Source organism: Streptomyces sp. NPDC111744, assembly GCF_055634995.1.
In genome coordinates, this window is the sequence record NZ_JBVKCG010000016.1 from 1 (window position 1) to 112,244 (window position 112,244).

98 protein-coding genes and 7 pseudogenes (1 of these 105 running past the window's edge) are annotated in these 112,244 nt (G+C 70.9%); 42 read left to right on the top strand and 63 right to left on the bottom strand.

Features of this window, described 5'->3' with window-relative positions; all coding sequences use genetic code 11:
• The 5 genes from ACZ7OO_RS29835 to ACZ7OO_RS29855 all read right to left on the bottom strand — a co-directional run.
• Positions 1–914, bottom strand: a 914-nt coding sequence (locus ACZ7OO_RS29835) for a DEAD/DEAH box helicase (protein WP_471509390.1), incomplete at its 3' end; no start/stop codon positions are given.
• A gap of 335 nt (positions 915–1,249) precedes the next feature.
• Positions 1,250–1,453 (bottom strand): cold-shock protein, encoded by a 204-nt coding sequence (locus ACZ7OO_RS29840; RefSeq protein ID WP_003973099.1) that lies wholly within the window; start codon positions 1,451–1,453, stop codon positions 1,250–1,252.
• Positions 1,454–2,008: 555 nt separating this feature from the next.
• A complete protein-coding gene (locus ACZ7OO_RS29845; protein ID WP_471509392.1) occupies positions 2,009–2,944 on the bottom strand; it encodes an anti-sigma factor RsbA family regulatory protein in 936 nt (311 codons plus the stop codon).
• Entirely contained in the window at positions 2,941–3,183 is a 243-nt protein-coding gene (locus ACZ7OO_RS29850; RefSeq protein WP_471509394.1) for an STAS domain-containing protein, read from the bottom strand. The genes ACZ7OO_RS29845 and ACZ7OO_RS29850 overlap by 4 nt, the downstream gene beginning before the upstream one ends.
• Before the next feature lie 458 nt (positions 3,184–3,641).
• The gene (locus tag ACZ7OO_RS29855; protein ID WP_471509396.1) at positions 3,642–3,773 is read right to left on the bottom strand and encodes an ATP-binding protein; all 132 of its coding nucleotides are present in this window, start codon (positions 3,771–3,773) and stop codon (positions 3,642–3,644) included.
• 327 nt (positions 3,774–4,100) lie between these two features.
• Between ACZ7OO_RS29855 and ACZ7OO_RS29860 the strand changes: the two genes are divergently transcribed.
• Entirely contained in the window at positions 4,101–5,321 is a 1,221-nt protein-coding gene (locus ACZ7OO_RS29860; protein ID WP_471509398.1) for a metallophosphoesterase, read from the top strand.
• Between the two features lie 30 nt (positions 5,322–5,351).
• Complete coding sequence (locus ACZ7OO_RS29865) at positions 5,352–5,600, top strand: hypothetical protein (RefSeq protein ID WP_471509400.1); 249 nt, start codon at positions 5,352–5,354, stop codon at positions 5,598–5,600.
• 309 nt (positions 5,601–5,909) lie between these two features.
• Here the strand turns inward: ACZ7OO_RS29865 and ACZ7OO_RS29870 are convergent, their stop codons facing one another.
• Both ACZ7OO_RS29870 and ACZ7OO_RS29875 read right to left on the bottom strand, forming a co-directional pair.
• On the bottom strand, positions 5,910–6,398 hold the full coding sequence (locus ACZ7OO_RS29870) for a GNAT family N-acetyltransferase (RefSeq protein WP_471509402.1): 489 nt from the start codon (positions 6,396–6,398) through the stop codon (positions 5,910–5,912).
• A gap of 1,005 nt (positions 6,399–7,403) precedes the next feature.
• Entirely contained in the window at positions 7,404–7,706 is a 303-nt protein-coding gene (locus tag ACZ7OO_RS29875) for a hypothetical protein (protein WP_471509404.1), read from the bottom strand.
• A gap of 292 nt (positions 7,707–7,998) precedes the next feature.
• Here ACZ7OO_RS29875 and ACZ7OO_RS29880 point away from each other — a divergent pair, with 292 nt between their 5' ends.
• On the top strand, positions 7,999–8,835 hold the full coding sequence (locus ACZ7OO_RS29880; protein WP_471509406.1) for a ZIP family metal transporter: 837 nt from the start codon (positions 7,999–8,001) through the stop codon (positions 8,833–8,835).
• Between the two features lie 208 nt (positions 8,836–9,043).
• On the opposite strand, the gene ACZ7OO_RS29885 is transcribed toward ACZ7OO_RS29880, so the two are convergent.
• From ACZ7OO_RS29885 to ACZ7OO_RS29895, 3 genes and pseudogenes are all read right to left on the bottom strand, one after another.
• A complete protein-coding gene (locus tag ACZ7OO_RS29885; protein WP_471509756.1) occupies positions 9,044–10,057 on the bottom strand; it encodes a cytochrome P450 in 1,014 nt (337 codons plus the stop codon).
• A 240-nt stretch (positions 10,058–10,297) separates the two neighbouring features.
• Positions 10,298–11,674 (bottom strand): annotated as a pseudogene (locus ACZ7OO_RS29890) (NAD(P)/FAD-dependent oxidoreductase); the annotation flags it as partial.
• Positions 11,671–11,898 (bottom strand): ferredoxin, encoded by a 228-nt coding sequence (locus tag ACZ7OO_RS29895; RefSeq protein WP_471509408.1) that lies wholly within the window; start codon positions 11,896–11,898, stop codon positions 11,671–11,673. The gene ACZ7OO_RS29895 and the pseudogene ACZ7OO_RS29890, both read right to left, overlap by 4 nt.
• Positions 11,899–12,262: 364 nt before the next feature.
• Between ACZ7OO_RS29895 and ACZ7OO_RS29900 the strand changes: the two genes are divergently transcribed.
• Entirely contained in the window at positions 12,263–12,820 is a 558-nt protein-coding gene (locus ACZ7OO_RS29900) for a GNAT family N-acetyltransferase (protein WP_471509410.1), read from the top strand.
• Between the two features lie 21 nt (positions 12,821–12,841).
• Here ACZ7OO_RS29900 and ACZ7OO_RS29905 read toward each other — a convergent pair whose 3' ends face one another.
• Positions 12,842–13,867 (bottom strand): cytochrome P450, encoded by a 1,026-nt coding sequence (locus tag ACZ7OO_RS29905; protein ID WP_471509412.1) that lies wholly within the window; start codon positions 13,865–13,867, stop codon positions 12,842–12,844.
• Between the two features lie 627 nt (positions 13,868–14,494).
• Between ACZ7OO_RS29905 and ACZ7OO_RS29910 the strand changes: the two are divergent.
• The 3 genes and pseudogenes from ACZ7OO_RS29910 to ACZ7OO_RS29920 all read left to right on the top strand — a co-directional run.
• Positions 14,495–14,584: pseudogene (locus ACZ7OO_RS29910) on the top strand (AraC family transcriptional regulator); the annotation flags it as partial.
• On the top strand, positions 14,584–15,267 hold the full coding sequence (locus tag ACZ7OO_RS29915; RefSeq protein WP_471509414.1) for a glyoxalase: 684 nt from the start codon (positions 14,584–14,586) through the stop codon (positions 15,265–15,267). The pseudogene ACZ7OO_RS29910 and the gene ACZ7OO_RS29915, both read left to right, overlap by 1 nt.
• A gap of 94 nt (positions 15,268–15,361) precedes the next feature.
• Positions 15,362–15,811, top strand: a complete 450-nt coding sequence (locus tag ACZ7OO_RS29920; protein WP_471509416.1) for an iron chaperone — start codon at positions 15,362–15,364, stop codon at positions 15,809–15,811.
• A gap of 299 nt (positions 15,812–16,110) precedes the next feature.
• On the opposite strand, the gene ACZ7OO_RS29925 is transcribed toward ACZ7OO_RS29920, so the two are convergent.
• A complete protein-coding gene (locus ACZ7OO_RS29925; protein WP_471509418.1) occupies positions 16,111–16,569 on the bottom strand; it encodes an Lrp/AsnC family transcriptional regulator in 459 nt (152 codons plus the stop codon).
• Between the two features lie 77 nt (positions 16,570–16,646).
• Between ACZ7OO_RS29925 and ACZ7OO_RS29930 the strand changes: the two genes are divergently transcribed.
• Positions 16,647–18,134, top strand: coding sequence for a VOC family protein (locus ACZ7OO_RS29930; RefSeq protein WP_471509420.1), 1,488 nt, complete (start codon positions 16,647–16,649; stop codon positions 18,132–18,134).
• A 518-nt stretch (positions 18,135–18,652) separates the two neighbouring features.
• Here the strand turns inward: ACZ7OO_RS29930 and ACZ7OO_RS29935 are convergent.
• From ACZ7OO_RS29935 to ACZ7OO_RS29970, 8 genes are all read right to left on the bottom strand, one after another.
• Complete coding sequence (locus ACZ7OO_RS29935; protein WP_471509422.1) at positions 18,653–20,731, bottom strand: SWIM zinc finger family protein; 2,079 nt, start codon at positions 20,729–20,731, stop codon at positions 18,653–18,655.
• A 152-nt stretch (positions 20,732–20,883) separates the two neighbouring features.
• Positions 20,884–23,691: a DEAD/DEAH box helicase gene (locus tag ACZ7OO_RS29940; protein WP_471509424.1), complete on the bottom strand. Its 2,808-nt coding sequence runs from the start codon at positions 23,689–23,691 to the stop codon at positions 20,884–20,886.
• 97 nt (positions 23,692–23,788) lie between these two features.
• Positions 23,789–24,370: a sugar kinase gene (locus tag ACZ7OO_RS29945; protein ID WP_471509426.1), complete on the bottom strand. Its 582-nt coding sequence runs from the start codon at positions 24,368–24,370 to the stop codon at positions 23,789–23,791.
• The gene (locus tag ACZ7OO_RS29950) at positions 24,367–25,512 is read right to left on the bottom strand and encodes an ROK family glucokinase (RefSeq protein ID WP_471509428.1); all 1,146 of its coding nucleotides are present in this window, start codon (positions 25,510–25,512) and stop codon (positions 24,367–24,369) included. Before ACZ7OO_RS29950 ends, ACZ7OO_RS29945 begins: the two co-directional genes overlap by 4 nt.
• 142 nt (positions 25,513–25,654) lie before the next feature.
• Positions 25,655–26,419, bottom strand: coding sequence for an ATP-binding cassette domain-containing protein (locus tag ACZ7OO_RS29955; protein WP_471509430.1), 765 nt, complete (start codon positions 26,417–26,419; stop codon positions 25,655–25,657).
• Positions 26,416–27,444: an ABC transporter permease gene (locus ACZ7OO_RS29960; RefSeq protein ID WP_471509432.1), complete on the bottom strand. Its 1,029-nt coding sequence runs from the start codon at positions 27,442–27,444 to the stop codon at positions 26,416–26,418. Before ACZ7OO_RS29960 ends, ACZ7OO_RS29955 begins: the two co-directional genes overlap by 4 nt.
• Before the next feature lie 8 nt (positions 27,445–27,452).
• On the bottom strand, positions 27,453–28,457 hold the full coding sequence (locus ACZ7OO_RS29965) for a sugar ABC transporter substrate-binding protein (protein WP_471509433.1): 1,005 nt from the start codon (positions 28,455–28,457) through the stop codon (positions 27,453–27,455).
• A gap of 201 nt (positions 28,458–28,658) precedes the next feature.
• Positions 28,659–29,396, bottom strand: coding sequence for a GntR family transcriptional regulator (locus tag ACZ7OO_RS29970; RefSeq protein WP_471509758.1), 738 nt, complete (start codon positions 29,394–29,396; stop codon positions 28,659–28,661).
• Between the two features lie 130 nt (positions 29,397–29,526).
• Here ACZ7OO_RS29970 and ACZ7OO_RS29975 point away from each other — a divergent pair, with 130 nt between their 5' ends.
• Positions 29,527–30,537: a Gfo/Idh/MocA family protein gene (locus tag ACZ7OO_RS29975; RefSeq protein WP_471509435.1), complete on the top strand. Its 1,011-nt coding sequence runs from the start codon at positions 29,527–29,529 to the stop codon at positions 30,535–30,537.
• Between the two features lie 56 nt (positions 30,538–30,593).
• Here the strand turns inward: ACZ7OO_RS29975 and ACZ7OO_RS29980 are convergent, their stop codons facing one another.
• The 3 genes from ACZ7OO_RS29980 to ACZ7OO_RS29990 form a co-directional block, all read right to left on the bottom strand.
• A complete protein-coding gene (locus ACZ7OO_RS29980; protein ID WP_471509760.1) occupies positions 30,594–31,775 on the bottom strand; it encodes a cytochrome P450 family protein in 1,182 nt (393 codons plus the stop codon).
• Between the two features lie 75 nt (positions 31,776–31,850).
• Positions 31,851–32,513, bottom strand: a complete 663-nt coding sequence (locus ACZ7OO_RS29985) for a response regulator transcription factor (RefSeq protein ID WP_471509437.1) — start codon at positions 32,511–32,513, stop codon at positions 31,851–31,853.
• A 41-nt stretch (positions 32,514–32,554) separates the two neighbouring features.
• Positions 32,555–33,814, bottom strand: coding sequence for a sensor histidine kinase (locus tag ACZ7OO_RS29990; RefSeq protein WP_471509439.1), 1,260 nt, complete (start codon positions 33,812–33,814; stop codon positions 32,555–32,557).
• A gap of 170 nt (positions 33,815–33,984) precedes the next feature.
• Between ACZ7OO_RS29990 and ACZ7OO_RS29995 the strand changes: the two genes are divergently transcribed.
• A complete protein-coding gene (locus ACZ7OO_RS29995; RefSeq protein WP_471509441.1) occupies positions 33,985–34,185 on the top strand; it encodes a hypothetical protein in 201 nt (66 codons plus the stop codon).
• Between the two features lie 66 nt (positions 34,186–34,251).
• On the opposite strand, the gene ACZ7OO_RS30000 is transcribed toward ACZ7OO_RS29995, so the two are convergent.
• The 5 genes and pseudogenes from ACZ7OO_RS30000 to allB all read right to left on the bottom strand — a co-directional run.
• Complete coding sequence (locus ACZ7OO_RS30000) at positions 34,252–34,647, bottom strand: ribonuclease (protein ID WP_471509443.1); 396 nt, start codon at positions 34,645–34,647, stop codon at positions 34,252–34,254.
• 133 nt (positions 34,648–34,780) lie between these two features.
• Entirely contained in the window at positions 34,781–35,407 is a 627-nt protein-coding gene (locus tag ACZ7OO_RS30005; protein ID WP_471509445.1) for a dihydrofolate reductase family protein, read from the bottom strand.
• Positions 35,408–35,502: 95 nt separating this feature from the next.
• Positions 35,503–36,312, bottom strand: a complete 810-nt coding sequence (locus tag ACZ7OO_RS30010; RefSeq protein ID WP_352225883.1) for an AIM24 family protein — start codon at positions 36,310–36,312, stop codon at positions 35,503–35,505.
• Between the two features lie 88 nt (positions 36,313–36,400).
• A complete protein-coding gene (gene alc / locus ACZ7OO_RS30015) occupies positions 36,401–37,522 on the bottom strand; it encodes an allantoicase (protein ID WP_471509762.1) in 1,122 nt (373 codons plus the stop codon).
• A gap of 54 nt (positions 37,523–37,576) precedes the next feature.
• Positions 37,577–38,914 (bottom strand): annotated as a pseudogene (gene allB, locus ACZ7OO_RS30020) (allantoinase AllB); the annotation flags it as partial.
• A 285-nt stretch (positions 38,915–39,199) separates the two neighbouring features.
• Here allB and ACZ7OO_RS30025 point away from each other — a divergent pair.
• Positions 39,200–39,991 carry an IclR family transcriptional regulator gene (locus ACZ7OO_RS30025; RefSeq protein WP_471509447.1) on the top strand — a complete coding sequence of 264 codons (792 nt, stop codon included), beginning with the start codon at positions 39,200–39,202 and terminating at the stop codon, positions 39,989–39,991.
• A gap of 119 nt (positions 39,992–40,110) precedes the next feature.
• Here ACZ7OO_RS30025 and ACZ7OO_RS30030 read toward each other — a convergent pair whose 3' ends face one another.
• Positions 40,111–40,425 carry a DUF5955 family protein gene (locus tag ACZ7OO_RS30030; protein ID WP_471509448.1) on the bottom strand — a complete coding sequence of 105 codons (315 nt, stop codon included), beginning with the start codon at positions 40,423–40,425 and terminating at the stop codon, positions 40,111–40,113.
• Positions 40,426–40,587: 162 nt separating this feature from the next.
• On the opposite strand from ACZ7OO_RS30030, the gene ACZ7OO_RS30035 reads away from it, so the two are divergent.
• Positions 40,588–41,187 carry a nucleotidyltransferase family protein gene (locus ACZ7OO_RS30035; RefSeq protein ID WP_471509450.1) on the top strand — a complete coding sequence of 200 codons (600 nt, stop codon included), beginning with the start codon at positions 40,588–40,590 and terminating at the stop codon, positions 41,185–41,187.
• Between the two features lie 184 nt (positions 41,188–41,371).
• The gene (gene aceB, locus ACZ7OO_RS30040) at positions 41,372–42,994 is read left to right on the top strand and encodes a malate synthase A (protein ID WP_471509452.1); all 1,623 of its coding nucleotides are present in this window, start codon (positions 41,372–41,374) and stop codon (positions 42,992–42,994) included.
• An 11-nt stretch (positions 42,995–43,005) separates the two neighbouring features.
• Here aceB and ACZ7OO_RS30045 read toward each other — a convergent pair whose 3' ends face one another.
• The 3 genes from ACZ7OO_RS30045 to ACZ7OO_RS30055 all read right to left on the bottom strand — a co-directional run bounded on the left by ACZ7OO_RS30045 (position 43,006) and on the right by ACZ7OO_RS30055 (position 45,511).
• Positions 43,006–43,281 (bottom strand): Rdx family protein, encoded by a 276-nt coding sequence (locus ACZ7OO_RS30045; RefSeq protein ID WP_352225890.1) that lies wholly within the window; start codon positions 43,279–43,281, stop codon positions 43,006–43,008.
• A complete protein-coding gene (locus ACZ7OO_RS30050; protein WP_471509454.1) occupies positions 43,278–44,183 on the bottom strand; it encodes a HipA family kinase in 906 nt (301 codons plus the stop codon). Before ACZ7OO_RS30050 ends, ACZ7OO_RS30045 begins: the two co-directional genes overlap by 4 nt.
• A 185-nt stretch (positions 44,184–44,368) precedes the next feature.
• On the bottom strand, positions 44,369–45,511 hold the full coding sequence (locus ACZ7OO_RS30055; RefSeq protein ID WP_471509456.1) for a PP2C family protein-serine/threonine phosphatase: 1,143 nt from the start codon (positions 45,509–45,511) through the stop codon (positions 44,369–44,371).
• Between the two features lie 89 nt (positions 45,512–45,600).
• Between ACZ7OO_RS30055 and ACZ7OO_RS30060 the strand changes: the two genes are divergently transcribed.
• Complete coding sequence (locus tag ACZ7OO_RS30060; protein ID WP_471509458.1) at positions 45,601–45,930, top strand: hypothetical protein; 330 nt, start codon at positions 45,601–45,603, stop codon at positions 45,928–45,930.
• Positions 45,931–46,265: 335 nt separating this feature from the next.
• On the opposite strand, the gene ACZ7OO_RS30065 is transcribed toward ACZ7OO_RS30060, so the two are convergent.
• On the bottom strand, positions 46,266–47,792 hold the full coding sequence (locus tag ACZ7OO_RS30065) for an IucA/IucC family protein (RefSeq protein ID WP_471509460.1): 1,527 nt from the start codon (positions 47,790–47,792) through the stop codon (positions 46,266–46,268).
• Between the two features lie 92 nt (positions 47,793–47,884).
• Between ACZ7OO_RS30065 and ACZ7OO_RS30070 the strand changes: the two genes are divergently transcribed.
• The 3 genes from ACZ7OO_RS30070 to ACZ7OO_RS30080 all read left to right on the top strand — a co-directional run bounded on the left by ACZ7OO_RS30070 (position 47,885) and on the right by ACZ7OO_RS30080 (position 51,602).
• Positions 47,885–49,417, top strand: coding sequence for an IucA/IucC family protein (locus ACZ7OO_RS30070; RefSeq protein WP_471509462.1), 1,533 nt, complete (start codon positions 47,885–47,887; stop codon positions 49,415–49,417).
• A gap of 107 nt (positions 49,418–49,524) precedes the next feature.
• Positions 49,525–50,796 (top strand): VWA domain-containing protein, encoded by a 1,272-nt coding sequence (locus ACZ7OO_RS30075; protein WP_471509464.1) that lies wholly within the window; start codon positions 49,525–49,527, stop codon positions 50,794–50,796.
• Entirely contained in the window at positions 50,796–51,602 is an 807-nt protein-coding gene (locus ACZ7OO_RS30080; protein WP_471509466.1) for a hypothetical protein, read from the top strand. The genes ACZ7OO_RS30075 and ACZ7OO_RS30080 overlap by 1 nt, the downstream gene beginning before the upstream one ends.
• A gap of 54 nt (positions 51,603–51,656) precedes the next feature.
• Here the strand turns inward: ACZ7OO_RS30080 and ACZ7OO_RS30085 are convergent, their stop codons facing one another.
• Positions 51,657–52,283: a winged helix-turn-helix transcriptional regulator gene (locus ACZ7OO_RS30085; RefSeq protein ID WP_471509468.1), complete on the bottom strand. Its 627-nt coding sequence runs from the start codon at positions 52,281–52,283 to the stop codon at positions 51,657–51,659.
• Between the two features lie 81 nt (positions 52,284–52,364).
• Between ACZ7OO_RS30085 and ACZ7OO_RS30090 the strand changes: the two genes are divergently transcribed.
• The 5 genes from ACZ7OO_RS30090 (at position 52,365) to ACZ7OO_RS30110 (ending at position 55,980) form a co-directional block, all read left to right on the top strand.
• Positions 52,365–53,573: a pyridoxal phosphate-dependent aminotransferase gene (locus ACZ7OO_RS30090; RefSeq protein ID WP_471509470.1), complete on the top strand. Its 1,209-nt coding sequence runs from the start codon at positions 52,365–52,367 to the stop codon at positions 53,571–53,573.
• Positions 53,574–53,603: 30 nt separating this feature from the next.
• Positions 53,604–54,134, top strand: a complete 531-nt coding sequence (locus tag ACZ7OO_RS30095) for an HAD domain-containing protein (RefSeq protein ID WP_471509472.1) — start codon at positions 53,604–53,606, stop codon at positions 54,132–54,134.
• Positions 54,135–54,137: 3 nt separating this feature from the next.
• On the top strand, positions 54,138–54,746 hold the full coding sequence (locus ACZ7OO_RS30100) for a histidine phosphatase family protein (RefSeq protein WP_471509474.1): 609 nt from the start codon (positions 54,138–54,140) through the stop codon (positions 54,744–54,746).
• A gap of 113 nt (positions 54,747–54,859) precedes the next feature.
• Positions 54,860–55,486, top strand: coding sequence for a hypothetical protein (locus ACZ7OO_RS30105; RefSeq protein ID WP_471509476.1), 627 nt, complete (start codon positions 54,860–54,862; stop codon positions 55,484–55,486).
• 71 nt (positions 55,487–55,557) lie between these two features.
• On the top strand, positions 55,558–55,980 hold the full coding sequence (locus ACZ7OO_RS30110; protein WP_471509478.1) for an acyl-CoA thioesterase: 423 nt from the start codon (positions 55,558–55,560) through the stop codon (positions 55,978–55,980).
• Between the two features lie 14 nt (positions 55,981–55,994).
• Here ACZ7OO_RS30110 and ACZ7OO_RS30115 read toward each other — a convergent pair whose 3' ends face one another.
• Entirely contained in the window at positions 55,995–56,396 is a 402-nt protein-coding gene (locus ACZ7OO_RS30115) for a winged helix-turn-helix transcriptional regulator (protein ID WP_471509480.1), read from the bottom strand.
• 240 nt (positions 56,397–56,636) lie between these two features.
• On the opposite strand from ACZ7OO_RS30115, the gene ACZ7OO_RS30120 reads away from it, so the two are divergent.
• Entirely contained in the window at positions 56,637–57,974 is a 1,338-nt protein-coding gene (locus ACZ7OO_RS30120) for an MFS transporter (protein ID WP_471509482.1), read from the top strand.
• Positions 57,975–58,040: 66 nt separating this feature from the next.
• Here the strand turns inward: ACZ7OO_RS30120 and ACZ7OO_RS30125 are convergent, their stop codons facing one another.
• Positions 58,041–58,904 carry an NAD(P)H-binding protein gene (locus ACZ7OO_RS30125; RefSeq protein ID WP_471509484.1) on the bottom strand — a complete coding sequence of 288 codons (864 nt, stop codon included), beginning with the start codon at positions 58,902–58,904 and terminating at the stop codon, positions 58,041–58,043.
• Between the two features lie 93 nt (positions 58,905–58,997).
• Here ACZ7OO_RS30125 and ACZ7OO_RS30130 point away from each other — a divergent pair, with 93 nt between their 5' ends.
• The gene (locus ACZ7OO_RS30130; protein ID WP_471509764.1) at positions 58,998–59,792 is read left to right on the top strand and encodes a helix-turn-helix domain-containing protein; all 795 of its coding nucleotides are present in this window, start codon (positions 58,998–59,000) and stop codon (positions 59,790–59,792) included.
• Between the two features lie 145 nt (positions 59,793–59,937).
• On the opposite strand, the gene ACZ7OO_RS30135 is transcribed toward ACZ7OO_RS30130, so the two are convergent.
• The 8 genes from ACZ7OO_RS30135 to polX form a co-directional block, all read right to left on the bottom strand.
• Positions 59,938–61,335 (bottom strand): nucleobase:cation symporter-2 family protein, encoded by a 1,398-nt coding sequence (locus ACZ7OO_RS30135; protein WP_471509486.1) that lies wholly within the window; start codon positions 61,333–61,335, stop codon positions 59,938–59,940.
• A gap of 275 nt (positions 61,336–61,610) precedes the next feature.
• Complete coding sequence (locus ACZ7OO_RS30140; RefSeq protein WP_471509488.1) at positions 61,611–62,987, bottom strand: 8-oxoguanine deaminase; 1,377 nt, start codon at positions 62,985–62,987, stop codon at positions 61,611–61,613.
• A gap of 119 nt (positions 62,988–63,106) precedes the next feature.
• Positions 63,107–64,030 (bottom strand): factor-independent urate hydroxylase, encoded by a 924-nt coding sequence (gene pucL / locus ACZ7OO_RS30145; RefSeq protein WP_471509489.1) that lies wholly within the window; start codon positions 64,028–64,030, stop codon positions 63,107–63,109.
• 4 nt (positions 64,031–64,034) lie between these two features.
• Positions 64,035–64,424, bottom strand: coding sequence for a hydroxyisourate hydrolase (gene uraH, locus ACZ7OO_RS30150; protein WP_471509490.1), 390 nt, complete (start codon positions 64,422–64,424; stop codon positions 64,035–64,037).
• Positions 64,425–64,428: 4 nt separating this feature from the next.
• Positions 64,429–64,941, bottom strand: a complete 513-nt coding sequence (gene uraD, locus ACZ7OO_RS30155) for a 2-oxo-4-hydroxy-4-carboxy-5-ureidoimidazoline decarboxylase (protein WP_471509492.1) — start codon at positions 64,939–64,941, stop codon at positions 64,429–64,431.
• A 126-nt stretch (positions 64,942–65,067) separates the two neighbouring features.
• On the bottom strand, positions 65,068–65,436 hold the full coding sequence (locus ACZ7OO_RS30160; protein WP_471509494.1) for a helix-turn-helix domain-containing protein: 369 nt from the start codon (positions 65,434–65,436) through the stop codon (positions 65,068–65,070).
• Positions 65,433–65,687 (bottom strand): YkoF family thiamine-binding protein, encoded by a 255-nt coding sequence (locus ACZ7OO_RS30165; protein ID WP_471509496.1) that lies wholly within the window; start codon positions 65,685–65,687, stop codon positions 65,433–65,435. The genes ACZ7OO_RS30160 and ACZ7OO_RS30165 overlap by 4 nt, the downstream gene beginning before the upstream one ends.
• Before the next feature lie 812 nt (positions 65,688–66,499).
• On the bottom strand, positions 66,500–68,239 hold the full coding sequence (gene polX / locus ACZ7OO_RS30170; RefSeq protein WP_471509498.1) for a DNA polymerase/3'-5' exonuclease PolX: 1,740 nt from the start codon (positions 68,237–68,239) through the stop codon (positions 66,500–66,502).
• Between the two features lie 132 nt (positions 68,240–68,371).
• Here polX and ACZ7OO_RS30175 point away from each other — a divergent pair, with 132 nt between their 5' ends.
• From ACZ7OO_RS30175 to ACZ7OO_RS30190, 4 genes are all read left to right on the top strand, one after another.
• Positions 68,372–69,211: a TIM barrel protein gene (locus ACZ7OO_RS30175; RefSeq protein ID WP_471509500.1), complete on the top strand. Its 840-nt coding sequence runs from the start codon at positions 68,372–68,374 to the stop codon at positions 69,209–69,211.
• Positions 69,212–69,266: 55 nt separating this feature from the next.
• Positions 69,267–70,181, top strand: a complete 915-nt coding sequence (locus ACZ7OO_RS30180) for a 2-hydroxy-3-oxopropionate reductase (RefSeq protein WP_471509502.1) — start codon at positions 69,267–69,269, stop codon at positions 70,179–70,181.
• 173 nt (positions 70,182–70,354) lie between these two features.
• Entirely contained in the window at positions 70,355–71,812 is a 1,458-nt protein-coding gene (locus tag ACZ7OO_RS30185) for a catalase (RefSeq protein WP_471509504.1), read from the top strand.
• A 364-nt stretch (positions 71,813–72,176) separates the two neighbouring features.
• On the top strand, positions 72,177–72,422 hold the full coding sequence (locus ACZ7OO_RS30190) for a hypothetical protein (RefSeq protein WP_352226146.1): 246 nt from the start codon (positions 72,177–72,179) through the stop codon (positions 72,420–72,422).
• A 224-nt stretch (positions 72,423–72,646) separates the two neighbouring features.
• Here the strand turns inward: ACZ7OO_RS30190 and gcl are convergent, their stop codons facing one another.
• A complete protein-coding gene (gene gcl / locus ACZ7OO_RS30195) occupies positions 72,647–74,431 on the bottom strand; it encodes a glyoxylate carboligase (protein ID WP_471509506.1) in 1,785 nt (594 codons plus the stop codon).
• 247 nt (positions 74,432–74,678) lie between these two features.
• On the opposite strand from gcl, the gene ACZ7OO_RS30200 reads away from it, so the two are divergent.
• Positions 74,679–75,353 (top strand): hypothetical protein, encoded by a 675-nt coding sequence (locus ACZ7OO_RS30200; protein WP_471509508.1) that lies wholly within the window; start codon positions 74,679–74,681, stop codon positions 75,351–75,353.
• A 27-nt stretch (positions 75,354–75,380) separates the two neighbouring features.
• Here the strand turns inward: ACZ7OO_RS30200 and ACZ7OO_RS30205 are convergent, their stop codons facing one another.
• On the bottom strand, positions 75,381–76,967 hold the full coding sequence (locus ACZ7OO_RS30205; RefSeq protein WP_471509510.1) for an AMP-binding protein: 1,587 nt from the start codon (positions 76,965–76,967) through the stop codon (positions 75,381–75,383).
• Positions 76,964–78,634: an AMP-binding protein gene (locus ACZ7OO_RS30210; protein WP_471509512.1), complete on the bottom strand. Its 1,671-nt coding sequence runs from the start codon at positions 78,632–78,634 to the stop codon at positions 76,964–76,966. The genes ACZ7OO_RS30205 and ACZ7OO_RS30210 overlap by 4 nt, the downstream gene beginning before the upstream one ends.
• A 128-nt stretch (positions 78,635–78,762) precedes the next feature.
• Here ACZ7OO_RS30210 and ACZ7OO_RS30215 point away from each other — a divergent pair, with 128 nt between their 5' ends.
• The 3 genes from ACZ7OO_RS30215 (at position 78,763) to ACZ7OO_RS30225 (ending at position 83,541) form a co-directional block, all read left to right on the top strand.
• Positions 78,763–79,596, top strand: coding sequence for a helix-turn-helix transcriptional regulator (locus ACZ7OO_RS30215; RefSeq protein ID WP_471509514.1), 834 nt, complete (start codon positions 78,763–78,765; stop codon positions 79,594–79,596).
• A 143-nt stretch (positions 79,597–79,739) separates the two neighbouring features.
• A complete protein-coding gene (locus ACZ7OO_RS30220; protein WP_471509516.1) occupies positions 79,740–82,547 on the top strand; it encodes a helix-turn-helix transcriptional regulator in 2,808 nt (935 codons plus the stop codon).
• 202 nt (positions 82,548–82,749) lie between these two features.
• The gene (locus tag ACZ7OO_RS30225) at positions 82,750–83,541 is read left to right on the top strand and encodes a S1 family peptidase (protein ID WP_471509518.1); all 792 of its coding nucleotides are present in this window, start codon (positions 82,750–82,752) and stop codon (positions 83,539–83,541) included.
• A 100-nt stretch (positions 83,542–83,641) separates the two neighbouring features.
• On the opposite strand, the gene ACZ7OO_RS30230 is transcribed toward ACZ7OO_RS30225, so the two are convergent.
• Positions 83,642–83,824, bottom strand: a complete 183-nt coding sequence (locus ACZ7OO_RS30230) for a tautomerase family protein (RefSeq protein WP_471509520.1) — start codon at positions 83,822–83,824, stop codon at positions 83,642–83,644.
• Between the two features lie 356 nt (positions 83,825–84,180).
• Between ACZ7OO_RS30230 and ACZ7OO_RS30235 the strand changes: the two are divergent.
• A pseudogene (locus ACZ7OO_RS30235) lies at positions 84,181–84,372 on the top strand (LysE family translocator); the annotation flags it as partial.
• A gap of 4 nt (positions 84,373–84,376) precedes the next feature.
• Here ACZ7OO_RS30235 and ACZ7OO_RS30240 read toward each other — a convergent pair.
• Entirely contained in the window at positions 84,377–85,480 is a 1,104-nt protein-coding gene (locus ACZ7OO_RS30240) for a winged helix DNA-binding domain-containing protein (RefSeq protein WP_471509522.1), read from the bottom strand.
• A gap of 182 nt (positions 85,481–85,662) precedes the next feature.
• Between ACZ7OO_RS30240 and ACZ7OO_RS30245 the strand changes: the two genes are divergently transcribed.
• Positions 85,663–86,844 carry a magnesium and cobalt transport protein CorA gene (locus tag ACZ7OO_RS30245; RefSeq protein WP_471509524.1) on the top strand — a complete coding sequence of 394 codons (1,182 nt, stop codon included), beginning with the start codon at positions 85,663–85,665 and terminating at the stop codon, positions 86,842–86,844.
• A gap of 394 nt (positions 86,845–87,238) precedes the next feature.
• On the opposite strand, the gene ACZ7OO_RS30250 is transcribed toward ACZ7OO_RS30245, so the two are convergent.
• The 5 genes and pseudogenes from ACZ7OO_RS30250 to ACZ7OO_RS30270 form a co-directional block, all read right to left on the bottom strand.
• On the bottom strand, positions 87,239–87,550 hold the full coding sequence (locus tag ACZ7OO_RS30250; RefSeq protein WP_471509526.1) for a cupin domain-containing protein: 312 nt from the start codon (positions 87,548–87,550) through the stop codon (positions 87,239–87,241).
• A gap of 53 nt (positions 87,551–87,603) precedes the next feature.
• Positions 87,604–87,774, bottom strand: a pseudogene (locus ACZ7OO_RS30255) (transposase); the annotation flags it as partial.
• A 15-nt stretch (positions 87,775–87,789) separates the two neighbouring features.
• Positions 87,790–88,125, bottom strand: a complete 336-nt coding sequence (locus tag ACZ7OO_RS30260) for a transposase (RefSeq protein WP_471509779.1) — start codon at positions 88,123–88,125, stop codon at positions 87,790–87,792.
• A gap of 26 nt (positions 88,126–88,151) precedes the next feature.
• Positions 88,152–88,397 (bottom strand): annotated as a pseudogene (locus ACZ7OO_RS30265) (transposase); the annotation flags it as partial.
• Positions 88,398–88,511: 114 nt separating this feature from the next.
• Positions 88,512–88,853 (bottom strand): hypothetical protein, encoded by a 342-nt coding sequence (locus tag ACZ7OO_RS30270; protein ID WP_471509527.1) that lies wholly within the window; start codon positions 88,851–88,853, stop codon positions 88,512–88,514.
• A gap of 201 nt (positions 88,854–89,054) precedes the next feature.
• Here ACZ7OO_RS30270 and ACZ7OO_RS30275 point away from each other — a divergent pair.
• Both ACZ7OO_RS30275 and ACZ7OO_RS30280 read left to right on the top strand, forming a co-directional pair.
• A pseudogene (locus tag ACZ7OO_RS30275) lies at positions 89,055–89,246 on the top strand (CorA family divalent cation transporter); the annotation flags it as partial.
• A 557-nt stretch (positions 89,247–89,803) separates the two neighbouring features.
• Positions 89,804–90,067: a hypothetical protein gene (locus tag ACZ7OO_RS30280; RefSeq protein WP_471509529.1), complete on the top strand. Its 264-nt coding sequence runs from the start codon at positions 89,804–89,806 to the stop codon at positions 90,065–90,067.
• A gap of 385 nt (positions 90,068–90,452) precedes the next feature.
• Here the strand turns inward: ACZ7OO_RS30280 and ACZ7OO_RS30285 are convergent, their stop codons facing one another.
• Both ACZ7OO_RS30285 and ACZ7OO_RS30290 read right to left on the bottom strand, forming a co-directional pair.
• Complete coding sequence (locus tag ACZ7OO_RS30285) at positions 90,453–91,829, bottom strand: ATP-binding protein (RefSeq protein ID WP_471509531.1); 1,377 nt, start codon at positions 91,827–91,829, stop codon at positions 90,453–90,455.
• A 3-nt stretch (positions 91,830–91,832) separates the two neighbouring features.
• Positions 91,833–92,510 carry a response regulator transcription factor gene (locus tag ACZ7OO_RS30290; protein WP_471509533.1) on the bottom strand — a complete coding sequence of 226 codons (678 nt, stop codon included), beginning with the start codon at positions 92,508–92,510 and terminating at the stop codon, positions 91,833–91,835.
• Between the two features lie 298 nt (positions 92,511–92,808).
• Here ACZ7OO_RS30290 and ACZ7OO_RS30295 point away from each other — a divergent pair, with 298 nt between their 5' ends.
• On the top strand, positions 92,809–93,003 hold the full coding sequence (locus ACZ7OO_RS30295; RefSeq protein WP_471509535.1) for a hypothetical protein: 195 nt from the start codon (positions 92,809–92,811) through the stop codon (positions 93,001–93,003).
• 74 nt (positions 93,004–93,077) lie between these two features.
• Here the strand turns inward: ACZ7OO_RS30295 and ACZ7OO_RS30300 are convergent, their stop codons facing one another.
• The 4 genes from ACZ7OO_RS30300 to ACZ7OO_RS30315 all read right to left on the bottom strand — a co-directional run bounded on the left by ACZ7OO_RS30300 (position 93,078) and on the right by ACZ7OO_RS30315 (position 102,918).
• The gene (locus ACZ7OO_RS30300; protein ID WP_471509537.1) at positions 93,078–97,046 is read right to left on the bottom strand and encodes a Pls/PosA family non-ribosomal peptide synthetase; all 3,969 of its coding nucleotides are present in this window, start codon (positions 97,044–97,046) and stop codon (positions 93,078–93,080) included.
• 333 nt (positions 97,047–97,379) lie between these two features.
• Complete coding sequence (locus ACZ7OO_RS30305) at positions 97,380–98,126, bottom strand: phosphotransferase family protein (RefSeq protein ID WP_471509539.1); 747 nt, start codon at positions 98,124–98,126, stop codon at positions 97,380–97,382.
• Positions 98,127–98,585: 459 nt separating this feature from the next.
• Positions 98,586–100,802 (bottom strand): transglycosylase domain-containing protein, encoded by a 2,217-nt coding sequence (locus ACZ7OO_RS30310; RefSeq protein ID WP_471509541.1) that lies wholly within the window; start codon positions 100,800–100,802, stop codon positions 98,586–98,588.
• A gap of 1,279 nt (positions 100,803–102,081) precedes the next feature.
• Positions 102,082–102,918, bottom strand: coding sequence for a COG4705 family protein (locus tag ACZ7OO_RS30315; RefSeq protein WP_471509543.1), 837 nt, complete (start codon positions 102,916–102,918; stop codon positions 102,082–102,084).
• Positions 102,919–103,061: 143 nt separating this feature from the next.
• Between ACZ7OO_RS30315 and ACZ7OO_RS30320 the strand changes: the two genes are divergently transcribed.
• Positions 103,062–103,235, top strand: coding sequence for a hypothetical protein (locus tag ACZ7OO_RS30320; RefSeq protein WP_471509545.1), 174 nt, complete (start codon positions 103,062–103,064; stop codon positions 103,233–103,235).
• A 281-nt stretch (positions 103,236–103,516) separates the two neighbouring features.
• Here ACZ7OO_RS30320 and ACZ7OO_RS30325 read toward each other — a convergent pair whose 3' ends face one another.
• The 3 genes from ACZ7OO_RS30325 to ACZ7OO_RS30335 all read right to left on the bottom strand — a co-directional run bounded on the left by ACZ7OO_RS30325 (position 103,517) and on the right by ACZ7OO_RS30335 (position 107,530).
• A complete protein-coding gene (locus tag ACZ7OO_RS30325; protein WP_471509766.1) occupies positions 103,517–105,157 on the bottom strand; it encodes a hypothetical protein in 1,641 nt (546 codons plus the stop codon).
• A gap of 457 nt (positions 105,158–105,614) precedes the next feature.
• Positions 105,615–106,211 carry a response regulator gene (locus tag ACZ7OO_RS30330; protein ID WP_471509547.1) on the bottom strand — a complete coding sequence of 199 codons (597 nt, stop codon included), beginning with the start codon at positions 106,209–106,211 and terminating at the stop codon, positions 105,615–105,617.
• Complete coding sequence (locus tag ACZ7OO_RS30335) at positions 106,208–107,530, bottom strand: HAMP domain-containing sensor histidine kinase (protein ID WP_471509549.1); 1,323 nt, start codon at positions 107,528–107,530, stop codon at positions 106,208–106,210. Before ACZ7OO_RS30335 ends, ACZ7OO_RS30330 begins: the two co-directional genes overlap by 4 nt.
• A 148-nt stretch (positions 107,531–107,678) precedes the next feature.
• On the opposite strand from ACZ7OO_RS30335, the gene ACZ7OO_RS30340 reads away from it, so the two are divergent.
• The 4 genes in view from ACZ7OO_RS30340 to ACZ7OO_RS30355 are tightly spaced (at most 7 nt apart) and all read left to right on the top strand, a layout consistent with a single transcriptional unit that may run on beyond the window.
• Positions 107,679–108,347 (top strand): hypothetical protein, encoded by a 669-nt coding sequence (locus ACZ7OO_RS30340; RefSeq protein ID WP_471509551.1) that lies wholly within the window; start codon positions 107,679–107,681, stop codon positions 108,345–108,347.
• A 7-nt stretch (positions 108,348–108,354) separates the two neighbouring features.
• The gene (locus ACZ7OO_RS30345; RefSeq protein ID WP_471509553.1) at positions 108,355–109,089 is read left to right on the top strand and encodes an ABC transporter ATP-binding protein; all 735 of its coding nucleotides are present in this window, start codon (positions 108,355–108,357) and stop codon (positions 109,087–109,089) included.
• Positions 109,076–109,738: an ABC transporter ATP-binding protein gene (locus ACZ7OO_RS30350; protein WP_471509555.1), complete on the top strand. Its 663-nt coding sequence runs from the start codon at positions 109,076–109,078 to the stop codon at positions 109,736–109,738. The genes ACZ7OO_RS30345 and ACZ7OO_RS30350 overlap by 14 nt, the downstream gene beginning before the upstream one ends.
• Positions 109,735–112,244, top strand: the 5' portion of a protein-coding gene (locus ACZ7OO_RS30355; protein ID WP_471509557.1) for an ABC transporter permease. Its footprint extends 142 nt past the window's final position; the window shows 2,510 of its 2,652 coding nt (coding positions 1–2,510); its start codon is at positions 109,735–109,737; its stop codon lies beyond the right edge, outside the window. The genes ACZ7OO_RS30350 and ACZ7OO_RS30355 overlap by 4 nt, the downstream gene beginning before the upstream one ends.

A 112,244-nucleotide genomic window follows, 5' to 3' on the forward strand; every position in this document is an offset into this window, starting at 1 on the left:
GCGATCTCGGTCGTGGCGGCGTGCTTGTCAGCGCCGTGGACGTGCAGGACGTGGTGCTCCATCGTCGTGACCGCACCGGCCGACGGGTCGACCGAATGCACGACCGGGTCGGTCAGATAGCGGCGCACCAACAGGTCGACGTTACGGTCCAAGGTGGCGGAGAACAGCATCCGCTGCCCCTCCGGACGCACCTGGTCGAGCAACGCGGTGACCTGCGGCATGAACCCCATGTCGGCCATCTGGTCGGCCTCGTCCAGCACCGTGATCCCCACCTGGTTCAGCCGGCAGTCACCACGGTCGATGAGGTCCTTGAGCCGTCCGGGCGTCGCGACGACGACCTCGGCCCCGCCGCGCAGCGCGCCGGCCTGCCGGCCGATCGACATCCCGCCCACCACCGTGGCCAGCCGCAGCCTGACGGAACGAGCGTACGGCGTGAGCGCATCGGTCACCTGCTGCGCCAACTCACGCGTCGGTACGAGGATCAGCCCCAGCGGCTGGCGCGGCTCAGCACGCTGCCCGGCGGTACGGGCGAGCAGGGCAAGGCCGAAGGCCAGGGTCTTGCCGGAACCGGTGCGCCCGCGGCCCAGTACGTCACGGCCCGCCAGGGAGTTCGGCAGCGTCGCTCCCTGGATCGGGAACGGCGCGCTCACACCCTGCCTGCCGAGTTCGGTCAGCAGGGGCTCGGGCATGTCGAGATCGGCGAAGCCCTCCACGGCGGGCAGCGCGGGGGTGATCGTCGTGGGGAGCGCGAACTCCCCCTGCACCGCGGCGGGCCGACGGCCGTAACCGCCGGAACGGGCAGGGCCGCCGGAACGGCGCGGTGCCGGCAAGCCCATGCGACTGCCGCCCTTTCCGGCGGTGGTACTGCCATTACGGGTGCGGGCGGAGCGGTCGTTCGTACGTGTGCGGTCCATGCGGAACCTTCCTCGATGTGGCACATATCAAGGAATTCCCGCAGCAATGAGCGGTGGAGAATTACAAGTATGGACCGGTGGCAAAAGAAAAAGATTTGGGCCGGCGGAAATATCCGGGGGCACAGGTGCTGAAATGGGGGACGCGATGGGGAGTTAAGATCCGGGCATCGGCTGCGGCGCAGCTCTTCAGGACGCTCCTGCATCACTGAGGAGGAGCCGCGCGGGGTGAGACTGCGGATTCGTCGTCCCGCAGGTGAAACCGCTCCGGGAAATGCGTGCAGCTGGGGCCCGCACCCCGAAGGATGCGGGCCCCAGCTACAAAGTGTGCGTCAGCGTCAGGCCGGAACGATGTTCTCGGCCGTCGGGCCCTTCTGGCCCTGCGCGATGTCGAAGTTCACCTTCTGGCCTTCGAGCAGCTCACGGAAGCCCTGCGCGGCAATGTTCGAGTAGTGGGCGAACACGTCAGCGCCGCCACCGTCCTGCTCGATGAAGCCGAAGCCCTTTTCCGCGTTGAACCACTTCACGGTACCAGCAGCCATGTCACATCTCCTTTGGGGCAGTGCACCGGAATCCGCACTGTGCGGACGCCGTGTCGCCGCGATGATTACCCCGCCCGGAAAATGACCGGAAACACAAGAGCGCTCCCGACCGACAGAACCGGATGGGGCACTTGGAGTTTCGGGAACCACAACTGCAACTGAGATCGACAGTAGCACACTGGAATGGCCCGTGCACATTACGCAATTCCGCTCTACTCAGTGCGGCAAAATCTCTCACGACGCGGTCCGCCAAAGCCTCACTTCGCGAGCACAGATATTGATCCACTCGGAGTGCTACGTTTCAGTAAGAGCGGTCTCACATAGTGCAACCCTGACCGCCAGGGGGCGACGACGTACGCAGCTGTGACGCCTTCGAAAGGCGTCCAGCAGCACCCTCGCCTCGCTCCTGATGCGGGCGGGACATTCGAAGACAAACGCGAGCTGAGGGGTGCGCGATTTCGATGGCCCTGGGAGTGCCGAGGTGAGGGAGTCGCCGGGAGAGGCCGCAGGCGCAGACGATCACTGAGAGTGAGCCGGGCCGTCCCGTTGTCCTGGTCAGGCGGGGAGGTAGCAGCGAATGGTGGTGCCGTCAGGGCCGGTGTGGACACGGACGAGGTCGGCGAGTTGGTGGACTAGTAGGAGTCCACGGCCACCGGGCTGCGTGGGATTCGGCGGGCGGCGGCCGGCCAGGGGATCGGTCAACTGTCCGCCGTCGTGGACCTCGCAGACGATCCGGCCACTCTCGGGCCAGATCCGCAGTGTTCCCGAGCCGGCGCCGTGGACGACACTGTTGGTGGTCAGCTCCGCCACCGCGAGTTCCAGATCCCCCAGCCTCACGCCGGACACGCCCAGGGACCGCGCCTGGGACACTGCGAAGTCGCGAGCGTCGGGCAGTGTCTGCGCGGCGAAAGGGCGGGCCGCGGCGCCGAGTGGGGCGAGCAAAGGCTCGTTGTAGCGGGCGATGATCTGCTCGGGGCTGTAGGCGGTGGATCGCCTTTCGCCACCGGCGTCGATGACGACCGGGTGGGTCGCCAGGGCGTCACTGAGGGCCTGCTTCTCCAGCCGGTCGGCGTCGTAGGGGCACAGGATGGTTACCCGGCGCCCGGTGAAAGCGGCGTTGATCAGCGCCTCGTGCTGGACGCACGCCGGGTACTCGACGGCGGAACGACCCTGCCAGATCGGCTCGCCGATGATGCGCACCCGGCGGGCTCCCGTGTGGGCGTCGGCGAACTTGCGCAGCACGCTGGGGATGATACGGCCGGGGTTGCGGCCGGCCTGGGTCATGTCGATGAAGCGCACCTCCGCCGCTCGCTCACCCAGCCCCTCGCGGATCAGCTCCAGGCGATCCGGCGGGGCGGCGACGGCTGCGGGCTCACCGGCGTCCAGCCCTTCCCTCAGGAAGGGAACCGTCCCCGTGATGTACTGGTCCGTGCCGCGGTAGAAGAGCGCCGGGTGAACGAACGGCTCGTGGGAGGTAGCTGTGCTCGTCACGCAGCCACCTCGATCGCGGCGAGCCCGGGCCAGAAAAGCTCAAGGATGCGGGGCAGCTGCGCCGGAGGCCGGTGAAGCACGATCCGCTGCCCTTCGGGGAGACTCTGGGCGGTGACCGCCAGGTCTGTCACACCGGCCATATCGACGAACCTCACCTGGGACAGATCCACATGCAGCACGTCCGTGCGACGCTCGACCAATTGCTTAAGCGCCTGCTGCCAAACAGTCCGTGTGATCATGCTGATCTCCCCAATCGCCCCCAGCCCGGAACTGTCAGGCAACGGATTGATCTGCAGTACCGCGCGACGTGGGGGCGCGCCGGGGGACCCGCCCACGCCAGGTGGGACATCCACGCTCTTCCCCCAGTTCCCCGGGCCGGCCGCACGGCGGCCTCCTATCGATCAGTTGACACGATACCCGGCCAGACACCGAGGACGCTCAGCCTGGCCAAGAGATGGAATGCCGCCTGCAGTCCTCTCACGTCCGGCGCGAACTGTGGTCCGCGCCTCTCATCCCTGTGAGGGTTCCTGATCGCGTCTTGACCTTCGACCTGGAAAACCCGGCCGCACGGCCCGGCAGAGTCAGCATGGCTCCCGGTGAGGCGAGCTGCTCCCAGTGAGGCGAGCTGTGGCGGGTCAGGGGACTCGCTCCGTCGGAGTCTTCCCGTAGTGGCGATCCGCGCCTGGAAGGGGCGGGCTCAGGAGTCGATGCTGAGTTCCGCCCAGACCGTTTTGCCGGGGTGGCGTGGGGTGACCGCCCAGCGTAGGGCGAGTCGTTCGAGGAGCTGCATGACGAAGCCGCCGGGCTCGGTGTTCGGAGTGGCGCGCATGCGGGGCTGGCGGTCGCCGTGATCGCTGACCGCGATGCGCAGCAGCCGACCGGTCCAACGTTGCGACGATCATGCGAATCCGCCGTCCCCCTTCCGGTCCCATGGCGGGTCACGTTGCCGGTATCAGGCCGCATCGGGCCGGTTGGTATCGCGAGGGCGCCACAACTGGAAATACTGAGCATTACAGGCACCGTGAGCCGGGGGCGAACTCGGAGGCCACCGGGCCACATCGGGCTGCCCGCCATGAGCACCCCGTCCGTCCGACCGGCTCGGGACGGCCGGATACAGTGCGCGCGACGGCAGCCTGGTTGCTCAAGGAGGGGAAGCGTGACCGACACCAGCGAAACCCGATCCGCCGACAGTGCAGCGCACGCGACTCAGCAGAGCCGACTGCACCGCCTGATGCGCTACCTCCCCCTGATCGCCCCCGTCCTGCTGTGGACCGTGCCCTGCTGGCTGCTGCTGCACACCGGCCAGCACTGGCCGCTCCCTGTCACGCTCGCCGGCACCGCCCTCTTCGTCCTCGGCCTGATCGGTATGCCGCTCGCGATGGTGCGCGGCCACGGCCGACGCCAGCAGGACTGGGCGGCGATCGTCGGAGACACCCTGCTGGGCACCAGCCGGACCCTGTTCACCTGGTCCGTCGTACTCGGCGTCCCGCTACGGCTCGCCCTGACCGTGACCGGCGTCGGCGACGGCCAGGACCGGGCCCGGATCGTCACTTGGGCCGTCCTCGGCGCAGCCGCCGTGCTGCTCACCTGGGGGTACGCCGAGGCCCGCCGGGTACCACGGGTACGCCGCCTGGACGTGCAACTTCCGCGCCTGGGAGCCGGGTTGGACGGCACGCGCGTCGTCCTCATCACCGACACCCACTACGGCCCGCTCGACCGCGCCCGCTGGTCGGCGCGGGTCTGCGAGACGGTCAACACGCTGAAGGCCGACCTGGTCTGCCACACCGGAGACATCGCGGACGGCACGGCCGAACGCCGCCGCGCCCAGGCCGCCCCACTCGGCACCGTGCAGGCCACCCGGGCCCGGGTCTACGTCACCGGCAACCACGAGTACTACAGCGAGGCCCAGGGCTGGGTCGACCTGATGGACGAGCTGGGCTGGGAGCCTCTGCGCAACCGCCATCTGCTGCTCGAACGCGGAGGCGACACCCTCGTGGTCGCCGGCGTAGATGACGTCACCGCCGCATCCTCCGGCCTCGCCGGCCACGGCGCCCACCTCGCCGGAGCCCTGCACGGCGCCGACCCCGACCTGCCCGTCCTGCTCCTGGCCCACCAGCCCAAGTTCGTCGATCGGGCGGCAGCCGGCGGCGTCGACCTCCAGCTCTCCGGCCACACCCACGGCGGCCAGATCTGGCCCTTCCACCACTTGGTCCGCATCGACCAGCCCACCCTCGCCGGCCTCAGCCGCCACGGCACCCGCACCCTCCTCTACACCAGCCGCGGCACCGGCTTCTGGGGCCCGCCCTTCCGCGTCTTCGCCCCCAGCGAGATCACCCTGCTCGTACTCCGCTCCCCGCAGCGGCCCCCCACGCCGTAGGGCTGGGCGGGCCGGCGGTTCCGCCCGGAGATGCTGCAGTGCGCCGCCGCCCCGAAGGAGGGCATCGCACCCCAGACCGTCCGGCCGAACGCCGCCGCGGACTCCCCCACCGGCTACGGCCCCAGCGACCCGCAGTCGGCCTACGGCCTGAACTCCGCCGCCTCCGCCGCCTCCGCCGCCTCCGCCGGCGACTCCGGCAGGACCTCGCCATCGTCGACGCCTACGACGACCCGAACACCGAGTCGGACCCGGCCAACGCCCACGGCAGTCAGGCTCTGATGCCCCTGTCCGGAGCCTCCCGCCGAGCCGCTCCACCGCGGGCCGCACCGACGCCGGTCGACCAACCTGCACGGGGCAGGGGCTGTGACTACTTCCACTTGCGCTGATGGCTGCACCGGCAAGGCACCACCCCCTTCAGCGCTGACGGGAGTGCCGGAGACGAGGGAGTCGCCGGGAGAGGCCGCCGGCGCAGGCGATCCCCCACCAGGGCAGAGATGTCGGCACACAAGGAGCGCGCGGCCTCCAGCGGCTCCTGCACGACGGCCACCATGCAGGCGAAGCCAGTGCCCTGCGAACCGGCACACCGCGTCATTCCGAAGGAATGCGAAACTCCAATTCGGGACGGTCCCACGGCACGACGGGCGGGTTCGCGAGCGCGGTCCCGGTCCGCACCGCACCGACGCGGTGGTAGAAGTCCTCGGCGGGAACATGCGACACGACCTTGACACGGTCGAGCCCGGCGGCACGGGCCTCGGACTGCATATGTGCGACGAGCAGCCGTCCAATACCACGCCCTTGCGCTTCGTCAGCGACGAACAGCAGGTCGAGCTCCGGCGGATCGAGGACGAGCGAGTAGAACCCGAGGACCCTGCCTCCATGCTCGTCGGCGCCGACGGCTACGAAGACGCGGTGGGCCTCGATGTAATCAGGACCGACCCGGTACCCCGCGACTGCGGCTGCGTACTTACCCTCGTAGGCGCCTGAGCCACGCACGAGCCGCGTGAGCCGTTTGGCATCCCGCGCGACGGCCCTCCGTATCGTGATCGGCCGGCTGATCGGAGAAGTGCGTGAACTCATCGGGAGAGTATTTCGCACCCGAGGGTGCCTTCCTGCGGCGGGTCGGCTGCTCGGGCAGGCGTTCCCGCACCGCTCCTGGGAACCGCTCACCCAGGCGGGGACGCGGCAGGGTCGACCTTCGTGCACTGGCCGGCGGCCGCCAGGGTCTTCTCGGCGAAGGCGCCGATGCCCAGCGCCGGGGACGGCTCGGTGCCGTCGGTTGGTCGACGAGTTCCTCGGCCACGACCTGCCACGTCTCGCGCAGGCGGCGCAGGGCAGGCGGGGCAAGGATCTCCCGCAGCACCCGGCGCGGGGCGTCATGGAGGGGCGGATCGGCCTCCAGCAGCAGGCTCGGCGGACGCCACGGCTCCTCGTGACGGAAGTTTGCCAGGCCCACGCCGGAGCCCGACTCGAAGTGCTGCCAGTCCACCAGGACAGCGTGCACCTGCTCGTAGCGGGCCAGCGCGTGGACGTCGTAGCGCGACAGGTACACGACCGGACCGGCCTCGCGGAGGGCCTGGTGCAGCGGTTCGGGGCCAGCAGGATCTCGTGGGCGAACGGGTCGGCGTCACTGACGGGCGGCACGACGGCACGCTCCAGTGCCTCGGTCATCGCGGCCGCGCAGGTCCGCCGGACCGAGTTCCCCCAGCACCAAGCCTCCGCCGGCCCGCAAGGCAGGCGCGGACAAGCCTGCGCGCCCTGCACACGCCTCCGCCCGCAGGATGCGCCTGTTTCGGCTATAGGGCTTGGTCGTCTGGGTGCCATGCTGGTCCGGCGTGTTGAGCCAGGACACGGCCCATGTGCACCGGGTCGGCGGCTACCCCGTCGTCGTCAAGGTCAACAATCCGAAGACCACCGGAGTAGGGCTTGAAGCAGGATTGCCAGCACCACTTGCGGGGAGGCACCGCCCCACGGGGGAAACGCCGCAGCCGACGTGACATGGGTCCGGGCGCCCGCTGGTCGGGCACCCGGACCCATCCTTTGTTGTCAGGGGTTCACGTCACCGGTGGTGGTCAGGGGCCGCCGTCAACCTCCCCAGCCCCAGCCGCCGTGGTTCTGGCCCCAGCCACCGTGGTTGTCGCCCCAGCCCCAGCCACCGTGGTTGTCACCCCAGCCCCAGCCACCGCCGCCGTGGTCATGTCCCCAGCCCCAGCCGCCTTGGTTGTCGCCCCAGCCCCAGCCGCCGTTGTCCTGGTGCGTGGCGGTGACCTCGGCGGGAGCGGCGTTGGTGGCCGCGCTGGCGACACCCGCTCCGGCCGCGAGGGCGAGGATGGGCGCCGAGCAGACAGCGATAGCCACTCTCTTGATACGGGTGGTGTGCGCGCGCATGATGAGCCCCTCTCCGAGGGTGCGATTGATTTTCCGGACGGCCCCGACGGGGCCGTCCGCCTGCGCCCGGAGCCTGCGCGTTGCTCCGCGCGCGTCCGCCATACGCGATGTGCAGGAGGTGTCGCCTCCTATGAGTTCATACGCAGATGCCTCTTGCCGGGATTGCGTGCGAGGGCGCGTCACGCGTAATGACTTCCCCAAGTTTTCGCTTGAGCGGACACCTTCTCTTGTTAGGTAAGGCTTTCCTGCCTTACGTTCTGTGCGCTTCCTATGCACGTCAGACCGGAGTCCCATGTCCAGCGGCAATATCGCCCTGCTCGGAGCCATCGCAGGCTTCACCATCTACCTCGGCCTCCCCCTCGGCCGCCTCCGCACGCCCACGCCCCGGCTCAGGGCGGCCCTGAACGCCGTGGCCATCGGCATCCTGATCTTCCTCGTCTGGGATGTGCTGGCCCACGCCTGGGAGCCGGTCGACGAGGCGCTGGGCAAGCACGAGTGGGGCACGGTCGCCTCCGGGGGCGCCACCCTGGTCACGGGCCTGACCATCGGCCTCGCCGGGCTCGTGCACTACGACGGCTGGATCGCCCGCCGTCGCGAGGCCGCCGCTGTCCGGCCCGCCGGCCTCGGCCCCGGCGCCGCTGCCTCCGCCGAGACGGCGCCGCGCACTCACACCCAGGCGGGCTCGCTCGCCCTGATGATCGCCACCGGCATCGGTCTGCACAACTTCGCCGAGGGCCTCGCCATCGGCAACTCCGCCGCCCAGGGCGAGATCTCCCTCGCCCTCCTGCTGATCATCGGCTTCGGCCTGCACAACGCCACCGAGGGCTTCGGCATCGTCGCCCCGCTGGCCGCCGAGGGCGAACGTCCCTCCTGGCTCACCCTGCTCTGGCTCGGCCTGATCGGCGGTGGCCCCACCTTCCTGGGTACCGTCGTCGGTCAGCACCTGGTCAACGACACCCTGTCCATCGCCTTCCTGGGCCTCGCCGCCGGCTCGATCCTCTACGTCGTCATCGAACTGCTGGCCGTCGCCCGCAAGACCGGCCTCAAGACACTCACCACCTGGTGCGTCCTCCTCGGCCTCCTACTCGGCTTCGCCACCGACGGCGTCGTCACAGCCGCGGGCGCCTGAGACGCCACCACGCCAGCCGTTCACGGACACACCGTCGCCACCCACCACACGCAGAGCCCCCATCGGCATCAGCCGCCGGTGCAAAGCGGCTGGGTTGTCCCCGACAGTGGTCAGCAGCGTGACGGCCGGAGGGTAGCGGGTTGCTGTCGAATGCAGAGCCCGCCGGGCCGTCCGCGGCGCGGCCTTGCAACTGCCCTCGGCTGCCGCGTCAACCGTCACCCTGCTTGATGTCCAGATGGATCGGACCCCGAAGAACGGGGCTGGGCCGGTACGGCGGCGGGTCGGCGACCAGTCCGGGGCGGTCGAGCCGGCGTACCAGTTCGGTCAGCGCGATGTGGGTTTCCCGCCGGGCCAGCGGGCCGCCGAAGCACAGGTGGATGCCGCTGCCGAACCCCAGGTGCTGGTTGTCACGGCGATCCGGGTCGAAGCGGTCCGGATCGTGGAAGCGCTTCGGATCGCGGCTGCCTGAGGCCAGCATGAGCATGATCTGGGAGCCCCGGGGGATGACGGTGTCGGCGACGGTGATGTCGCTGTACGCCGCTCGCCAGGGAATGATCTGCACGGGGGGCTCGTAGCGCAGCAGTTCCTCGACCAGCGGTACGACGAGGTCCGGTTCGTCGCGCAGTCGCTGCAGCACCTGCGGGTGGCGCAGGAGCGTCAGCATGCCGTTGGTGATGAGGTTGACGATGGTCTCATTGCCGGCTATGAGGAGCAGTTTGGCGGTGGCGACGATTTCGGCGTCGGCCATCCGACCGTCGGGCCCGTCGTCGTTGGCCAGCCGTGACAGGAGGCCGTCTCCCGGCCGGCCGTGGCGCTGTTCCACCAGCTCGCCGAGGCACTGGAGCAAGTCCTTGCGGGCCTGTAGGCCCTTGTCCAGTTTCTCCTTCGGGTCGGTCTCGGAGTCGTAGTCGACCGAGTTCATGATGTCGTGCACCCAGAGGTGGAACCTCGGCTCGTCCTCGCGTGGCACGCCGAGCAAGTGACAGATCACGGTTACCGGGAACGGCAAGGCGAAATCGTCGACGACGTCGATCTGCTCCCTGCCCGCCACATCGTCGATCAGGCTGCCGACGGCGGCGGTCAGGAAGCCTTCAAGTCCGGTCACCAGCCCCGGGGTGTGCGGGGGCCCGAAGTGACGCGTCGCCATACGCCGCAGGCGATCGTGCTCGGGCGAGTCCATGTGGATGAACGACGACGGGGCCCCTCCCCCGGCCGAGGGCATCGGACCCGACAGATTGCGCACGTCGGAACTCAGATGCGGGTCATTGAGTATGTCCGTGATCTCGCGATAGGTACTGATCACGTAGCTGCCGTCGTCCTGCCGAGCCACCGGCGTCTCGCGCAACTCGGCATACAGCGGGTAGGGGTCGGGCCGGGCGGAGTAGTCGAAGATCCTTTGCAGCGTGCCGGGCGTCCCGGTCGTGGTCGTCCGGCCTTCCTCCTGCCGAGGCCGGTGCACGGCCGTGACGCGGCGCTCATCCCTGTCATGGCCTGTGACGACCACCGTGGCGCCCTGCGCGAGCAGGGCGGGGCCGGGGAAGTCGACGGGCACCGGTTTCATGGCGGCCGGCTGGTCCGGCGTGGGACAGGGGGGCGGGAAAGGTGCGGCCGTCTCGATCAACCGCCGGTAGTGGTCCAGCCACTTGCCGTTGTCGAAGCTCACGGCAGCCGTGACGCGGCCCCGATAGCCATATGCGGTGACGAAACGGTGGTCGTCCAGCGATCCCTGGGTGACGACCACCTCGTCGGCGAAGGTCGGCACGCCGACGGACTTGATGTTGACGCCGAACTGGATCGACCAGAACAGCGGAATGGACAGGTGGGGCCGACGGTCCGCCTGGGCGCTGACCATGTTGTGTGCCGCGACCTCTGCCTGCTCCACGGCGTTGGCCCAGTGCTCCAGTGCGATGAGCCGGTATTCGTAGATGGGGTTCGGGCAACGTGCCACGTCTCCCGCGGCGAAGACGTCGTCGGTGACGCGGCCCTTGATGTCGAGGGCGCGGCAACCCGTGTCACAGGTGATTCCCCACACGCCCGCCGCCAGTCCCGACTCCCGCAGCCACTCGGTGTTACGGATGCTCCCGAGTGCCACCACCGCCACATCGGCGTCGACCGTACTGCCGTCGTCGAAGTGAGCACGGCGAAACCGTCCCTGCGCGTCACCCTCCAGCCGGGCAACCTTGACACCGCACCGCAGCTCGACACCATGAGCGCGCTGCATGTCGGCCGCGACCTCGCCGATCATGGCGCCGAGCGCCCCGACCAGCGGGGCCGGCGCGAGTTCGGCGACGGTCACCGGGATGTCCCGCTCGCGGCAGACGGAGGCGATCTCGGATCCCGTGAATCCCGCACCGATGACCAGCACTCGGGAGGGCCCGGCGGCGAGGGCCCGCTGCAGGCTCTCGGCATGCTCGCGCGTACGTACGACGTACACCCCGTCCAGGGCCGCCTCGGACTCGACGAACCACGGCCGCGCCCGTACCCCGGTGGAGATCAGCACCCGGTCGAAGGGAACCTCGCGTCCGTCGGCGAGACGCACATGGTTCGTCGCGAGGTCCAGCCCGCTGGCGGGCACGCCCAGCAGCCACTCCGCATCGATGCCACGACGGCGGGGCAAAGTGGTGCCCCCGGCCGGCACCCACCCGGTCAGTACTTGCTTGGACAAAGGAGGCCGGTCGTAGGGATCACCCAACTCGTCACCGATCATGGTCAACGATCCGGTGAAACCCTCGTCTCGCAGAGCCTCCGCGGCCCGCAGCCCCGCCAGCGAAGCCCCGACGACCACGATGCGGCCATCACGCTTGAACGCACGCAGGTTGTCGTTGTCGGCACCGGTCATGAGGGCGACGCCTCCGCCGGTGCGTGACGCGCCTCCAGCCGGTCGACCAGGATCGCCTGGACCGGGCAGGCCGCCGCGGCGCGTAGCACCTGGTCGCGCCGGATGTCGTCGGGGTTCGGGTCGTACATGAGCGCTTCCTCACCGTGCATCCGGAACGCCTCCGGAGCCAGGAACGCGCAGTGCGCATACCCCACACATCGGGAAAGATCGACGACAACTTTCACCCCGACCTCCACAGGGAGCGGGAGCTGCTGACCTTCAAGCCGGCGCCACTCCGGCGCGCAACGAGGGAGGACCCGGCCGCTGCCCACCCCTGCGAATAGGACGTATCCCTGGTTGCGGCTGCATTGCGGTCACGTAAGTGGCGCTCTTTTGGTTTTCCGTTTCGACGGAAATCCGTATGGCACGGTGCGCTGCAATACCGTCAGAGAATCAGCGTAACAGCGGCACCGATACCGGCGAGTCCAGCGTTGATCGATTGGATGGCCGCAGGCCAGAGGCCCAGCCCTTCACTTCTTCGGCTGCCGGGGGCACTCGTCCCGGTGTGCCTCTCCGGCTCGCGCACACAGCAGCGTGATCAAATAGGGTATGGCATCGTCCTGGACTGGTAATCGGGTACGCCTACGCGCTGTCGAGCCCGACGACTGGACAGCGTTCATGCGCTTCGCCGACGATGACGGGCGGCGAGGGAGCCGGCTGGATCTGCCGCGGTCCGCCGAGAGCTACCGTGCCTGGGCGAAGGAGCAGTCCGTTGCCAAGTGCGATGACGACCGCTTCCGGTTGGCAGTCGAAGCGACGGCCACGGGAGAGCTGGTCGGCACAGTCGGCTCGCATCGCACCGGCCCTCGTTCAGGCTGGTTCGAGTTGGATGTCGCGATCGGGGCAGACCACCGGCGCAAGGGCTACGCGGCAGAGGCCGTAGTGCTGCTGCTGCGCTTCATGTTCGCCGAGCGGCGCTATCACAAATGCCTGGCAGCGATCTTCGCCCACAACGAGGCGTCGCTGGCACTTTTTCGTCGGCTCGGCTTCACCGAGGAGGGGCGCTTGCGGGAACACGTTTTCTTCGCCGGCCGGCACCACGACCTCGTCATGATGGGCATGCTCGCCCACGAGTTCGACCAGCGGCACACGATGAGCGGACCATGAGGTGGCCATCCGGGACTGCCCTCAGCCGCGCAAGGTGGCGCGCAGGCGCAGGCCGGCAGCTGTGAGACCTTCGAGGGTGGTGACCTGGTAGCTGGGTTCCGGTCCGGGCGGCTCGCTCAAGTGGTAGCGGCGCGCGGTCTGCGCAGTCAGGAGCGTCAGCATCACCATGGCCAGAGCGGCTCCCTCGCAGCCGTGCGGCCCGGTACCGAAAGAGAGGAAGGCCCCGGGTTTCGCCGACGAGCCCGAATCATCGAGCCAGCGCTCGGGCTGGAACTGGTCCGGCTCGGAATATTCCCGTGCGTCGCGGTGGGCGGTGTAAGGGCAGACGAGAACGGTGGACCCGGCGTCGATGGTGTAGTCGGCGAGCTGAGTCTGTCCCGGGGCGCGCCGGGTCAGTAGCCAGCTGGGGGGGTACAGCCGGAGCACCTCACTCACCAGTGCCTGGGTGTACTGCAGGCCGCCGAGGTGGGTGCTGGTCGTCGCGGCCGGGTCCGCGGGCAGCGAGGCGGCTTCGGCCGCGACGCGGCCCGCTGCCTGGGGGTGCCGGGCGAGGTGGAGCAGGATCCATCCGGCTGCCCGGGTGGGGGTCTCGAAGGTGGCGACGGTGATTCCGGGGAGCGTGTCGAGGACGGCCTCTTCCGGCAGTAGGCCGTAGTGGGGGGAGGGCCGGAGCATCTGTCCCAGCATGTCGTCACCGAGCCGGCCCGATGAACGACGCCGGCGGACGATGGGCCGCAAAGCGTCGGTGAAGGCGACTTGCTGCCGTGTGCGGAACCGCCGTGCCGGTGTGGGGATCCACCGCGGCCATTCCCAACGCGAGGGGCGTACGAGCACCTCCCGGGCCAGGAAGAGCTGTGCGGCATAGGGCAGCAGGGTGGGAGCGTCTTCGGAGAAGAGGTAGCTCACACCGATCTCTGCCAGGGCGTGCCGGACCGGGGGCAGAATCTCGACGTCCTGGCCCGTGGGCCACTGGCCGGCAAATCGAGCGGTCTGGGGCGCAATCTCACCGATCCGGGCTGCAACCGCCTGCGCACGTAGTCCGCGCATGCGGGCGGCGTGAGCGTGTGCACGCTCCTCGGGTGTCGGTGCTCCGCTCGACCGCTTCAACGGCGGGAAGAGAGGCGAGGATGCCTTGGGGAAGTCCTGCGCGCGGCGCAGGACCGCTTCACACGGCCCGGCCGCAGCGGCTACGTAGACACCCGGCTCCAGCTGCCAGACGTCCCCACACTCTTCAGCGCCACGGCGCGCCATTACCAGCCGGTCACGGCTCCAGGCCCCGAAGCTGCCTTCGGGCAACCGCGGCGGCTCATTCCTTCGGCCCATGAGATCGTCCCTGGCTCTCCTACCGGTCCAGGCCGATGTCGTCGGCAGCGTGGCTGGGAACTGGCGGGCCCCCGGGGGCGCCCGCCAGCAGTGGGGTCAGTCCTGGTCGTCGCCGGCGTACGCACTCCATTCGTGGGCCCCGTACGCGCCGTAGTTGCGCGTGAAGGACAGCTTGCCGAGCAGCTTGGCGATCACGATGCACTCCTCTCGCCGGTCTTCAGCGTCAAAACCCACGCATGACATATTGCCACACACGGCATATCTAGGATATAGGGGATATTTGGGTCGTCAGTCGCACGCATTCACCACTGATCACCGCATGGTGCAACCCACCTTGCGGGCTCTGCGATCACGGTGGGGGTGTCGGCGTGTGTGGCGAAGCAAGTGACAAGACCGGTCAGGAATCGAGAAGCCCCGGCCACCGAGCAGCCCCTAGCGTGATGGCCATGGCAATCACCGCTTCCACCGCTTCCAGCACCTCCATCGCGTCCGTCACCCTTGAGGTGGCCGATCCCGAGGGCACTCGCCGCTTCTACGCCGCCTTCGGAGTGGACACGCGCATACGCCTGCGAGCGTCCGAGGCCCACTCCACCGGATTCCGCGGCTTCACCCTGGCTCTCACGGTGTCCAGGCAGGCCACCGTCGACAGCTTCGTCGGCGCCGCCCTGGACGCCGGCGCCACAGTGCTGAAGCCCGCCGCGAAGTCGCTGTGGGGCTACGGCGGCGTCGTTCAGGCCCCGGACGGGACGATCTGGAAGGTCGCGACCTCGGCGAAGAAGGACACCGGCCCGGCCACCCGTGATATCGACGAGGTCGTCCTCCTGCTCGGCGTCGAGGACGTGAAGGCCAGCAAGCAGTTCTACGTCGGCCGGGGCCTGACCGTGGCCAGGAGCTTCGGCGGCAAGTACGCCGAGTTCAGCTGCGACAAGTCCAGCCCCGTCAAGCTGGGGTTGTACAAGCGCCGCGGACTGGCCAAGGACCTCGGTGTCCCCGCCGAGGGCACCGGCTCGCACCGCATCGTCCTCGGCAGCACCACCGGCCCCTTCACCGACCCCGACGGATACGCCTGGGAGGCCGCCGGGTCGCTCGCCCCCACGCCGTCCACGGCACCTGCACTTTCCTGACTCACGGCCGCGCACTCCCGCCCCGCCCCCTCATTCCCTGTACGAGAGGAAACCCGCCACGCAGTCCACGAGGTCGTCCGCCGAGAACTCCGACATGACCGCTGAGCAGTACAACGGATTCACCGCCGAGGAGCGGGCCGCGATGAAGGAGCACGCGCAGGAGCAGAAGAAGGCGGCGGCGCGGCTCGGTTCGTCCCAGGCGGAGAAGGAGGCGGCAGCGGAACGGGACGCGCTCGCGAAGATCGCCGAGATACCGGAAGCGGACCGGGTCCTCGCCGAGCGGATCCACGACATCGTCAGGACCGCCGCTCCGGACCTCACGCCCAAGCTCTGGTACGGGATGCCCGCATACGCCAGTGACGGCAAGGTCCTCTGCCACTTCCAGAGCGCGCAGAAGTTCAAATCGAGGTACGCCACACTCGGCTTCAGCGACCAGGCGGCACTCGACGACGGCGCCATGTGGCCGACCTCCTACGCCCTGAAGGAGCTGACCGCAGCCGACGAACAGCGCATCAGCGCGCTGGTCACGAAGGCGGTGGGCTGAGGATTCAGCCGAGGCAGAACCAGCAGGGAAAGTGCCCGAGCCGCGGAAGGCGTTCACACGCTGGACACAGCGCGCCGCCACGGCCCGGCTGCGCGTTCGGCATTCGGTCGCCCAGCGGCATGCAGGCGCCAACCACTACGAACGACGCGGACACAGCCCCTGAAACTGCCCAGAAATCAGCACGGTGGATGGTGGCGGTCTTCTCGTAGCGGGTGGCGATGCCTCGCCGCTGCTTGAGGCGGTTGATGCACCGCTCGACGGCATTGTGCGGATGTTTGCGGTCTCGGGCGCGGTTGCGGTCAAGGTGTCAGGGGTGTGAGCACCTGGTTGTGAGTGTGCTGGTAGATCACGGAGGTGCGGAAGCCGATGACTTCCCGACGTTCGGTGAACTTGTCCATCAGGAAACCGTGGAGGTAGTCGACGCTGGGCACGGAGACATGCACGATCATGTCGTCCCCGCCCGTGACGACGTAGACAGCACTGACCTCGGGCAGTGCTGCGGCATAGGTTTTGAAGGTCTGTATGACCGCACGACTCAGCGGGCGCACCTGGAAGTGGATCAGTGCCTGCACGTGACGGTTGAGGGCTGCGGGGGCCACTGCTGCGTGGTAGCCGGTGATGACACCTCGGGCTCGCAGCGCTCGAGTCCGCTCAAGGCAGGTGGATGGAGCGATTCCCAACGTACGGGCGAGGTCGCGGTTGGTCTGCCGAGCATCGCGTTGCAGGTGCTCCACGATTGCCGAATCAAGTTCGTCCATGCGGCAAGTATGCGACCCCCGCCGAATCTTCTTCGGTCACGGGCCCGTCACTTCAGCGATGCGGATAGCTTCGGGCCATGAAGACCGCACATCACGCATCCTCGCCAAGCGAATCGACCGGCGCATCCCACGAGTTGGTGCAGGTGCTGCGCGGTCGTCGCAGCGGGCTGGCGATCACCCTCGCGATTCATTCCACCGCTCTGGGCCCGGCGGCCGGTGGATGCCGGATCGCTCACTACCCGAACCTTGCCGCCGCCATCGACGACGCTCTGCGCCTGTCGACAGCCATGACGGAAAAGAACGCGTTGGCCGGCCTGGAGCACGGAGGCGGGAAGACCGTCGTCGCCCTGCCCACCGAGGACCCGCTCACCGGAGCCGAACGCACCGCCCTGCTGCACGACCTCGGTGACGCCATCGCCTCGCTCGGCGGCAGTTACATCGCGGGCCCCGACATGGGAACCAGCGCCTCCGACATGGCGGTGATCGGTGAACGCACCTCCCACGTCTGCTCGCGGCCGGTGGAAGCCGGCGGCAGCGGCGACTCGTCCCGGCACACGGCGCATGGCACCCTCGCGGCACTGAGGGCGGTGGCCGAGGAGGCCTTCGGAAACCCTTCCCTCGCCGGCAGGACGATCGGAGTGATAGGCCTCGGTGCGGTCGGCAGCGAGGTGGCCCGACTCCTGCACGACGCCGGTACGCGGCTGGTCGTGACCGACATCGACCCCGCCAGACGTCGTCTTGCCGACGAACTGGGCGCGTCCTGGAGGCAACCGGAACAAGCCCTCACCATGAACGTCGACATCCTTGTGCCGGCCGCGCAGGGTGGCCTCCTGACCGCCCGGTCCGTTCCGCTGCTCCGGTGCGCCGCCGTCGCCGGCCCCGCGAACAACCAACTCGACGTACCCGCGACCGCCGAACTCCTCGCCGCCCGCGGCATCCTGTGGGCCCCCGACCCGGTCGTCAGCGCCGGAGGGGTCATCCACGCCACCAGCGTCGAACTCCGGCAGGAGCCCGAGGAGCGTGTCACCGAACGCGTTCAGGGCATCGAAGCCACCCTTCGACGCGTCTTCCGAGTGGCGCGCAGCCAAGGCGTCACTCCCGCTGCCGCGGCGACGCAACTCGCGGAGAGTCTCCGACTCAATGCGTCCGCCAGCGGAAGTGCGCAGACCGTCGCGGGCCCCCGCCCAGGTCCGGACGACAACGGTGACGGCCTGTCGCCTCGTTGGGTCGGGGTGACCGTGGACTGCCTCGACGTGGAGAAGGTGGCCGCCTTCTGGAGTGCGTTGCTCCACCGAGGCAAGGGGCCGTCCCAGGCGGGCTGGGTCTACCTCGGCCACGTCGACGACGCGCAGCCCCGCCTCGTCTTCCAGCCTGTCACCGAACCACAGCAAGGCAAGGTCCGCCTTCACCTGGACATCGCCGTCACGGACATCGAGAAGGGCATCGCCCGAGTCCTAGCCCTCGGCGGCCGGGAGACCGGTGAGCGCCACGAGTACGAGGAGGGCGTGGTCGTCGTCATGGCCGATCCCGAGGATCACGAGTTCTGTCTGAGTCAGTTCTACTGAGTCGCTCCGTGTCGAGGCAGTCCGTCTTCGTGCTCGGTCAGCCGAGTGAGGTGAGGTCGCCCGTCGGGGGCGGCGGCGGTGGAGCCGGGGACCCTCGGTCACCAAGGACAGCCGTGGCCTGTGTCCCGCCTGGTGGGCGCCCGGCTGTCTGCCGCGTGGGTCCTGACGCGGCTCACTGGTCGGCACGGGCTGGTCGGTCAGCACGGGCTACTGCGACGCGGCGCGGCGATCCGAGAACCCGCGCCCTCACCGGCACCTGCCGTAGCCCCTACCGCACCGCTCCCCCATCCTGGGCGGCCGAGGCGTACGACGTCGTCCGCTATGCCGCCCACGGGCCTGCCGCTCCCGGCGGCGACGAACACGACTCGCTGCGCGCGGAGTTGTTGCGCAGGCCGTCGCAGGCTCGCGTAACCCGCCGGTACAGGACGGCGGCTGGTTCCTCTACCGGGCGGAGGGCGCGAGCCAGGTTGGTGGCCCGGCACGACGATATCGGCAGGACCGCCTGGATCGGTGGGCCTCTAGAGGTCCTCCGGCGTCCCCAGTCCCGTCAGCGCGCCCACCGGGTCCAGGTCGGGGGTGCCTCTGGGCCACCAGTCGTCGTGGCCCGGTTCGGACTCGTAGGCGTACCACAGGCCGTCGCGGCCCAGCCGGAGCTGGACATGGCCGCCGGGGTGGGTCAGGTGGTTGCGCCACGGCCGGAATGCCGGGAGGTCGGCGGCCAGGAGCAGGGGTCTGGCCCGGTCGAAGCGGCCGGCCGGCGGATCCCAGGGTTCCTCCAGCACGGCCAGTCCCTCCGGGCCGCCCTGCCGCCAGGCGGCGACCGCACGCGCCAGGTCGCCCGGGGTACGGCCGACGGCGTCCGCGAGCGACGCGTAGAGGGCGCGGGTGGACGCGGTCAGGCCGGAGCCGGGGCGGGCCGCGGCGAGGCGTACCGCGTCCTGCCAGAGGGTCAGTTCGCCGACCGGGTCGCGTCCGGTGGCGAGCAGGGCGTGGGCGCGAGCGGCGGCGTCCGTGGCGAGCTGGTCCAGCGTGAAGGGGTCGGGTCCGCCGGGCACGCCTGGGTACACCGGAGGCTGCTCGGGGTGCGGCGGAACCGGCAACGGGGGTGGCAGCGGCGGGAGTTGACGCGCTACGAGGGCCTCGGTGGCCCGGACGCCGGGCAGGGACACCGGCTGCCGCTCCCGGGCCGCGCGGGCGGCGTTCCGCCTGGACAGCGCGTCGAGTACCTCGCGCTCCCCGCGGCCGCGCAGCAGAAGCAGCACGAACGGGTCGGCGTCCAGCAGTCGCGCGGTCTGGTAGCAGAGGGCGGCCGCGTGCTTGCAGGGATGACCGAAGTCCGGGCAGCTGCAATGGGGTTCGAGCTCACCGGGACCCGGCAGCAAAGGCACCCCGCTCTCGGCGAGGGCCTGCGGCAGCTCCTTGTCGAGCAACGCGGCGATGTCCGCGGGCCGGTCGGCGGCGGCCTCAAGGAACCGCTCCCACTCGTCCGCGCCGAAGGTACGCAGCCGAACCTGCACGCGATACGGCCGCGGCCGGCTCCCCTGCACATACGCCAGGACCAGCCCGGGGGTCACGGTGATGGCGTCCACATGCCCCCGCTCGGCATAACTCCGCCCCCGCGAGAGCCGCTTGACGTCCAACGCCCCCTCTTCCAGCGCCCGGACCCAGGCGTTACCCCACCAGGTCTCGGCGAAGTCCGGGCCGGAGGCGCCGACACGGGAGTGGAGGGTGGGGAAGGAGGGGAAGGTCCGGCGTAGTTCGGTGTCGCGGTGGGGGGTGGCCATGGTGCGGGGCAGGCGAGGGGTGGTGGAGGTCGCCGCCGGGTCCGGGTGGCCGGCAGCCGTGGTGGGTGCGGGGGTGGGCGACTCCGGGTGGTCGGAGGGCGTGGCGGACACAGGGGCGCCCGGCTCCGGGTGTCCGGGGGTCATGGCGGACGCGGGGGCCGTCGGCTCCGGATGGCCGGGGGCCGCGCCGCACACGGGAACGGCTGGCTCCGGATAGCCGGGAGCCACGGCAGACCCCGAGCCGCCCGACAACGGACGCTCAGACGCCCCAGCAGACCCGGGGGCGGTCGGCTCCGGACGGGCGGAGGCCGCGGCGGGCGTGGAGGGAGTGGGATCCGTTTCGTAGCCCTGCGATGCGGCGAGGTGCGCGCCGTCCTCGTCGAAGGGTTCCGTCGAAGTTCCTTGATCTGCCGGGGCGGTGGCCCGCCCCGGCTCGTTCGGCTCGGAATCCTCCTTCGGCATCAGGAACGCGGTGGCCAGGAACTGCCTCAGGTCGCGGGCGCGACCGCGAGCCGCATCCGCCGGGACGACCGGCGACGGCAGCCGACGCACCGCGCGAGCCGGGGCCTTTTCCGAAGCCTCTGCCGCTGTCGCCTCGGCCCGCCGTGCCTCCGCGCGCGCCGCACGCAGCGCCTCGCGCGCCACGTCACCGGGCCGGGCGGCGCCCGGCCGTACGGCAGCCGGTGCCGGAGCACCGGTGTCGACCACCCCGGCATCCTCGTCGGCCTCGGGTTCGGCGTCCCCCTTCTCCGCCTCCTTCGCCGCGGCAGCCGCCCGCAGCGCCAGCCGCGCGGCGTCACTCGGCCTGGGCACCCGCGCCTCCGAGGCATCCGCACCCGGCGGAGCCGAGCCTTCAGGCCGCGCCCCGGCCGGAGCCGCCTCGTCGGCCCCGGTCCCCGCACCGTGTCCCCGCGCCGCTCGCAACGCCCGCCGTGCCGCATCGCCCGGCCGCTGCCCGCCCTCGCTCATGACGTCCTCCGGAGCGACACCAGGTCGGACAGCTCGCGGTCCGTCAGTTCGGTCAGGGCGGACTCGCCGGAGCCCAGGATCGCGTCGGCGAGGGCGCGCTTGGCCTCCAGCATCTCGGCGATGCGGTCCTCCACCGTGCCCTCGGTGACCAGGCGATGGACCTGGACGGGCTGGGTCTGGCCGATGCGGTAGGCGCGGTCGGTGGCCTGCTCCTCCACCGCCGGGTTCCACCAGCGGTCGAAGTGGACGACATGGCCCGCGCGGGTGAGGTTGAGGCCGGTGCCCGCGGCTTTCAGCGACAGCACCAGGACCGGGGTCGCGCCGCTCTGGAAGCGGTCCACCATGCGCTCCCGCTCCGGGACCGGTGTGCCGCCGTGCAGGAGGTCGACCGGGACCGCGCGGGCCTGAAGGTGCGCGGTGATCATGCGGGCCATGCCGACGTACTGGGTGAAGACCAGCGCCGAGCCGTCCTCGGCGAGGACGGTGTCGAGCAGTTCGTCGAGCAGGGTGAGTTTGCCGGAGCGGGCGGCCAGGCCGTCGACTCGTGTCTCCTCTTTGAGGTACAGAGCGGGGTGGTCGCAGATCTGCTTCAGGGCACCGAGCAGCTTGAGCACCAGGCCCCGGCGCGCGATGCCCTCCGCCGTCTCGATGGCGAGCATCGACTCACGGACCACCGCCTCGTACAGGGCGGCCTGTTCGCGGGTGAGCGGGACCGGGTGGTCCGTCTCCGTCTTGGGCGGCAGCTCGGGAACGATGCCCGGGTCGGACTTCTTGCGACGCAGCAGGAAGGGGCGGACCAGGCGGGCCAGCCGGGCCACCGCCTCCTGGTCCTCGCCGTTCTCGACAGCGCGCGCGTGCCGGGCGCGGAAGGACTTCAGCGGACCGAGGAGTCCGGGGGTGGTCCAGTCGAGCAGGGCCCACAGTTCGGAGAGGTTGTTCTCCACGGGGGTGCCGGTGAGGGCCACGCGCGCGGGGGTCGGGATGGTGCGCAGCGCCTTGGCGGTGGCCGAGTAGGGGTTCTTGACGTGCTGTGCCTCGTCGGCGACGACCATGCCCCAGGGCTGGTCGGCGAGCCTGGCCGCGGTGGCGCGCATGGTGCCGTACGTGGTGAGGACGAAGCCACCGTCGAGGCCGTCCAGGGTGCGGCCCTGGCCGTGGAAGCGGCGGACCGGGACGCCGGGGGCGAACCGGGCGATCTCCCGCTGCCAGTTGCCGAGCAGCGAGGCGGGGCAGATCACCAGGGTCGGTTCGGTGCGGGCCCGCTTGAGGTGCAGGGCGATGACGGTGATCGTCTTGCCGAGGCCCATGTCGTCGGCGAGGCAGCCGCCGAGGCCGAGCGAGGTCATGAGGTCGAGCCAGGCCAGGCCCCGCAGCTGGTAGTCGCGCAGGGTGGCCTGCAGTGCGGCGGGCGGCTCGGCGGGCCGGATGCCGGCCGTGAGGCGGTCGCGCAGGGCCGCGAGGAGGCCGACGGGGACCGCCTCGACGGTCTCGCCGTCCACCTCGGCCTCGCCGGTGAGCGCCACGGAGAGCGCGTCGACCGGGTCGAGCAGGCCCAGTTCGCGCTTGCGGGCCTTGCGTACCAGGGCCGGGTCGACAAGCACCCAGCGGTCCCGCAGGCGTACGACCGGACGGTGGGCCTCTGCCAGGGCGTCCATCTCGGCGTCGCTGAGCGGGTCCCCGCCGAGCGCCAGCTGCCAGCGGAACTGGAGCAGTTCCTCGCCCTCGAAGAAGCCTGTGCCGTCGGTCGCCGATCCGGGAGCGGAGCGGACCACGGCGGCCGCGGTGAGGTCCTGGGCCAGGTCCCGGGGCCAGTGCACGGCGACCCCGGCCGCCGCGAGCCGGGTCGCGGCCACTCCGAGCAGATCACCCAGCTCTTCTTCGGAGAGGGCGAGCACATCCGGCACGTCCTGCTCGGCCAGCCGGTCCAGCGGTGGCCACACCCGCGCGGCCCGGCGCACGGCCAGTGCCGCGTCCACCCGCGCGCGGGGGCCGAAGGCGGCGTCGGACTGCCCCGACCACAGCGCCGCCGCGTCGGTCATCAGGGTGGGGTCGGCCAGGCTGTGCACCTGGACGATCGCCGCTCCCGCGCGGTGCGCTCCCTCACCGTCGTCGAAGAGGTCGTACGCCGAGAGGTCGAGGCGCAGTGAGATCCGCACGCCCGCGTCCATGCCGGCGGCGACCTCCGCGGCCCACTCCTGGGCGTCGGGCAGTGGCTGGGCCTCGCGGGCGGCGAACGGCCTGCCCGCGGTGTGGGGTGCGGCCGGGGTACGGGGCAGGGTGTCGGCGACCGCGTCCAGGAAGGAGCGGATCAGCGCCTCAGGCTGGGGCAGCCGGAGCGGGCCGTGGCCGGGCAGCGGCACGGCGTGGCCCTCGGCGGGCAGGGCGGCGGCCACCGCGCGCAGGTGGGCGATGTCTGCGGGCTCCAGAGGCCCGGCCCGCCAGGCGTCGTGTCCGGCCGGGGTGAGGCCGGGCAGCAGGCGGCCCCGGGCGGCGAGCCTCAGCGCGTGCTCGGCGGCGGCGCCCCAGCAGGCGGTGGCGGGGTGGGCGGCCGGGTCGCGGCGGGCCCGGACGAGCAGCGGGAGGGCCTCGCCGAGCGGCAGGGTCAGCGCCGGCACCTGCCGACGGCGAACACCGGCACCGTGCCGTCGTACGACCGTCAGGTCATCGGTCGCGGCGCCCGGCAGCGGGTCGCCGTCCGGGTCCCAGAAGGCGATGCGGCCCTGGCGCGGGAGGTCGGCGGGCAGATAGATCGCCGCCAGGCGCAGGGGGACGCCTTCAGGGGCCTCGGTCACCGTGCCACCCATACGTTCTGCCACCTCCTGCCCACATCTCGGATCAGACGTCTTCGACTGTACGGGCGGGGTCTGACAACCGGCCCCGGTGACCGGCCGGGGGCCGTCTCTACGGCACGGTGCGTGAGACGACGTAGATCATCGGGTAGTTCGGGTCGGCCGTGTTCACGACCACGTCCTGGGTGGGCGCCGGGTTCTTCTGCTTTTGCGTCAGGCCCGACCAGGCACCGGGGGCGGTGAACTTCCAGCCGGTGACCTTCTGGTCGCGGGTGCTGATGCTGATGTCGTCCTTCTTGAGGTCGTCCCGCTTGACGCCCATGCCCTCCAGGAAGCTGTCCAGTCCGGCGCTGTTGGTGCGGAACTGGACGTAGAGACGGCTGGTCTTCCAGTTGTTCGTCTCGTAGTACGCGATCTTGTCGGCCGGGTGCGGGACCGGCACCTGGTAGAGCCGCCGCTGCACCTTCGACGGCCAGCCCGCGCTGAGGCCGGTCGCCGAGTACTTGGACTCCTTGTCCTTGCCGCTGTTGCGGCTCTGGTTGGCGGAGATCACCAGATAGCCGGCGGGTACGCCGATGAGCAGCACGATGATCAGCAGCGTCAACGCCCGGCGACGCGCCTTGTGGCCGGGGGTCTCCGGCGGGTGGTGCGGTTCGTCCGGGGGCACGGCCTGGCTGGGCAGCGAAGCGGTCATGCGCTGTCCCGCGTACGGCGGGCCTCCGCGAACCGCTCGTAGCGCTCGTACCGCTCGACCCGGCGCCGCTTGGCGCGCCGGAAGCGGCGGGCGACAAGGCGGGCGAGGTCGGCGGCGCCGACCATGCCTGCCTCGGGGCCCAGCTGGGCGCGTGCGATCCGGGCCTCGGGGCGGTAGCCGCGGCCGGTCAGCTGGCGCTTGAACGCGTCCCGCGCGGGGCCGATCAGCAGGTCGTCGGCGGCGCTCACGCCACCGCCGATCACGAAGCAGGACGGGTCGAGGGCGGCGGCGAGGTTGGCGATGCCGACGCCGAGCCACTGGCCGATGTCCTGGAGCAGCTCGACGCACATGGCGTCGCCCTCGCGGGCCAGCTCGGTGATCATCGGGCCGCTGATCTCGTTGATGTTGCCCTTGACGTGCTCGATGATCCCGTACGCCACCGGGGAGTCGGCCGCGGCCAGCTCCTTGGCCTCGCGGACCAGCGCGTTGCCGGAGCTGTACTGCTCCCAGCAGCCGCGGTTGCCGCACGGGCAGCGGTGGCCGCCGGGCACGACCTGCATATGGCCGAACTCGCCGGCGACACCGTACTTGCCGCGCTTGACCTGGCCGTCCTCCAGGATGGCGCCCCCGATGCCGGTGCCGAGAGTGATCATGACCAGGTGGTCCTCGCCGCGGCCGGCGCCGAACCGCCACTCCGCCCAGGCGGCGGTGTTGGCGTCGTTGTCGACCAGGACGGGAACCGCCAGGCGGCCCGAGAGGCGGTCCCTGAGGGGCTCGTTGCGCCAGGACAGGTGGGGCGCGAACAGCACGCGGTTGCGGTCGGCGTCGACCCACCCCGCCGCGCCGACGCCGACCGCGTGCACGTCGTGCCGGTCGGACAGGTCCAGGACCAGCTCGACGATGGTGTCCTCGACGACCTTGGGGCTCTTGGACTTGTCCGGCGTCTCCGTGCGGAGTTTCTCCAGGATGTTGCCGTCGGCGTCCACTACGCCCGCCATGACCTTGGTGCCGCCGATGTCGATGCCGACGGTGGGGACACGGGGGGCCGTCAGGTGGGACCGGCGCTCCCTTGTGCCGACCGTTCGCAGGACGGGGGCTCGGCGGGAGCCTATGGGGGCGGTGAGGTCGCGGTAGGTGCTCATCGGGCTTGATTCTGCCGCACGAGAAAGGGTGGCGCCGTTCAGGGGAGATAAGGAGCGGGGCATCGCCGTCACCGGGTAACGGTCGTATGCGGCTGGTCGCGCCCACGCGGCGGAGCCGCACATGGATACGCCCCCGCCCCTTTCAGGGACGCTGCAACTCGTGGCGTAGAGCGTCGAGGTCGCTTCCACCAGCCATCTGGCCGGTCAGTTCTTCCAGCGTGATCTGGTCACGTGTGTAGCTCCCCACCATCGTGCCCCTCTTCAGCAGCACAAAGCGATCGCCCACCAAGTACGCGTGATGCGGATTATGGGTGATCAACACAACACCCAACCCCTGGTCCCGTGCCGCCGCCACGTATTTCAGCACCACACCGGACTGCTTCACTCCGAGTGCAGCCGTCGGCTCGTCCAGGATCAGGACCTTCGCGCCGAAGTAGACGGCCCTCGCGATCGCCACGCACTGGCGTTCGCCGCCCGACAGGGTGCCGATGGGCTGGTCGACGTCCCGGAGGTCGATGCCCATGCGGAGGAGTTCGGTGCGGGTGGTTCGGCGCATGAAGTCGACGTCCAGGCGCTTGAGGAGGCCCTTGCGGGGTTCCGAGCCGAGGAAGAAGTTGCGCCACACCGGCATCAGCGGGACCACGGCCAGGTCCTGGTAGACGGTGGCGATGCCGCGGTCCAGGGCCTCGCGCGGGGAGGCGAGGGTCGTCTCCTCGCCCTCGATGCGCAGGCTGCCGCCGTCGTGCCGGTGCAGGCCCGCGACAATCTTGATCAGGGTGGACTTGCCGGCTCCGTTGTCGCCGAGGACGCAGGTGATCTCGCCCGCGTGGACCTCCAGGGAGACCCCTTCCAGGGCGCGGACGGTGCCGTAGTGCTTGCTGACGTCGGTCAGCTGGACGAGGGTCATGCGGTGGCCTCCGCGCGCTTGCGGACCCAGGTGTTGAGCAGGGTCGCGAGGAGCAGCATCGCTCCGAGGAAGAACTTGAACCAGTCGGGGTTCCACTCGGCGAAGACGATGCCCTTGCTGGTCATACCGAAGATGAGCGCCCCGACCGCCGAGCCGACGGCACTGCCGTAGCCGCCGGTGATCAGGCAGCCGCCGATGACGGCCGCGATGATGTAGATCAGCTCGGTGCCGACGCCCTCGCCGGACTGGACAGCGTCGTAGGAGAAGAGCAGGTGCTGCCCGGAGATCCAGGCGCCGAGCGCGACGCCCATGTAGAGGCCGATCTTGGTCTTGGTGACGGGGACGCCGACCGCGCGGGCCGCGTCCTGGTTGCCGCCCACCGCGAAGATCCAGTTGCCGGCGCGGGTGCGCAGCAGGATCCAGGATGCGATCGCGACCAGGGCGAGCCACCAGAGGATCGTGATCTTGAAGTCGACTCCGCCGACGGTGAGCGTCGAGGCGAAGACCGCGCGGGCGGACGGAAAGCCCTCCATGTCGGCGATCGTCTTGGTCGAGACCGTCCCGTCGATCAGCTTGGTGAGGCCGAGGTTCATGCCGGTGAGCATCAGGAAGGTGCCCAGGGTGACGATGAAGCTGGGCAGCTTGGTGCGGGTGAGCACGAAGCCGTTGAAGGCGCCGATGGCGAGGGTCACCAGGAGCGAGACTCCCACGCCCACCCAGGTGTTCGCCGTCATCTGGTAGCTCAACATCGACGAGATGAGGGCGGAGGACGTCACCAGGACGCCCGCGGAGAGGTCGAACTCGCCGCCGATCATCAGCAGCGCCACCGGGACGGCCATGATGCCGATCGTCGAGGAGGCGTAGAGGACCGTGCTGATGCTGGACGCGCGCAGGAAGCCGTCGGCTGCCACCGCGAAGAAGAGGAAGACGGCGACCGCGCCGACGACCGAGCCCAGCTCCGGACGGGAGAGGAGTTTCCGCAGCGGAGAGCTCTGCAGAATCCTTTCGTCAAACGGGTGTTCCATGGTGGTGCTCATCGGGTGCCCCGCTCGGTGTACTTCGCCAGCGCGGCCGCCTGGTCCTTGGTGATGATCTGCGGGCCGGTGAGCACCGGCTGCCCGCCACCGAGGACGTCGCCGTTGTACCTGTAGAGCCACAGCAGGTCGACCGCCTGGTAGCCCTGGAGGTACGGCTGCTGGTCCACGGCGAAGCCGAGGGTGCCGTCCTTCAGTTCGGCGGCGACCTTGGCGTTGAGGTCGAAGGTGTCGACCTCGGCCGCGCTGCCCGCGTCCGTCTTCGCCTTCACGGCGGTGTCGGCGTACGGCGCCCCGAGGGTGACCACCGCGTCGATCGACCCGTCGGCCTGGAGCTTCGCCTCGATCGAGGACTGCACGTCGGGCATGTTGGTGCCGTTGACGTAGAGGTTCTCGACCTCACCGTCGAAGTTCTTCGCGACACCCGCGCAGCGCTGCTCGTGGCCGACGTTGCCCTGCTCGTGCAGGACGCACAGAGCCTTCTTCTTGCCGCGCTTGTTCAGCTCGTCGCCGACCGCCTGGCCCGCGATGGTCTCGTCCTGGCCGATATGCGCGAGGGCGCCGAACGCCTTGGACTCCTCGGAACCGGAGTTCACGGTGATCACCGGGATGCCGGCCTTCTCGGCGCGAGCGACGGCCGCCTTGAGGGCGTCGGGCTTGGCGAGGGTGACGATGATTCCGTCGACCTTCTTGTCGACCGCCGCGTCCACGAGCTGGGCCTGCTGCTGGGCCTCGTCGTCGTGCGAGTAGAGGAAGTCGACGTTGTCCTTGCGGGCGGCCTGCTCGGCACCGCTCTGCACGATGTCCCAGAAGGTGTCGCCGTCCCCCGAGTGAGTGATCATCGCGAAGGTCCAGCGGGGGGTGTTCACCGCCGCCCTCCCCTGGGCCGCCGCGGCGTTCCGGGCGTCCTCCGCCCGCTTGCCGCCGGTACTGCTGCATCCGGCGAGGGTGACGCTGAGCGCCCCCGCCACCGCGATGCCCACCCAGGTCCGAAACCGTGCCACGAGGCCGTGCCCTTCTTGCCGTGCTCATACGTGCGAGAGGGGCGGGCGAGCTCACCGTGGGTGACCACCGACGGCGACCGCGCCTGCCCCAAAAGCCTCAGTATCGAACATGGGGTACACCCCTTACGGCGGCGGGGGCACTCTACGGGCGCATTGTCCGGACATTGCGACTAACGGAACGTCGGGAGCCGGGCGGCGCGTTCAGGACCGTACGAGCAACTGGAACTCGAAGGAGTAGCGGGTCGGCCGGTAGATGTGGTCGCCGAACTCGACGGCGCGGCCGGTGTCGTCGTACGTGGTGCGCCGCATGGTGAGCAGCGGGGCGCTCTCCGGCTCGGCGAGCCGCTCGGCCTCGGCGGCCGTGGCACCGCGCGCGCCGATGGACTGGCGGGCGCTGTGCAGGGTGATCCCGGCGGCCCGCATCAGACGGTAGAGGCCGGTCGCCTCCAGTTGCCCGGTGTCCAGGTCGAGCAGGCCGGGCGGCAGGTGGTTGGTCAGATACGCCATCGGCTCGCCGTGCGCCAGCCGCAGCCGCTCGATGCGGTGCACCTCGGTGTCCTCGGCGACCGCGAGCGCTGCGGCGACTTCGGCGGACGCCGGGACGACGGTGTTGACCAGCACCTTCGTCGCGGGGCGCTGGCCGGCCGACTCCAGGTCGTCGTAGAGGCTGCTGAGCTCCAGGGGGCGTTTGACCTGACTGTGCACGACCTGGGTGCCGACACCCCGGCGACGGACCAGGAGGCCCTTGTCGACGAGGGACTGGATGGCCTGACGCACGGTCGGGCGGGACAGGCCGAGCCGTGCGGCGAGCTCGATCTCGTTGCCCAGCAGGCTGCCGGGGGTGAGCGAGCCGTGCTCGATGGCCGCCTCCAGCTGCTGCGCGAGCTGAAAGTACAACGGCACCGGCGAGCTCCGGTCCACACTCAGGTCGAGCGGCACGGTCGGGTCCACATCTGGTTTCGGCACGGGCCCGAGCGTATCCCCGTGACGGGTTGACGGGAAGTTGTGTAGTCCGATTGTCCGGACATACGGATTGACAGCGCACGGGGTGCACCCGCACCTTGTTCCCATGCGCATCGGGGTCATCGGTACGGGCCGCATCGGTACCATTCATGCGAACACGCTCAGCCGTCATCGCGAGGTCGGATCGCTGATCCTCACGGACGTGGATCCGGCGCGGGCCCAGGATCTGGCGCACCGCCTCGGCGAGACGGCGGCGCCCGGCGCGGACGAGATCTTCAAGTGGGGCGTGGACGCCGTGGTGATCACCACGGCCACCTCGGCGCACGCCGACCTGATCGGCCGGGCGGCGCGGTCCGGGCTCCCGGTCTTCTGCGAGAAGCCGATCGCCCTGGACCTGCCGGGCACGCTGCATGCCCTGGCCGAGGTGGAGAAGGCCGGGACGGTGCTGCAGATGGGCTTCCAGCGGCGCTTCGACAAGGGGTACGCGGGCGCCCGGGAGGCCGTGCGCTCGGGCCGGCTCGGACGGCTGCACACCGTACGGGCGCTGACCTCCGACCAGTCCCCGCCCCCGCCGGAGTGGCTGCCGCTGTCCGGCGGGCTGTTCCGGGACGCGCTGATCCACGACTTCGACGTGCTGCGCTGGGTCACCGGCCGCGAGGTGGTCGACGTGTACGCGACCGGCTCGGATGCCGGGGCCGCCGTGTTCCGCGAGGCCGGTGACGTGGACACCGGCGCGGCTCTGCTCACCCTGGACGACGGCACACTGGCGACGGCCACCGCGACCCGGCTGAACGGCGCCGGGTACGACGTGCGGATGGAGCTGGCCGGGGAGCGGGACACCGTGGTGGTGGGCCTGGACGACCGTACGCCGGTGGCCTCCACCGAGCCGACCGGGCCGCCGCCCGCGGACAAGCCGTGGCCCGGCTTCCTGGAGCGGTTCGGACCCGCCTACGAGGCCGAGCTGTGCGCCTTCGTGGAGGTGGTGCGCGGCGGCCTGGCCAACCCCTGCGACGGGCGTGAGGCGCTCCAGGCGCTGCGGGTCGCGGAGGCCTGCGAGGTCTCCCGGCACGAGCGAAGACCGGTGGCGCTCGCGGAGATCCCGGACCGGCTGGGCTGATGACCTGACCGCGCCCTCCGCCCGGCCACGCCCGGCGCCCGCGCCCGCCGCTACGGCTACCAGCGCACCGGAAGGCTGCGCACCCCCCTCATCAGCGTGCCCGGCAGCCACTCCCCGTGCGGGCCGTCCAGCGCCAGGTCCGGGGCGCGCTCCAGGAGGGAGCGCAGGGCGATACGGCTCTCCAGGCGGGCCAACGGCGCGCCCAGGCAGAAGTGGATGCCGTGCCCGAAGGCGAGGTGGCCACGGTTGTCGCGGCGGATGTCGAAGCGGTCGGGCTCGGGATAGCGGGCGCCGTCGCGGTCGGCGGCGGTGAGGCCGATCATCACCGGGTCGCCCCGGTCGATGGCGGTGCCGGCGATCTCCAGGGGCTCGGCGGCGTACCGGTACGTCGCGTTCTCCACCGGGCCCTCCCAGCGCAGGATCTCCTCGACCGCACCGTCCAGGAGGCTCATGTCGGCGCGCAGGGCGGCGAGTTGGGCGGGGTGGGTGAGCAGGGCGAGGACGCCGTTGCCGATCAGGTTGACGGTGGTCTCGTGGCCGGCGATCAGCAGCACGTAGGCCATACCGCGCAGCTCCTCGACGGAGAGCCGGTCGCCGTCCTCTCCGGTGGTGCGGATCAGGTCGCTGAGCAGGTCGTCGCTCGGGCCCGCGCTCCGCTTGCCCTCGATCAGCACCTTCAGAAAGTCGGCGAGCTCGGCGAACGCGTCGTACTCGTTGCGCGGACGGGCGGAGCCGACCACCTCGTTGGAGAGTTTCCGGAACCGCGCGCGGTCCAGCTCGGGGACGCCGAGCAGTTCGCTGATCACGGTGATCGGCAGCGGGTAGGCGAGGGCGTCGATCAGGTCGGCGCGGCCGCGCGGGAGCATCTCGTCGAGCAAGCGGTCGGTGATCTCCTGGATTCGCGGTTCCAGTCCGGCCACCCGGCGGGCGGTGAACGCGCGCGTGATGAGCCCGCGCAGCCGGGTGTGCTGGGGCGGGTCGGCGGCCAGCAGGTGCTTGCCGATCCGCTCCTCGTCGAGGAACTTGAAGCCGGCCTTCTCGGTGTCCTTGGCCAGTCTGGGGTCGGCGAGTGCCGCGCGGGCCTCCTCGTACCCCACGACCAGCCAGGTCTCGTGGTACGCGTCAGGCAGCGGCCAGCGCACCCGGTGCACCGGGCCGCGCTCGCGCAGCCGGGCGTACACCGTGTGCGGGTCCGTACGCAGACCGTCGCCGTACTCGCCGAGATCGGTCACCTGCATGCCGTACTCCCCCTTCAGGAGGTCCCCGAGGCCGTCCCGTATCCGGAGAACGCTCGGGGCCATCGACCGGTGCCCCTACTCCTCCAGCAATCCCGCGTCGTACGCAAGCAGCGCGATCTGGACGCGGTTGTTCAGGCCGAGCCTGGCCAGGATGCGAGAGACGTGGGTCTTGACGGTGGCGACGCTCATGAACAGGCCGGTGGCGATCTCGGCGTTGGCGAGGCCCCGGCCGACCGCGACGGCGACCTCCCGTTCGCGGTCGTTGAGTGCGGCGAGCCGCTCACGCGCGCGTGCCTGCCGGGTGTCGGCCTGCGTGCCCGCCGCGTGCCGCATCAGCTGGCGGGTGACGGCGGGCGACAGGACGGGGTCGCCGGCCGCGACCCGGCGCACCGCGTCGACGATCTCGGCGGGCGGGGTGTCCTTGAGTACGAACCCGGCGGCTCCCGCGCGCAGGGCGTGCAGCACCTGTTCGTCGGCGTGGAAGGTGGTCAGGACGACGACCTGCGGGGCGTCCGCACGGGCGCGCAGCCGCTCGGTGGCGGTGAGCCCGTCCACGGACGGCATACGGAGGTCCATCAGGACGACGTCCGGGCGGGTGCGGTCGACGAGCGCCTCGACCTCGTCGCCGTCGGCGCCCTCTCCGACGATCTCGATGTCCCCGGCGCCGCCCATCATCAGGGACAGCCCCGCCCGCACCAGGGGATCGTCGTCGACGAGCAGCAGTCTGATCGCGGTCATGGCTCCTACGTAATCACGCGGGTACGACATCGCGGGGTCGTTCAGCCTGCGGCCCAGGGCAGCCAGGCCCGCACCTCGAAGCCGCCGTCGCCGGTGGCCCGGTGTTGCAGCCGGCCTCCGGCCAGCGTCGCCCGTTCGGTCAGGCCGATCAGGCCCTGGCCGGAGCCGGGGACGTGCGGGACCTCCGTCTCGGGGGCCGGGTTGTGCACGGTGATGTCCAGGCCGTCGCCGGGGGCTCCGGCGACACGGACGGTGACCTCGGCGCCGGGGGCGTGCTTGCGGGCGTTGGTGAGGCCCTCCTGGGCGATCCGGTAGGCGGTGCGGCCTACGGAGGCGGGAACGGCCGCCGGGTCGCCCACGTGGTTGTCGAGGATGACCTTCATGCCGGCCTGGCGGGACTCGCTCACCAGCGCGTCGAGGGCGGCCAGTGTGGGCTGCGGCCGGCCGCCCGCCTCGTCGCCGTCGGCGGCGCGCAGCACGCCGATGATCTCGCGCAGGTCCTGGAGGGCCTCGTGGGCGCTCTCCCGGATCACCCCGGCCGCACGGACGATCTCCTCCCGGGGCGCGTCGGGACGGAACTCCAGGGCCCCGGCGTGCACGCTGAGCAGGGTCAGCCGGTGGGCGAGGACGTCGTGCATCTCACGGGCGATGGCCTCCCGGGCCAGCCGCTGGGCCCGCTCGGCACGCAGCCCGGCCTCGGTCTCGGCGCGCCGGGCCCGGTCGCGCAGGCTGAGCATCAGGTGCCGCTTGGAGCGGACGAACATGCCGAGGCTGGTGACCAGGAGGATGAACAGCGTGACGAGGGCGACGACAGCCAGGTAGGGCAGGTCGGGGTCGGGCCGGAGCCAGTAGAAGAACGGGATGATCGCGAGGTTGCCGGCGGCGATCCAGGCGACGTACCGGAACGGGCGGTGCACGGCCGCGGTGAAGAGGGCGACCATGGCGGCACCGCCCGCGGTGTCGGAGACGAAGCTGACCGGGATCATCGCGATGGCCAGGCCCATCGGCCAGCGGCGGCGCAGCCAGACCGCGCCGCAGGCCAGACCGCCGATCAGCTGGTCGGCGACCGCGAGGCCGTGCGAGACGTTCGGGTCCTGCCGCATGGTGTTCGCGGCGGCCGCGCCAAGGAGGACGGCGAGCACGAAACAGCTGAAGTCGACGAACCAGTCACGCGCGGTGCGCCGGGGCCGCCGGCCGGCCGGGCCGGCGTCGGGATCGAGTTCATGGATCACGGCGGACGGGAAAAGCCACCGTCGCCGCTCGAACGTCCGTACCGAGATGTCACCGCTCACGGTCGGCAAATCTACGCAGGACCGGTGCGTGCCACCTCCCCGAGCAGGGGATCGTCGACCAAAGTTGGGCCCCTGTGGACCTTCGGTACGGCACGCGCGCGTGCGGACAGACTTCCGGCAGGCACAACTCGCCCCACGGCCGATGGCATGGGGGGAAGCCGCGGGGCGAGAGTCGTGCTGTGAAACAGCCGCTGGAACTGCTCGGATTCGTCGCTCTGGTGCAGGGTGCGCTGGGCCTGCTGCACGAGTTCACCCACTGGCACGTGGGCCTCCTGCAACGGCTCGGCTTCCTCGACGGCTACGGCGTCTACGCGAGCGTCGCGCTGATCGTGCTGGCGTTCGCGCTGTTCGCCGTCGCGGGGAGCCGGAGATCCGGCTGAACGCGGACCGGACCTCCGGCTGGTCGCGCCGTTCCTGACGACCGACCGGTGGACTCGGCCAGGGGCTCAGCAGCCGAAGTCGACCAGGTCGAACGTGACGTAGTGGTCCGCCGTGTAGTAGTCCTCCTGGGTCTTCTTGCCGGTCACGATGCGACGTGCTCCGCGCGTAGAAGAACCGGGCGTCTTCACGGTGTACTCGTGGTAGTAGCCAGAGGCCTGGCTCGGCAGCACGCCCTCCTGGTTGCGGAAGACGACGCCGTCCTGCGAGTACGGGAACGGGCCGCCCGACGCGATCAGGTCGAGGGTGTCGTACGCCTGCGACGGCAGGTCGCTGTAGCAGATGCTGCCGACCGAGGCGGCAGCCGCGTCCGCCGTGGTGGCGGTGACCGTACCGCCGACGAGGAGGGCGGACAGGACGGCGCCCGCGGCGCCGATGCGGGTGATTCGTGGGGGGAATCTCATGGCTCCATGATGACGCGCGTAGACAGTGGCATGTCAATGACAAGTCTGGAGATTTTCCCGGCAAGTCCCTTTAGTTTTCGGGGAGTTAACCTGGGGCCCGCGGCCTTCACGGGGCGGGCCCCGACCGACGGCGCTAGGCGTTCGCGTCGGCGATGTACGAACCGTAGTCGGGGCGGCCCGCGAGGTCGTACGACTGGATGGAGACGCCCGCCGCGGTGACCCGGCCGCCGGTGTGCCGGAACTTCGTCGGCACGGCGCCCTCCTGGAAGAAGCGGCGGCCCGTGCCCAGCACGACCGGGAACGTCAGCAGGTGGAGGGTGTCGACCAGGCCCAGGTCCAGCAGGGAGCCGACCAGCGCGCCGCTGCCGTGCACCTGGAGCTCTCCGTCGGTGCGCTCCTTGAGGGCCGTGACCTCCTTGGCGAGGTCACCGCCCAAGACCGTGGTGCCGGACCATCCGGGGTCGGTGAGGGTCGCGGACGGGACGTACTTCGGGAGCGCGTTGAGCTTGGCCGCGACCGGGTCGGCCGGGTCGGTGGCCTTCGGCCAGAACGAGGCGAAGATGTCGTACGTACGGCGGCCGAGCAGGAAGGCACCCACCCGGTCGAAGACCTCGGTGACGAACCCGCCGAAGTCATCGTCGCCGTAGGGGTGGCTCCAGCCGCCGTGGGTGAAGCCTCCGCCGGGGTCCTCCTCGGGGCCGCCGGGCGCCTGGTAGACACCGTCGAGGGTGATGAACATGGTGGAGACGAGCTTGCCCATGAGGGGTGCCTGCTTCCTGGGGTGCGGTCAGCTGTCGTCAGCTCAGACCCCGGGGGCGCCCGCAACTCATCGGCGGTGATCGTCCCTACGGCACCTCACCCCGCGTGGGTCGAGAACAGTCCGCCGGTCGGGCCCTGCTTGTCGCCGCCCTGGGCCTTCTTCAGGGCGTTGGCGAGGCTCTCGATGGTGAGGGACTGCAGGATCACCCGGCCGTTGCCCTCCAGGGTGGCCAGGGAGAGGCCCTCGCCGCCGAACACCGCGTTCATGAGGCCCTGGCGGTTGAGGCCGCCGACGCGCTGGACGCCGTACTGGATGCCCTCCTCGAAGGCTACGACACAGCCCGTGTCGACCTCGATACGGCCGCCGAAGTCGGCGGGGTTGAGGTCGATGAAGTTGCCCGCGCCGGCGATGATCACCGTGCCGTGGCCGGTGAACTTCTCCAGGATGAAGCCCTCGCCGCCGCTCATGCCGGTGCGGCCGCCCTGGAAGGCGATGCCGAACTCGACGGTGGACTCGGCCGCGACGAAGGCGTCCTTCTCGGCGAACCACGCGCGCGTGCCGTTGAGTTCCAGAGCGCGCATCTCGCCGGGCAGCACGCCCGCGAAGCCGACGGTGCCTTCACCACCCTGTGCGCTGAAGTACTGGAACGCCAGCGACTCGCCGGCGAGCATGCGCTGGCCGACCTGCATGGCGGTGCCCATGGCCTGGCGCAGCATGCCGCCCATGCCGCCGCCTCCGCCTTGCGGCTGGCCGCCGCCGTTCGGGCCGCCGAGCCGCGTCTCCATGGTCACGTTCGTGGTCTTGAACAGGAACTTTCCGGCTTCGCAGTAGACGGTCTGGCCGGGGTGCAGGTTGACGACCGCCATCTGCATGGCGTTGCCGACGATCTCTTGCTGAAGGGTCACGGGAAAAGAACGTAGCCGACGCTCCAGCGGTTCCCTCGCCCACCCACCCGGATGCCCGGGGACGGCCACGCGGGTGGGAAAGCAATCGTCAGGACAGTTCGCGGTGCCTCGCTGTCAAGGCTGCTGATCCCGTCTCCGTCGGTGAGCCGTACAGCCGTAGGCGGGAGATTCCGCCGTCCGGGAAGATGTCCACGCGCGCGTGCGTGCCTACGGCGGGGGAAGCCAGGACGAAGCGGTGGTTCGTGTCCGGCTGGAGGCGGGTGCGCGGGAGGACCTCCCGCCAGTCGCCGTCGCCGTTGTCATCGGCATCCTTCACCGACACCGAGGCCCAGCCCGCGCTGTTGCCCTTGAGGTACGCCGTGTCGATCTCGATCGCCCGGATCTGGGACTGGGCCACCAGCCGGTAGCGGATCCAGTCGTTGCCCTGGTCACGGCGGCGGCGCGTCTCCCAGCCGTCGTCCATCTTGCGGGAACGGCCCGGCTGGATGGTGTTCGTCGCCGGTGAGTAGAAGAGGTTGGAGGCGTCCTCGACCTGGCCGCCGTTCTCCAGGGCGACCACGTCGAAGGTGCCCAGGGCCGACAGCCACTCGGGGTCCGGGGCGACCTCGCCGTAGACGCGGAGGCGGGCGATGCCGCCGTCGGGGTGCTGGTTGACGCGGAGGTGGGTGAAGCGCTGTTCGACGGAGACGGCGAAACCGTTCGCCGCGTGGCCGCCCACCGGCGTGCGCGGGACCAGCGGCGTCCACTTCACGTCGTCGCCGAGCAGCTCCGCCGGGGACGGGGAGCCGGGGACCGACGTGCCCTCGACCGACACCGCCTGCGGGTAGTTGCCGCGGAAGTGGGCCGTGTCGACGACGATCCCGCGGACCACGCCGGGGGCGCCGAGGCGGACCAGCGCCCAGTCGTGGTCCTCGGCCGTCGGCCAGGGGTGGCCGGCCGAGGCACCGCGGCGCCGGCGCGTCTCCCAGCCGTCCATGATCTTGCCCTTGTGCCCGAAGTGCTCGGGGTCGAACTCGGCCCGCCCGGGCACCAGCAGGTTCTCCCGCTGGGCGAAGAACTCGTCGTTGGCGGCGATGACCCCGGCGCCGAGCTGCCGGTCGGCGAGGTTGGCGTACTGGGTGAAGGGGAAGTCGGCGGTGCGGTAGTCGGCGTACGGGTCGCCGCCGGAGTAGGGGTGCGCGTCGCCGGTGAAGGTCGGGATCGCCGTCAAAGAAGGTCTTCCTCTCGGGTGTCGGCCGCTGCGGGTGCGGGAGCGGGATCGGTCAGGGGTGCGGGTGAGCAGGCGTCCCTTCGGGGCCGTGAACTCGCCGTCCGCGACGATGCGTTCGCCGCGCAGCCAGGTGGACTTCACGACGCCGTACAGGGTCTTGCCCGCGTACGCGGTGACCCGGTTGCGGTGCTGAAGGCCCGCCGGGTCCACGGTGAAGGTCTCGTCGGGCGCGAGGACGGCGAAGTCGGCGTCCCGGCCCGGGGCGATGGCGCCCTTGCGGTCGTCGAGGCCGACGAGCGCTGCCGTGCGGGCCGACATCCAGCGGACCACGTCCTCCAGGCCGTGGCCACGCCTGCGGGCCTCGGTCCAGACGGCGGGGAGGCTGAGCTGGAGGCCGGAGATGCCGCCCCAGGCGGTCGCGAAGTCGGCGGTCTTCAGGTCGGCGGTCGAGGGCGAGTGGTCGGTGACCACGCAGTCGATGGTGCCGTCGGCCAGCGCCTGCCAGAGCAGGTCCTGGTTGGCCGATTCCCGGATGGGCGGGCAGCACTTGAACTCGCTGGCGCCGTCCGGGACCTCCTCGGCGGTGAGGGTGAGGTAGTGCGGGCAGGTCTCGACGGTGAGGCGGACGCCGTCCGCCTTGGCCGCCGCGATCAGCGGCAGCGCGTCCGACGAGGACAGGTGCAGGACGTGCACGCGCGCGTGGAGGCGTTTCGCCTGGGCGATCAGCTGGGCGATGGCCGTGTCCTCCGCGTCGCGCGGACGCGACGCCAGGAAGTCGGCGTATCTGGGGCCACCGTGCTGCGGGGCGGCGGCCAGGTGGTGCGGGTCCTCGGCGTGCACGATCAGCAGGCCGCCGAAGGAGGTGATCTCCGCCAGGGACTGGGCGAGCTGCTCCTGGTCGAGGTGCGGGAACTCGTCCACACCGGACGGCGACAGGAACGCCTTGAAGCCGAAGACTCCGGCGTCGTGCAGCGGGCGCAGATCCTTGACGTTGTCGGGCAGCGCGCCGCCCCAGAAGCCGACGTCCATGTGCGCCTTGTCGGCCGCGACCTCCTGCTTGACGCGGAGGTTGCCGACCGTGGTGGTCGGCGGCAGCGAGTTGAGCGGCATGTCGACAAGGGTGGTGATGCCGCCGGCCGCCGCCGCGCGCGTGGCGGTCCAGAAGCCCTCCCACTCGGTGCGGCCCGGGTCGTTCACATGCACATGGGTGTCGACCAGGCCGGGCAGCAGCACGTCGTCGCCGAAGTCCTCCAGGCGGGCGCCCGCCGGGACGGGGGCGTCGTACGGAAGTACGGCCGTGATCGTCCCGGCGGACACGGCGACCGAGGCGGCCCGTGTCCCCTCCGGGGTGATGACGCGCGTCGAGCGCAGCACCAGTTCAGCGTCGGACACCCGGACCCCTCTCTCTGCCGCCGTTTTACTTCCGGGAAACGGGATTTACACCCACGTAACGGAATTCAACGTTCTGTTGAAGGAGTCTTCACTCCCGCTCCCGCGCCGTCAAGGGCACACTGCTTCTCGGGGACTCACAGGCGCCCACTCTGGACGTTTCCACAAAGTGGAATTATAATTCCGGCAAGCAGAACGTAGCTACGCACAAGCCGGGCGTCAACCGGCTGCCCGGTAGGCTTCTGCTCTTCTGCCCGGTCCGAAAGGCAGCCCCGAAAGGAACGCGCCGTGCCGACGTCCAGCGCCAGCACCACCGACTCCGCCAAGTCCAACGGCGGTGGGGTCCAGTCCCTCGAGCGCGCCTTCGATCTGCTGGAGCGGATGGCGGACGCGGGCGGCGAGGTCGGCCTGAGCGAGCTGTCCGCGAGCAGCGGGCTGCCGCTGCCGACGATCCACCGGCTGATGCGCACGCTGGTCGCCTGCGGCTATGTACGCCAGCAGGCCAACCGGCGGTACGCGCTCGGCCCCCGGCTGATCCGACTCGGCGAGTCAGCGGCCCGGCTGCTGGGCACCTGGGCGCGCCCCTACCTCGCGCGGCTGGTCGAGGAGACCGGCGAGACGGCGAACATGGCGCTGCTCGACGGGGACGAGATCGTGTACGTCGCACAGGTGCCGTCGAAGCACTCGATGAGGATGTTCACCGAGGTGGGCCGGCGGGTGTTGCCGCATTCCACGGGCGTCGGGAAGGCGTTGCTGGCGAACGTGCCGGACGCCGAGGTGCGGGCGTTGCTGGCGCGGACCGGGATGCCGGCGGCCACGGAGAAGACGATCACCACTCCGGAGGGGTTCCTGAACGCCCTGGAGGAGGTACGGCAGCTGGGGTACGCCGTGGACGACAACGAGCAGGAGGTCGGGGTGCGGTGCCTGGCGGTGTCCGTGCCGGACTCGCCCACCGCGGCGGCCATTTCGATCTCCGGGCCGGCGGGGCGGGTCACCGAGGCGGCGACGGAGAAGATCGTGCCGGTGCTGCAGCAGGTGGCTGTTGAGTTGTCTCAGGCGTTGGCGAGTTCAGGAGCCTAGGCGAAGGAGCCGACACCACCGTTGGCGGGTGCGGGTGCGTGGGGGCTCGGCGCGCCCACGCGGCTGTAGTCGCACATCGACAGCCCCGCGGCCCTGGGTGGGCGACCCGGGCGGCATCTTCAAGTCCTCGGCGTCTCCCCGAACAGGTCCACCGCCTGGCGTACGTCCGACAGGCCCCGGGACAGCGCGCTCACCGAACCGATCGCTCCCGCGATCAGTAACAGAGAGCGGCGCAGGCGCGGGATCTCCGGCATGCCGCCCGTCGCCATCGCCGCCAGGGCAGCCAGCTCGTCCTCGGCTATCGCACGGTCCGTGAACTCGGCCGGGTGTGTGGCCAGTTCACGGCGCAGTCGGGAAACCGCCGTTCGTAGTTCGGCAACCCTCGGATCCTCGTCACTGCCGGTCACTGGTCTCTGTCCCAAGCTCCGCAACACAGCTCTCCCCCTTTCCCCCTCGCCCGTCACCCCATGACGGTGGTCGGGCGCCCGGCGACGCGGGTCAGTAAACGCCCTCCCGTGCGCGACGCGCTACAGCGCGGACCGAAATTCAGCCCTGCGGAACCGGCCGCCCGCCCCGGCGTCGGGTATGCAGGACGCATGACGGACACGCATGACCAGATCGCCGGGCTGCTGCTCGCCGCCGGCGGTGGCAGACGGCTCGGCGGGCGGCCCAAGGCACTGCTCACGCATCGCGGGCGACCGCTGGTGGAGTACGCGGTCGGGGTACTGCGCACGGGCGGCTGCGGGCCGGTGCACGTGGTTCTCGGGGCCCACGCGGACGACGTGCGGGAGCGGGCCGAGCTGGACGGCTGCGTGGTCGTGGAGAACCCGGACTGGGCCGAGGGCATGGGGTCCTCGCTGCGGGTGGGGCTGGCATCGCTGGCCGGGGCGGGGGTGGCGGCCGCGCTGGTGTCGCTGGTGGATCAGCCGGGGATCGGGGGCGAGGCGGTGGCACGGGTACTCGGCGGGTACCGGGACGAGGACTCGCTGGTGGCGGCGGCCTACGACGGGATACGCGGGCATCCGGTGCTGTTCGGCGCCCGGCACTGGCCGGAGATCGCCGCCAGCGCGACCGGAGACCGGGGTGCTCGTGCCTATCTCAAGGCCCATGAGGCGGCCATGGCGCTGGTCGAGTGCGGGGATGTGGCCGCGCCGTTCGACATCGACACCGAAGCCGATCTGAGCCACCTTGAGTGAATGGGATGGCACTGAGCGCCACCTTGGCTCGACTCAGAGAATCTCGATATCAACAAACCATTGAACTTCCACAATGAGGAAACTAGTATCCACTGTTCAGAAGCGCCCGACCCCTGATCGGGTGTGCTTCGCTCTACCCGGAACGACTGGCACCCGGTGCCACCGCTGAAGGAAGTGACAGCTCATGTCCGCACCAGCGCCGTCTCCGCCGGCCATCGTCGACGCCGAGCCCCTGCCCCGGCAGGAGGAGGTCCTCACCGACGAGGCACTCGCCTTCGTCGCCGAGCTGCACCGGCGGTTCTCGCCGCGCCGTGCCGACCTCCTCGCCCGCCGGGCCGAGCGCCGCGCCGAGATCGCCCGCACCTCCACACTCGACTTCCTCCCGGAGACCGCCGCGATCCGCGCGGACGACTCCTGGCGGGTGGCCCCCTCCCCCGAAGCGCTCAACGACCGGCGCGTCGAGATCACCGGCCCCACCGACCGCAAGATGACCATCAACGCCCTCAACTCGGGCGCCAAGGTCTGGCTCGCGGACTTCGAGGACGCCTCCGCGCCGACCTGGGAGAACGTCGTCCTGGGCCAGCTGAACCTGATCGACGCCTACACGCGGAACATCGACTTCACGGACTCCGGCTCGGGGAAGTCGTACGCGCTGCGCCCGAACGAGGAGCTGGCGACGGTCGTGATGCGGCCGCGCGGGTGGCATCTGAACGAGCGGCACATCGAGGTCGACGGCGAGCAGGTGCCGGGCGCCTTCGTCGACTTCGGGCTCTACTTCTTCCACAACGCGCAGCGACTGCTCGACCTCGGCAAGGGTCCCTACTTCTACCTGCCGAAGACCGAGTCGCACCTCGAAGCCCGGCTGTGGAACGACGTGTTCGTCTTCGCACAGGACTACGTCGGCATCCCGCAGGGCACCGTCCGCGCCACCGTGCTGATCGAGACGATCACGGCCGCGTACGAGATGGAGGAGATCCTCTACGAACTCCGCGACCACGCCTCCGGGTTGAACGCCGGCCGCTGGGACTACCTGTTCTCCATCGTCAAGAACTTCCGTGACGGCGGCCCCAGGTTCGTCCTGCCGGACCGCAACGCCGTGACAATGACGGCCCCGTTCATGCGGGCGTACACCGAACTCCTCGTCCGCACCTGCCACAAGCGCGGCGCGCACGCGATCGGCGGCATGGCGGCCTTCATCCCGTCCCGCCGGGACCCCGAGGTCAACAAGGTCGCCTTCGAGAAGGTCCGCTCCGACAAGGACCGTGAGGCGAACGACGGTTTCGACGGCTCCTGGGTCGCCCACCCCGACCTGGTCCCGATCGCCATGGAGTCCTTCGACCGGGTCCTCGGCGACAAGCCGAACCAGAAGGACCGGCTGCGCGAGGACGTCCATGTCGAGGCCGGCGACCTGATCGCGGTCGACTCGCTGGACGCCAAGCCGACCTACGCCGGTCTGGTCAACGCCGTTCAGGTGGGCATCCGTTACATCGAGGCGTGGCTGCGCGGGCTCGGTGCGGTGGCCATCTTCAACCTCATGGAGGACGCGGCCACCGCCGAGATCTCCCGCTCGCAGATCTGGCAGTGGATCAACGCGGGCGTCGAGTTCGAGAACGGCGAGAAGGCAACCCCGGAGCTGGCCCGCAAGATCGCCGCGGAGGAACTCGACACCCTCCGCAAGGAGACCGGCGAGCAGGCCTTCGCGGCCGGCCACTGGCAGCAGGCCCACGACCTGCTGCTCACCGTCGCCCTCGACGACGACTACGCCGACTTCCTGACGCTGCCCGCGTACCAGCAGCTGCGCGGCTGATCTTCAGAAGGTCACTTGTCCGAGTGGCCCAGGGACTTCCCCGGGGCCACTCGGTCGCGTACGGCCTGCTTCACGGCCGTCGGCTCGGGGAAGCCCTGTTCCTTGCGGTCCCAGACCACCTCGTCGTTCACACGGACGACGAAGATCCCGCCCTTGCCGGGCTTCAGGGCCAGTTCGGTCAGCTCGGCCTCGAAGGTGGTCAGCAGCTCCTGCGCCAGCCAGGCCGCGCGGGGCAGCCAGCGGCACTGGGTGCAGTACTCGATCTCGACGCGCTGGCTGTCACTCATCCGAGGTGTACCGACCAATCCTGTTGAGCCGCGGGCTTGCCGTGCAGGTCGGGAACCTGCTTCAGCCAGGCCGGGCGTCCCTGTTGTGCCCTGGCCGCGCGAGCGGCCTCCTCGGCCGCGAGCTGGTCGCGGCCCGGGAAATCGGTGGGGAGCCACTGCGCGGAGGCCCGGACCCGGGCCAGCAGATAGCCGACGTAGGCCGCACGCATCTCGTCGGGCGTGCCGAAGTCGGTGAGCCAGGCGTCCGGGACCTCGGCGAGAGTGTCCCTGAGCAGCTTCTCGGTCACCCTGGGCGCCAGTTCGGCGTCGGCAGCCCGGGTATCGGGGCCGTACCGGCCGAGGGCGTGGTGACGGAAGTCGTAGGCCTTCTCGGGTGCCGAGGTGTCCCAGCGGTGATGGAAGACGAGGGCGGCGCCGTGGTCGATGAGCCACAGGTGCGCGGGCGCGGTGCCGAACGTCGGCCAGACCATGAGGTTGGAGCTGTGGACCGTACGGTCGACGTTGACGGTGAGCGCGTCCAGCCAGATGATCCGACCGGCCTCCAGCGGGTCCACCGGGAAGATCTCGGCGATCTCCGGGGTGAAGTCCTTCGCGCCGGGCAGGAAGTCCATCCCGAGGTTCACCCCCGCGCTGGCCGTGTGCAGCTCGCGTACCTCCTGGTGCGGCTCGTGCCCGGCGATCGCCGGGTCGAAGTGCACCAGGACCAGCTCGGGGAACCGCAGTCCCAGCGCCCGCGCCAGCTCCCCCACGATCACCTCGGCGACCAGCGCCTTGCGGCCCTGCGCGGAGCCGGTGAACTTGACGACGTAGGTGCCCAGGTCGTCGGCCTCGACGATGCCCGGTACGGAGCCACCAGAACGCAGGGGAGCGATATATCGGGTAGCGGCAACCTCTCTCAACATCGTCCAGGGCCCCATCGCTCGTTTGCCTTACATTCCACGGACGGCTCCACCGTGCTGCGATCCGGGCATGAAATGAGCATAGTGACCGAGCCCGCCACGCCGGAGAGCGCGGGTGGCACCCAGGCGCGGACCGGCGCGCGAAGGAAGGGACATCCGGTTGGCGAACGGTTGTCGGAACCCGAATGCTACGCATCGCGCCGGGCGACGATCATGGCCATGTCGTCGTTCAGCACGCCGCCCGTGTACGCCCGGACGTCTGCGGCGAGCCGCTCGACGAGCGGACCGGGCGCCTTGTCCGCCCAGGCCGTGGCGCGCTCGGCGAGCGGATAGAAGTCGCCGTCGGCGTTCCGGGCCTCGCTGACGCCGTCGGTGTACAGGACCAGCCGGTTGCCGTGCTCGAACGGGAAGGTCGCCGGTACATAGCGGGCGCCGGCACTGTCCGTGCTCTCCATGTCGGCACGCCACACGCCGAGGCCGAGCGGGGGTGACGGATCGGGAACCGTCAGCGCCAGCGCCGTCCTGGTGGGGCCTCGCAGCAGGAGGGGTGGCGGGTGCCCGCAGCTGATCAGATGCACCACGGGCTCGTCGTCCGGGATGTCCATGACGGCGGCCGTCACGAAGCGCTCGGCGGCATCCTCCTTCGGCTCCGAGAACTCCGCGAGTCCCCACCGGACGGCGTCCTCGATGTAGGCGACCAGCTCCGGCAGCGGGATCCGGCGGTGCGCGGCGGCCCGGAAGGCGCCCAGCACGATCGCCGTGTCGCTGATGGAGGGGAGTCCCTTGCCCCGGACGTCCCCGATGAGCAGCCGCGTGGCGCCGGGGATCCGGGCGGCGGCGTACAGGTCGCCGCCGATGGTCGCGTCCGCTTCGGCGCTGCGGTACTGCGAGGCGAGAGTGACGGGTCCGGCCCGCTGCGGCAGCGGCCGCAGGACGACCCGCTGTGCAGCGTCGGATACCGAGCGTACCCGGGCGAGCTCGCGTTCGCGCCGGTCCCGTAGATGAGTGAACAGGACGAGGAAGGCGCAGACGGCAAGCAGGGCGGAGAGCTCGACGAGGACACTCTCGGTGGTCAGCGACCGTCGTTCGACGCCGGCGTAGACCAGTGCGAGGACCGCCAGTGTCCCGATCAGCGCGGTGGCCCGCGGCCCGGCGCCGACCGCGGTGACCGCCACGGCGACGACGAGGAGGTGGGCGAGATGGATGTCGGGGGGCAGAAACCCGTCGGCCACCGGGATCGCGATGATCAGCAGGAGGGGACCGACCAGCCACAGAGGTCGCGCCGAATGACGCCAGGCTCGCAGGGTCTCGACCACAGTTGTAGTGATCATCGCAGCGCTCACGTCGTGCTCCGGTACTCGTCGTATTTCGCACCAACACATGCCGACATGTCTCTCATTCCCGGGCATGGTCTGCTGTGGTGGTTCGGCTGCGTTCAGCGTCGTCGTGGTCGACGGCAGATCGTCGGCCTCCGGCCGGGCCGTTCCTGGACGTCGCCACGAACCGCGAGTACATCCACGACCTGCGTACGGCTGCCGGCGAGGCGCTGCGGACGGTCGACCTGAGGGAAGCCGCGGCCGCCGCCAAGGTGCCGGCCGACAACAAGCAGGCGGAACTCAAGGTCTGGATGGACGCGGTCGTCGCCCGCGCGGCCGAGCTGACGCCGTCCTGGGAGACGCGCCTGGCGGGGACCGACATCTTCCTCGCCGACAACCTCAACGCCACCGCGTGGAGCGTCTTCATCGATTGAGATCGTCTGAGATCGGCCGCGAGAGCCGCGAGAGCCGCGAGAGCGAACGACGGGCGCACGAACGTGAAGCGGTCGAGGACGCGCCGGGTCGCCGGGGCGGGCGCTGGGCACCAGCCGCGTGGCCTGCGTGTACGCCTTGCGCCAGGGCGCCGGTCTCGTCGTGGTGCCCAGCGGCCCGCAGCAACCGGGCGATGGCGGCACCGATGCCGGTTCCGCCACCCGTGATGACGACAACATGCGCGTCGGCTCTGGCCGTCGGGGCTCCTCACCAGCAGGGGATCGGGCACCATGATCCTAGGCGGGTCCGCCGGGCAGGTCCGCCGACCGCCACGACTTCAGGCCAAGGGGTTCGGCAACGGCAGATAGCGCGCGTCGGCGCCGTCCGCCCCGGTCCAGCGCAGCAGCAGGTTCGTCTTGCCCGGCAGGGTCGGCGACGCCAGCAGCCCGGCCACCTCCGGAAGCGGATGCCGTACCAGCTCCCGGCGCGCCGCGGGCCATGGATCGAACCCGGGGTGGCGCTCGACGAGCGCGGCGGCGACCTCTATCAGATGGTTGACGACCAGGCAGTACACCAGCCGCTCCCACCCGGCGGCCCGCTCCACGTCGGCCAGCAGCTTGACGCCCTCGGCGTCCCGGTACAGCGCCTGCACCGGCGTACCGTCCACGTCGACGGCGACCAGGGTGTTCTGCAGATGCGCTTCGAGGACGACGCCGTGGTCGGCGAAGGCCGTGAGCGCCGGGGGTACGACCGCGCGCAGGTACGCCTGCCACCAGCCCCCCGGATCCGCCGTCGCGGCCAGAGGGCTGCCCTCAAAGCCCTCCACCAGGCCGGCCGCGAGCAGCGGGGTCGCCCCGTGCGGCAGCGACCCGCGCAGCCCGTCACGGACGACGACCGCGAGTTCCTCGAAGGCGAAGCGGGCGGTGCGGTAGCCGCGGTCGCCGAGCCAGGCCGCAGGCCCGCCCATCGCCGCGAAGGCGGCGGTCACGGCCGAGTCCGTACGGCGTAGTCTCCGCAGGTCGTGCGCCCACAGCCGGCGGATGTCGTTGGTGATCCGGACGTCCAGGCTGAACTTCAGGAAGAGATCGCGCTCCGGCTCGTAGACCGTGCGGATCGCGGCCGTCGGCCAGACCGCGAAGTCCGTCTCCCGCAGCCGTACCAGCCGTCCGTCGGCGAAGGCCGGGGCCAGGGCACGGGCGGCCAGGTCGAGCTGCCAGGGGTGGGCCGGCAGCAGCCGGTAGCCCGGCGGTGCGGCGGCCAGCGCGTCCAGCGCCGACGTGTCGCCCTCCTCGGCCACCTGGTCCGCGCGCACCCCGAGCAGCACCAGCGGGAACCGGGCGTGCGCCTCGGGCGCGTACGGCAACCAGGCGGTGACCGGGCCGCCGCCGCGGGCCTTCGGGGCAGGGTGGTAGGGATGGCCGGTGATGAGGGACTGCTCCGAGCGCAGATACGGGTCGTCGGGCGCCGTCGCCCGGGCGCGTGCCGTGAGCAGCGCGGCGACCGCGTCCCGGCTGTCGATCATCTCGGCCGACAGGTCGCCGTTGGACAGCCCGGTGTGCGCGCGCAGCTCCTCGGCGGCGAGTTTCACCAGCTCGGTATGGCCGATGCGGTGCCAGCGGCCGGCCGCGTACACCTCGGGCGCGGCGGGCCGGCGCGCACCGCGCACCCGCAGCAGCCGACCGCCGCCGGGCAGCCGGTAGACCCGCGGTTTCCCTTGCCCGACCTCCGGGAGCGGCCCGTCCCCGACCTCCGGGAGCGGCTCGGCCACCTCCCGCAGCAGGCAGTTGAGCAGGGGCGCGGCAGCGTACGCGTCGGCGCGTTCTCCGACGGCGTCGCCGGGGGGCATCAGGTCCACGCGATCCATTCGCTCTCTACGTCCACACAGTCCGATCACGATCAGTATGTCTCTTGTCAGCAGCGATGATGACTGCCGTACCCGTCCCGAGGAGCCCTCACGTGCACCGTCCCTCCCCCATCGAGACACAGCTCGCCACGGAGCTGGCCGAGGCGCGGCCGGACCTGGTGTCCGGGTACACGGCCGAGCTGCCCGGTGCGCGGGCGGCGGTGCTGACCCGGCTGTGGCGAGCGCTGGCGCACGAGCCGCTGCCGTGGGTGGCGCGCCGGGTGCGCGGGGCGCACAGCCTGGCCCTGTGGCTGGCCGACGGGCGCGCGCTGCACGGCCCGCGCGCGGATCCGTACGCCACCGACGCGTATGTGACCGCCGTACGTCTGGACGGGGTGTCGTACGACGATCCGGCGCGGTTGATGACCGATCTGGGGTGGCCGCACTCGGCGGGGTTCGCGGCCGAACTGGGACACAGTGCCGCCTCGTTGGCGCTCTCGCGGGCAGACCGGGAGTTTCCTCCGAAGGAGTGGCCCGTGGGGGTCCCCCCGGCCGAAGGTTGGGGGAGGGACTGGCAGTGGGAGCAGCGGGTGGTCGACGGGCATCCCTTCCACCCCAACTGCCGTTCCCGGCCCGGATTCTCGGCGGCGGAGCAGCTCGCGTACGGGCCGGAGCACCGGCCGGTGGTGCGGCTGGAGACGGTTCCGGTGGCGGCCGGGGACTGTCTGCTGACCGGCGACTGGCCGGACGAACTCCGGGACGCCGGGGAGCTGTTGATCCCGGTGCATCCATGGCAGGCCGCCCATGTCCTCAAGGGCGGCCCCGGTGAGCCCTGGCGGACCGCGCACCCTCTCATGTCCCTGCGCACCCTCGCCCTGCCCGGCGGACCGCATGTGAAGACCGCGCTGAGCGCCCGGCTGACCTCGTCCGTCCGGGACATCTCGACGTACTCGATCGACGCGGCCATGACCCTGTCGGCGTTCGCGACGGATCTGGCGTCCCGCACGGACGGGCTCCTGCACATCACCCGCACCCTGGGTGCGGCCACCGCCGACTCCCCCGACCTGGCGGCCGTGTTGCGCGAGTCGCCCGAGGCGTACGCGGTGCCGGGCGAGCGGGTCCTGCCGGTGGCCGCGCTGGCCACCACCGGCCTGCCCGCATCGCCGTCCTGGCTGGCCGAGTTCACCCGGCTCGCCCTGACCGTGGGGCTGCGGCTGCTGGACCTGGGCGTGGCCCTGGAAGCGCACGGCCAGAACCTCCTGGTGGTGCTGTCGGGGACCGGCGCACCGCTGCGGCTGGTCTATCGCGACCTGGCCGACATCCGCCTCAGTCCGGCCCGTCTGACCCGGCACGGCATCACCCCGCCCGAGCTGACGGGACGCCTGGTCACGGACGACGAAACGACGCTGCGCCGCAAGCTGTTCGGCTCCCTGGTCGCGGGCGCCCTGGCGGGCACGGCGGGTTCCGGACCGGCCCTGGCGGCGGCTCTGGAGACGGCCGTACGGGACCTTCCAGCCACCCCCGACCTGACGGCCCTCCTCGAAGGCCCGCTGCCGGCGAAGGCGTTGACGCTGATGCGGCTGTCGCCCGAGGTGCCCGGGGACCAGTGGGCTGCACTGCCGAATCCGCTGGCCGACGGGCGGTGAGCGCTCACCTTCCCGCCCGCCACCCTCCGTTGGCCTGCCGGCCGCCCTCCTTTTGGTGTCCGGACCTCGTTTTGGAACCCGGCCCCTCTGATCAATAGGATCCGCCGATGATCAGAACACAACGGACGGCGGCAGGAGTCTGCGCTCTGCTCGCCGCCCTGGCGGCCGGGATCGCGTTCCCCGGCGGAGCGGTCGCCGACGAGACGGACGAGACGGCCCAGGCCGCTCCCAAGGTGGAGCTCGTGCTGGACGTCAGCGGTTCCATGCGGACGGCGGACATCGACGGCGGGACGCGGATGGCCGCGGCCAAGCAGGCGTTCAACGAGGTGCTGGACGCGACACCCGAAGGGGTCCAGCTCGGCATCCGCACACTGGGCGCCAACTACGCCGGAAACGACAAGAAGATCGGCTGCAAGGACACCGCGCAGCTCTACCCGGTCAGCACACTGGACCGCACCGAGGCGAAGACCGCCGTCGCCACGCTCACGCCGACGGGGTGGACCCCGATCGGCCCCGCGCTGCTCAAGGCGGCCGATGATCTCGACGGCGGTGCCGGGACCCGCCGGATCGTCCTGATCAGCGACGGCGAGGACACCTGCCAGCCGCTGGACCCGTGCGAGGTGGCCCGCGAGATCGCCGCCAAGGGTGTCGGGCTGACCATCGACACGCTCGGACTGGTGCCGGACGCCAAGACCCGGGACCAGCTCAGCTGCATCGCGGACGCGACCGGCGGCACGTATACCTCCGTACAGCACAAGGAGGAACTGACCGACCGGGTGGGGCAGTTGGTGGACCGGGCCGCCGATCCGGTGGTGACGCCGGTGGCCACGGACGGCACCGACCAGTGCTCCTCGGCGCCCGCGCTGAAGTCGGGGCTGTACACGGACCGCGAGGAGTTCGGGCGGCAGCGCTGGTACAAGGTCGACGTCAACCCCGGCCAGGAGCTGCGGGCTTCGGTCAGTGTCGCCGCCGACCGGGCCGTCAACCCGGACTACGGGGTGCTGCTGCGGGCGGTGACCGTGCACGGACGGGAGATCGTGCGCGGCGAGGCGTCGGGCACGGGCCGTACGGATGTCATCTCGACCGGTCTGCGGTACCCGAAGGCCGAGAGCGACGACGGGAGCACCACCCCGGAGACCGTCTGCCTCCAGGTGACCAACTCCTTCTCGGCCGCCTCCGGTGTGAAGACCAGCCCGGGCCTGCCCGTCGAGCTGACGGTCGACGTGGTGGACGGGCCGTCGAAGGCCTCCGACGTCGCCTCCTTCGGCCTCGGCCGCGGCTGGTGGCTGCTCGGGGCGCTGGTACTGACCGGCTTCCTGGCGGGTCTGGTGTGGGGCTGGGTGTCGCGCTGGCGGGTAGCGGTCTGGAGGACCAACTGATGTCGATCACACGTGTGTTGAGCGCCGCCCTGCTGGCGGTGGGACTGGCCGCGGGACCGGCGGCCGCCGACGACGCCTCGCCCTCCCCCAGTGCCTCTTCGGCTGACAGCGGTGCGCGCACCCAGGCGGGCACGTCCTTCCGTACGGCGACCGAGATCGACCAGGGGCAGCAGGCCACCGCCAGCGGATCGACGGGCGACTACCTGTACTGGTCCTTTCCCGCCGACGCCGGCCAGCGGCCCGACGTCAAGGCGACGGTGAAGCTGCCCGACTCGCACGCGGCGCAGACCTGGCAGATCGACGTGTACGACGGTCTTCGGCGCCGCCAGTCCTGCCAGTACGGCGCGCAGACCCGCACGGCCGCGCAGGGCGCCACCTCGGTGGAGCTGGCCTGTGTGACGCGTACCATCCGGGCCTGGTCGGAGCCGTGGGCCAACGACCCGCTGCCCGGCACGTACTACGTCCGGCTGACGGCGGTGGATCTCGGCAACGCGGACCTCGGCCAGCCGGTGAGCGCCGAGGTCCAGGTGGACTCGAAGGACATCGGCGGTTCGGCAGCGGTGGACGGTTCGCTGGCGAAGCCGCTGGTTCCCGGGATCGCGGTCAGTTCCGCGAAGAGCGACGGCGGCACCAAGGCGGCGGTGCTCTCCAGCTTCGGTTCGGACGACGGCTGGTCCTCCGGCTGGTGGACCGACCGTTGGGTGTGGACCGGGATCGGCGGGGTGCTGGCCGCGCTGGCCGGTATCGGCGGGTATGCGCTGACGCGGGGGCCGGGGCGGCCCTACCGGGTGCCGCCGGGCGCCTGATCCCCCGTACCCCGGTGACCGGGCCGCCGTTCGCGGCGGGCCCGGTCGCCGTTTTCAGGCGTCCCGCAGCCCCTTGGCCAGTGCGCCGTCCCCGGTCACCGTCACCCGGCCGGCCCGTACCGCGTCTGCCAGGCTCAACTCCCCCCGGGCCAGGGCGGCGCACGTCCCGGCGTCGAGCACGAGCCGTGCGTCGGGTTCGCGCGGCGCGGGGCCGTCGCCGTACACCGGGCCGTCCTCCGCGCCGGCGTACAGATGGAAGTCCCGCTCCTCCAGCCGGACTTCGACCAGTCCCTCGCCGTCCAGGGACCGCAGCAGCGGAAGCGCGAACCAGTGGGCGCGTACCGCGTCGGTGGGCCGGCGCTCGCCCAGCTCGGCCTCCCCCCAGCTCCCCAGCGCCTGGATCACCGGCAGCAACTCCCGCCCACGCCCGGTGAGTTCGTAGACGTACGCCGCAGCCGGCGGGGGCAGCCGCCGCCGGGTCGTGACCCCGTCCCGTTCCATGTCCTTCAGCCGGGAGGCGAGGACATCCGTGCTGACCCCCGGCAGATCCGCGTGCAGGTCCGTGTAGCGGCGGGGACCGGCGAGCAGCTCCCGGACGATCAGCAGGGTCCAGCGGTCGCCCACGACGTCGAGGGCGCGGGCCGCGGAACAGAACTGGTCGTAGCTTCGGCGAGGTGACATGCGGCGCAGTCTAGACAAGATGTTGGACTTTCCAAGCTGCTACTTGGTAAAACCAAGCAACACGAGTTTCCGGAGGGGCGCATGGAGTTCCGGCAGTCCAACAAGCTCAGCGAGGTCTGTTACGAGATCCGCGGACCGGTGATCGAGCACGCCAACGCGCTGGAGGAGGCGGGCCACAGCGTGCTGCGCCTGAACACGGGCAACCCCGCGCTGTTCGGCTTCGAGGCGCCGGAGGAGATCCTCCAGGACATGATCCGGATGCTCCCTCAGGCACACGGCTACACCGACTCGCGCGGCATCCTCTCCGCCCGCCGGGCCGTGGCCCAGCGCTACCAGGCGCTGGGCCTGGAGGTCGGCGTCGATGACGTCTTCCTCGGCAACGGCGTCTCGGAGCTGGTCTCCATGGCCGTACAGGCGCTGGTGGAGGACGGCGACGAGATCCTGATCCCCGCCCCGGACTTCCCCCTCTGGACGGCGGTGACCACTCTCGCCGGCGGCAAGGCGGTGCACTACCTCTGCGACGAGCAGGCGGACTGGTACCCGGACCTGGCCGACATGGAGTCGAAGATCACGGACCGCACCAAGGCCGTGGTCCTCATCAACCCCAACAACCCCACGGGCGCCGTCTATCCGAAGGAGATCGTCGAGGGCATCCTCGACCTGGCCCGCCGGCACGGTCTGATGGTCTTCGCGGACGAGATCTACGACCAGATCCTGTACGACGACGCCGTCCACCACTCGGCCGCGGCCCTCGCCCCCGACCTGGTCGTCCTCACCTTCTGCGGCCTCTCCAAGACCTACCGGGTGGCGGGCTTCCGCTCGGGCTGGCTGGTGATCACCGGCCCCAGGCAGCACGCCAAGGACTACCTCGAGGGCCTCACCATGCTGGCCTCCATGCGGCTGTGCGCCAACGCGCCCGCCCAGTACGCCATCCAGGCCGCGCTCGGCGGCCGCCAGTCCATCCGCGAACTCGTCTCCCCCGGCGGCCGGTTGCACGAGCAGCGCACGGTGGCCTGGGAGAAGCTCAACGAGATCCCCGGCGTGACCTGCGTCAAGCCCAAGGGTGCCCTCTACGCCTTCCCGCGCATCGACCCCAAGGTCCACCGGATCCACGACGACGAGAAGTTCGTCCTCGACCTGCTCCTCCAGGAGAAGATCCAGGTCGTCCAGGGCACCGGCTTCAACTGGCCCACCCCGGACCACTTCCGCATCCTCACTCTCCCGTACGCGGACGACCTGGAGACGGCGATCGGCCGGATCGGGCGGTTCCTGAGCGGGTATCGGCAGTAGGGGCGTGCCCGGGCTGGGTAACACCTCCCCATGACTCAGCGCCCGCTGCTCCTCCTCGACGTCGACGGACCCCTCAACCCGTTCCGGGCCCGGCTGTTGTGGCATCGCGGGTATGTGACCCGCAGGCTGCGTCCGGCGAACTGGTCCGCCCGCCAGGAAGCCGGCTCCCGCCAACTCCGCCGCGGGCTGAGGGTGCGGCTGCACCCGGAGCACGGGGCGCGGCTGCTCGCACTGCCGTACGAGCTGGCGTGGGCCACCACCTGGATGCATGAGGCCAACGAGATGATCGGTCCGGTCATCGGGCTGCCCGAGCTGCCCGTCATCGAGTGGCCCGAGCTGTTCGCCAAGGATCCGGACGGGCTGTACTGGAAGACGCGGACCGTCGTGGCGTGGGCGGCGGGGCGGCCGTTCGTCTGGGTGGACGACATGATCAGCGATCTCGACGTCCGCCACGTCGCCGGGCATCACGCCGGCCCCGCGTTACTCCTTCCGGTCGACCCGCGCCACGGACTACGGGCGCGTGAGTTCGCCGAACTGGAACGCTGGGCTTCTAGCCTCTGACGTATGGCTGATGTCCTTCTCGTCCGGCACGGTGAGACCGAGTGGTCGCGGTCCGGACGGCATACCGGGTGGACCGACGTGCCCCTCACCGAGCACGGTGGGGAGGAGGCGCGGCGGCTGGTGCCGTTGATCCGCTCGCATCGCATCGGCGCCGCCTTCGTCAGCCCGCTCCAACGGGCCCGGGAGACCGCCGAGCTGATCGGCGTACCCGACGCCCGGGTCGACGCCGACCTGCGGGAATGGGACTACGGCGGCTACGAGGGCGTGACCACGGCGGAGATCCAGCGCACCCGGCCCGGCTGGTTCCTCTTCACCGACGGGGTCGCACCCGGTCCGCCGGAGCACCCCGGGGAGACCCCGGAGCAGGTCGGGGAGCGGGCCGACCGGATGCTGTCCAAGGTCGACGCGGCCCTCGCCAACACGGAGGGGATCGTGCTGCTGGTCGCCCACGGCCACTTCCTGCGCGTCCTGACCGCCCGCCGCCTCGGCCTGCCACCGTCCAACGGCGCTCTCTTCCAGCTGGCGACCGGCACCCTGTGCCGCCTGAGCACGGAGCACGCGCGGCCGGTGATCGCGGGCTGGAACATCCGCCCGTGCGAGCCGAGCCGCTAACGGCGATCGGCGGCTGGTGACGTTCGTCCGGTCGAGTGTCAGTGCGCGGTCGTAGCCTTCGAAGCACGGATCGGTACGCGCCCGTACGGATCGACGCAGGAGAGGAGCACGCCGTGACCCGACCGCCCACCGCCGCGCAGCGGCGGGTCATCGATGGCGCTGATCCGGTCAGCGGGCGGCTGCGGGGTACGGAGGCTCAGTTGGCGGCGCTGGTGAAACAGGGGCTTGCCTTTCGGCATCCGCGGCCGCCGCACGATCACTTTCTGACGCCGGCGGGGCATCGGATACGGGAGGCCGCTCCGCAGCCGCAGCCGCAGGCGGTGGCCGCGGCCGGGCCGGACGGCGTGTTCGCCGCGCGGGTCGGCGGTGAGGAGGCCGTCGATGACGGGGCCGCCCGCGTGCGGGAAGTGCACAGTGCCTGGCAGGGGCTCCTGGAGCTGCGCCGGATGACCAATCCCGACGGAGCCACGGACCGGCCCTGCGGCTGGGAGCGTGCGCATCTGGTGCGGGCCGCCGCCCTCGCCCTGGAGGCGGCCGGGCACCCGCCCGAGGGACCCGCGACCGCCGGCTACCGGGTGCGGGCCACTCCACAGCCCGAGGCGGTCGCCGTGTACGCGCCGGAGGGCGAGCCCCTGCGGGCCTGCGCGGCAACCCTGGAGCGGGCGGGATGGCAGACCGGCGAGTACACGGAGCCGCGGACTCGAACGCGCTATCTGCTGGCATCGCCGCGCCGGGTGTGACGGGCGTGCCAGGATGCCGGCAAAGGATCAGTGCGTCGTACACGAGACGGCGTACACGAGAAGGGGAAGTCGTGAGCGAACCGTATTCCGTCCGCGTCACGGTCCGTGGCTACGAGACCGATGTGCAGGGCCATCTGAACCAGGCGGTGTACCTCAACTACGCCGAGCACGCCCGCTGGTCGCTGCTCCAGGCCGCCGGGATCACCCAGGCCCGGCTGGTCGGGCGGGGCGTGGGCCCGGTGGCGCTGGAGACGACCATACGGTACCGGCGGGAGCTGCTCGCCGGTGACGAGGTCGATGTGACCTGTGGGTTCGAGTGGAGCGGGGGCAAGACGTTCCGGATGCTCCAGTCGATAACCAGGGCGGACGGCACACTGGCCGCCGAGGTGGACGCGGTCGGCGGGCTGCTGGACCTCAAGGCCCGGCGACTGGTCGCTGATCCGGGCGAGGTGTTCAAGGAGCTCACCTCGGCCCCGGACCTGTTCGGCTTCTGAGAGGCCAACGCCGCCTACACGTCGAGCAGTTCGGGCCGGTGCTCGGCGTCGTAGGCCGCCCGCGCCTGCGCGATGTAGCCGCGGTTGCGCTCGGCCCAGTCGGTCAGCCGCTGCAGCGTCTCGTGCAGTTCCAGGGCCACCGGGGTGAGTCCGTACTCCACCTTCGGAGGCACGGTCGGATACACGGTGCGGGTCACCAGGCCGTCGCGCTCCAGGTTGCGCAGGGTGAGGGTCAGCATCCGGCGGCTGATGCCCTCGATGCCGCGCTCCAGTTCGGTGAAGCGGATGGGGCCGTGCGAGGCCGCGACCAGGATCTGGACGCTCCATTTGCCGGCGACCCTGTCAAGAACCTCGCGGACCGGGCAGGTGCCCGCGTTCACGACCTGGACGGTTACACCGGTGTTCCTCTGGGACATCGAGCTGCCTCCTTACGTCTCCCCCCATGGTCACTCACCATGAACTCCGTTACAAGTCATGCACCTTGCACACGATCGGTTCCTGTTCATCTGCCTGGTGAGTTTCTACGGCGATTGCGGAGGCCTGAGGCCATGTCGACCACGACCGGAAGACCGACTCCGACACCGGCGGCCCCGGTGGCACTCCCCCGAACATACCCCCGTTGGGCGTCCCTCGCCGTTCTGTGCGCGGGGACCCTGATGACCGTCCTCGACGGCAACATCGTCACGGTGGCGATGCCGGCCATCCAGCGCGACCTGGGTTTCAGCGGTCCCGGGCTGGCCTGGGTCGTCAACGCGTATCTGATCCCGTTCGGCGGGCTGCTCCTGCTGGCGGGGCGTCTCGGCGACCTGCTGGGCCGCAAGCGGATGTTCACGACGGGCCTTGCGCTGTTCACGGTCGCCTCCTTGCTGTGCGCGGTGGCGACCGGGCAGGGGGTGCTGATCGCGGCGCGGGCGATGCAGGGCGTGGGCGGGGCGATGACCTCCGCGGTGGTGCTCGGCATGCTGGTCGCCCTCTACCCGGAGGCGCGTGAACAGGGCCGGGCCATCGCGGTGTTCAGCGCGGTCGGCGCCGGGGGCGGGGCGCTCGGCACCTTCCTGGGCGGGTCGCTCACCCAGGCGCTGAGCTGGCACTGGATCTTCCTGATCAACCTGCCGACGGGGCTGGCCGCCTGGTTCGCGGCCACCCGGATCCTCGCCCCGGAGCGGGGCGCCGGCCTGCGCCAGGGCGCCGACTTCCCGGGCGCCGCCCTGGTCACCGGCGCCCTGATGCTCACGGTCTACGTCATCGTCGGCGCCGGGGACCGCGGCCCGCTGGCCACCCTCCTCCTGACGGCCCTGGCGGTCGCCCTGTTGGCGGCGTTCACCCGCCGTCAGGCACGCGCCCGACGCCCGTTGCTGCGTCTGCGGCTGCTGCGCTCCCGGCTGCTCGCCGGCGCCAACGCCGTACAGGTGCTGATGATCGCGACGATGTTCGGCTTCCAGTTCCTCGGTGCGCTGTACCTCCAACGCGTCCTTGGCTATGGCGAGTTGGCGACCGGCACCGCCTTTCTGCCGGCTCCCGTCACGATCGGGCTGCTGATGCTGGGGCTGTCCGCGCGGACGATCGCCCGCTACGGCGCGTACCGCGTCCTGCTCTGCGGTCTGGTGCTGATCACCGCCGGGATGGCCCTGTTGACCCGGGTGCCGGTCAGCGCCTCCTACGCCGTCGACGTGCTGCCGCCGCTGCTGCTGCTCGCCGCGGGGTTCGCCGCGGCGATGCCGGCTCTGACCGGGCTCGCGATGTCAGGGGCGCACGAGGAGGACGCGGGCCTGGCGTCCGGGCTGTTCAACACCACGCAGGTGGTGGGCGGTTCGCTGGGTCTCGCGGTACTGAGCACCCTGGCGGCTAGCCGCACCGGCGGACTCCTCGACCGGGGTGCGGAGTTGATCCCCGCCACGGCGGAGGGATACCGGCTGGCGTTCCGGGCGGCCACCGGGATCGCGCTGGCCGCCCTGATGCTGGCGGCGGCGGTACTGCGGCCGCGGAACCGGTGAGCCGGCGCCGCGGCGGTACCGGAGGGCCGGCGCCGCGGCCGCCGCGGTCGCTGGGCGCAGTGCGCCTCAGCTCGCCTCGAAGAGGTCCTTGTTGTCCTCGGCCCAGGTGCGGAAGGTCCGGGCCGGGCGGCCCAGCACCTCGGTCAGGTCCTTGGTGATCAGCGCGTTACCTCCGGCGCGGACGAACGCCAGGCCGGTCAGGGTGTCTTCCGCCCGGGTCCCGTCCATGCCCCAGGCGGTGCGCAGGAAGTCGCGGGTCTCGTCCGGGGACAGGTCCCGGGTCGGGACCGGGCGGCCGAGGACCTCGGCGAGCACGGCGGCCTGGCCGGGCACGGTGATCGCCTCGGGACCGGTCAGGACGTACCTCTGCCCGGCGTGCCCGGCGTCCAGCAGGGCCCGCACCGCCACCTCGGCGATGTCGCGCGGGTCGATCACGCCCGAGGCGCCGTCCCCGGTCATGTTGGGCACCGGCTGGTCCGCCCGGAGCGCTTCCCTCCAGGTCAGCGTGTTGGAGGCGAACGACGACGGCTGGAGCACCGTCCAGGCGAGCCCGCTGTCCCGCACCGCCCGCTCGCCGTCGACGTGCCACTGCGCGGAGGGGCCGGAAGCCGAGTGGCCGGTGAAGACGGCGGAGAGCTTCACCAGCCGTTCGACGCCCGCGGTCCGCGCCGCGGCGACCAGCGCCGCGTCCTCTCCCGCGTCGGGGCCGGGCGGCCTGAGCAGGAACGCGGCCGTCGCACCGGCCAGCGCGGCGTCCAGGGAGGCGGGGTCGCCGTAGTCCCCGCGCACCACCTCCACCCCGGCGGGCACCCGCGCCTTCGCCGGGTCCCGGGTGAGCGCGCGCACCTTCGTACCGCGCTCGGCCAACTGTCGTACGACGTCACTACCGATGGTGCCCGTGGCACCCGTCACCAGAATCATGTGGTCCACGGTGGGCGTGCCCGGGCGGCCGGCTCTTGGAAATTCCGGCACGGCCGGTCCGCCCGGACGGTGGCGCGGGTCGCTTACCGTGGAAGCGTGCCGATGACCATCGCCCAGTCGCTTCCGGCCCCGCCCGAGGGGCTGCGTCCGTGGATCGCCGAGGTGCGGACCATGTCCTTCGCCGAGCCGCCCGAGGGGACGTTCGTCCAGTTGCCGGACGCGGTGACCAAGGTCGTGCTGCGGGTGACGGGGGACGGCCGGCGTGACGTCCTGGCCATCGGGCCGCGGGTGCGGGCGACCTACCACGCGGGCAAGTCTCATATCACGTGTGTCGAGTTGCGCCTGGCTCCGGGAACCGCCCGGCCCCTGCTGGGTGTTCCGGCCGCGGGGCTGGTCGGCCGGGTGGTGCCGCTGGACGACCTGCCGGGCGGGGCGGCCCGCCGGTTCGCGCGTGAGACGCGGTGGCTGGACCCGCGGGAGGCGCTGCCACGTATCACCGAGATACTGCCCGGGATGCTGTCGGAGCTGTTGGATCCGGCCCGGACGGCGCTGCTGCGGGCGGGCGTCGAGGCGTTGTCGGTGCGGCTGGACCGGGCGCCCGCCCAGGTGCGGGAAGTGGCCCGGGAACTGGCCGTCAGCGAACGCCAGTTGCGCAACCTGTTTACCGACGGTATCGGTGTCTCCCCGAAGCACTACGCCCGTATCGACCGCGTCCGCACGCTCGCCGCCCGGGCGGGCAGCGCGGGCTGGTCCGAACTGGCCGCTGCTACCGGCTACTTCGACCAGTCGCACATGACGACCGACTTCCGCGCCCTGATGGGCGTCCCGCCCCGCTCGTACATGACCGGCCGGCTCCCCGCGCTCAGCCCCTGCCAGGCGATCCGGGCCGCCGGCTGAATTCGGCTGCGCGGCGGTCGCCGGCCCGCAGGACCAGGAGGCCGCCCACAGTGACGTCAGCCGGGTGGAGACCGCCCAGCGGGTGTTCCTCCAGGGGCGGCCCCGCCTTGGGCACCCCGCTCGAGTGCAAGGTGCAGGGAGACGGTTACGAGATCGACTGAGGCGACCCGAGGGGCACGGCCCCCGGGGCCTCAGGGACTTCGGCGGCTTCGGAGGCCGTGCCCTTCGCTTCGGTGCGCCGCCGGCCCAGGTGGTTGAAGACGAGGTTGAGCAGTACGGCCGCCACACAGCCCGTCGAGATGCCCGAGTCCAGGACGATCCGGGCGGTCTCCGGGAAGGCGTGGTAGAAGTCCGGCGCGGTGATCGGGACGATGCCGACGGCGAGGGACACGGCGACGATCAGGACGTTCTCGTCCTTCTCCAGGCCGGCCCTGACCAGGGTCTGGATGCCGCTGGCCGCAACCGAGCCGAAGAGAACCACGCCCGCTCCGCCCAGCACCGGGCGGGGTACGACGGCGATCAGCGAGGCGGCCGTCGGGCACAGGCCCATCAGCACCAGGAAGCCGCCGCCGACGGCGACCACGAACCGGCTGCGGATCCGGGTCATCGCGACCAGGCCGATGTTCTGGGCGAAGGCGCTGCACATGAACCCGTTGAAGAGCGGGCTGATCGCCGAGCCGAGGGTGTCGGCGCGCAGCCCGGCCGCGATCGTCCGTTCGTCGGCGGGGCGTTCGACGATCTCGCCCAGCGCCAGCATGTCCGCGGTCGACTCGGTCATCGAGACCACCATCACCACGCACATGGAGAGGATCGCGGCGATGTGGAACTGCGGGGCGCCGAAGTGGAAGGGGGCCGGGAAGCCGATGACGTCCGCGTCCGCGACCGGGCCGAAGTCCGTGACGCCGAAGGGCAGGGCGATGACCGTGCCGGCGACCAGGCCGATCAGCACGGCGATCTGTTTGACGAAGCCCCGGGTGAACCGGCGCAGGAGCAGCACCGTGAGGAGGGTTGCGGCGGCCAGGCCCAGGTACTTGGCCGAACCGTAGTCGTGCGCCGCCGGGTCGGGGCCCTGCGCCCAGCCGAAGGCCACCGGGAGCAGTGAGACGCCGATGAGGGTGATGACCGTACCGGTGACGACGGGCGGGAAGAAGCGGACCGCCTTGCTGAAGAAGGGGGCGGCGAGGAAGCCGAGGAGGCCGGCGACGATCACCGCGCCGAAGATGACCGGCAGGGCGTCGGACCTGTCGTGGGTGGAGGCGGCGATCGCGGTCATCGGGGCGACCCCGGCGAAGGTGACGCCGTTGACGAAGGGCAGCCGGGCGCCGATCTTCCAGACGCCGAGGGTCTGGAGGATGGTGGCGAGGCCCGCAGTGAAGAGGCAGGCGCCGGTGAGGAAGGTCAGTTCGGTGCCGGACAGGCCGATGGCCGCGCCGACGATCAGGGGCGGGGCGACGACTCCGGCGTACATGGCGGCCACGTGCTGAAGGCCCGTGGTGGCCATTTTCAGGGGCGGGAGTTTCTCGTCGACAGGGTGCGAGGACACGGCGGCTCTCCTCCGGTCGGGTACGCGTCGGCTCTGACGCGGGTTTCAGGGAGGTGGTGCGTGTTGGTCATGGGGGCACCTCCCGCTCGAGCGAAGCCGAGAGTGGGGGAGGGACCGAGGGGACGGGGTGACCGTTCCTGGGCGCGCGCGAGGAAGCACGCGCCCAGGAGACGGCCGCCATGGACCCCACTCGGGTCCACGGCTGCCGGCCGGGAGCCGTCCCTCCCAGCCGGAGCTCAGATGCCGTACCTCAAATTCCGTACGGGAAGCGGAAGTTACTGTGCGGCAATGTGCGCCAGCCGCTGGGCCTCGGCCCGCGTGGAGCGGGCGATCGCGTCCTCGTCGACGTGCAGGAGGCGGTTGTCCTCGACGATCTGACGGCCGTTCACGAAGGAGGCCGTGACCGGGGCCGCCGCGCCGAAGACCAGGGCGGTCACCGGGTCGGCGATGGAGGCGTGGGCGAGGGTGTCCAGCTTCCAGAGCACCAGGTCGGCGAGCTTGCCGGGCTCCAGGGAGCCGATCTGGCTTGCGCGGCCCAGGACCTGGGCGCCGCCGTAGGTGCCCAGGCGCAGCGCCTGGCGGGCGTTGAGAGCGGCCTCCCGGTGTGCGCCGAGGCGGTTGATCAGCAGCGCGTTGCGCAGCTCGGTGTGGAGTTCGCCGGACTCGTTGGACGCCGTGCCGTCGACGCCGAGGCCGACCGGTACGCCGGCGGCGAGCATGTCGGGGACGCGGGCGATGCCGGCCGCGAGGCGGGCGTTGGACGAGGGGCAGTGGGCGACGCCGGTCTTGGTGCGGGCGAAGGCGGCGATGTCGGAGTCGTTCATGTGGACGCAGTGCGCCATCCACACGTCCTCGCCGAGCCAGCCGGTGGACTCGAAGTAGTCGGTGGGCCCCATGCCGAACAGTTCCTTGCAGAACTGCTCCTCCTCGACGGTCTCCGAGCCGTGGGTGTGCAGGCGTACTCCGAGGCGGCGGGCCAGCTCGGCACCTTGACGCAGGAGTTCGGTGGAGACGGAGAACGGCGAGCAGGGGGCGACGGCCACCTGGGTCATCGCGTCGAAGGAGGGGTCGTGGTGCTCCTTGACGGTCGCCTCGGTGGCGGCGAGGGCGCCTTCGAGGGTCTCGACGGCGAAGTCCGGGGGCAGTCCGCCGTCCTTCTCGCTGCGGTCCATGGAGCCGCGGGCGAGGGTGAAGCGGACGCCCGTCTCACGGACCGCGCGGATGATCGCGCCGGAGAGGTCGCCGGAGTCCTTCGGGTAGACGTAGTGGTGGTCCATGGCCGTGGTGACACCGCCGCGGGCCATCATCGCGAGCGAGCCCTGGGCGGCCGCGTACACCATCGGCTCGTCGATGCGCGCCCAGGTCGGGTACAGGGCGACCAGCCAGTTGAAGAGGTTGTGGTCGGTTGCCAGGCCCCGGGTGATCCACTGGTAGTAGTGGTGGTGGGTGTTGACCAGGCCGGGGGTCACCAGGTGGCCGGTGGCGTCGATACGGCGTACGACGTTCTCCAGGCCCTCGGGGGCGTTGCCCGCGCCGAGCGACTCGATGCGGTTGCCGGCGATGACGACGTACCCGTGGGTGTACTCGGTGTCGTGGACGTCGACGGTCGCGATCGAACAGTTCTCGATGACGGTGCGCTGGTCTGCTGCCATGATTCGTCCTTTTCGCTCAGTGGACTTGTGGTGAGGGCACGGCAGGACCCCGGGGATTTGAGTACCGCGGCCGGATCGCAGGGCGTCACCGGCCGCGGGTGCCGAGAATGTGGAGAGGATCAGAGGTTGGTGAGGTCCACCGGGATCTTCGCCTCGCAGCCGTCCCGGAGGACGGTCGCCTCGATCAGGCCGTAGGGCCGGTCGGCGGCGTAGTACACCTCGTTGTCGTTCTTGAGTCCGAACGGCTCCAGGTCGACGAGGAAGTGGTGCTTGTTGGGCAGCGAGAAGCGGACCTCGTCGATCTCGCCGCGGTTGTTGATGATGCGCGAGCCCATCTGGTACAGCGTCTGCTGGAGCGAGAGGGAGTACGTCTCGGCGAAGGCCTGGAGCATGTGCTTCCTGGTCTGCTCGTAGGACTTCTCCCAGTGGGGCATCTTCTGCTCGTCGTCGGTCCAGTTGAACCGCCAGCGGGCCGAGACCTGGGTGGCCAGGATCCGGTCGTAGGCCTCGGGGAGCGTCGTGTACTTGTCCTTGACGTAGCCCCAGAACTCGGAGTTGGTCGAGTTCATCACGACGAGGTCCTTGAGGCCGGAGACGACCTCCCACGACGAGCCGTCGTAGGTGATCTGGGTCAGCCGGGTCTCCTGGCCTTTCCTGACGAAGGAGTGCTTGACCTCGTCCGCGCCGATGAACCTGGAGTTGGCGTCGGAGGCCTCGATGCGCTCCCAGCCGTACTCCTCGATCCGGATCCGGGCCGTCTTGATCGGCTCCTGGCTGGTCACGAAGTGCCGGGCCAGATGGATGCCGAACTGCTCGGCCGACTCGATGCCGTGCTCCTTGGCGAACGCGAACACCGTGTTCTTGGTGGTGTCGGTCGGCAGCACGTTGGCGTTGGAGCCGGAGTAGTGGACCTCGTCCATGTCGCCGGAGAGGGCGACCGACACGTTCAGGTCCTTGATGTGGTGGGTGGCACCGTCCCGCGTGATCTTTACGACCCGGTTCTCGGCCTTGCCGTACTGGTTCTGTCCCAGGATGGTGGGCATTTAGCTAGCTCCCTCGGTAAACGGAGTAGCCGAACGGGTTGAGCAGCAGCGGTACGTGATAGTGCTCTCCGGGTACGACGGCGAAAGTGATCGCCACCTCCGGGAAAAACGCACCGCTGTCCCGATTCGCGGGGGCGTCCTGCTGCGCATCGGCTTGCTTCTTCTCGAAATACGGCTCCACGGCGAAGTCGAGCCGTACGTGTGTGGTGCCCTCCGGCAGCGCCGGGAGGTCCTTGCACCGGCCGTCCGCGTCGGTCGCGCTGCCGCCGAGCGGCTGCCAGTTGGCGTCACGGCCCTGGCGGGCGGACAACTGGACGGCGACGCCCTCGGCGGGGCGGCCGAGCGAGGTGTCCAGGATGTGGGTGGACACGGAGGCGGTGGTGCTGGTGCTCATGCTGTCAGGCGTCCTCTTCGACGAGTCGGGCGAGCCGGATGCGGTTGATCTTGCCCAGTTCGGTGCGGACGATCTCCCGCTCCTGCTCGGGCGCGTTGCCGATCCTCTCCTTGACCGCGTCGCGCATCTCCTCGCCGCTGCGGCCGGTGGCACAGATCAGGAAGACATGGCCGAACCTCTCCTGGTACGCCAGGTTGAGTTCGAGCATCTCCGCCTTGAGGCCTTCGGCGGCGCCGGCCATGCCGGACTGCTCGCGGGCCGAGGTCGGGTCGCCCGGCTTGGGGCGGCCGATCGGCGGGTGTCCGGCCATGGCCTCCGCCAGGTCCGCCGGGCTCAACTCGGCCATGGCGGTGTCGCTGGCGGAGTAGAGGGCCTCGGGGGTGGCGTAGGGGCGGGCGGCGAGCAGGCGCCGGGCCCAGGCGGTGGAGGCACACGCCTCGTGGAGGGCGGCGAAGGCCGCGTGCTCCTCCAGAACATTGAACCGGGCCAGACCCGGGGGCGTGGGAGTCGACGTCACGGGAGCCTCCGTGGCCGTAAGCGGCCTTCGTGCTGAACGGGCTGCCGTTAGCTAACGCCCTCCGGAACGCGAGGTCAACACTTTGTTGAAAATTCCGCGTAACAACCCCCGCCCGGAGTCCTCCGGTCAGCTCTCCTTGTCGCGGTTGAGGTAGTTGTAGACGGTGAAGCGGCTCACACCGAGTGCGCCCGCCACGGTCTCCACACCGTGCCGTACGGAGAAGGCGCCCCGCGCCTCGAGTATGCGCACGACCTCCTGCTTCGCCTTGCGGTCCAGGTCGGCCAGCGGCTTGCCCTGCTTGCGCTCCATGGCGGCCAGGATGTGGTCGAGGGAGTCGGCGAGCTGCGGCAGCCGTACGGCGACCACGTCGACGCCCTCCCAGGCGAGCACGACATCGTCGGGTCCGGCCTCGTCGGTCGGGAGCATCTCCCCGCCCATGGCGTCGACCAGCGGCTTCACGGCCGTGATGAAGGGCTCGTCCGCGTTTCCGGTCACTTGTCGCCGCCCTCCCCCACCACGTTGACCTGGAGCGAGATCCGGGTGGCCCCGGCCTCCAGGGTCCTGCGCAGCAGCGTGTCCACGGCGGTGAGCACGGCGTCGGCGCCGCCCTCCGCCGTGTTCCCGAACGGCCCGACGTCCACCGCGTCCAGCTGCGCACCCTCGATGACCGCACGGGCGACCAGCGCGTGCGCGGGTGCCTCGTCGAGATCGAACGGCTCGGTGGTGAACTCCACTCTCAATCGCATTGCGCCCCCAGAAAACGCGTCTCTGACCTGCGCTTCGGCCGACCGCTGCACAGCCGCGATACACCCCGTGCCAGTCATGTTCCAATGCGACGGAGCCGCTGCGTCCGCCACGAGGCGACCCTAGCCGACCGGGGCACCCCTCCGCCCGGCACGGGACCAGGCCGCCCACGCAGCGCCATGGCCCGTCTACAACTGATCGAGATCCGGGGCGACGCCGACCCATCCCCCCTCCTTGACGAGGCTTGGCCGGGACCCGTATCGCGATATAGCGTCAGCCATGCGGTCGCGCCGCTGTCCGTGTCGCGCGGGAACCTTCGACAGGACCAGGACGGAAGCATGTCGGGAGAGATCTCGCCCCCCGGGAAGCGCACCGGCCACGGCTCGTCGCCGGAGCTGCGGGCCTCTCATGCGGACCGGCACCGGGTGGTGGAGGTGCTGCGTACCGCGGCGGGTGACGGCCTGGGGGCCGAGCCGATCAGCGTGAGACCGGTCCGGCGCGTCTGCAAGATCCGGTCCCGCGGCCACGCCCGGTTCCGGTCGTTCAGGAAGACCCTCGGTCACGGCGCGGAGATCGCCAGAAGGCACATGGGCGCCGGCGAACGGCAGTTCGCCCGCGGCCACCGACCCGGTGGAGCATCGCAGCTGCCCAGGCCGAACACCCTCAGCGGTCCGCTCGAAGGCGTCGACCACCTCGGACACGGACAGCAACCGCGTCACCTCCTTCTCCGCGCCCAGCCACCAGGTGTCCGTCTCCCACTCCACCCGGCGGTCAGCCGGCTACGGCTCGGTACCCCTCGGGGCGGCCTCCCGGCTCAGCCGTTCTTGCGCAGGAAGCTCCTCAGCCGTCGCTCCGGCCAGGTGTTGATCACGTCGTCCCTGGTGAGCCAGCCGCGCTGGGCGGTGCCGATGCCATAGCGCATGGCGGCCAGGTGGGGGACGGCGTGGGCGTCGCTGTTCACGGCGAACTTCACGCCGTGCCGGCGGGCCCGCAGGATGTCCTCGTCGCGCAGGTCCAGGCGGTCCGGGTGGGCGTTGACCTCCAGGGCCGTACCGGTACGTGCGCAGGCGGCGAAGACCGCGTCGAGGTCGGCGTCGATGCCGGGCCGCTTGCCGATGAGGCGCGTGGTGGGGTGGCCGATGATGTTGACGTACGGGTTCTCGCAGGCCCGCACGAGACGGTGGGTCAGCGCGTCGCGCTCCTGGTTGAAGTGCGAGTGCACGGACGCCACGCACAGGTCGAACCCGGCGAGGAAGTCGTCCGGCCAGTCCACCTCTCCCTCGGGGCCGATGTTCAGCTCGGTGCCGTGCAGCAGCCGCAGCCCGCCGCGCCGGCCCCGGGTGGGGTAGGTGCCGTCGAGTTCGCGCACCCGCGCCCGCTGGGCCAGCATCCGCTCGTCGGTCATGCGCTGCATGGCCAGGTCCGGGGCGTGGTCGGTGATCGCGTAGTAGGCGTAGCCGCGCCGGGCAGCCGCTTCCACCATCTCCTCCAGCGGGGCGAGCCCATCGGTGAGATCGGTGTGGGTGTGCAGGTCACCGCGGAGGTCGGCCTCGGTGACCAGCTCCGGCAGTTCGTCGCGCAACCCCGCCTCGATCTCGCCGCGGTCCTCGCGCAGGGCTGGTGGGATCCAGGGCAGGCCGAGGCGGGCGTACACCTCCTCCTCGGTCTCGGAGACGATCTTCTCGCCGCTCTCGACGTCGAAGAGCCCGTACTCGGAGAGCTTGAGCTTCTGGTGCACGGCCCGTTCGCGGGTGCGGATGTTGTGGGCCTTGGAGCCGGTGAAGTACTGCAGCGCCGCGCCCCAGGAGTCCGGTGGTACGACCCGCAGGTCGACGTTGAGGCCTTTGCTGGTGCGGACGGAGGTCTTGGTCTCGCCCTGCCCGATGACCTCGGTGACGTACGACAGCTCGGTGAACGCACACATGATCGGCGCCGACTTCTTCGCCGCGACGAGGATGTCGATGTCGCCGACCGTCTCGCGGAACCGGCGCAGTGACCCGGCGTAGGTGCAGTTCTCGCAGCCGGTCACCGCGGACAGCGCGCCGACGATGCCCTCCGCCAGGTCCATGGCCACGTCGAGCTGCACCCGGCCCCCGGCCGACTGGAGCAGTTGGATGCCGTGGAGGATGTTCTCCTCGGTCTTCGGCCCGAAGCCCTTGAGATCGCGCAGCCGCTCCTGGTGGATGGCTTCGGCCAGTTCGTCGACCGAGGAGATGCCCAGCTCCTCGTAGACGGCCATCGCCTTCTTCGGGCCGAGGGTGGGGATGGCGGTCAGTCGCCGTACCCCGGCGGGGATCTTCGCCCGCAGCTCCTCCACGGCGGACACGCTGCCCTTGTCGAAGAACTCCAGGACCTTCTGGGCGATCGACTTGCCCACGTTCGGGATCTCCTGGAGACCCTTGAGGTCGAGGGTCGCGACATCGGCGTGGTGACCGCCGACCGCTCGGGCGGCCTTCTCGTAGACCCGCGCCTTGAAGGCGTCCCCGCCGGTGATCGAGATCAGGTCCGCGTACTCCTGGAGCAGCGCGGCGACCTCATCGTTGGACCGTGCCATGCCTTCAGGGTAGGGCGCGGGTTTTGCGCGGGCGCTCTTGACAGCTCTCCCCGGGCACAGGCAGTCTTCCATTAAGCAGAAACTAACTTCCACATTGTGGAATAGAGACAGCGGAAGGGAGCGCCGACCCCGATGGGATTCGCAGAGCAGCGCTTCAACGTCAACCTGTCGATCCTCTTCACGGAACTCCCGCTCCCAAAGCGCCCCGCGGCCGCCGCCGCGGCCGGCTTCGGCGCGGTCGAGCTGTGGTGGCCCTGGGTCGACTCCCCCACCCCCGAGCGGTCCGAACTCGACGCGCTGAAGAAGGCGATCGAGGACGCGGGCGTCCGGCTGACGGGCCTGAACTTCTACGCCGGGCAGCTGCCCGGCCCCGACCGGGGCGCCCTGTCGATCCCGGGCGCGGAGTCCGAGAAGTTCCGCGCCAACATCGACGTGGCGGCCGATTTCGCGCAGTCGCTCGGCTGCACGGCGCTCAACGCGCTCTACGGCAACCGGGTCGAGGGCGTGGACCCGGCCGAGCAGGACGCGCTGGCCCTGGAGAACCTGGTCCTCGCGGCCCGCGCGGCCGACCGGATCGGCGCGGTGCTCCTGATCGAGACCCTCAACCGGCCCGAGTCGCCGCGGTACCCCCTGGTGAGCGCACCGGCCGGCGTCGGCGTCGTCGAAAAGGTCAACGACGCCACCGGACTCGGCAACGCACGCTTCCTCATGGACCTCTACCACCTGTCCATGAACGGCGAGGACCTGCCGTCGGTGATCGACCGGTACGCCTCGAAGACCGGCCACGTGCAGATCGCCGACAACCCGGGCCGCGGTGCTCCGGGCACGGGTTCGCTCCCCCTGGAGGAGCTGCTCGACCAGCTGGGGAAGGCCGGTTACGACGGCTGGGTCGGCCTGGAGTACAAGCCGGGCGACCGCCCGAGTGCCGAGGCCTTCGAGTGGCTCCCGCGCGAAGCGCGCGCCGCCCGCTGAACCCCCGAACTCGCAGAACAGTCTTCACAGAGCAGTTGAGAGAGGCACCCCCATCATGAGCACCCTTCCCCCCTCCTCCCACCCGACCCGCCCGGCGATCGCGTGGATCGGCCTCGGCATCATGGGCTCGCCCATGTCCGAGAACCTGATCAAGGCGGGTTACGAGGTCACCGGCTACACCCTGGAGCAGGAGAAGCTGGACCGTCTGGCCGCCGCCGGAGGCACGGCCGCCCCCTCGATCGCCGAGGCCGTGCGCGACGCCGACGTGGTCATCACGATGGTGCCCGCGTCGCCGCACGTCGAGGCCATCGCCTACGGCCCGGACGGCATCCTGGAGAACGCCAGGCAGGGCTCCCTGCTGATCGACATGTCCTCGATCACCCCGCAGACCTCCGTCGACCTGGCCGCCGCTGCCAGGGACAAGGGCATCCGGGTCCTCGACGCCCCCGTCTCCGGCGGTGAGGCAGGCGCGATCGAGGCCGTACTGTCGATCATGGTCGGCGGCGATCAGGCCGACTTCGACCAGGCCAAGCCGATCTTCGAGGCGCTGGGCAAGACCATCGTGCTGTGCGGTCCGCACGGCTCCGGCCAGACCGTGAAGGCCGCCAACCAGCTGATCGTCGCCGTGAACATCCAGGCGTGCGCGGAGGCCGTGGTCTTCCTGGAGAAGTCCGGCGTGGACCTGACGGCCGCGCTGGACGTGCTGGGCGGCGGCCTGGCCGGTTCGACCGTGCTGGCGCGGAAGAAGGACAACTTCCTGAACCGCGACTTCAAGCCGGGCTTCCGGATCGACCTGCACCACAAGGACATGGGCATCGTGACCGACGCGGCCCGCAATGTCGGCGCGGCCCTGCCGGTCGGTGCCGTGGTGGCCCAGCTGGTCGCCTCCCTGCGCGCGCAGGGCGACGGCGGCCTGGACCACTCCGCGCTGCTGCGCGCGGTCGAGCGACTTTCCGGCGCCCAGGCCTGAGCCGCACCCCATGACTTCCGGGCGGTGCCGGCGCTGACAACTGTCCTGTCGCGCCCAGGCGCCGGCGCCGCCCGGAAACCAATTCAACAAACTGTTGACGCCCCAGCCGACCCGATCCTAGGCTCCACAAAGCGGAAATTAATTTCCGCTGACACCCGCACGGAAGGTCCACGATGTCGAAGCGCGTGCTCACCACCGAGTCCGGCGCCCCGGTCGCCGACAACCAGAACTCCGCCTCCGCCGGCGTCGGCGGCCCGCTCCTCCTCCAGGACCAGCACCTGCTCGAGAAGCTCGCGCGCTTCAACCGCGAGCGGATCCCGGAGCGCGTGGTGCACGCCCGTGGCAGTGGCGCATACGGCTACTTCGAGGTGACCGACGACGTCACCGGCTTCACCCACGCCGACTTCCTGAGCACGGTCGGCAGGCGCACCGAGGTCTTCCTGCGGTTCTCGACGGTCGCCGACTCCCTCGGCGGCGCCGACGCCGTACGCGACCCGCGCGGCTTCGCCGTCAAGTTCTACACCGAAGAGGGAAACTACGACCTCGTCGGGAACAACACCCCGGTGTTCTTCATCAAGGACCCGATCAAGTTCCCCGACTTCATCCACTCGCAGAAGCGCGACCCCTTCACGGGCCGTCAGGAGCCGGACAACGTCTGGGACTTCTGGGCGCACGCCCCCGAGGCCACCCACCAGGTGACCTGGCTGATGGGCGACCGGGGCATCCCGGCGTCGTACCGCCATATGAACGGCTACGGCTCGCACACCTACCGGTGGACGAACGCCGAGGGCGCGGCCTTCTTCGTCAAGTACCACTTCAAGACCAACCAGGGCGTGCGCAGCCTGAGCGCCGAGCAGGCGGCGGAACTCGCGGGCAAGGACCCCAACTCGCACCAGACGGACCTGCTCCAGGCCATCGAGCGGGGCGTCAACCCGTCCTGGACCCTCCACGTCCAGATCATGCCGGCGGCCGAGGCGGCGGACTACCGCTTCAACCCCTTCGACCTCACCAAGGTCTGGCCGCACCGGGACTACCCGCTCCAGCGGGTGGGCCGCCTGGTCCTGGACCGCAACCCGGACAACGTCTTCGCCGAGGTCGAGCAGGCCGCGTTCTCCCCGAACAACTTCGTGCCGGGCATCGGCCCCTCCCCCGACAAGATGCTCCAGGGCCGCCTGTTCGCCTACGCGGACGCGCACCGCTACCGCCTGGGCGTCAACCACACCCTGCTGGCCGTCAACGCCCCGAAGGCGACGACCGCGCAGAACTACGGCCGCGACGGTCTCATGGCCGCCAACCCGCAGGGCCGGTACGCCAAGAACTACGAGCCCAACTCGTACGACGGCCCGGTGGAGTCCGGTCGTCCGCTGTCCGCCCCCTTGGCCGTCACCGGTCACACGGGCACCCACGAGGCCCCGCTGCACACCAAGGACGACGACTTCTACCAGGCGGGCGAGCTGTACCGGCTGATGTCCCAGGAGGAGAAGCGGCGCCTGGTCGCGAACATCGCCGGCGGCCTCTCACAGGTCTCCCGCGACGACGTGATCGAGAAGAACCTGGCCCACTTCCACGCCGCCGACCCCGAGTACGGCAAGCGCGTGGAGGAGGCGGTCCGCGCCCTGCGCGAGGACTGACACAGACGGCCCACGCACAGCCGGACGGCCCGGATGAGGGGTGGCCGCCGGAGGTGCGCGGGCGTGGCAAGGACCGCGGCGGCGTGCGAGCCAGTGCGGTGGTGAAGGAACCGGGCGCCCTTCTCGACCAGAGGGAAGCGCGCCCGGGCTCCGTCGCACCCGCCGCGGTCCCAGCCGTTCAAGGCCCCGTCCGGCGGCGCGAACGACCTGTCGCGCCCAGCCTCGCGCCGTCGGACGGTCACAGCCGAAGAAGCCTCACCGAGCACCGGAGCGCCGGATGCGGGACCGTCCGCATCCGGCGCTCCGGCGTGCGCATCCGGCGCTTCGGCGTGCGGTCGCGCCCCCGCCGCAGCACGCTGAAGGCATGACAGCACACCCACCGACGGAGTTCCCCCACATCGTCGTGCACGCCCCCGCCCTGGACGGCTCCCGGCGGGTCACCGAGGGGGACGTGACCCTGGGGATCGCCTCGCATCTCGACGACGTGGTCGAGATCCTGCGGATGGCCGATCTGGACCGGATCGAGGTCGAGGAGAGCGACCTCATCGAGTGGCAGGGTGGCGGGCCGGACGACTGGCCCGGGCTCGCCGAGCATCCCGAAAGCCCCTGAACCCGGGTGAAGCGGACGGCCAATCCTCAAATGAAGCTCTGAATATCGTTCAGGACGCTTCAACCGCCCCGGCCGGTGGGCATATTCACTCCACACGGAGCCCGTCGGCACGGGGGCGGCGGGCCCCGTGTCACCCACAGCGCGAAGCGGGCGGCCCATCCCTCCGGATGGACCGCCCGCTCTGTCGTGCCCGGGTGGCTACGCCCCGGTCGCCGTACCGCGGCTCAGACCTTCAGGGTCCTGATCGACGTCGGCGCATGGCCGGGCTCGGTCGCGATCTCCTCGAACTCGACGACGTTGCCGATGTCGTTCGTCGTCGACATCGAGATGTTGGTGACCCGCTCCAGGATCGCCTCGACCACCACCGGCACCTGGTGGTCCTGCGCCAGCTTCTTGGCCCGCTCGAAGGCCGCGCCCAGCTCGTTCGGGTCGGTCACCCGGATCGCCTTGCAGCCCAGGCCCTCGGCGACCTTGACGTGGTCGACGCCGTAGACACCCAGCTCGGGCGAGTTGATGTTCTCGAACTCCAGGTTGACCTGGAAGTCGATGTCGAACGCCCGCTGCGCCTGGCGGATCAGGCCCAGGTAGGAGTTGTTGACGAGGACGTGGACGTACGGGATCTTGTGCTGCGCGCCGACCGCCAGCTCCTCCAGCATGAACTGGAAGTCGTAGTCGCCGGAGAGGGCGACCACGGAGGCCTCCGGGTCGGCCTTGGCCACACCCAGCGCGGCCGGGATCGTCCAGCCGAGGGGGCCCGCCTGACCGCAGTTGATCCAGTGCCGCGGCCTGAAGACGTGCAGCATCTGGGCGCCGGCGATCTGCGAGAGACCGATCGTGGAGACGTACCGGGTCTCCGGGCCGAAGGCCTTGTTCATCTCCTCGTAGACGCGCTGCGGCTTGATCGGGATGTCGTCGAAGTGCGTACGGCGCTGGAGGGTCGCCTTCTTCTCCTGCGCGGCCGCCGCCCAGGCGGAGCGGTCGGGGAGCCTGTCCGCCGCCTTCAACTCCCTTGCCACTTGGACGAAGAGCTCCAGTGCGGCCTTGGCGTCGGAGGCGATGCCGTAGTCGGGGGCGAAGATCTTGCCGATCTGGGTCGGCTCGACGTCGACGTGGACGAACTTTCGGCCGGCCGTGTAGACGTCCAGCTTGCCGGTGTGGCGGTTGGCCCAGCGGTTGCCGATGCCGAGGACGAAGTCGGACTCCAGGAAGGTCGCGTTGCCGTAGCGGTGCGAGGTCTGCAGGCCGACCATGCCGGCGTTCAGCTCGTGGTCGTCGGGGAGCACGCCCCAGCCCATGAGGGTGGGGACGACCGGGGTTCCGGTCAACTCCGCGAACTCCACCAGCAGTTCGGCGGCGTCCGCGTTGATCACTCCGCCGCCCGCGACGATCAGCGGCCGCTCGGCGGCGTTCAGCAGACCGATCGCCTTCTCGATCTGGGCGCGGGTCGCGGCCGGCTTGTAGACCGGCAGCGGCTCGTAGGTCTCCGGGTCGAACTCGATCTCGGTGAGCTGGACGTCGATCGGCAGGTCGATCAGGACCGGGCCCGGACGGCCGGAGCGCATCAGGTGGAAGGCCTGCTGGAAGACGCCGGGGACCTGGGCCGCCTCCAGCACCGTGACCGCCATCTTCGTCACCGGCTTGGCGATCGAGGCGATGTCGACGGCCTGGAAGTCCTCCTTGTGGATCACCGCGGTCGGCGCCTGGCCGGTGATGCAGAGGATCGGGATGGAGTCGCCGGTGGCCGAGTACAGCCCGGTGATCATGTCGGTGCCGGCCGGACCGGACGTGCCGATGCAGACGCCGATGTTGCCGGGGTGGGTCCGGGTGTAGCCCTCGGCCATGTGCGAGGCGCCCTCGACATGGCGGGCGAGGGTGTGGTTGATGCCTCCGGAGGCCTTGAGCGCCGCGTAGAACGGGTTGATCGCCGCGCCCGGCACCCCGAACGCGGCGCTGACGCCCTCGCGCTTGAGGATCTCAACTGCCGCACGGGCAGCGGTCATTCGAGCCATCGAGTACTCCTGCTTCGGCTGTCGGATGCCTGCTCCCGTCGCGCCCCGCGGTGAGCACGTCTCCAGATCTGGAATCTTCCACTCACTTCCGCGTGGAATCTTCAAAGACTTCCACATTGCGGAAATTAACTTCTACTATCTGGAATCAGCGTAGGTGGGTGGACGAACGTCGTCAAGAGAGGGACAACCGGGCCCCGGTAGGAGCACCATGGGACGGCTGAACCGACGCGACGCCTGGGGTGGGGCCATGTCCGAGAGCGTGCCGGTGCGCTGTCCGGCCTGTCGGCGCGAGCACGTCTACACCGCGCCCGCGTACCCCTGCGCCTGCGGCGCCCCGGTCACCCCGTCCCTCGACGGCACGGCCGCGCCGACGCCGGTGGCGCACCGCGCCTGGGACGAGGACTGGGTGACGGTGAGCTGCGGCTCCTGCGGCCGCCGGGACCAGTGGCCGCAGCCGGAGCTGGGCTGCCCGTGCGGGGCGGTGCTGCGCGTCCCGGTCGCCGGAACCGACTCCGCGCCCGCGCCGGGTCCCGAACCGCGGCCGCCCTTCCAGCCAGTCACGATCCGTACCGCCCGGGACGTGGTGACCGCCGCCGCGCTCTATCTGCGGTGGCTCGGCTACCGGGACATCCGCCGCGCCGACCAGCGGCCGCCGTCCGGCATCGGCCTGGCCGCACGCGGTCTGGTCGCCCAGGTGGACCCGACCCTGATGCCCGCCTCGCTGCGGGACGTGGAGTGCCTGTGGCTGACGGCGATGACGGAGGACTCCGGCTGCGTCTACTTCTCCCTCGCCGGATACGCCGACGACGCCCGCGACCGTGCCGACGCGCTCGGCATCCCGCTCTTCGTCCTGGACCTCACGGGCACCCCACAGCCGGTCAACGAGCTCGCGGACGACCTGAACGCGTCGGGCGCCGTCTGAGACCGACGGCGCCCGCACGAAGAGGCATCAGCCCCCGTAGGTCTCCCGCAGTTCGATCTTGCGCACCTTCCCCGACACCGTCATCGGGAAGCTCTCCAGGATCTGGATCCGGCTCGGCACCTTGTAGTGGGCCAGCCGGCCCGCGCAGAAGGCGCGCAGCTCCTCCAGGGTGAGCGGTTCGGCCGGGTCGTGCGGGATGACGCAGGCCAGGACCTCCTCGCCGTACCGCTCGTGCGGCACCCCGACCACCTGGACGTCACGGATCTTGGGGTGGGCGTACAGGAACTCCTCGATCTCGCGCGGGTAGACGTTCTCCCCGCCCCGGATGATCATGTCCTTGATCCGGCCGACGATCTCGACGTATCCGTCGTCGCGCATCATCGCCAGATCGCCGGTGTGCATCCAGCGCCCCGGGTCGACGGCCTCCGCCGTCTTCTCCGGCTCGTTCCAGTAGCCGAGCATCACGCTGTAGCCGCGGGTGCACAACTCGCCTGCGGTGCCACGGGGTTGGGTGACCCCGGTGGCCGGGTCGACGACCTTGACCTCCAGGTGCGGGAGCACCCGGCCGACCGTGCCGGTGCGGTGTTCCAGGTCGTCGTCGACGCGGGTCTGGAGGGACACCGGGCTCGTCTCGGTCATGCCGTAGCAGATGGAGACCTCCGCCATGTGCATCTCGGCGACCACCCGTTTCATCACCTCGACCGGGCAGGGCGAGCCCGCCATGATGCCGGTGCGCAGCGTGGAGAGGTCGTACGACGCGAAGCCGGGCAGGTTCAGCTCCGCGATGAACATGGTCGGGACGCCGTACAGCGAGGTGCAGCGCTCCCGCTGGACCGCGTCGAGGGTGGCCTCGGGGTCGAAGGACGGGGCCGGAATCACTATGCAGGCGCCGTGCGAGGTGGCGGCCAGGTTGCCCATCACCATGCCGAAGCAGTGGTAGAAGGGCACCGGGACGCAGATCCGGTCCTGCTCGCTGTAGGAGACCAACTCCCCGACGAAGTACCCGTTGTTGAGGATGTTGTGGTGGGAGAGCGTGGCACCCTTCGGGAAGCCGGTGGTGCCCGAGGTGTACTGGATGTTGATGGGGTCGTCGCAGGACAGGGGCTCGTACGACACCTCGGGGGTGTCACGCCCCAGCAGCGTCTCCCAGCTCGGGTCCCCGAAGTACACGACCTCGCGCAACTCCGCACACCCGCCCCGCACTTCCTCCACCATCGCCCGGTAGTCGCTGCCCTTGTGCCGCAGCGAGGCGAACAGCACGGAGATCCCCGCCTGCTTGAGGACGTAGTCGACCTCGTGGGTGCGGTAGGCCGGGTTGATGTTCACCATGATCGCGCCGATGCGGGCGGTGGCGTACTGCACCAGCACCCACTCGGGGCAGTTGACCGCCCAGACGCCCACCCGGTCGCCCTTGACGACCCCGCTCGCCAGCAGCGCCCGCGCCAACCGGTCCACGTCCACGCCGAATTCGGCGTACGTCCAGCGCCGCCCCGACGGTACGTCGACGAGCGCCTCCCGGTCGGGCCACGCCGCGACGGCCCGGTCCAGGTTGGCGCCGACGGTGTCACCGAGCAGCACGGTCCCGCTCGTGCCGTGTGCGTACGAGGTGCTCACCGGAAGTCCTCCTCGCGGTACTCGTCCGCCGACCCCGCCGCCGTGGCCTCGCGCAGCTCGATCCGGCGGATCTTTCCGGAGACGGTCTTGGGCAGCGCCCCGAACTCCAGCCTGCGGATCCGCTTGTACGGCGCCAGGACCTGACGCGCGTGCTCGAACAGCGTCTTCGCGGTGTCCGGACCCGGCTCCCAGCCCGCCGCAAGGACGATGTACGCCTTGGGCACCGCGAGCCGGAGCTCGTCCGGCGCCGGGACGACGGCCGCCTCGGCCACCGCCTCGTGTTCGAGGAGCGCGCTCTCCAGCTCGAACGGGCTGATCTTGTAGTCGGAGGCCTTGAACACGTCGTCCGCGCGGCCGACGTAGGTGATGTAGCCGTCCTCGTCCCGGGCGCCGATGTCCCCGGTGCGGTAGTAGCCGCCGGCCATGGCCTCCGCCGTACGGTCCGGGTCCCCGTGGTACCCGGTCATCAGGCCCACCGGGTGCGCCGACAGGTCGAGGGCGATCTCGCCCTCCGTCACCCCCGGCGCGCCCGACACCGGGTCGAGCAGCTCGACCCGGTATCCCGGACTGGGGCGGCCCATCGAGCCGGTCTTCAGCGGCTGCCCGGGGCTGTTGGAGACCTGCACGGCCGTCTCCGTCTGCCCGAAGCCGTCCCGGATGGTGACGTTCCAGGCCAGCCGCACCTGCTCGATCACCTCGGGGTTGAGCGGCTCGCCGGCCGCCACGACCTCACGGGGCGGGGTGCGCAGCTGCGTCAGATCTGCCTGGATCAGCATCCGCCACACCGTCGGCGGGGCGCAGAATGAGGTCACCCCGTGCCGGTCCATCTCGGCCATCAGCCGGCCCGCGTCGAAGCGGCCGTAGTTGTGGATGAAGACGGTCGCCTCCGCGCTCCACGGCGCGAACAGGTTCGACCACGCGTGCTTGGCCCAGCCCGGCGAGGAGATGTTCAGGTGCACATCCCCGGGCTTGAGGCCGATCCAGTACATGGTGGACAGATGCCCGATGGGGTACGAGGTGTGGGTGTGCTCGACCAGCTTGGGCCGGGCGGTGGTGCCCGAGGTGAAGTAGAGCATCAGCGGGTCGTCGGCGAGCGTCGGGCCGTCCGGCAGGAACTCGGCGGACGCCGCGTACGCGTCCTCGTACGCCTCCCAGGCCTCGGCCGGCCCGCCCACCGCGATCCGGGTGTACGTCCCGGGCACCTCGGCGAACTTGGCGGCGTCCTCGGCGCGCGCGATCACATGCTTCACCCGGCCCCGGTCGACGCGGTCGCGCAGATCGGCGGGGCCGAGCAGCGGGGTGGCCGGGATGACGACGGCACGCAGCTTCATCGCGGCCAGCGCGGTCTCCCAGAGCTCGGCCTGGTTGCCGAGCATGAGGAGGATGCGGTCCTCCGGCTCGACGCCCCGCGCCCGCAGATGGCCCGCGACCCGGTCGGAACGCTCGGACAGCTCGGCGAAGGACAGCTTCGTCTCGGTGCCGTCCTCCTCGACGATGTGCAGGGCGGTGCGGTCGTTGCCCTCGGCGATGACGTCGAACCAGTCGAGCGCCCAGTTGAAGTGGTCCGGACGCGGCCACACGAAGCCCTCGTAGGCGGTGGCATAGTCCGTCCGGTGTTCCAGCAGGAAGTCCCGTGCCCTGCGGAAGTCCTCCGTCGCACTCGTCATACGCGTCTCCTTCAGTACCGGACCATTGCCGGGCGGCTCTCTGGCATCGTGTAATCCGTGATGCAGGTCTCACTACCCCCGAACGGGGGTGTGGACAGCACGAACCCGGGGGCGAAGGGGCAGGACAGGTGGCAGCAGAGGTCGCGGGGGCGGTGGAGATACGCGGTGCGCTGGCCAGACTCCGGCGCGCCACCGGGCTCCCAATCGCCTTCGGCGGGCTGGTCGACGCCGGCCGGCCACAGGTGCGGATCAGCGAGCTGACCGGCACCCATACGGCCGCCCTGCGCTCGCTCACGGTCACCTCCGGCAACGGCCTGGGCGGCAAGGCGGTCGCGCTGGCCCGCCCGTGCGCGGTCACCGACTACTCCGTCTCCCGGCAGATCAGCCACGAGTACGACATCCCGGTCGCGGCCGAGGGCATCCGCTCGGTACTCGCGGTCCCGGTGGTGGTACGGCGCCGGGTTCGGGGCGTGCTGTACGGCGCGCTGCGCACCGCCCAGCCGCTGGGCGACCGCACGCTGGGCGCGGCGGTGGCGGCGGCACGGGACGTGGAGCAGGCCCTCGTCGTACGGGACGAGGCACGGGGCCTGCTGGCGGCGGCGCGGCCGGAGCCCGCCGCCGTACCGGATCCGGGGGCCGCCTGGGAGCAGGTGCGGCAGGCGCACGCCGCGCTGCGGGCGCTGGCCCCGCGGATCACCGACCCCGAGCTGCGTGCCGAACTGCTCGCCGCCTGCGGGCTGCTGACCGGCCCGGCACCTGAGGCCGAGGGGGCACTGGCGCCCCGGGAGCTGGATGTGCTGGCCTGGGTTGCGGCCGGCGCGACCAACGCGGCGGTGGCCGAGCGGCTCGGGCTGCGGCCCGAGACGGTCAAGGGATATCTGCGCTCGGCGATGCGGAAACTGGGCGCGCACACCCGGGGGGAGGCGGTGTCGGCGGCTCGTCGGACGGGGTTGTTGCCGTAGCGGAGGGAACCCATTCCATTCATGCCTGCGCGCTTTGAATTAGCCGATGCAAGGCCGCTGTTATTTCCCTCACCATGCCGTTCGGCCGGTTTCCCGGCTTCGTTGCCTAGAATTTGGCCCGAACACGACACACGAGGGGAGCGGTGACCGTGCGACGGGACTTCCAGGAGCCTGCCAGATGCCGCCCCGACCTGGTCATCGGCCGGGCAGAGCTGTTCACGGCCGCCCGTGAACAGCTCGCCTCGGGCGGCAGCGTCCTCCTGCACGGGCCCGCCGGAATTGGGAAATCGACCGTCCTGCGGGCATTGGACGCCGAATACGCCGGCACCGCCCGCACGGTGTTGCGCTGCTCGGCCACCGAGTCCGAATCCCATCTTCCCTTCCTCGCACTCGCCGACCTCTTCGGGCTGGTACTCGACGAGGTCGCGCCCCGGCTCCCCGGCGCCCAGCGCACCGCCCTGGAGTCGGCACTCACCGGCCGCGGCGAGTCCACCCTCCAGCGCGACGGCCTCGCCCTGCGCCTCGCGGTCCTTTCAGCGCTGCGCGCACTGGCCGCCGAGGGCCCCGTACTGATCGTCGCCGACGACCTCCAGTGGCTGGATCCGGCCAGCGCCGAACTCCTCGGCTTCGCCGCCCGCCGTCTCGGCGGCACCCCGGTCCAACTGCTCTGCGCGGTCCGCACGGAGGGCCGGGAGTACGACCGTCACCTACGCGCGTCACCCCCGGACACCGTCGCCCTCCGCCTCGGCCCGCTCACCCGCAAGCAGGTCTCCGACCTCCTCGACCACCGCGGCCACGCCGCGCTGACCCGGGCCGCGGTCCGGGAGATACACCGCACCAGCGGCGGCAACCCGCTGTTCGCCCTGGAGCTCGGCCGCGCCCTCGCCGAGAACCCGACCCCGCCCCGGCCCGGCGAGCCGCTGCCGGTGCCGACCTCGCTGCGCGCCCTGGTCCTCACCCGTCTGGACATGCTCTCCGTCGAGGCCCGCCGCACCCTCCTGGTGGCCAGCGCAGGCGCCCGGCCCACCCACGCCCTGCTGCACGCGGCCGGCCGGGGGAACGCCGAGGCCGAGTGCGCCCAGGCGGCCGAACTCGGGCTCCTGGCCACCGAGCCGGAGGCCCCGGCCGTACGCTTCGCCCACCCCCTCATCTCCGCCGCGCTCTACGCGGAGGCACCCGCGCAGGAGCGCAGGGCCGCACACGCGGCCCTGTCGACGGCCGCTTCGGACCCGATCGAACGGGCCCGGCATCTGGCCCTGGCCACCACCGGCACGGACCCGGAGGTGGCCGCCCGGCTCGCCGAGGCCGCCACCCAGGCCCGGGACCGGGGCGCACCCTCGGTGGCCGCACAGCTCGGCCTGCTCGCCGCCCGGCACACCCCCGGTGACAACAGACCCGGCCCGGACGAGCGCCGGCTGCTGGCCGCCGAGGACGCGATCAGCGCCGGCGAGGTCGACCTCGCCCAGGACATCGCCCGTGAGGTGCTCACCCGTGCCACCCGGCCCGCCGACCGGGTGCGCGCCTGGATCCTGGTGATCGACTCCGCCGGGCACACCATGACCGAGGTCGACGCGGCCTTCCCGCACGCCCTCGCCGACGCCGGCGACGACCCTCGGCTGCTCGGCCTGGTCCACTACCAGCTGGCCTGGCGGGCGCTGATCGTGGAGGGCGACTTCACCGAGGCCCGGCGGGCGGCCGCGCACTCCGCCGGTCTCGCGGCGCGCGGCGAGGACCGGCGCACCGAGCTGCTCGCGCTGTCCCTGCAGGCCCAGGTCGAGACCCTGATGGGCCATCCGGCCGCGCCCGCCACCATCAAGCGTGCCCTGAAGGAGCCCCAGGACCCGAACGTGTCGTGCCATCACAACGGGGCCGGCAGCGCCCGGTTCCGCTGGCTGGTGATGGGCGACAAGCTGGCCGAGGCCCGGGCCACGGTCACGGCGCTGCTGCGCGAGGTGCGCCGGCGCGGCCAGGTGGAGAGCGAGGTGCACTTCCTGCGTGGCCTCGCCGAGACCGAGCTGCGCTCCGGGCACTGCGGCCGGGCGCTCGACCTGGCCCGGGAGGGCCTGCACCTCGCCCACGACAGCGGGATCGGCGAGACCGCGTCCGCGATGCTCACCTCGCTGGCCGAGGCCTCCGGCGGTGACGTGGACCGGGGCCTCGCCCTGGCCCGGGAGGCCGTGGAGCACGCCGAGCAGGACGGCGACACCATGTACCTGTCCCGGGCCCTGGGCGCCCTCGGGTACGCCCAGTTGGTGGCCGGCGACCCGGCGGGCACCGTGCGCTCGCTGCGCCGGGTGCGGGAACTGGAGCAGAGCCTCGGCATCACCGACCCGGCGCGCGGCCGCTGGCAGGGCGACCTCGCCGAGGCACTGGTCCGGGTGGGTGAGACGGCCGAGGCACAGGACGTCATCGACGTCACCCGGGCGCATGCGCTCAGGCTCGGCCGGGAAAGTGTTCTCGCCGTGCTCGACCGGGCCGAGGCACTCGTCCGGGCGGCGCACGGAGAACACGAGGCTGCCGTCGCCCAGCTGACCTCAGCTCAGGACCGGTTCGCCAAACTGGGCTACGGCCTGGAGGAGGCCCGGGCCGCGTTCGCTCTGGCCTCGCTGCGCGAGCGGCGCTCCCCCACGGCCTACGACGAGGCCACCCGGCTGTTCAGGCGGTGCCGGGCGCTGCCGTGGCTGCGTCAGGTGGACGAGGCCGTCTCGGCACCGGACCCCAAGCCGCCGGTCGCGGCGCCGGCCGAGCCGGCCGCCCTGGAGGGGCTGGCCGCGATGGAGCGTCAGGTCGCCGCGCTGGTCATGGAGGGCGCCACCAACCGGGAGATCGCCGCCCGCCTGTTCATAAGCGTCAAGACGGTGGAGGCGACGCTCACCCGGGTCTACCGCAAGCTGGGCATCCGATCGCGCGTGGACATAGTCCGTTTGGCGGCGGAGCGACGCGCGAAGTGAGAGTGCTCCCGGTTAACTGAGGCGGACCGAGGGTTTTCCCTCCCCCATCCCCCTAGGGGGTTCCCTCATTGGGAGGGTGGGGTTCCGCGTCCTAGCTTATGGATGTGCCGCTCGCCCGGGCATACGGGGGTCGGTCCCGCGACCCCCGTGCACCCCCCACACCCGCGCGACCCCCCACCGGCAACCCCCACTGAGGAGACTCATGTTCGGGCTCAACCGCGCTAGAAAGACCGCCGCCGTCCTGGCGGCGACCGCTGCCGCCGCGGCGACCGCGCTGATCGCGTCCCCCACCGCGTCAGCCGCCCCCCAGCCGATCGTCGGCGGCACGACGACCACGACCACCGCGTACCCGTTCATGATGCAGATCACGGACGCGTCCGGCAGCCAGTTCTGCGGCGGCACCCTGGTGTCGGCCACCAAGGTGGTGACCGCCGCCCACTGTATGGAGGGCGAGTCCGCCAGCGGCGTCCGCGTGGTCGGCGGTCGCACGAACCTCAACGGCACCAACGGCACGGTCAGCAAGGTCAGCAAGATCTGGATCAACCCGGACTACACGGACGCCACCAACGGCGACGACGTGTCGGTCCTGACCCTCTCGACCGCGATGTCGTACACCCCGGCGTCGTACGTCAGCTCCTCTCAGACCAGCCTGTACGCGGCCGGCACCACGGCCCGCATCCTCGGCTGGGGCACCACCTCGGAGAACGGCAGCTCCTCCAACCAGCTGCGGACCGCGACCGTCCCGATCGTGTCCGACTCCAGCTGCAAGAGCTCCTACGGTTCGGACTTCGTCCAGACCGACATGGTTTGCGCCGGATACACCTCCGGCGGCGTAGACACCTGCCAGGGCGACAGCGGCGGTCCCCTGCTCATCGGGGGCGTCCTGGCAGGGATCACTTCCTGGGGAGAGGGGTGCGCGGAGGCCGGTTACCCGGGTGTCTACACCCGGCTGACCACCTTCTCGAACCTGGTGACCGCACAGGTCAACTCGTAACCAGAAGGTCTCCTGAGTTTCCCTCAGGTGAGTGACCGGGGGGCGTTGCGGGCTACCACGAGCAGCCCGCAGCGCCCCCTATCCATGTCCCGGTCCGGCTCTACTTGTCGGCGGTGAGTCTGCCCGCCGCGCCCCAGCTGTCCGCCGGGACCTCGTGGCTCCACACCTGCACGCTCTCGGCGGGGATCTTGTAGGCGTCGACGAAGGCGTCGGTGACCCGCTTTACGAGGTCCCGCTTGAGTTCGATGCCGCGGGGGCCCTGCTGGATGGCGACGACCGGCATCGGTGAACTCCTCCGGGTGTGCTTCCTGTTCGGTGGTCCACTCCATCGCAGGGCGCGTCCGTGACCAAGAGGCAGATCCAGACCGCGGCGATCAGCGTTCGTGATCGTCGCAGGCCGGCAGCAGGGCGTCCAGGTGCGGGGGGTGCGGGGGCGGGGTGACGGCGGACACGGCGAGGCCGGTCGCCAGGGCCACGCCGGGCGCCCGGAACGGTACGTCACCCTCGGGGTGTGCAGCACGCGCGCGTGGGACGCGTACACGACCGTCCGCAGCAGGCCGGTGCCGATGCCGGCGAGGGTGTCCTGGAGGGAGCCGGCCGACGGTCCGGGCAGCGGCTCGAAGCCGGCGTCCCGGCAGGCTTCAGATGCTGCTGCTCGGCCTGGTCCCGGTCTCCATCGCCCTGGTCACGGACATCCTGTGGGGCCTGACGGCGTCGGCGGCCCGCACCTGGTTCGCAGGTTCCGACCGCCGCCTGTCGCTCATCGGTGGCGCGGGCGTCACGATGATCGGGCTGGGTGTGACGGTGGCCGTGACCGGCCGGGCGGACTGAGAGGTCACTGACCTACGACGGTTCCGAACCGGATGTCGTACGACGTCCCGGGGAACAGGGTGGCCAGCATCCGCTCGCCCTCTGCCAGGACGGCGGCCCGCCGGTCCCGGCTCAGCCTCCCGAAGGGCTCGATGACCAGGACGTCGTCCACCGGCTTCCACACACCCGCCAGGAAGCCGTCGACGAGCAGCGTGCGGTGGGGCTGGTTGCCCTGCCAGAGGCGGCCCCGGTGCTCGGGCGGGACGACACGGGTGCGGTCGGCATGGGAGAGGAGGAGGTTGTCGTACTCGGGGAGGAAGCGGGGCGGGGCGGGGGCCTCGGGGTCGGGGCGGGGTGCGTCGGGCAGGTCGAAGAGTTCGACGCCGTTGTCGTCCCGGAAGGTGAGGAGGCGGGACCGGAGCCGTTCGAAGACCGTGCGCAGCCGGGTCAGCCCGGCCCAGGTCTGCATGTCCTTGACGGAGGCCGGGCCGAAGGCGGCGAGATAGCGCAGCACGGTGTGGTCCGGCGCGGGGGCCGGTACGGCCGGGCGGCCCAGCCAGTGCTCGGCGGTGGTGAGGGCGACCTGCCCGGACCGTTCCCACAGGCCGCGCGGGGGGACCTGGACGAGGGGCAGGGTGCAGCGGGCGGCGACGGCCAGGGACTGCGCGTCGGCGTCGGGCCACTCGGCGAGGAGGGTTTGGCGCAGTTCGGCCAGGGTGCGCGGCTCGGCCTCGACCAGGTCGCGGACGAGTGCGGCGAGCCGGCCGAGGTCGACGCCGGCCAGGCCCTTGCGGAAGGCGGTCAGCTCCCGGTCCCGGGCGGGCTGGACGAGCGGGCGCAGGGTCCGGGCGTCCTCGGCGGTGTGGGTGTGGATGGTCGACCGCAGGGTGACGATACGGACGACCTCCCGATCGGCCATCAGCCGCGAGAGCTGCTCGGGCGCGAAACCGTCGAGGCGGGCGGCGAGGGCGTAGTACGGCGGCTTCACGTTCTGCGCCTGGAGGCCGACGAGATGCGCCACGGCGTCCTTCACCGACCGGGGTGAGCGGCGCAGCAGCAGCTGACGGTCGAGGGTGGCGCGGTTGAGGGCGCGGGGGCCGAGGATCGGGCCGGGTGACGTGTTCGCCATATCGCGCACGCTAACGTCCGTCGCGGACAGATCCTGTCCGCATCTCTCACCGAATCCCGTCCTTGATTCCCTCCGCCGTGCCCGTATGCCCCGTATATCCTGCTCCGAGACCCACTGATCATGCCCGACCACTACGATCACACAGATCACGCCGATGCAGGCTCCACCGAGAGGCGGCCGCGATGTCCGAGCGACGCCCCAGCCCGGTCTCGAAGAACACCGGGAACGGCAGGAACGGCCGGAGCACCAGAAGGTCCGTCTGGCGCCGCGCCCTGCCGCCGGAGCGGGACACGGCCGAACTGCCGCAGCCGGAGTCCGCGTCGGCCGCGGAGCCGGGCGAGTCGCCGAGCGTCGTCGAGGCGGCGCTGTACCGCGACGGAGTGCGCGTCTCGACGCCCGCGACCCTCGCGGAGACGTACCGCGAACTGCGCGACCAGCCCTCGGGCATGGCGTGGATCGGCCTTGCCCGCCCCACCTCCGACGAACTCCTCTCCCTGGCCGCCGAGTTCGACCTGCACCCGCTCGCTGTCGAGGACGCGATGGAGGCACACCAGCGCCCGAAACTGGAGCGGTACGGCGACACGCTCTTCGTGGTCCTGCGCGCCGCCCGCTATCTGGACGCGCCGGAGGAGGTCGACTTCGCCGAACTGCACGTCTTCGTGGGCCCGGACTTCGTGATCACGGTCCGGCATGGCGCGGCACCGGACCTCTCGGCGGTCCGCCGCCGTATGGAGGACAGCCCCGACCTGCTGAAACTCGGCCCGGAGGCAGTCCTCTACGCCATACTCGACGCGGTGGTCGACGGCTACGCCCCGGTCGTCGAGGGCGTCCAGAACGACATCGACGAGATCGAGACGGAGGTCTTCCGCGGCGACCCGGAAGTCTCCCGCCGTATCTACGAACTCTCCCGCGAGATGGTCGAGTTCCAGCGCGCCACCCGCCCCCTGGTCGGCATGCTGCACAGCCTGATCGCCGGCTTCGCCAAGTACGAGACGGACGAGGAACTCCAGCGCTACCTCCGCGACGTCGCCGACCATGTCACCCACATCAGCGAACGCGTGGACGGCTTCCGCCAGGCCCTCACAGAGATCCTCACGGTCAACGCGACCCTGGTCACCCAGCAACAGAACGCGGAGATGCGGGCGTTGGCGGAGGCGGGCTTCGAACAGAACGAGGAGATCAAGAAGATCTCGAGCTGGGCAGCGATTCTGTTTGCTCCGACGCTCGTCGGGACTATTTACGGCATGAACTTCAGGGAGATGCCCGAGCTGCACTGGGGGTTCGGATACCCCTTCGCGATCGGCTTGATGGGGGTTGTATGTGCCAGTTTGTACGTGATTTTCAAGCGGCGGGACTGGCTCTAGGGTTGAGCACTCACTCACGCGGAGCTTCCGCTGTGTGCTCTCGCACCTCCCCACAATTTGGGCCGCGACGGGCTCCGGGCAGCCCCTGGGGAGAATCGAATGGCGCTCTCTCTCCTTCAGCCCGGCACAACGAACCCGCCTGACTCCCCTCTTCGCCGGTGTCAGCAGGGCGGCGAGGCGCCAGGGCACGGGGAGCGAGGTGCACAAGATGCCGGCGCTCGCGCCGAGGCGGCCGCGGACCTCATCGGCCCCTAAAACGAGTCCCTGACCGTGCTCGCGCCCAGCGGGCCGAGCTCCTCCGCGACGACCTCGTCCAGGAAGACCTGCTCCGGATCATGGCCATGCGCTTCAGCGTGCAATGGACCATGAATCCCGAAAGCGACGGCTGACATCGTCACCTCTCCCTGTTCCCCGAAGGGCTTTCGCCGGCAGCCGCGTGTTCGGGGAGGTTGACGACGATCGGGTCGACGCCGTAGCGGACTACGGCCCAGACCGTCTCGAACTCCGGGAAGGCGTTGATCTCCTGGTGGACGACGTGGGCCGCGATGAAGACGAAATCGCCGGGGCCTGCTTCAACGACGTTCTCCAGCTTGTCGCCCCGGCGGTAGCGGGCGGTGCCGCTGTCTGGTCTCCACGGCCAGGACGGCGATGCCCATGGCGCTGTCGGAAGAACCGGACGGAGTGGCGCCCCTGGAACGTGGTCCACGAGGAAGCCGTGGAGCGTCACAAGATCCCGGACAGAGCCGATTTACCGGGTCTTCAAAGTTGAGCGGTGCGGAGGTGTCCGCGGGCTCGGCGGGTGGTGACGCAACGTGTCCGCAGCCGCTGGTTGTCAGCGTTGCGGAAGCCGAACGCGCTGCGGGCGACGATCTTGATCACGCGGTTGATCCCTTCGCTCTTGGCGTTGCTGTGTCCGGTGTCGATGAACGAGACGACCTCGGGCCATCAGCGGTCGACGGCGGTGGCGAGCCGGCGGACTTCAGGGATGTCGCAGTCCGCGCACCAGATGAGGAACTTCCAGCGGGGGTAGCCGACTTGGTGGCGGTCGGCTCCGGTGCGGGCCAGGGCGAGGAGGGTGCGCCGGTTCTCCTTGGCCATCCAGGCCGTCAGCAGCGTCTGCCCGATCTTCCCCTCGCCCAGGAGCGTGTTCCACATCGTGGCGAACTGGTCGTCGGTGAGGTCCTCGCGGCCCAGCAGAAGCCGCCGTCTGGCCTTCCACCCCGGGTCGCTCGCCCGTCCGCGCCGGCCGCGGGTCTCGGCGGTGGTGCGGCGCCTGACCATGGACAGCATCTTGGCCGGACCACGTGGAAGTGGTCGACCACGACAGTGGCGTGCGGCAGGCCGATACGGATCGCGGCACAGCAGGTGGCCGACATGTCGATGGCGACGTAGCCGATGCCCCTTCTCCAGTCCAGGTCGGTGGTGGCGAGCCAGACCAGGACGTCGGCGACGGTGCGGCCCTCGACCTGTCCGAGCAGCCCGCCGTGACCGAGGGCGTCGACGAAGCCGGTATGCCACCGGCCCCGGGTCAGGCGCCACTTGCCGGTATCCATCCCGCTCCCAGCGGGGCCGTCCGCGCCGGGTCTCGTCGATGCCCAGGACTGCGACCTGCGGCAGAGGTACCTCGGCGACGTCGCGGGCCTGCGTGCGGAAGGCTTCCATCACGGTCAGCCAGGACAGATGCAGATCCCGCGCAGCCTGGATGACCGTGGAACCGGCATCCCGTATGCGGCGCCCGCCCGACCCCGCAGCCGGGCGGTCAGCCGGGCACCGGCCGGGATCTGCCGGATCTGCGGGATCTGCTCGGTGGCGCCGTAGATCGTGGTCGCGACGGCGACCGCCCGACCGGGCGCGGGGTCGGCGGCCACGGCCCCGACGGCACCGGTCACCGCCGTGGCGCCGGCCGCCTTGACGGTCGGCGTCTCCGTGGTCGCCGCACCGGAAACCGATGCTCCGGAAGCCGACGCCGCGGAGTCCGGAGCATCGGACTTCGAATCCCCGATCGGCACGGAGGCGTGGGGAAGCCGGTCCAGCGGATCACCATCCGGCAACCCTCCCGGGGAGAATCCGGGGAGTACGAGCCGCCGTGCGGAGCGCGTGGGGAGAATGGGCTGAGTAACGCGGCACGATCCTGAAAGAGCCTGAAAGAGTTATCCAGGCAGGTCGGAGTCGGTGCTGAACGCATCGCCGCAGGTCAGGGCGTCTCGGTAGACAACTTCAAGAAGATCTCGTCGTGGGCGGCCATTCTGTTCGCGCCGACGCTGGCGGGGACGATCCACGGCATGAACTTCAGGGAGATGCCGGAGTTGCACTGGGTGCTCGGATACCCCTTCGCGATCGTCCTAATGGCAGTCGTATGCGCCAGTTTGTACTTCATCTTCAAGCGCAGGGACTGGCTCTGAGTAACCGGCCGCCGAGGGCCTACGCCAGGGCCTCGCGAGAGCCGAGGCAGTCGCCAGCAGGCCCGCCCAAGGCCGCTGGGGAGAATCTGGGGAGAATGAGATGCACTCCGCTTCGGCCGGTTCTCCCTGCCGCGGGCCAACGGTGTTGCTGAACCTTGGGGCATCAGGGCGAACGCCGAACATCACGGAGGGTGACCTCACTGCGCGTCCAAGTAGCGTGCCCACTACCCGGCCGTCACGACCCTGGTGCTTCGGTTGAGCAGTGCGTCGATGGCATCGCGCCCCTTCCCGCCGGCTCGGGCATGAAGTGCGCGCAGAAGTCGAGGGTGATGGTGGGGGTCGCGCGACCACTGCAGCGATGCGGTAGCGCCGGCCGATCGCGTCCCGAACCCGCAACGCCATTCCCGTGCCGTGGGGGTTGGACCGGAGACGGAGTCGGGCAGGCAACCCGACGCGGAAGCCGCGAACGCCATACATCTAATGCATCCATATGGGGTTAATGGGGCGAAGTGTTGGTTACTCCACATATAAGACTCCCACAGGATGGAGACCACCCCATGGTGATCAAGAAACTCCACGACATGGGCATCCGCAGCGAACACGCCTATATGGCTGGCCTGGCTTCCGTCGGCCTCAGTTTCGCCTCCTGGGTGACCAGCCTCAAAGCCGAACAGGCCGGCGTCGAGCGCGCAGACCGATGGGGCATCTTCGTCGGTGAATGGGCACCCACCTTCATCGGCCTCGGCCTCGCTCTCTCCCACTACGAACAGCAAGAAGGCACCCTCACCGGCGCCCTGCACCCCCTCCGGCAGACCGGCTGACCCACGCCCCGCGCGCACGACCGTTGAAGTCGCACACGGGAGTTCGCGCTGGTAACGAGACAGCCGTACGCAGCTCTAGCCCGTCCCGTGAGAGGTCCGGGGCGGGCACCGGGCGTTCCCGCGCGGGTGGTTGGCCGGGAGAAGGAGTCAGGCAGGCAACCCGACACCGAGTCAAGTGAGCCAGGCTGGCGGTAGGAGCAGACTGGTGAGCGGGACCGACCCCGTTGGCCGAGCCAGCCCAGACGGAGCTGTACCGGTGGCTTGACTGAGAGTGCCGCGCTTATCCACGTCGGCAGGCAGCTCGCTTCGTCCGCCCGCACTCCGCCGGCATCGGCCGGCGAACCGGCCGCCCCCGTGAGCCCGGAGGTCGGTGGCAGGATGTGGACTAGGCTTCCGCGGCCGGGAGCTCGACGACCAGCCGAGCGCCCGGACTGTTGTCCTCGATGTGAACGGTGCCGTGGTGGGCGGTGACGATGTCACGCACGATGGCGAGGCCCAGCCCGCTGCCCCCGGTGTCCCGGGCGCGGGCGTCATCGAGGCGGGTGAAGCGGCCGAACACGCGCTGCCGGTCGGCCTCGGGGATCCCTGGACCGTCGTCGGCGACGACCAGCCGGGCCGTGTCGTCGGCGACCCGCAGGCCGACGGCGATGCGGGTTGTGGCATGACGCAGCGCGTTGTCCAGGAGGTTGCGCACGACCCGGGCCAGGGCATCCCCGTCGCCGTACAGACGGGCCGCCCCGACGTCGTGCTGGTCGATGACGAGCGGGGTGCGGCGGCGGGCCTCGCGGACCTCTGCGTAGACGATCTCGTCGAGGTCGACGGGGTGGCGGCTGAACCGGGGCCGGGCGTCCAGGCGGGCGAGCCGGACCAGGTCGTCGACGAGCCGGGAGAGCCGTTCGGTCTCCTTCAGCAGACCGGGCGCGAGGGCCCGTGCGTCGGCCGACTCGGGGTGCCGGACGGCGACTTCGAGACGGGTGCGCAGGGTGCTGAGTGGGCTGCGCAGCTCGTGGGCGGCGTCCGCGACGAACTTGTGCTGCCGCCGGGTGGCGGTGTCCAGACGGGTGAGCAGGTCATTGAGGGTCCGGGCGAGCCGGCCCAGGGCATCGTCGGCGGGCGGCACGTCCAGGCGGCGGCTGAGGTCGCAGGTGGTGATCTCGGCGGTCTGGGCGCGCATCGCATCCACGGGGCGCAACGCGCGGCCGGTGAGCAGCCACGCCACTGTGGTGAGCAGCGCGACGACGGTCGGGACGGCGGCGGCCAGGCCGGCGGTGAGCTGGGCGAGCCCGTGGTCGACGCTCTCGGTGGGCAGCGCCACGTACACGGTCATGGGGTGGCGGGAGGTGCCGGCCGGGACGGCGACGGCACGCCAGGTGCCGCTCTCTCCGACCGGGATGTCCTGGACCGTGTGGGCGCGAGGGGTGGCTGACGTACTCGCCGTGAAGGTGAACACCCGGGGTTTTCCCCGGAGGTTGGCAGAGGTGGAGCGGACCGCTCCGCTCCCGTCGACGACCTGTACGGCGACCTCGCCGTGGTCGGTGAGGGGCAGGTCGGGGGAGAAACGGTCGCTGTCGACATCGGCGGCGACGACCTGGGCGCGTTGCAGGGCGGTCTGGTCGAGTCCGCTGATGAGGCTGGCGTGCAGCCAGACGACGAGCAGGACGGCGGCACCGACCAGCCCGGCCGTGATCACCAGGGCGGCGGCCGCGGTCAGGCGCAGCCGCAGGGAGCGGTGAGCCCACCACGAGCGGACGCCGGCGGACATCCCTCACCTCGCGCCGCCGCGCAGCCGGTACCCGGCGCCGCGCACGGTCTCGATGGTCCGGCGGTCGAACGGGGCGTCGATCTTGCGCCGCAGATATCCGACGTAGACCTCGACGATGTTGGTGTCGCCGTCGAAGTTCTCGTCCCAGACGTGGGTGAGGATGTCCGTCTTGCTGATCACCTCGTCGCTGTGTCTGAGGAGGTATTCGAGGAGCGTGAACTCCCGTGCGGTGAGATCGATGTCGTGCTCGCCGCGGCGGCAGTGCCGGCGGGCCGGGTCCAGGGTGAGGTCGTCGGCGGCGAGCACGGCGGGCCGGGCGGGCGCTCCGCGCCGCATCAGCGCACGGAGGTGCGCGACGAGCACGACGTATGAGAAGGGCTTGCTGAGGTAGTCGTCGGCGCCGAGGTCGAGGGCGTCCGCCTCGTCGTACTCCCCGTCCTTCGCCGTGAGCATCAGCACCGGGGTCCACACCCTGGCCGCCCGCAGCCGCCTGAGGACCCCGTAGCCGGACATGCCGGGCAGCATGATGTCCAGCACGATGACGTCGTACGACTCGTGCAGTGCCCGCCACAGGCCCTCCGGGCCGTCCAGGGCGACATCGGCGACGAAGCCGTCCGCCACGAGCCCGTCGGCAATCGCCTCCGCCAGTCCGCGCTCGTCCTCGATGATCAGCATCCGCATGGCAACCTCACCTCCACCGTAGCCCCGGACCGTAACCGGCGTTCTCTGAGCCGGGTGTTGCAGCCTCGGTCTGGGCTTATCCGTGGGACGGGCGGTGTTCATGCGGAGCCGGTAGGCGCGTTCGAGCAGTCCTGCGACTGGCACGGACCCGCCAGCGGGCCGGCCGACCGCACCCTGGCCGCCCTGAACACCAAGCTGAGAGGACGCTGAGGAACCGGTGCCGTCTCAGCCTCCTCTCAGCGCCCCGGTCGCAGTCTGGAGTCGTCCATCAAAGGGCGGACCGAGGAGGAGAGAAACGATGAGGAACCCCAGTGACGAGCGTCGCGACCGGGAGGACACCCGGGACCGCGGGCGCGACGACGAGGCACGCGACCGGCGCCGCGACGACGTCCGCCGGGACGACAGGCGGACCGGCGAAGGGCGCGAGCGGGACATCGACGAGCGGGAGCGCCTGGTGCGCACCTCGCGCGTCGCCGATCGGCCGTTCGGCTGAATCGGAAGGGACGGCCGGCCCATGCTCTTCGGGAGCGTGGGCCGACCTCGTGTGACGTCGTTGTACGCCGTCGTTCATGCGGTACTCGTCGTGGTCGTCGTGGGTGTCTCCGTCCGGCATACGGCGGCCCTGGGCCGTTCGGCGGGCAGGCCCTGCCAGCTGGTGCCCGGGGTCAGCCGCTCGCCCTTCATCACCAGGGACAGCGCCCCGAGCCTGACGTCGGCGCCGACCACGGCGTCGTACAGGACGACGGAGCGGGTGCCGATGCTCGCGCCGGGTCCGACGGTCACCGTGGACATCTTCATCACGCGGTCCTCGAAGAGGTGGGTCTGCAGCGAGACATTCATGCCGACGGCCGAGTCGTCGCCCACCTCCACGAGGTCGAACTCGGTGAGGAAGGTGGTGCCGATCCAGGTGCGCCGGCCTATCCGGGCACCGAACAGACGGAGCACCGGCGGCAGAAGAGGGGTGCCGGCCAGGAGGCCGGCGCAGGCCGGAACCACGGCCGCCTCGAAGAGGCCGGTGACGAACTCCGTGCGCCGCACGAAAAGGCTCCACAGCGGCTCGACCCGCGGCCGGTAGGTGCCGACGACCAGGCGCTTGGCGAGCGCGCAGGACACGACGACTGCGAACGCGGCCCCTGCCGCGAGCAGCGGTGACACCAGCACGGCCACGGTCATCGTGCTGTGCCGGGAGAGGCCGGACAGGGCCAGGATGTACAGGCAGGCGCCGACCGCAAGCACCACGGCGGGCACGGTGGCCCTGAAGAACTCGATGACCAGGCGGACGGCCACGGCCTTGCGGGTGGGCCGGAAGGTGAGTTCCTCCGGGTAGTGCGCGCTGCTCTGGCGTACCGGCAGCCGCAGCGCGGGCGAGCCGAGCCAGGTGCTCGCGTCGGGTACCTGGCCCGGTGGCGGGACAGTGGCCACGCCGATCAGGGAGTTCGCGCCCAGCCGGGTGCCGGCCGGGACCAGGGCCGCGTTGCCCACGAACGCGCGGCTGCCGACCTCGGTCCGGGCGAAGGACATGCGGTCGCCGGCGAAACGGGCGGCACCGACACTCGCCATGTCGGCGACGAAGCTGCCCTCGCCCAGGGTGAGCAGGTCCGGGTCGAGGTGCGCGGCCGTCGAGACCTCGGCGCCGCGCCCGGCCCGCGCTCCGAGCAGCCGCAGCCAGGGCACCGTGTAGAGCGTCGCGTAGAGGGAATTGGTGAGGGTGAGGCTCTGCTCCAGCAGCTTGTCCGCGACCCACTTGCGCACCCCGGCCGCCGAACGGGCCGGGTGGATGCCCTGGGGCGCCCTGGGCATGACCAGGCGCTTGCCGAGGGCGACGACCACGCAGACCGAGCACACGAACACCGGGCCGGACAGGGCGGCGGCCGCCGCTCCCCCCGCCGCTCCCCCGTGCAGCCAGGCCCACCGGAGCAGGGCAGCGCTCGGCAGTACTGTCGCGATCACGGCCGCTTCCAGCAGGACCAGGCCGAGCACCGCGGCGGCGAAGTGCCGGGGCCGCCAACGGTCCGGGGCGCCCTGGGCGCCCAACATGGTCTCGACGGCCGGGGACAGGGCGTCGATCGGGCGGGCGGGTGAACCGGCGCGGCGCGCTCCGGCGGGCACCGGCTCCTCGGGGCCGATGACGGACTGCTCGCCGAGCCCGGAGCGGGGGCCCAGGCGGGCGCCGGGTTCGAGCACGGCGCCCGCACCCACGTACGCCCCCTGGCCGACCGTGATGGGGGCGACAGTGACCCAGCCGTCGGCGACCTGCCAGGGGCGCAGTGTGACGCCGTAGCCGATCGCCGCGTCGGCGTCGACGCGCAGCAAGGTCGGCAGGCCCACGAGGCCGGTGTTGATGGTGGCGCGGGGGCCGATGCGCGCACCGAGGAGGCGCAGGTAGGGGCCGATCAGCGGGGAGCCGCTGAAGAGACGCAGCGGGCCGATGTTGAAGAGGAGGACGTCCAGGATCCACAGCCGCAGATAGGTGGCGCCCCACAGGGGATGACGGCCGGGCCGGATGCCCGCAGCCAGGGGGCGGGCCAGGGCCACCGGGGCAAGCCAGCGTACGGCGAGGTAGCCGGCCGTTACGACGAGGGACGCCCAGGCGCTGCTGCAGTGTGCGGAGTAGGCGACGGCCGCCGGGCAGGTGAGCAGGAGAAGCAGGACGTACAGCACGGCGGCCTGGGCGAGGCCGGCGCGGGCGACGCGGGCGGAGCCGTGGCGGAGCGGGGCCGGCCGGGGCGGGGCCTGGGCGGCCGGTGCGTCCAGGTGTCTGGCGAAGGTACGGACGGTGGGGTGCTCGTAGAGGTCGCGCAGGGTAGGGCCGGCGGCACCGTCGTGGCCGCGCAGCAGGGACACGGCCCGGGCGGCGAGCAGGGAGTGCCCGCCGAGGTCGGTGAAGAAGTCGGCCTGCGCGGACAGTTCGCCGGTGCCAATGCCGAGCACCTGGGCCCAGGCGTCCCGCACGCGCGTCTCCGTCGCGCCGCGTGGGAGCACCACCGGTCCGGCCGCGGCGAGCCAGCGGCCGGTCGGGGCGGGAAGCCGGGCGCGGTCGGCCTTGCCGCTGGGCATCACCGGGAGCCGGTCGAGGAAGTCCAGATGGGCCGGCACCATGTAGGCGGGCAGTGAACGGCGAAGGCGCTCGTGGAGCCGGGCGGTGAGTTCGTCGTCGGCGGTCGTACCGTCGCGGGTGCGCACGACGAAGGCGGCGAGTACGTCGGCCGCGAGTGCGGTGACCGCCTGGGCCACCTCCGGGTCCTCCAGCAGTACGTTGTCGATCTCGTCCAGCGACACCCGGTAGCCGCGGATCTTCACCTCGGCGTCGGCCCGGCCGAGGTACTCGATCTCGCCTTCGTCGGTCATCCGGCCGAGGTCCCCGGTGCGGTAGAGGCGGCCGCCCCGGGGTGACTCGATGAACCGGTCGGCGGTCAGGTCAGGCCGATTGACGTACCCGCGGGCGAGGCCGGGACCGCCGAGGCAGATCTCGCCGACCGCGCCGTACGGCACCGGGCGGCGCCGCTCGTCGAGGAGAACCGCCGAGTACGTGGGCAGCGGGCGGCCGATGGTCACGGGACGCCCCGGCCGCAGTTCCTGCCAGGTCGCGGTGACGGTGGCCTCGGTCGGACCGTAGGTGTTGAGCATGCGCCGGCCCGGTGTGCTCCAGCGCTCGACCAGCCGGGCCGGGCAGGCCTCGCCACCCACCAGGACGCTGCGGACCCCGGGCAGATCGCGCGGGATGGTGGCCAGCAGCGTCGGCACGCAGTAGAGCACGGTGACTGCGCGCTCCTGGAGGAAGTCGGCGAGTCCGTCGCCGAGGCGTGCGGCGCCGGTCGGTCCGGCGACGAGCGTGGCGCCCGCCGACCAGGTCGGCCAGATCTCCTCGATCGAGAAGTCGAAGGAGATCGTCATGCCCTGGTAGACGCGGTCCTGCGGCCGGATGCCGTAGAGCGGGGTCACGACGCGCAGGAAGTTGCAGATGCTGGACTGGGTGATCTCCACGCCCTTGGGCCGGCCGCTTGATCCCGAGGTGTACATGACGTAGGCGAGGGGGTCGTCCTCGGTGCCGTCGGGCGCGGGCATGAGACGCTGGCGCGGCTCGACGGGTGCTTCGGCGCGGCCGTCGACCTCGACCACGAGGCACGGCGGATGCGCGGCCGTGGCCAGGGCCGATGTCGTCAGCAGAACGGCGGCTCGGGCGTCGCGCACGATGAAGTCGATCCGGTCGGGCGGGGCGGCCGGATCGATCGGGACGAAGGCGGCGCCGGCCTTGCACACGCCGAGCAGCGCCGCGTACATCTCGACGGACCGGGGCAGCAGCAGCGCCACGCGGCTGCCCGGGCCGATGCCGAGTCCACGCAGTCGCCGGGCCACCTGGTCGGCGCGGGCGTCGAGGTTGGCGTAGGTCAGGCGGACAGACCCGCATTCCAGGGCGACGGCTCGCGGGGTACGGTCCCGGGTTGCTTCGAAGAACTGGTGCAGCCGGGCGGGTTCCGGCCCGGTGCCGCTCGGCCCGGGCGGGGCGACCGGCGGGGCTGCGGTATGGGCGGCCATGGGGCTCCCCCTTGTCTGCGTGGGTCGCGTTGTTCTCGGTCGTCGTCCCGGGTGACGCCTCCAGCCTGGGAGGCAGCCGCTGAGAGGACGCTGAGAACAGACCGGCCGGGCGCGAGGTGGTCGGCGGCGGGCCACTGTGGGCCAGGGACTAGCTCGGGCGGGGGTCGGTCACGGGCCCAGCCGAACCCGGCAGACCGCCGGAACCGGACATGCCCGATGATCTGGGCCATGGTCATCAGCCGCCGACCGGCACGAGTACCCGAATCGTCACTCACACCAGACCTGTGACCTGCGATTTCGCGACGCACACCACTCAGTGGGGGTGGCGCAGCCTCACATCCGGGATCTCAGCACGTCGACCTCACAGCCCGGCGCGGACGGGTCGAAGCCGTGCTCGACCAGCCAGCGAACCCCCAGCAGGCTTCGCAACGACCACCACGCGCGGATCACGTCGAGGTCGACGTCGGTGCCATAACCGGCGATGACGTCGTCGAGGTGCTCCTCGTGTCCGAGCGTCAAGGTCGCGAGGTCGAACAGGGCATCACCCCGGGCCGCCTCGGACCAGTCGATGATGCCGGTGACCTCGCCGTCGTCGACAAAGACGTGCTCGATCTGCAGGTCGCCGTGCGTGAACACCGGAGTCCACGGCCGGATCGCGGCCTCGGCGACCTGGCGGTTGCGGGTGACCAGGTCGGCGGGCAGGATGCCGTTCGTCACCAGCAACTCGCACTCGCCGTCGAGTTCCGCCGCCAACTCGTCGGGCCCCCGGCGGCGCCGGCCGGGCCAGGGCGGCAGCGGCGCCTCGTGCACCTGCCGGATGGCGGCACCCGCCGCGGCCCACGCCGCCGACGACGCGGTCGACGGCTCACCGAGACGGCCGAGCACCGTCCCCGGGACGGCGGCGATCGCGAGCACGGGATGGTTGCGCCACAGGACCTCCGGGGTCGGGACCGGCGCGAGGGCCATCGCCTCGACCTCGACGTCGATGCGCGCCTGATCGGCGTCCACCTTCAGGAACACGTCGCCGACGCGCAGGGTCGCGCGCTCGGAATGGGCAACGACGACTTCGACCTCATCCATGGGCGACCAGTATCCCGGGGACGATCGCCGACGTCGCCGGGTTTGTCCCGTGCGATTACACGTGGCCACATCGCGCTCGCCGCCCCCATCCCGGCGGTACGTGCTGCAGCCGACAGCGACCATGCCCCGGCAGACGCCGCAGGGGCCGGGGCGGTTCGCCCAAGGTAGAGGTCTTTTCGGGCGGTTACGAACGTCTCGACGGACTGGGCGGGGGTGCCCGTCACGCGCTCGACGCCGTCGGCGGTGCGGTTGCAACGGTTGTCCCGGTGCAGCCGCCGGGCCATGGTGGCGACGTGCTGTTCGAGGTGCGGGGGCATCCTCAGGTTCGGGAGGTGGGTCACCTGTTCCTGCAGCCCGTGGGCGTCGCCTGGTGGCGGACACCTGCCCAGGTGCCGAGGACCCACCCCCCGCTGCGGCACGCCGACAGGTTGGGCAACCCACGGGCCGCCGTGACGCGGCTCAAGGACCTCCACGGGTGCCGGTCGGGGCCGGTGAGCTGGTCGCCGGTGAGGGTGAAGTGTTACCGCCGGTTGTGCCGCCGAGCAGTCCGCCGCCGGTACCGGCGGTGGTACCGGCGGTATCGGTCGGACTTGGGCTGACGCAGTGCTTCCCATGCCCGCTGCACGGTGCGGTGGTGGGGGTCGGGCTGGCCGGTGCGGTCGGGGTGACCGTGGGCGTGCTCTGGGATGCGGTGGCGGAGGGTGTGGGCGAGGGTGCGCCGTATTCGTCCGTGCTCTGGCCCAGTTGGGGTGCGGGCGGGAACTGCTGGACGGGTTGTCCCTGAAGGGCGGCGGTCATGTAGCCGGTCCACACCTCGGTGGGCATGTCGGCGCCGAAGACCTTGGCGTAGCCACCGACACCCTGCATCGACTGGAGGCCGGCGTTCTTCGGGTTCTCCTTGAACATGCTCACAGCCGTGGTCAGCTGCGGGGTGTAGCCGATGAACCAGGCGGACTTGTAGTCGTCGGTGGTACCGGTCTTGCCGGCCGCCGGGCGACCCAGGGCCTGGGCGTTGGTACCGGTGCCGTTCTTGACGACGTCTCGCAGGACGTCGGTGACGGTGTCGGCGGTAGAGGCGGACATGGCCGTGGTGCCCTTGGGTTTGCCGAAGCCGGGCAACTGCCGGCCCTCGGCGACGACCTTGGTCACCGAGTACGGCTCGTGCTGGACCCCGCCGTCGTCGAAAGTGGCGTACGCGTCCGCCATACGGATCGCCGACGGTGTGGAAGTACCGATGTAGAAGCCCGGGGTGTCGTACTGCAGGCTCGTGCGCGGGAGCCCCGCTTTCAGGGCCTCAGCCTCCACGTTGTCGTAGCCGACATACTCGCCGAGCTGGACGTAGGGAGTGTTGACCGACTGCTCCATCGCCTTGCGCAAAGTGATGTAACCCCACTTCGTGGACACGTCGTTGCGCTGGTGCAGGAGCCCCGTGGGGTCGTTCGAGTCCGGCAGCTCCCGGCCTTGCTGGTTCCTGATGGTGATGCCGTCGTCACCGTTGAACTTCGAGTCCGGGGTGATCGGTGCGGGCGGCTGCCCAGGGGAGAGGACGGCGCCGTGGTCGAGAGCGGCGGCCAGGTCGACGGGTTTGAAGGTGGAGCCGACCGGCACACCGGTCGCGTCCGCGTTGTTCGTCCAGTGACCCTTGTCCCAGCCGGCCCCGCCGTACATCGCCACGATCGCGCCGGTGGACGGATCGATCGATGCCGCGCCGACCTGGACGTCCTTGTCGGCCGAGCGTTGCCGCGGGTCAAGGTGCTTCCGCTCCATCGCCGCGACGGACGTCGACAGGGCGTCGACCTTCTTCTTGTCGAAGGTGGTGTAGATCTGGTAACCGCCACGGCCCATTTGCTGGTCCGAGACGGACGTGTGGGCTTCGACGTAGTTCTTCGCGGTCTGCACCAGGTAACCGGTCTGCCCTGACATTCCCGCCGACGGCGTGTACGGCTTGGGCGTGGGGAACCCTGACGCCAGGTAGCGCTGCTCCTGGGCGTCGGTGATCTCGTGGATCTTGGCCATCCGGTCCAGCACGTACTTCCAGCGTGCCTCGGCCTGGGCCTTGGCGTGCGGATCGGTGTCGGCGTGCATCAGCAGGCTCGGCTCGTTGACGGTGGCGGCGATGAAGGCGCCCTGGCTGACGGTCAGCTGGAAGGCATGCACGTGGTAGTAGGCACGGGCCGCGGCTTCGATCCCGTAGGCGTCCCGGCCGTAGTAGCAGGTGTTGAGGTAGCCCTGCAGTATCTGCTGCTTGGACATCTGCCCGCCGATCTTCAGGGAGATCATGATCTCCTTGAGCTTGCGGGTGACCGACTGGTCCTGGCTGAGGTAGGTGTTCTTCACGAACTGCTGGGTGATGGTGGACCCCGACTGCACCTCACCGCCCGTGGCCATGTGGTAGACGGCGCGGAGCATGCCCTGCGTGTCGACGCCCGGATCGGAGTAGAAGGTGGCGTTCTCCGCGGCGAGGAAGTCCCACTGCACCAGTTTCGGGACCTGGGCGAGATCGACGTTCTGCCGGTTGGTCGCCCCCTGGGTGGCCATCACCGAGCCGTCCGACCAGTAGTAGGTGTTGCTCTGGGCTTGCGTACTGGGGTTCGCGCCGGGGATGGTCGTCGTCGCGTAGGCATAGCCGAACAGGCCCAGCAAGCCGCCGACGAACAGCAGGAAGGTGCCGGACACCAGCTTCCATGAAGGCAGCCATCGCCTCAGGCCACGTCTGCCCGCCCTCGGGTAGTCGATCAGGCCGCGCCGACCCGGACGTCCGGTGTCCGCACGTCGCGTGCCTCCCGCGCGGCGGGCGCCCCCGCCCCGGGCCTGGGCAGCCCTGCGTGCCGCGGCCCGGCCGCCACCCGCCATACCGTCCGAGCCGGACGGTATGGCCCTGCCCGACGATCGACGCCGGTGTTCGCTCATTGTCGCCACTCCTCAGCCAAGGAAACGGCCCCGCCATCGCCGCGAGACCGCCCGCAGGGTGCCCCATGGGGGCCTGACCGGGACACGCTGACGCCCTCCCCGGTAGCTCCTACAAGTTGTAAGAGTAAGTCGCACTCGCAAAAGGCATGCAACCGCCCACCCAAGAACGAGCCGTAGCCCGGTGTCAGACCTGTGCGGCTTCCGGTGCCGACGGCCGCGGCTGTTGGCGATCCGTGTGCCGCGTGCGGTGCGGAATACCGGCCGGTTCGGAGTGTCGGCTGCCCCGGCGCAGGGGATGCGTCGGGGCAGTCCGTCACGGTGGTTGGCTAGCCGAGGGAGGTGAGGAGGGTGTTGAGCTCCTTGCCGCGCCACCAGGGGTGTCACCCGTGACAGGGTCCGCGTCCCCGGAATACCTCCGCTTTCGCTCCCCCCGGCCCGCGCGAGAACCCTCTGTGCCCGCTCCGCCCCGCAGGGAGGCGTCGGGAAGGTGTTGATGCCGCTACTGGAAATCGCCGAGGTGGAAAGACTCTGTACCGCGGTCGCCGGCATGCGAGCACCAACCGCCTTGGAAGCGTTCGGCTTCTCAGGCCAGAGCGCACCCATACCGGTCGGCCGGGAGCCCCCCATTCCCCTGGCCCGCCCGAAGAATTCGTGGAGCCAATTCGAACACCGACCGGCGAAATCAGCCGGAATTCTGGAAACTTCCCGGAATTCAGAGACTCTCCCGGCACTTACCCATCCAGTGCCGGAGAAGTGGTGTGAGCCGCCTCGGCCGCTTGTCCGCCTGCTCGCTCCTGGTCTCGCCGGTGTCTGCCCGTCTCTCGAACCACCGGAATATCAGACGTCTCATCGGTCATGGTGCCCGACTGTGCCAGCAGGAACCTGAACACATCCTGACTGCCACCGTGTGTATCACTCGCCCCACTGCGCGGTCGGTGAATAGGCCGGGCGTGTTTGGTGGGCGAGGAGGGCGGCGTGGGATGGACAGACCCGCAGTCGAGCGCGGCCGGAACCGATGGGAGGAACTACCGGCCTGGCTCGTGGCTCAGGCCGTGTGTCCCGACGCGTGCTCCGGTTCGGCAACATCCCTGCGGGTGACGGAGAGGTAGCTGACGAGTCCGAGGATGACCGCCAGGAACAGAGCGCTGGTCACGACCGCGCCCAGGCTCAGGCCGCCGTCGCCAGTGGGCTGGGAGAGGTAGTCACCGATCGAGGCGCCCAGCGGGCGGGTCAGGACATAGGCGATCCAGAAACTCCACACGGCCTCCAGGTCCAGCGCGAAGTGCGCGATGGCCACCGCCGCGATGACCACCGCGAAGAGGACGGCGGACAGCCAGTAGCCGAGGCCAATACGCTCGGACACCAGATCACCGGCCGCGGTGCCCAGGGCGAAGGTGGACAGGACCGCCGACCAGTACAAGGACTCGCGACTGGTGGTGTCGATGTGGTGGATGGACAGGATCCGCTCGCGCCGGTACCAGACGACGAAAACGATCGCGAGGAGCATCGCGAACACCGTGGTGCTCGTCTCCAGCGGCACGCCCATGTTGTCGGTGAGGTTGTCGCTGATCAGCGTGCCGACGACGCTGACCAGCGCCACCGCCGGCCAGTACAAGCCCGGCCGGTAGGCGCTGGATCGGAACTGGACCACCAGAACTACGGCCAGCAGGGCACTCATCAGCACCGACACACCGGCCAGCCCGAGACCCGCCTTCTCGTTGAGCAGGTCCGCTGCGGTCTCGCCGACCGTTGTACACAGCACCTTGATGATCCAGAAGTAAATGGTGACCTCAGGCACCTTGCTCCAACGCAGTCGGCCCTGAGAATTGGGGGCCTGACCGGCCTCTGGAACCACTTGGCTCTCAGACGCTTCATAGATCACACTGCCCGACCATGCCACCGGGCACCTGAACGCATCCTGACTGCGGCGCACTTGACCCACCCCGCCCACCCCGCACGGGCACCATGGCGCCACACACACAGCCCATTTCCATCTCGCGGCCCTCTGTCCCACCCCTGCCCCACGTGACGGAAGAGAACCGCCTTGAACTGGGCCGCGTGCTGCGCCGCACGAGCGCACTGCTCGCGGGGCTCGCACTGCACCTGGCGATCCCGCTGCTGGTCATCCCCCACCCGTCCCGTTCCTGCTGCACACCTCGCCCGATACCGACGACGGCGGCGGCCTGGTCACCGCGATGATCCTCGTCGTGACGATGGCCCTCGTGGCAGGCGCCACCGCGTGAACAGGCAAGGGCGACGGCGGCCAGCCCACGAGGGTGCGGCTCGCGCGCCACCTACGACGACTTCGCACGCGCACGTGACACGGTCGCCGCGATCACCGGCAGCCGGCCCACGCCTCTTCGACGTCCGTGCAGTGTCATGTCCACCGGTACGCGGGTCGGCTGGAAACCACCACCACTCCACGTCAGCAGTTGCCGAACCAGCAGGTCACCAAAGGCGTGACCCGCCTGGCGCCCCTCTTACCGGACGGCGGAAGTGGCGACCGGGATGTGGGCGGAGGTGATCGTCATCGGCGTGCCGGTGACGGCGATGAGATAGCTCCCCGGCCCGTGGCCGGCGGGCATCGCGCGGAAACCCCCCGCGGGCTTCACTCGATAGTCCGCGAAGGCGTGCGGGGCCAGCACGGTGGGACCCGAGGCGATGGTCCACCAGTTGGAGGCGCCCTGGCCGGTACGGCTCGCGAAGTGCGGCTCGAGTGCCGTACCAGTGGTGTTGACTGCCCGGACGTCAATGGTGGTGACACCGACACGTGAACCGCGCTTGGCGAAGTGCGGCGCAAGGCTCATGCGCAGTGGCGGCGGGCTCGCGGCGGCTGTCACGACACACGCGAGGGCGGGGGCGAGCAACCCGGCCGCGACGACGGCCTTGGCGCGCCGGCCGGTGAGGCGGGGCAGGCGTGGCTGCCAGGCGGTGGCGAACGCGGTGGCCGGGACGGTGGCGGCGGCCGCCAGCCACAGCGGGGTCATCATCAGGAAGTAGCCGTCCTGGGAACGCGTGGCCAGGTAGAACGCGATCCACGGCAGGACGGTGAGGGCCGGGCCCAGCCGTCGGACGAACAGCAGCGTGGCCGCGAGCAGGCCGAGCAGAAGCAGTTGGCTGCCGTAGGAGTAGTAGTCGAGGCGGCTGCTGCCGTCGGTGAAGTAGTAGGAGATACCCATCACGCCCTGACCGTGCAGGATCGCCTTCTGCTCCAGGGGGAGCAGGATTCCGTTCAACCAGGCCGAGAAGTCCTGGACGGCGAAGTACGCGTTGGCTGCGGACCAGGTGAGGGCGGCTGTGGCCGTGTAGCGGGCGGTGACCGCCAGGGCGCGCCGGGGGCCGAGTTCGCCGCGCCGGACGGCGTACAGGCCGATCAGGAGGAACGGGGCGAGGAACCAGGCGAGTTGCTGGGCGGCGCAGGCGGCGCCAAGGCAGGCCGCCCGCAGTATGCCCCCTGGCCCGAGGTGGCCGCCCTCGCCCGTGCTGGGCCAGCGGACCACAACGGGGATGAGCAGGGCGAGGGCCGTGATGGCCGGGTAGCCGGAGTAGGCGTAGTGGGGCAGGAAGCCGAAACCGAGGCAGACGGCCGTGGCCGCGGACCGCCAGGGCGCCGGAAGCAGGAACCACAGCAGAAGCGAGGAGGCGAGGAGCGCGACGGTGGGGACCAGGGTGGCGGCTGCTGTCGAGTGGACGACGGCATGCACCGGTGCGGCCAGCAGGGCGGTCAGCGGCGGATAGCCGTACGTGTAGTCGGCACCGCCGGACATGGTCTTGGTGATCCCGACGCCGTGTGTGGCGAACAACCATGGCCACGGCTGGCCGTAGACCGGATGCCCGTGCAATATCTGGCTCGCGGCCTGGGCGGTCAGCACGCCTTCGTCGCTGCCGGCGTGGTTGAGCAGGTAGCCACAGGTCACCAGGGCGACGGCGGTGACCAGTACGGCCGCGTCGACCCGGATCAGTGCCCGGCGGGAGCGTACGAGAAGGCTGAGAACGGCGCAGACGAGGATCGAGGCGTAGCAGACGGAGATGACCGCGGCGATCGGCGGGCTCGACGCCATCGCGGTGGTCCAGGCCGCACGCGTGCCGATGAACAGGCTGATCGTGGCCACCAGGGTCATACCCCGGTGCCATTGCTGGGGCCCGGCGTCCGAGACACCGAGGGCTGAGGCCCGGGTCGGGGGCGGTGCCACCAGGTGCGTCGCAGTACGACCACGGATCTCGACGCGCGTTCCGCCACGATGGCTGTCAGCCAAGGACTGCCTCCTCTGCCTCGCCCCCGCCGCCGGCAACCCCATGTGTTCGGCCGCCCGAAAGCCATCTACTACCGCACGTAGAAGTAAGTTCGGTCGGCGAGGTTCCGCCGGGCCGGAGGCTCGTCCGACCGCCCCGGCAGGGGATTCATACATCCCCTGTTCAGGACAGGGGCGAATGGACGCCCCCGCTCGATAATCTACAGTTCACCTGGCGTCTACAAGGCCGTAGTCGGTAAGCGAATTGCGTGAAATCTTCCGCCGAGACGGGACTACTGCACGCCGAAGGGGGCGCCCGTCTCCGCCGCCTCGCGGGCGAGTGCGGTCAGGCTCCGTGCGGGCGCAGTCGGTGCTCGTAGGCGAAGATCACCACCTGTACCCGATCCCGGAGCTGCAGCTTGGCCAGGATGCGCGTGATGTGGGTCTTGACGGTGGCCCCGGTGAGGAGGAGGTGCCGGGCGATCTCCGCGTTGGTCAGGCCGGTGGCGATGAGGTGGAAGACGTCCCGTTCTCCTGCCGTCAGCTGGGCGAACAGCGCGCCGGACGCCTCGTCGCGCGGCCAGGGCGCGACCTTGGCGAAGCGGTCGACGAGGTCGCGGGTGATCCGCGGGGTGAGCACGGCGTCGCCTGAGGCCACGGCTCGGATCGCCTCGTGCAGTACGGCCGGGACGACGTCCTTGAGGAGGAATCCACAGGCTCCCGCCCGCAGACCCGCGAACGCGTACGAGTCGAGGTCGAAGGTGGTCAGGATGAGGACGCGACATGGCGAGGCGCTCGTGATCCGACGGGTCGCCTCGATGCCGTCCATCATGGGCATGCGGACGTCCATGAGGACCACGTCCGGTGCCGTCCGCCGGACGAGGTCGACGGCCTGCCGGCGGTCGGCGGCCTCCGCGACGGACGGCGACGCGGTCCGCCTCACCCAGATTTCCCTGCCCCTTCTGTCTCGTCCTTGCCGACCGGAAGGAGCAGGGTGAAGGTGGTCGGCTGTCGGCTGGTCAGGGAGAGCCTGCCGCCGAGCGAGACGGCCAGGTCACGGGCGAGCGCCAGGCCGATGCCCGTTCCCCGTCCGTCGCCGGTGCGGCCGCGGTCGAAGAGCCGGGACGGCTCGCCCGTCACGGCGCCCTCGTCGCTCACGTCGAAGGCGACGGCGTCGTCCAGGTCCCGCGCGGCCAGCCGGACCGTGCCGCGCCCGTGCATCCGGGCGTTGTCCAGCAGGATGCCGAGCACTTCCGACACGGGCGCGCCCGGAACGCGGACGTCGGCCGGTGCGTCCTGGGTGGCGCACTCCAGGCGTCTGCCGTCCTGGGCGAAGAGGCCGTGCCACCGTTCCTCCGTCTCCCGCAGAAGCTGTCGTACGGCGATGGTCCCGGCGGTGGGGCGAGCCGTCTCTCCGGAGCGGGACAGGCGCAGCACCTCGTCCACCGTGTGGTGCAGGCGCTCGGTGGTGGCCAGCGCCTCGGCCAGCACGGGCCGCAGCAGGGCGTCGTCGTCCTGGGCAAGCCCCGCCTCCAGGGCGAGTTGCAGGCCGGTGAGCGGGGTGCGCAGCTGGTGGGAGGCATTGGCCGTGAAGTCCCTTTCGTGGCGCAGGAGTTCGGAGAGACTGTGCAGCATCTCGTTGTGGGTGCGGGCGACCTGGTCGATCTCTGCGACGCTGCTCGGGGCGGCCCGTGCGTTCAGGTCGCCCTCGGTCACCGCCCGGCAGTGGCGGGAGAGGTCCTCCAGCGGCGCGACCAGCGCACGGGCCTGACGGCGCGCGACGAGCACGGCGACGGTCAGCGCGACTGCGGCCACGCCGAGCAGTAGCGCCCAGGCGGTGACGACCCGGTCGCGTACGGCGACGGCGGGGGATGAAGCCCGTACGACGCCGATCACCTTCTCGGCGTGGGAGACGGGCACGGCCACCACCATGTCGGCGCCCGCCCGGCCCTGTACCGCCGCACCGCCCAGCGCCTGACGGGCCGGGGTGTCGCCAGGCCGTGGGCCGCTGCCCGCGCGCAGTCGTAGTTGGGGGTCGTACAGGCCCAGACGCCCGCCGGCCGGGGGCGCGGGCAGTTCCACCGGGTCGCCGGTCACGTAGTCCGGACTCACGCGTACGGCCCCGGCCAGGGCCGACCGCTCCAGGGTGTCGCGCTGGTCGGCGTACAGGGACGACCTGATCACCAGCGCCAGCGGGACGGCGAGGAGGACGACGGCGACCAGAGCGGCGGTCAGGGCGACTCGCACCACGCGCTGTCTCATGCCCTCATCATGCGGGCGGCTCACCTGGGCGGACGCAGTGCGCCACACGCTTTTGCCGTCGCCTAACCCTCGGCGAGCGGAGCGTTAACCGGCAGCGTCCTAGCGTCGGTGCCATCGACCGTCGAGGCTTCCCGGGAGGCCAGTCGCCATGACAGCACACACAAGGACGTACGCAGCCGTCGGACTGGCCCTCGTGGCAGTGGTCACCGCCGGCTGCTCCGCGTCGGCGTCAGGATCCGGCTCCACCACATCCGCGGCCGTTCCCGCGACCGGCTCTTCCTCCGGGGGTGGCGGCGGTGGCAACGGCAACGGGCAGAACAACCCGGCGCCCACCGAGTCCAACCCGCCAGGCGACATCCCCGACAACCAGGTGTACGTCTCCTACCGGCCGACCGGCGGTTCCTTCGCCGGCTTCACCGTGAAGGTGCCCGAGGGCTGGGCCCGCACAACCCAGGGGAACAGCACCGTGTTCACGGACAAACTCAACACCGTGCGGATCACGGCGGCTTCCGCCGCCGGCGCACCCACGGTCGGCTCGGTCACCGACAAGGTCGTACCCCAACTGCGCTCTCAGGTGGCGAAGTTCGCCTCGCCCAAGGTGAGCGAGGTGAACCGGCACGCCGGGCGGGTGGTCCTGCTGACCTACCAGGGCGACTCGGCGAAGGACCCGGTCACCGGCAAGGTGGTGCGGGACGCCTTCGAGCGGTACGCGTTCTACCGCGCCGGGCACGAGGTGGATCTGACCCTGTCCGGGCCGGTCAATGCCGACAATGTCGACCCATGGCGCATCGTCAGCGACTCCTTCGCCTGGCGGTGAGCGCACCATGCCCGACAGCACACACACTGGCGGCGTCGCCCACGACGCCCTCACTGCCCGCGAGCTGTACCGCTTCTACCGGGCCGGGGAGGAAGAGACACTCGCGCTGCGGGGGGTGTCCCTGACGGTACGGCGCGGTGAGACGGTCGCGGTCGTGGGCCCGTCCGGGGCCGGCAAGTCGACCCTGCTGGCGTGCCTGGCGGGACTCGACGAGCCCTCCGGCGGCGAGGTCCACGTCGACGGCGTACGGATCAGCCATCGGCCCGAGACCGAGCGCGCCCGGCTGCGTGCCCGGCATATCGGTGTCCTGCTGCAGACCCGCAACCTGCTGCCGCACCTGAGCATGCGGGACAACGTCCGCCTGCCTCAGCGGGCCCGGGGCCGCAGGGCCCTCGTCCCGGCCGAGGAACTGCTGGCCCGGGTCGGACTGGCCGACCGGGCACACGCCCTGCCGCGTCATCTGTCCGGCGGAGAGCTGGCGCGGGCCGGGCTCGCCGTCGCGTTGGCCAACGCGCCCGCTGTCCTGCTCGCCGACGAACCGACCGGTGAACTGGACGGCGAAACCGAGCAGTTGGTCCTGTCGATGCTGCGGGAGCGGGCCGCGGAGGGGTGCGCGGTGCTGATCGTCACGCACAGCCGGGAAGCCGTCCGCATCGCGGACCGGGTGATCACCCTGACTGACGGAAAAGCCACTGAAGCACGGCATTACGACCCCGAGGAGGCACCCGATGCCGTCGGATGAAGTGCTCGTCACCTGCACGGACGCGGCCCTGACCTTCGGCCGGGGACCGCAGGCGGTCGTGGCCGTGCACGGTGCCGACCTGGAGATCCGGGCCGGGGACCGGCTGGCGGTCGTCGGCCCCTCGGGGTCCGGCAAGAGCTCTCTTCTGCACCTGCTCGCCGGGCTCGAACAACCCACCAGCGGCAGCGTCACCCACGCAGCAGACCTCGGGCCGTACGACATCGGCCTGGTCTTCCAGGCCGACAGCCTGATCCCCGCCCTGAACGTGGTGGAGAACACCGCCCTGCCCCTGGTCCTCACCGATCGTCCCGAGGGCGAGGCGCGACAGTGCGCGCTCGCGGCACTCGCCCTCGTGGACGCCGCAGACCTGGCCGACCGACTCCCCGAGGAGATCTCCGGCGGCCAGGCCCAGCGGGTGGCCGCCGCCCGGGTCCTGGCCCAGGCACCCCGTCTGATCCTGGCCGACGAGCCCACCGGCCGCCTCGACCACGCCACCGGCGCCCGCGTCCTGGACGCCCTGTTGACGGCCGCCGACCACACCGGCGCAGCACTCGTCGTCACGACCCACGATCCGGCCTTCGCCGCCCGGCTCACCGTCCGGCGCGGCATGCGCGACGGACGGCTGCTCGCACCCGAGGAGGTGTCATGATCGCCGCATGGGCTCGCGGTCTGGCCCGGCACCGCACCGGACGGCTCCTGGCCGCCCTGACCGGCATCGCGCTTGCGGTCGCCCTGGTCGCCGCGCTCGGCTCCTTCCTCACCGCGTCGAAGGCGACCATGACCCAGCGCGCCGTGCGCTCGGTCGCCGTGGACTGGCAGGTCCAGGTGCAGCCCGGCGCCGACCCGCATACGGTCCAGTCCCTGGTGGCCAGGGCCCCGGGCACCCTCACCGCCCTGCCCGTCGGCTTCGCGCACACCAGCGGCTTCACCGCTCGCGTGCAGGGAAGCACCCAGGCCACCGGCCCCGGCATAGCCCTCGGTCTGCCCGACGGCTACCGCGCCCGCTTCCCCGACGCCGTCCGCACGCTCTCCGGCTCGTCCACCGGTGTCCTGCTGGCCCAGCAGACCGCCTCCAACCTGCACGCGGCCCCCGGCGACACCATCGGCGTCCAGCTCCCCGGTGCCGGTCTGCGGCAAGTGAAGGTGGACGGTGTGGTCGATCTGCCCCAGGCCGACTCCCTCTTCCAGACCGTCGGCGCCCCCAGCCAGTCCCAGCCGACCGCGCCCCCGGACAACGTCGTCCTGCTGCCCGCCGCCCGCTTCGCCGCCCTCACCCGCGGCGCCACCGGTGTCACCACCCAGATCCACGCCGCTCGCGACACCGCGCGGCTGCCCTCCGACCCAGCCTCGGCATACTCCGCCGTCACCGGCGCCGCCCACAACCTCGAAGCCCGCTCCGCGGGCACGGCCCTGGTCGGCGACAACGTCGGCGCAGCTCTCGGCTCGGCCCGCCAGGACGCCCTGTACGCCCAGATCCTCTTCCTCTTCCTCGGTGTGCCGGGCGCGGTGCTGGCCGCCGCGCTGACGGCGGCGGTCGCCTCGGCCGGCGGCGAACGGCGCCGGCAGGAACAGGGCCTGCTGCGGCTGCGCGGCCTGCGACCCCGTCAGATCACCGCACTCGCCGGCCTGGAGGCCGCCCTGATCGGCCTCGCAGGAGGTCTGGCCGGGCTGGGCATCGCCGCCCTCACCGGCCGTCTCGCCTTCGGCACGGTCTCCTTCGGCGCGAGCGCGGGAACCTGGTCCGTCTGGTACGCCGTCGCCTTCGTACTCGGAGCCGCGGTGGCCGCAGGCGCCGTCCTCGTCCCTGCCCTGCGGGACCTGCGCACGGTCACCGTCGCCGACACCCGCAAGCAGGAGGACGTACGACGCTCCCGGTCGCCCTGGTGGATGCGCTACGGCCTGGACTTCGCCCTTCTGATCGGCTCGTGGCTCATCTTCCGCGCCTCCTCCGGCAACCAGTACGCACTCGTGCTCGCGCCCGAGGGCGTCCCCAGCATCTCCGTGTCGTACTGGGCCTTCCTCGGCCCCGCCCTGCTGTGGATCGGCGCGGCGTTGCTCCTGTGGCGCCTCACCCTGCTCGCCCTCACCCACGGCCGTCCCGCGCTGGCCCGGCTGGTCCGTCCGCTGACCGCGAGCCTGGCCGGCACCACCGCCGCCGTCCTGGCCCGGCGCCGCCGCCCGTTCGCCAGGTCGGTGGTCCTGCTCGCCCTCGCCGTCTCCTTCGCGATCTCCACCGCCGTCTTCAACGCCACCTACCACCAGCAGGCCGAGGTCGACGCCCGGTTGACCAACGGCGCCGACGTCACGGTCACCGAACCACCCGGCGCCCAGGTCCCACCCACTGCGGGGGCCGCGCTGAAGACCTCCGGCGTACGGCACGTCGAACCCCTCCAGCACCGCTTCGCCTACGTCGGCTCCGACCTGCAGGACCTCTACGGCATCCGACCGGGCACGATCGCCAAGGCCACCTCGCTCCAGGACGCCTACTTCACGGGCGGTACCGCCGACCAGCTGATGCGGCGCCTCGCCCAGCGCCCGGACAACCTCCTCGTCAGCGTCGAGACGGTAAAAGACTTCCAGCTCTCCCCTGGCGACACCGTCAACCTGCGCATCCAGGACACCCGTACCAAGTCTCTGCGCACGGTCCCCTTCCACTACGCCGGCATCGCCAAGGAGTTCCCCACCGCCCCCAAGGACAGCTTCTTCGTCGCCAACGCCTCCTACATCGCCAAGGCCACCGGCGACGACTCGGCCGGCGCCTTCCTCCTCGACACCGGCGGCACGAACCAGCAGCAGATAGCCGCGCAGCTGCGCCAGCAGCTGGGTACCCGGGCCACCGTCACCGACCTCACCCAGACCCGCGGCACCGTCGGCACCAGCCTGACCTCCGTCGACCTGGCCGGCCTCACCCGCATCGAGCTCGCCTTCGCCGTCCTGCTCGCCGCCGGGGCCGGCGGCCTCGTCCTCGCCCTCGGGCTCGCCGAACGCCGCCGCACCTTCGCCATCGCCACCGTCCTCGGCGCGCGACCGCGCCACCTGCGCGGCATGGTTCTCTCCGAGGCCCTGTTGCTGGCCGTCGGTGGCTTGGCCGGAGGCGCCCTCATCGGCTGGGGCCTGTCGCAGATGCTGGTCAAGGTTTTGACGGGCGTCTTCGA

What these genes read in the sequence shown, in the direction of transcription:
- ACZ7OO_RS30295 (WP_471509535.1), top strand. Translation starts at nt 92,809, where the DNA reads ATGAGGAACCCCAGTGACGAGCGTCGCGACCGGGAGGACACCCGGGAC.
- ACZ7OO_RS29875 (WP_471509404.1), bottom strand. Translation starts at nt 7,706, where the DNA reads ATGCGCGCGCACACCACCCGTATCAAGAGAGTGGCTATCGCTGTCTGC.
- polX (WP_471509498.1), bottom strand. Translation starts at nt 68,239, where the DNA reads ATGGCACGGTCCAACGATGAGGTCGCCGCGCTGCTCCAGGAGTACGCG.
- ACZ7OO_RS30335 (WP_471509549.1), bottom strand. Translation starts at nt 107,530, where the DNA reads ATGAGACAGCGCGTGGTGCGAGTCGCCCTGACCGCCGCTCTGGTCGCC.
- ACZ7OO_RS29885 (WP_471509756.1), bottom strand. Translation starts at nt 10,057, where the DNA reads ATGCCCTCGGCCGGGGGAGGGGCCCCGTCGTCGTTCATCCACATGGAC.
- ACZ7OO_RS30115 (WP_471509480.1), bottom strand. Translation starts at nt 56,396, where the DNA reads ATGTCCCAGAGGAACACCGGTGTAACCGTCCAGGTCGTGAACGCGGGC.
- ACZ7OO_RS30340 (WP_471509551.1), top strand. Translation starts at nt 107,679, where the DNA reads ATGACAGCACACACAAGGACGTACGCAGCCGTCGGACTGGCCCTCGTG.
- ACZ7OO_RS30210 (WP_471509512.1), bottom strand. Translation starts at nt 78,634, where the DNA reads ATGACGAGTGCGACGGAGGACTTCCGCAGGGCACGGGACTTCCTGCTG.
- ACZ7OO_RS30100 (WP_471509474.1), top strand. Translation starts at nt 54,138, where the DNA reads ATGGCTGATGTCCTTCTCGTCCGGCACGGTGAGACCGAGTGGTCGCGG.
- ACZ7OO_RS29850 (WP_471509394.1), bottom strand. Translation starts at nt 3,183, where the DNA reads ATGATCACACGGACTGTTTGGCAGCAGGCGCTTAAGCAATTGGTCGAG.
- ACZ7OO_RS30050 (WP_471509454.1), bottom strand. Translation starts at nt 44,183, where the DNA reads ATGTTGAGAGAGGTTGCCGCTACCCGATATATCGCTCCCCTGCGTTCT.
- ACZ7OO_RS30005 (WP_471509445.1), bottom strand. Translation starts at nt 35,407, where the DNA reads ATGGGCAAGCTCGTCTCCACCATGTTCATCACCCTCGACGGTGTCTAC.
- ACZ7OO_RS29930 (WP_471509420.1), top strand. Translation starts at nt 16,647, where the DNA reads ATGAAGACCGCACATCACGCATCCTCGCCAAGCGAATCGACCGGCGCA.
- ACZ7OO_RS30185 (WP_471509504.1), top strand. Translation starts at nt 70,355, where the DNA reads ATGTCGAAGCGCGTGCTCACCACCGAGTCCGGCGCCCCGGTCGCCGAC.
- ACZ7OO_RS30055 (WP_471509456.1), bottom strand. Translation starts at nt 45,511, where the DNA reads ATGATCACTACAACTGTGGTCGAGACCCTGCGAGCCTGGCGTCATTCG.
- ACZ7OO_RS30325 (WP_471509766.1), bottom strand. Translation starts at nt 105,157, where the DNA reads ATGACCCTGGTGGCCACGATCAGCCTGTTCATCGGCACGCGTGCGGCC.
- ACZ7OO_RS30095 (WP_471509472.1), top strand. Translation starts at nt 53,604, where the DNA reads ATGACTCAGCGCCCGCTGCTCCTCCTCGACGTCGACGGACCCCTCAAC.
- ACZ7OO_RS30285 (WP_471509531.1), bottom strand. Translation starts at nt 91,829, where the DNA reads ATGTCCGCCGGCGTCCGCTCGTGGTGGGCTCACCGCTCCCTGCGGCTG.
- ACZ7OO_RS30045 (WP_352225890.1), bottom strand. Translation starts at nt 43,281, where the DNA reads ATGAGTGACAGCCAGCGCGTCGAGATCGAGTACTGCACCCAGTGCCGC.
- ACZ7OO_RS30230 (WP_471509520.1), bottom strand. Translation starts at nt 83,824, where the DNA reads ATGCCGGTCGTCGCCATCCAGCAGGGCCCCCGCGGCATCGAACTCAAG.
- ACZ7OO_RS30245 (WP_471509524.1), top strand. Translation starts at nt 85,663, where the DNA reads ATGTCCGAGCGACGCCCCAGCCCGGTCTCGAAGAACACCGGGAACGGC.
- ACZ7OO_RS29955 (WP_471509430.1), bottom strand. Translation starts at nt 26,419, where the DNA reads ATGACCCTCGTCCAGCTGACCGACGTCAGCAAGCACTACGGCACCGTC.
- ACZ7OO_RS30190 (WP_352226146.1), top strand. Translation starts at nt 72,177, where the DNA reads ATGACAGCACACCCACCGACGGAGTTCCCCCACATCGTCGTGCACGCC.
- uraH (WP_471509490.1), bottom strand. Translation starts at nt 64,424, where the DNA reads ATGAGCACCAGCACCACCGCCTCCGTGTCCACCCACATCCTGGACACC.
- ACZ7OO_RS30075 (WP_471509464.1), top strand. Translation starts at nt 49,525, where the DNA reads ATGATCAGAACACAACGGACGGCGGCAGGAGTCTGCGCTCTGCTCGCC.
- ACZ7OO_RS29985 (WP_471509437.1), bottom strand. Translation starts at nt 32,513, where the DNA reads ATGACCGCGATCAGACTGCTGCTCGTCGACGACGATCCCCTGGTGCGG.
- ACZ7OO_RS30350 (WP_471509555.1), top strand. Translation starts at nt 109,076, where the DNA reads ATGCCGTCGGATGAAGTGCTCGTCACCTGCACGGACGCGGCCCTGACC.
- ACZ7OO_RS30180 (WP_471509502.1), top strand. Translation starts at nt 69,267, where the DNA reads ATGAGCACCCTTCCCCCCTCCTCCCACCCGACCCGCCCGGCGATCGCG.
- ACZ7OO_RS29855 (WP_471509396.1), bottom strand. Translation starts at nt 3,773, where the DNA reads ATGCGCGCCACTCCGAACACCGAGCCCGGCGGCTTCGTCATGCAGCTC.
- ACZ7OO_RS29870 (WP_471509402.1), bottom strand. Translation starts at nt 6,398, where the DNA reads ATGAGTTCACGCACTTCTCCGATCAGCCGGCCGATCACGATACGGAGG.
- gcl (WP_471509506.1), bottom strand. Translation starts at nt 74,431, where the DNA reads ATGGCTCGAATGACCGCTGCCCGTGCGGCAGTTGAGATCCTCAAGCGC.
- ACZ7OO_RS30065 (WP_471509460.1), bottom strand. Translation starts at nt 47,792, where the DNA reads ATGGATCGCGTGGACCTGATGCCCCCCGGCGACGCCGTCGGAGAACGC.
- ACZ7OO_RS30300 (WP_471509537.1), bottom strand. Translation starts at nt 97,046, where the DNA reads ATGGCCGCCCATACCGCAGCCCCGCCGGTCGCCCCGCCCGGGCCGAGC.
- ACZ7OO_RS30280 (WP_471509529.1), top strand. Translation starts at nt 89,804, where the DNA reads ATGGTGATCAAGAAACTCCACGACATGGGCATCCGCAGCGAACACGCC.
- ACZ7OO_RS30035 (WP_471509450.1), top strand. Translation starts at nt 40,588, where the DNA reads ATGACGGACACGCATGACCAGATCGCCGGGCTGCTGCTCGCCGCCGGC.
- ACZ7OO_RS30345 (WP_471509553.1), top strand. Translation starts at nt 108,355, where the DNA reads ATGCCCGACAGCACACACACTGGCGGCGTCGCCCACGACGCCCTCACT.
- ACZ7OO_RS29840 (WP_003973099.1), bottom strand. Translation starts at nt 1,453, where the DNA reads ATGGCTGCTGGTACCGTGAAGTGGTTCAACGCGGAAAAGGGCTTCGGC.
- pucL (WP_471509489.1), bottom strand. Translation starts at nt 64,030, where the DNA reads ATGCCCACCATCCTGGGACAGAACCAGTACGGCAAGGCCGAGAACCGG.
- ACZ7OO_RS30080 (WP_471509466.1), top strand. Translation starts at nt 50,796, where the DNA reads ATGTCGATCACACGTGTGTTGAGCGCCGCCCTGCTGGCGGTGGGACTG.
- ACZ7OO_RS30165 (WP_471509496.1), bottom strand. Translation starts at nt 65,687, where the DNA reads ATGCGATTGAGAGTGGAGTTCACCACCGAGCCGTTCGATCTCGACGAG.
- ACZ7OO_RS30130 (WP_471509764.1), top strand. Translation starts at nt 58,998, where the DNA reads ATGACCATCGCCCAGTCGCTTCCGGCCCCGCCCGAGGGGCTGCGTCCG.
- ACZ7OO_RS29880 (WP_471509406.1), top strand. Translation starts at nt 7,999, where the DNA reads ATGTCCAGCGGCAATATCGCCCTGCTCGGAGCCATCGCAGGCTTCACC.
- aceB (WP_471509452.1), top strand. Translation starts at nt 41,372, where the DNA reads ATGTCCGCACCAGCGCCGTCTCCGCCGGCCATCGTCGACGCCGAGCCC.
- ACZ7OO_RS29945 (WP_471509426.1), bottom strand. Translation starts at nt 24,370, where the DNA reads ATGACCGCTTCGCTGCCCAGCCAGGCCGTGCCCCCGGACGAACCGCAC.
- ACZ7OO_RS30225 (WP_471509518.1), top strand. Translation starts at nt 82,750, where the DNA reads ATGTTCGGGCTCAACCGCGCTAGAAAGACCGCCGCCGTCCTGGCGGCG.
- ACZ7OO_RS29950 (WP_471509428.1), bottom strand. Translation starts at nt 25,512, where the DNA reads ATGAGCACCTACCGCGACCTCACCGCCCCCATAGGCTCCCGCCGAGCC.
- ACZ7OO_RS30200 (WP_471509508.1), top strand. Translation starts at nt 74,679, where the DNA reads ATGTCCGAGAGCGTGCCGGTGCGCTGTCCGGCCTGTCGGCGCGAGCAC.
- ACZ7OO_RS30240 (WP_471509522.1), bottom strand. Translation starts at nt 85,480, where the DNA reads ATGGCGAACACGTCACCCGGCCCGATCCTCGGCCCCCGCGCCCTCAAC.
- ACZ7OO_RS30090 (WP_471509470.1), top strand. Translation starts at nt 52,365, where the DNA reads ATGGAGTTCCGGCAGTCCAACAAGCTCAGCGAGGTCTGTTACGAGATC.
- ACZ7OO_RS30120 (WP_471509482.1), top strand. Translation starts at nt 56,637, where the DNA reads ATGACCGTCCTCGACGGCAACATCGTCACGGTGGCGATGCCGGCCATC.
- ACZ7OO_RS29960 (WP_471509432.1), bottom strand. Translation starts at nt 27,444, where the DNA reads ATGGAACACCCGTTTGACGAAAGGATTCTGCAGAGCTCTCCGCTGCGG.
- ACZ7OO_RS30140 (WP_471509488.1), bottom strand. Translation starts at nt 62,987, where the DNA reads ATGGCAGCAGACCAGCGCACCGTCATCGAGAACTGTTCGATCGCGACC.
- ACZ7OO_RS30175 (WP_471509500.1), top strand. Translation starts at nt 68,372, where the DNA reads ATGGGATTCGCAGAGCAGCGCTTCAACGTCAACCTGTCGATCCTCTTC.
- ACZ7OO_RS29925 (WP_471509418.1), bottom strand. Translation starts at nt 16,569, where the DNA reads ATGGACGAACTTGATTCGGCAATCGTGGAGCACCTGCAACGCGATGCT.
- ACZ7OO_RS29905 (WP_471509412.1), bottom strand. Translation starts at nt 13,867, where the DNA reads ATGCGCGGACTACGTGCGCAGGCGGTTGCAGCCCGGATCGGTGAGATT.
- ACZ7OO_RS29915 (WP_471509414.1), top strand. Translation starts at nt 14,584, where the DNA reads ATGGCCATGGCAATCACCGCTTCCACCGCTTCCAGCACCTCCATCGCG.
- ACZ7OO_RS29900 (WP_471509410.1), top strand. Translation starts at nt 12,263, where the DNA reads ATGGCATCGTCCTGGACTGGTAATCGGGTACGCCTACGCGCTGTCGAG.
- ACZ7OO_RS30000 (WP_471509443.1), bottom strand. Translation starts at nt 34,647, where the DNA reads ATGAGATTCCCCCCACGAATCACCCGCATCGGCGCCGCGGGCGCCGTC.
- ACZ7OO_RS30290 (WP_471509533.1), bottom strand. Translation starts at nt 92,510, where the DNA reads ATGCGGATGCTGATCATCGAGGACGAGCGCGGACTGGCGGAGGCGATT.
- ACZ7OO_RS29920 (WP_471509416.1), top strand. Translation starts at nt 15,362, where the DNA reads ATGACCGCTGAGCAGTACAACGGATTCACCGCCGAGGAGCGGGCCGCG.
- ACZ7OO_RS30260 (WP_471509779.1), bottom strand. Translation starts at nt 88,125, where the DNA reads ATGGTCAGGCGCCGCACCACCGCCGAGACCCGCGGCCGGCGCGGACGG.
- ACZ7OO_RS29940 (WP_471509424.1), bottom strand. Translation starts at nt 23,691, where the DNA reads ATGGGTGGCACGGTGACCGAGGCCCCTGAAGGCGTCCCCCTGCGCCTG.
- ACZ7OO_RS30305 (WP_471509539.1), bottom strand. Translation starts at nt 98,126, where the DNA reads ATGGATGAGGTCGAAGTCGTCGTTGCCCATTCCGAGCGCGCGACCCTG.
- ACZ7OO_RS30085 (WP_471509468.1), bottom strand. Translation starts at nt 52,283, where the DNA reads ATGTCACCTCGCCGAAGCTACGACCAGTTCTGTTCCGCGGCCCGCGCC.
- ACZ7OO_RS29975 (WP_471509435.1), top strand. Translation starts at nt 29,527, where the DNA reads ATGCGCATCGGGGTCATCGGTACGGGCCGCATCGGTACCATTCATGCG.
- ACZ7OO_RS29980 (WP_471509760.1), bottom strand. Translation starts at nt 31,775, where the DNA reads ATGCAGGTGACCGATCTCGGCGAGTACGGCGACGGTCTGCGTACGGAC.
- ACZ7OO_RS29865 (WP_471509400.1), top strand. Translation starts at nt 5,352, where the DNA reads ATGCTGCAGTGCGCCGCCGCCCCGAAGGAGGGCATCGCACCCCAGACC.